The sequence below is a fragment of the Enterococcus sp. HY326 genome (genome assembly GCF_026157065.1).
GTDB lineage: Bacteria > Bacillota > Bacilli > Lactobacillales > Enterococcaceae > HY326.
This window is the reverse complement of the sequence record NZ_JANLGQ010000002.1, coordinates 344,805-460,147: the sequence shown is the minus strand read 5'-3', so window position 1 is coordinate 460,147 and position 115,343 is coordinate 344,805. Positions and strand designations below refer to the sequence as shown.

General features: G+C 40.2%; 112 protein-coding genes and 1 riboswitch (2 of these 113 cut by a window edge). Of the genes, 19 read left to right on the top strand and 93 right to left on the bottom strand.

All coding sequences use genetic code 11. From position 1 onward, the window contains the following. From ORH16_RS06845 to ORH16_RS06790, 12 genes are all read right to left on the bottom strand, one after another. A protein-coding gene (locus tag ORH16_RS06845) for a SepM family pheromone-processing serine protease (protein ID WP_265457418.1) crosses the window boundary here: on the bottom strand, positions 1-849 show its 5' portion. Its footprint begins 198 nt before the window's first position; only the first 849 of its 1,047 coding nucleotides appear in the window; its start codon is at positions 847-849; the stop codon falls past the left edge of the window. After that, positions 846-1,337 (bottom strand): pantetheine-phosphate adenylyltransferase, encoded by a 492-nt coding sequence (gene coaD / locus ORH16_RS06840; protein ID WP_265457416.1) that lies wholly within the window; start codon positions 1,335-1,337, stop codon positions 846-848. The genes ORH16_RS06845 and coaD overlap by 4 nt, the downstream gene beginning before the upstream one ends. Beyond that, the gene (gene rsmD / locus ORH16_RS06835) at positions 1,334-1,891 is read right to left on the bottom strand and encodes a 16S rRNA (guanine(966)-N(2))-methyltransferase RsmD (protein ID WP_265457414.1); all 558 of its coding nucleotides are present in this window, start codon (positions 1,889-1,891) and stop codon (positions 1,334-1,336) included. The genes coaD and rsmD overlap by 4 nt, the downstream gene beginning before the upstream one ends. Before the next feature lie 86 nt (positions 1,892-1,977). Continuing rightward, positions 1,978-2,355, bottom strand: coding sequence for a YlbG family protein (locus ORH16_RS06830; RefSeq protein WP_416207841.1), 378 nt, complete (start codon positions 2,353-2,355; stop codon positions 1,978-1,980). Beyond that, the gene (locus ORH16_RS06825; protein WP_265457778.1) at positions 2,345-2,773 is read right to left on the bottom strand and encodes a YlbF family regulator; all 429 of its coding nucleotides are present in this window, start codon (positions 2,771-2,773) and stop codon (positions 2,345-2,347) included. Before ORH16_RS06825 ends, ORH16_RS06830 begins: the two co-directional genes overlap by 11 nt. Then, the gene (locus ORH16_RS06820) at positions 2,763-3,884 is read right to left on the bottom strand and encodes a CAP-associated domain-containing protein (protein WP_265457412.1); all 1,122 of its coding nucleotides are present in this window, start codon (positions 3,882-3,884) and stop codon (positions 2,763-2,765) included. The genes ORH16_RS06825 and ORH16_RS06820 overlap by 11 nt, the downstream gene beginning before the upstream one ends. Positions 3,885-3,905: 21 nt before the next feature. Next, positions 3,906-7,334 (bottom strand): pyruvate carboxylase, encoded by a 3,429-nt coding sequence (locus tag ORH16_RS06815; RefSeq protein WP_265457410.1) that lies wholly within the window; start codon positions 7,332-7,334, stop codon positions 3,906-3,908. 35 nt (positions 7,335-7,369) lie between these two features. Continuing rightward, entirely contained in the window at positions 7,370-8,563 is a 1,194-nt protein-coding gene (locus ORH16_RS06810; protein ID WP_265457408.1) for an FtsW/RodA/SpoVE family cell cycle protein, read from the bottom strand. Positions 8,564-8,566: 3 nt separating this feature from the next. Beyond that, the gene (locus ORH16_RS06805) at positions 8,567-8,869 is read right to left on the bottom strand and encodes a YlaN family protein (protein ID WP_265457406.1); all 303 of its coding nucleotides are present in this window, start codon (positions 8,867-8,869) and stop codon (positions 8,567-8,569) included. A 324-nt stretch (positions 8,870-9,193) separates the two neighbouring features. Continuing rightward, positions 9,194-11,029: a translational GTPase TypA gene (gene typA, locus ORH16_RS06800; RefSeq protein WP_265457404.1), complete on the bottom strand. Its 1,836-nt coding sequence runs from the start codon at positions 11,027-11,029 to the stop codon at positions 9,194-9,196. Positions 11,030-11,147: 118 nt separating this feature from the next. Then, the gene (locus tag ORH16_RS06795; RefSeq protein ID WP_265457402.1) at positions 11,148-11,921 is read right to left on the bottom strand and encodes an inositol monophosphatase family protein; all 774 of its coding nucleotides are present in this window, start codon (positions 11,919-11,921) and stop codon (positions 11,148-11,150) included. Then, entirely contained in the window at positions 11,922-12,203 is a 282-nt protein-coding gene (locus tag ORH16_RS06790; protein ID WP_265457400.1) for a UPF0223 family protein, read from the bottom strand. A 149-nt stretch (positions 12,204-12,352) separates the two neighbouring features. On the opposite strand from ORH16_RS06790, the gene ORH16_RS06785 reads away from it, so the two are divergent. Then, positions 12,353-13,426: a PTS transporter subunit IIC gene (locus tag ORH16_RS06785; protein WP_265457398.1), complete on the top strand. Its 1,074-nt coding sequence runs from the start codon at positions 12,353-12,355 to the stop codon at positions 13,424-13,426. A gap of 66 nt (positions 13,427-13,492) precedes the next feature. Here ORH16_RS06785 and ORH16_RS06780 read toward each other — a convergent pair whose 3' ends face one another. Further along, on the bottom strand, positions 13,493-13,990 hold the full coding sequence (locus ORH16_RS06780; RefSeq protein ID WP_265457396.1) for an LURP-one-related/scramblase family protein: 498 nt from the start codon (positions 13,988-13,990) through the stop codon (positions 13,493-13,495). Positions 13,991-14,130: 140 nt separating this feature from the next. On the opposite strand from ORH16_RS06780, the gene ORH16_RS06775 reads away from it, so the two are divergent. Further along, positions 14,131-14,451, top strand: a complete 321-nt coding sequence (locus ORH16_RS06775) for a hypothetical protein (RefSeq protein ID WP_265457394.1) — start codon at positions 14,131-14,133, stop codon at positions 14,449-14,451. Positions 14,452-14,507: 56 nt separating this feature from the next. Here ORH16_RS06775 and lpdA read toward each other — a convergent pair whose 3' ends face one another. From lpdA to ORH16_RS06740, 7 genes are all read right to left on the bottom strand, one after another. Then, positions 14,508-15,914, bottom strand: coding sequence for a dihydrolipoyl dehydrogenase (lpdA, locus tag ORH16_RS06770; RefSeq protein WP_265457392.1), 1,407 nt, complete (start codon positions 15,912-15,914; stop codon positions 14,508-14,510). A gap of 7 nt (positions 15,915-15,921) precedes the next feature. Continuing rightward, positions 15,922-17,559 carry a dihydrolipoyllysine-residue acetyltransferase gene (locus tag ORH16_RS06765; protein WP_265457390.1) on the bottom strand — a complete coding sequence of 546 codons (1,638 nt, stop codon included), beginning with the start codon at positions 17,557-17,559 and terminating at the stop codon, positions 15,922-15,924. Positions 17,560-17,584: 25 nt separating this feature from the next. Further along, on the bottom strand, positions 17,585-18,562 hold the full coding sequence (locus tag ORH16_RS06760; protein ID WP_265457388.1) for an alpha-ketoacid dehydrogenase subunit beta: 978 nt from the start codon (positions 18,560-18,562) through the stop codon (positions 17,585-17,587). A 2-nt stretch (positions 18,563-18,564) separates the two neighbouring features. Beyond that, entirely contained in the window at positions 18,565-19,674 is a 1,110-nt protein-coding gene (gene pdhA / locus ORH16_RS06755) for a pyruvate dehydrogenase (acetyl-transferring) E1 component subunit alpha (RefSeq protein WP_265457386.1), read from the bottom strand. A 524-nt stretch (positions 19,675-20,198) separates the two neighbouring features. Next, positions 20,199-22,802 carry a magnesium-translocating P-type ATPase gene (gene mgtA / locus ORH16_RS06750; RefSeq protein WP_265457385.1) on the bottom strand — a complete coding sequence of 868 codons (2,604 nt, stop codon included), beginning with the start codon at positions 22,800-22,802 and terminating at the stop codon, positions 20,199-20,201. 180 nt (positions 22,803-22,982) lie between these two features. Next, positions 22,983-23,155: riboswitch (M-box (ykoK) riboswitch) on the bottom strand. A 57-nt stretch (positions 23,156-23,212) separates the two neighbouring features. Beyond that, the gene (locus ORH16_RS06745; protein WP_265457383.1) at positions 23,213-23,941 is read right to left on the bottom strand and encodes a nitroreductase family protein; all 729 of its coding nucleotides are present in this window, start codon (positions 23,939-23,941) and stop codon (positions 23,213-23,215) included. Positions 23,942-23,978: 37 nt separating this feature from the next. Then, positions 23,979-25,403, bottom strand: coding sequence for a PLP-dependent aminotransferase family protein (locus tag ORH16_RS06740; protein WP_265457382.1), 1,425 nt, complete (start codon positions 25,401-25,403; stop codon positions 23,979-23,981). 119 nt (positions 25,404-25,522) lie between these two features. Here ORH16_RS06740 and thiD point away from each other — a divergent pair, with 119 nt between their 5' ends. Next, positions 25,523-26,368, top strand: coding sequence for a bifunctional hydroxymethylpyrimidine kinase/phosphomethylpyrimidine kinase (gene thiD / locus ORH16_RS06735; RefSeq protein ID WP_265457380.1), 846 nt, complete (start codon positions 25,523-25,525; stop codon positions 26,366-26,368). 11 nt (positions 26,369-26,379) lie between these two features. Then, on the top strand, positions 26,380-26,946 hold the full coding sequence (locus ORH16_RS06730) for an ECF transporter S component (RefSeq protein ID WP_265457378.1): 567 nt from the start codon (positions 26,380-26,382) through the stop codon (positions 26,944-26,946). A 94-nt stretch (positions 26,947-27,040) separates the two neighbouring features. Here ORH16_RS06730 and dnaI read toward each other — a convergent pair whose 3' ends face one another. From dnaI to ORH16_RS06695, 7 genes are all read right to left on the bottom strand, one after another. Beyond that, positions 27,041-27,967: a primosomal protein DnaI gene (gene dnaI, locus ORH16_RS06725; protein ID WP_265457376.1), complete on the bottom strand. Its 927-nt coding sequence runs from the start codon at positions 27,965-27,967 to the stop codon at positions 27,041-27,043. A 2-nt stretch (positions 27,968-27,969) separates the two neighbouring features. After that, the gene (locus tag ORH16_RS06720; protein ID WP_265457374.1) at positions 27,970-29,364 is read right to left on the bottom strand and encodes a replication initiation and membrane attachment family protein; all 1,395 of its coding nucleotides are present in this window, start codon (positions 29,362-29,364) and stop codon (positions 27,970-27,972) included. Positions 29,365-29,376: 12 nt separating this feature from the next. Beyond that, positions 29,377-29,847 (bottom strand): transcriptional regulator NrdR, encoded by a 471-nt coding sequence (gene nrdR / locus ORH16_RS06715; RefSeq protein WP_265457372.1) that lies wholly within the window; start codon positions 29,845-29,847, stop codon positions 29,377-29,379. 161 nt (positions 29,848-30,008) lie between these two features. Next, positions 30,009-30,608 carry a dephospho-CoA kinase gene (gene coaE, locus ORH16_RS06710; RefSeq protein WP_265457371.1) on the bottom strand — a complete coding sequence of 200 codons (600 nt, stop codon included), beginning with the start codon at positions 30,606-30,608 and terminating at the stop codon, positions 30,009-30,011. After that, entirely contained in the window at positions 30,605-31,447 is an 843-nt protein-coding gene (gene mutM, locus ORH16_RS06705; RefSeq protein ID WP_265457369.1) for a DNA-formamidopyrimidine glycosylase, read from the bottom strand. Before mutM ends, coaE begins: the two co-directional genes overlap by 4 nt. A 30-nt stretch (positions 31,448-31,477) precedes the next feature. Then, a complete protein-coding gene (gene polA / locus ORH16_RS06700; RefSeq protein WP_265457368.1) occupies positions 31,478-34,123 on the bottom strand; it encodes a DNA polymerase I in 2,646 nt (881 codons plus the stop codon). Positions 34,124-34,337: 214 nt separating this feature from the next. After that, a complete protein-coding gene (locus ORH16_RS06695) occupies positions 34,338-35,432 on the bottom strand; it encodes a DUF871 domain-containing protein (RefSeq protein WP_265457366.1) in 1,095 nt (364 codons plus the stop codon). A 144-nt stretch (positions 35,433-35,576) separates the two neighbouring features. On the opposite strand from ORH16_RS06695, the gene ORH16_RS06690 reads away from it, so the two are divergent. Next, positions 35,577-36,353 carry a peptidylprolyl isomerase gene (locus ORH16_RS06690; protein ID WP_265457364.1) on the top strand — a complete coding sequence of 259 codons (777 nt, stop codon included), beginning with the start codon at positions 35,577-35,579 and terminating at the stop codon, positions 36,351-36,353. A 62-nt stretch (positions 36,354-36,415) separates the two neighbouring features. Here the strand turns inward: ORH16_RS06690 and fabZ are convergent, their stop codons facing one another. Continuing rightward, on the bottom strand, positions 36,416-36,865 hold the full coding sequence (fabZ, locus tag ORH16_RS06685) for a 3-hydroxyacyl-ACP dehydratase FabZ (RefSeq protein WP_265457362.1): 450 nt from the start codon (positions 36,863-36,865) through the stop codon (positions 36,416-36,418). A 266-nt stretch (positions 36,866-37,131) separates the two neighbouring features. Between fabZ and fabI the strand changes: the two genes are divergently transcribed. Next, on the top strand, positions 37,132-37,887 hold the full coding sequence (gene fabI, locus ORH16_RS06680; protein ID WP_265457361.1) for an enoyl-ACP reductase FabI: 756 nt from the start codon (positions 37,132-37,134) through the stop codon (positions 37,885-37,887). A gap of 245 nt (positions 37,888-38,132) precedes the next feature. Here the strand turns inward: fabI and ORH16_RS06675 are convergent, their stop codons facing one another. The 3 genes from ORH16_RS06675 to ORH16_RS06665 form a co-directional block, all read right to left on the bottom strand. Next, entirely contained in the window at positions 38,133-38,714 is a 582-nt protein-coding gene (locus tag ORH16_RS06675; protein ID WP_265457359.1) for a hypothetical protein, read from the bottom strand. 9 nt (positions 38,715-38,723) lie between these two features. Continuing rightward, a complete protein-coding gene (locus tag ORH16_RS06670; RefSeq protein WP_265457357.1) occupies positions 38,724-39,029 on the bottom strand; it encodes a hypothetical protein in 306 nt (101 codons plus the stop codon). Between the two features lie 199 nt (positions 39,030-39,228). Next, positions 39,229-40,248, bottom strand: coding sequence for a branched-chain amino acid aminotransferase (locus ORH16_RS06665; protein WP_265457355.1), 1,020 nt, complete (start codon positions 40,246-40,248; stop codon positions 39,229-39,231). A 155-nt stretch (positions 40,249-40,403) separates the two neighbouring features. Here ORH16_RS06665 and ORH16_RS06660 point away from each other — a divergent pair, with 155 nt between their 5' ends. Then, positions 40,404-42,074, top strand: coding sequence for a Na/Pi cotransporter family protein (locus ORH16_RS06660; protein ID WP_265457353.1), 1,671 nt, complete (start codon positions 40,404-40,406; stop codon positions 42,072-42,074). 106 nt (positions 42,075-42,180) lie between these two features. Then, positions 42,181-43,098 (top strand): mechanosensitive ion channel family protein, encoded by a 918-nt coding sequence (locus ORH16_RS06655; RefSeq protein ID WP_265457351.1) that lies wholly within the window; start codon positions 42,181-42,183, stop codon positions 43,096-43,098. Positions 43,099-43,181: 83 nt separating this feature from the next. Here ORH16_RS06655 and ORH16_RS06650 read toward each other — a convergent pair whose 3' ends face one another. The 10 genes from ORH16_RS06650 to ORH16_RS06605 form a co-directional block, all read right to left on the bottom strand. Further along, positions 43,182-44,324, bottom strand: coding sequence for an N-acetyldiaminopimelate deacetylase (locus tag ORH16_RS06650; protein ID WP_265457348.1), 1,143 nt, complete (start codon positions 44,322-44,324; stop codon positions 43,182-43,184). A gap of 75 nt (positions 44,325-44,399) precedes the next feature. Then, positions 44,400-45,101, bottom strand: a complete 702-nt coding sequence (dapD, locus tag ORH16_RS06645; protein ID WP_265457346.1) for a 2,3,4,5-tetrahydropyridine-2,6-dicarboxylate N-acetyltransferase — start codon at positions 45,099-45,101, stop codon at positions 44,400-44,402. Positions 45,102-45,181: 80 nt separating this feature from the next. Continuing rightward, complete coding sequence (gene cbpB, locus ORH16_RS06640; protein ID WP_265457344.1) at positions 45,182-45,673, bottom strand: cyclic-di-AMP-binding protein CbpB; 492 nt, start codon at positions 45,671-45,673, stop codon at positions 45,182-45,184. Positions 45,674-45,745: 72 nt separating this feature from the next. Continuing rightward, positions 45,746-46,258 (bottom strand): metallophosphoesterase, encoded by a 513-nt coding sequence (locus tag ORH16_RS06635; RefSeq protein ID WP_265457342.1) that lies wholly within the window; start codon positions 46,256-46,258, stop codon positions 45,746-45,748. A gap of 26 nt (positions 46,259-46,284) precedes the next feature. Then, the gene (rph, locus tag ORH16_RS06630) at positions 46,285-47,628 is read right to left on the bottom strand and encodes a ribonuclease PH (protein ID WP_265457340.1); all 1,344 of its coding nucleotides are present in this window, start codon (positions 47,626-47,628) and stop codon (positions 46,285-46,287) included. Positions 47,629-47,645: 17 nt separating this feature from the next. After that, positions 47,646-48,458, bottom strand: a complete 813-nt coding sequence (gene racE / locus ORH16_RS06625) for a glutamate racemase (RefSeq protein WP_265457338.1) — start codon at positions 48,456-48,458, stop codon at positions 47,646-47,648. 229 nt (positions 48,459-48,687) lie between these two features. Continuing rightward, positions 48,688-49,344, bottom strand: a complete 657-nt coding sequence (locus ORH16_RS06620; protein ID WP_265457336.1) for an amino acid ABC transporter permease — start codon at positions 49,342-49,344, stop codon at positions 48,688-48,690. Positions 49,345-49,359: 15 nt separating this feature from the next. Continuing rightward, complete coding sequence (locus tag ORH16_RS06615) at positions 49,360-50,007, bottom strand: amino acid ABC transporter permease (RefSeq protein ID WP_265457334.1); 648 nt, start codon at positions 50,005-50,007, stop codon at positions 49,360-49,362. A 51-nt stretch (positions 50,008-50,058) separates the two neighbouring features. Further along, entirely contained in the window at positions 50,059-50,877 is an 819-nt protein-coding gene (locus ORH16_RS06610; protein WP_265457333.1) for a transporter substrate-binding domain-containing protein, read from the bottom strand. A gap of 10 nt (positions 50,878-50,887) precedes the next feature. Beyond that, a complete protein-coding gene (locus tag ORH16_RS06605; protein WP_265457332.1) occupies positions 50,888-51,631 on the bottom strand; it encodes an amino acid ABC transporter ATP-binding protein in 744 nt (247 codons plus the stop codon). A gap of 263 nt (positions 51,632-51,894) precedes the next feature. Here ORH16_RS06605 and trpS point away from each other — a divergent pair, with 263 nt between their 5' ends. Continuing rightward, on the top strand, positions 51,895-52,902 hold the full coding sequence (gene trpS / locus ORH16_RS06600) for a tryptophan--tRNA ligase (RefSeq protein WP_265457330.1): 1,008 nt from the start codon (positions 51,895-51,897) through the stop codon (positions 52,900-52,902). Positions 52,903-52,960: 58 nt separating this feature from the next. On the opposite strand, the gene ORH16_RS06595 is transcribed toward trpS, so the two are convergent. Continuing rightward, positions 52,961-53,479, bottom strand: a complete 519-nt coding sequence (locus tag ORH16_RS06595) for an NUDIX hydrolase (protein WP_265457328.1) — start codon at positions 53,477-53,479, stop codon at positions 52,961-52,963. A 51-nt stretch (positions 53,480-53,530) separates the two neighbouring features. On the opposite strand from ORH16_RS06595, the gene ORH16_RS06590 reads away from it, so the two are divergent. Next, on the top strand, positions 53,531-53,749 hold the full coding sequence (locus tag ORH16_RS06590; protein WP_265457326.1) for a hypothetical protein: 219 nt from the start codon (positions 53,531-53,533) through the stop codon (positions 53,747-53,749). Positions 53,750-53,782: 33 nt separating this feature from the next. Here ORH16_RS06590 and pheT read toward each other — a convergent pair whose 3' ends face one another. From pheT to ORH16_RS06555, 7 genes are all read right to left on the bottom strand, one after another. Next, the gene (pheT, locus tag ORH16_RS06585; RefSeq protein ID WP_265457325.1) at positions 53,783-56,203 is read right to left on the bottom strand and encodes a phenylalanine--tRNA ligase subunit beta; all 2,421 of its coding nucleotides are present in this window, start codon (positions 56,201-56,203) and stop codon (positions 53,783-53,785) included. Positions 56,204-56,208: 5 nt separating this feature from the next. Then, a complete protein-coding gene (pheS, locus tag ORH16_RS06580) occupies positions 56,209-57,261 on the bottom strand; it encodes a phenylalanine--tRNA ligase subunit alpha (RefSeq protein WP_265457323.1) in 1,053 nt (350 codons plus the stop codon). Positions 57,262-57,557: 296 nt separating this feature from the next. Further along, positions 57,558-57,902 (bottom strand): winged helix-turn-helix transcriptional regulator, encoded by a 345-nt coding sequence (locus ORH16_RS06575; protein WP_265457322.1) that lies wholly within the window; start codon positions 57,900-57,902, stop codon positions 57,558-57,560. Between the two features lie 58 nt (positions 57,903-57,960). Next, the gene (addA, locus tag ORH16_RS06570; protein ID WP_265457320.1) at positions 57,961-61,743 is read right to left on the bottom strand and encodes a helicase-exonuclease AddAB subunit AddA; all 3,783 of its coding nucleotides are present in this window, start codon (positions 61,741-61,743) and stop codon (positions 57,961-57,963) included. Beyond that, on the bottom strand, positions 61,736-65,272 hold the full coding sequence (locus tag ORH16_RS06565) for a PD-(D/E)XK nuclease family protein (RefSeq protein ID WP_265457318.1): 3,537 nt from the start codon (positions 65,270-65,272) through the stop codon (positions 61,736-61,738). Before ORH16_RS06565 ends, addA begins: the two co-directional genes overlap by 8 nt. A 120-nt stretch (positions 65,273-65,392) precedes the next feature. Further along, positions 65,393-65,971, bottom strand: a complete 579-nt coding sequence (lepB, locus tag ORH16_RS06560) for a signal peptidase I (RefSeq protein ID WP_265457316.1) — start codon at positions 65,969-65,971, stop codon at positions 65,393-65,395. Between the two features lie 81 nt (positions 65,972-66,052). Then, on the bottom strand, positions 66,053-66,472 hold the full coding sequence (locus tag ORH16_RS06555) for a YxeA family protein (RefSeq protein WP_265457314.1): 420 nt from the start codon (positions 66,470-66,472) through the stop codon (positions 66,053-66,055). A 204-nt stretch (positions 66,473-66,676) separates the two neighbouring features. On the opposite strand from ORH16_RS06555, the gene ORH16_RS06550 reads away from it, so the two are divergent. Further along, positions 66,677-67,120, top strand: a complete 444-nt coding sequence (locus ORH16_RS06550; protein ID WP_265457313.1) for a hypothetical protein — start codon at positions 66,677-66,679, stop codon at positions 67,118-67,120. A 154-nt stretch (positions 67,121-67,274) separates the two neighbouring features. Here the strand turns inward: ORH16_RS06550 and ORH16_RS06545 are convergent, their stop codons facing one another. After that, positions 67,275-68,357 (bottom strand): PLP-dependent transferase, encoded by a 1,083-nt coding sequence (locus ORH16_RS06545; protein ID WP_265457311.1) that lies wholly within the window; start codon positions 68,355-68,357, stop codon positions 67,275-67,277. A 224-nt stretch (positions 68,358-68,581) separates the two neighbouring features. On the opposite strand from ORH16_RS06545, the gene ORH16_RS06540 reads away from it, so the two are divergent. Together ORH16_RS06540 and ORH16_RS06535 are read left to right on the top strand one after the other, a co-directional pair. Continuing rightward, positions 68,582-69,607 (top strand): FUSC family protein, encoded by a 1,026-nt coding sequence (locus ORH16_RS06540; RefSeq protein ID WP_265457310.1) that lies wholly within the window; start codon positions 68,582-68,584, stop codon positions 69,605-69,607. Positions 69,608-69,994: 387 nt separating this feature from the next. Then, positions 69,995-70,177 (top strand): hypothetical protein, encoded by a 183-nt coding sequence (locus tag ORH16_RS06535; protein ID WP_265457308.1) that lies wholly within the window; start codon positions 69,995-69,997, stop codon positions 70,175-70,177. A gap of 133 nt (positions 70,178-70,310) precedes the next feature. Here the strand turns inward: ORH16_RS06535 and ORH16_RS06530 are convergent, their stop codons facing one another. From ORH16_RS06530 to ORH16_RS06495, 8 genes are all read right to left on the bottom strand, one after another. Further along, positions 70,311-72,320: an ABC transporter permease gene (locus tag ORH16_RS06530; RefSeq protein ID WP_265457307.1), complete on the bottom strand. Its 2,010-nt coding sequence runs from the start codon at positions 72,318-72,320 to the stop codon at positions 70,311-70,313. 2 nt (positions 72,321-72,322) lie between these two features. Beyond that, positions 72,323-73,081 (bottom strand): ABC transporter ATP-binding protein, encoded by a 759-nt coding sequence (locus ORH16_RS06525; protein WP_265457306.1) that lies wholly within the window; start codon positions 73,079-73,081, stop codon positions 72,323-72,325. Between the two features lie 191 nt (positions 73,082-73,272). Beyond that, a complete protein-coding gene (locus tag ORH16_RS06520) occupies positions 73,273-74,298 on the bottom strand; it encodes a sensor histidine kinase (protein WP_265457304.1) in 1,026 nt (341 codons plus the stop codon). Continuing rightward, complete coding sequence (locus tag ORH16_RS06515) at positions 74,291-74,983, bottom strand: response regulator transcription factor (protein WP_265457302.1); 693 nt, start codon at positions 74,981-74,983, stop codon at positions 74,291-74,293. The genes ORH16_RS06520 and ORH16_RS06515 overlap by 8 nt, the downstream gene beginning before the upstream one ends. Before the next feature lie 78 nt (positions 74,984-75,061). Then, complete coding sequence (gene abc-f / locus ORH16_RS06510) at positions 75,062-76,558, bottom strand: ribosomal protection-like ABC-F family protein (protein WP_265457301.1); 1,497 nt, start codon at positions 76,556-76,558, stop codon at positions 75,062-75,064. Between the two features lie 365 nt (positions 76,559-76,923). Beyond that, positions 76,924-77,772 (bottom strand): MerR family transcriptional regulator, encoded by an 849-nt coding sequence (locus ORH16_RS06505; RefSeq protein ID WP_265457299.1) that lies wholly within the window; start codon positions 77,770-77,772, stop codon positions 76,924-76,926. Between the two features lie 5 nt (positions 77,773-77,777). Beyond that, the gene (locus ORH16_RS06500) at positions 77,778-78,518 is read right to left on the bottom strand and encodes an ABC transporter permease (protein ID WP_265457297.1); all 741 of its coding nucleotides are present in this window, start codon (positions 78,516-78,518) and stop codon (positions 77,778-77,780) included. A 1-nt stretch (position 78,519) separates the two neighbouring features. Then, on the bottom strand, positions 78,520-79,233 hold the full coding sequence (locus tag ORH16_RS06495) for an ABC transporter ATP-binding protein (protein ID WP_265457295.1): 714 nt from the start codon (positions 79,231-79,233) through the stop codon (positions 78,520-78,522). 160 nt (positions 79,234-79,393) lie between these two features. Here ORH16_RS06495 and ORH16_RS06490 point away from each other — a divergent pair, with 160 nt between their 5' ends. Beyond that, positions 79,394-80,095, top strand: coding sequence for an alpha/beta hydrolase (locus ORH16_RS06490; protein WP_265457293.1), 702 nt, complete (start codon positions 79,394-79,396; stop codon positions 80,093-80,095). 38 nt (positions 80,096-80,133) lie between these two features. Here ORH16_RS06490 and ORH16_RS06485 read toward each other — a convergent pair whose 3' ends face one another. Both ORH16_RS06485 and ORH16_RS06480 read right to left on the bottom strand, forming a co-directional pair. After that, positions 80,134-80,769 carry a GyrI-like domain-containing protein gene (locus tag ORH16_RS06485; RefSeq protein WP_265457291.1) on the bottom strand — a complete coding sequence of 212 codons (636 nt, stop codon included), beginning with the start codon at positions 80,767-80,769 and terminating at the stop codon, positions 80,134-80,136. A 61-nt stretch (positions 80,770-80,830) separates the two neighbouring features. Further along, positions 80,831-81,718: a helix-turn-helix transcriptional regulator gene (locus ORH16_RS06480; RefSeq protein ID WP_265457289.1), complete on the bottom strand. Its 888-nt coding sequence runs from the start codon at positions 81,716-81,718 to the stop codon at positions 80,831-80,833. 306 nt (positions 81,719-82,024) lie between these two features. Here ORH16_RS06480 and ORH16_RS06475 point away from each other — a divergent pair, with 306 nt between their 5' ends. Next, a complete protein-coding gene (locus ORH16_RS06475) occupies positions 82,025-82,867 on the top strand; it encodes a class I SAM-dependent methyltransferase (RefSeq protein WP_265457286.1) in 843 nt (280 codons plus the stop codon). Between the two features lie 54 nt (positions 82,868-82,921). Here the strand turns inward: ORH16_RS06475 and ORH16_RS06470 are convergent, their stop codons facing one another. From ORH16_RS06470 to ORH16_RS06435, 8 genes are all read right to left on the bottom strand, one after another. Beyond that, entirely contained in the window at positions 82,922-83,365 is a 444-nt protein-coding gene (locus ORH16_RS06470; RefSeq protein WP_265457284.1) for a DUF3788 domain-containing protein, read from the bottom strand. A gap of 14 nt (positions 83,366-83,379) precedes the next feature. After that, complete coding sequence (locus tag ORH16_RS06465; RefSeq protein WP_265457282.1) at positions 83,380-84,201, bottom strand: hypothetical protein; 822 nt, start codon at positions 84,199-84,201, stop codon at positions 83,380-83,382. Between the two features lie 66 nt (positions 84,202-84,267). Beyond that, positions 84,268-84,699 carry a VOC family protein gene (locus ORH16_RS06460; RefSeq protein ID WP_265457280.1) on the bottom strand — a complete coding sequence of 144 codons (432 nt, stop codon included), beginning with the start codon at positions 84,697-84,699 and terminating at the stop codon, positions 84,268-84,270. Further along, a complete protein-coding gene (locus tag ORH16_RS06455; RefSeq protein ID WP_265457278.1) occupies positions 84,696-85,283 on the bottom strand; it encodes a TetR/AcrR family transcriptional regulator in 588 nt (195 codons plus the stop codon). Before ORH16_RS06455 ends, ORH16_RS06460 begins: the two co-directional genes overlap by 4 nt. A gap of 29 nt (positions 85,284-85,312) precedes the next feature. Continuing rightward, positions 85,313-85,783: a GNAT family N-acetyltransferase gene (locus ORH16_RS06450; protein ID WP_265457276.1), complete on the bottom strand. Its 471-nt coding sequence runs from the start codon at positions 85,781-85,783 to the stop codon at positions 85,313-85,315. Between the two features lie 41 nt (positions 85,784-85,824). After that, positions 85,825-86,358 carry a GNAT family N-acetyltransferase gene (locus ORH16_RS06445; protein WP_265457274.1) on the bottom strand — a complete coding sequence of 178 codons (534 nt, stop codon included), beginning with the start codon at positions 86,356-86,358 and terminating at the stop codon, positions 85,825-85,827. Between the two features lie 11 nt (positions 86,359-86,369). Further along, positions 86,370-86,810 carry a GNAT family N-acetyltransferase gene (locus tag ORH16_RS06440; RefSeq protein WP_322597291.1) on the bottom strand — a complete coding sequence of 147 codons (441 nt, stop codon included), beginning with the start codon at positions 86,808-86,810 and terminating at the stop codon, positions 86,370-86,372. Positions 86,811-86,840: 30 nt separating this feature from the next. Continuing rightward, positions 86,841-87,608 carry a hypothetical protein gene (locus tag ORH16_RS06435; protein WP_265457272.1) on the bottom strand — a complete coding sequence of 256 codons (768 nt, stop codon included), beginning with the start codon at positions 87,606-87,608 and terminating at the stop codon, positions 86,841-86,843. A gap of 88 nt (positions 87,609-87,696) precedes the next feature. Between ORH16_RS06435 and ORH16_RS06430 the strand changes: the two genes are divergently transcribed. Continuing rightward, positions 87,697-88,497, top strand: coding sequence for a hypothetical protein (locus ORH16_RS06430; protein ID WP_265457270.1), 801 nt, complete (start codon positions 87,697-87,699; stop codon positions 88,495-88,497). Here the strand turns inward: ORH16_RS06430 and ORH16_RS06425 are convergent. After that, entirely contained in the window at positions 88,494-88,979 is a 486-nt protein-coding gene (locus ORH16_RS06425) for a GyrI-like domain-containing protein (RefSeq protein ID WP_265457269.1), read from the bottom strand. The genes ORH16_RS06430 and ORH16_RS06425 overlap by 4 nt on opposite strands. Positions 88,980-89,110: 131 nt before the next feature. Between ORH16_RS06425 and ORH16_RS06420 the strand changes: the two genes are divergently transcribed. Both ORH16_RS06420 and ORH16_RS06415 read left to right on the top strand, forming a co-directional pair. Beyond that, positions 89,111-89,599: an MGMT family protein gene (locus ORH16_RS06420; protein ID WP_265457267.1), complete on the top strand. Its 489-nt coding sequence runs from the start codon at positions 89,111-89,113 to the stop codon at positions 89,597-89,599. A gap of 99 nt (positions 89,600-89,698) precedes the next feature. After that, positions 89,699-90,628 carry a PTS sugar transporter subunit IIB gene (locus ORH16_RS06415; protein WP_265457265.1) on the top strand — a complete coding sequence of 310 codons (930 nt, stop codon included), beginning with the start codon at positions 89,699-89,701 and terminating at the stop codon, positions 90,626-90,628. Between the two features lie 79 nt (positions 90,629-90,707). On the opposite strand, the gene ORH16_RS06410 is transcribed toward ORH16_RS06415, so the two are convergent. Both ORH16_RS06410 and ORH16_RS06405 read right to left on the bottom strand, forming a co-directional pair. Next, positions 90,708-93,434: an FtsX-like permease family protein gene (locus ORH16_RS06410; protein ID WP_265457263.1), complete on the bottom strand. Its 2,727-nt coding sequence runs from the start codon at positions 93,432-93,434 to the stop codon at positions 90,708-90,710. Positions 93,435-93,443: 9 nt separating this feature from the next. Continuing rightward, positions 93,444-94,145, bottom strand: coding sequence for an ABC transporter ATP-binding protein (locus ORH16_RS06405; protein ID WP_265457262.1), 702 nt, complete (start codon positions 94,143-94,145; stop codon positions 93,444-93,446). 139 nt (positions 94,146-94,284) lie between these two features. On the opposite strand from ORH16_RS06405, the gene ORH16_RS06400 reads away from it, so the two are divergent. Beyond that, the gene (locus ORH16_RS06400; protein ID WP_265457260.1) at positions 94,285-94,851 is read left to right on the top strand and encodes a TetR/AcrR family transcriptional regulator; all 567 of its coding nucleotides are present in this window, start codon (positions 94,285-94,287) and stop codon (positions 94,849-94,851) included. A gap of 362 nt (positions 94,852-95,213) precedes the next feature. Here the strand turns inward: ORH16_RS06400 and ORH16_RS06395 are convergent, their stop codons facing one another. From ORH16_RS06395 to ygeW, 22 genes are all read right to left on the bottom strand, one after another. Continuing rightward, positions 95,214-95,663 (bottom strand): flavodoxin domain-containing protein, encoded by a 450-nt coding sequence (locus tag ORH16_RS06395; protein WP_265457259.1) that lies wholly within the window; start codon positions 95,661-95,663, stop codon positions 95,214-95,216. Positions 95,664-95,756: 93 nt separating this feature from the next. Continuing rightward, the gene (gltA, locus tag ORH16_RS06390) at positions 95,757-97,157 is read right to left on the bottom strand and encodes an NADPH-dependent glutamate synthase (protein ID WP_265457257.1); all 1,401 of its coding nucleotides are present in this window, start codon (positions 97,155-97,157) and stop codon (positions 95,757-95,759) included. Further along, positions 97,150-97,989 (bottom strand): sulfide/dihydroorotate dehydrogenase-like FAD/NAD-binding protein, encoded by an 840-nt coding sequence (locus ORH16_RS06385; protein WP_265457255.1) that lies wholly within the window; start codon positions 97,987-97,989, stop codon positions 97,150-97,152. The genes gltA and ORH16_RS06385 overlap by 8 nt, the downstream gene beginning before the upstream one ends. Positions 97,990-98,025: 36 nt before the next feature. Further along, positions 98,026-98,847, bottom strand: coding sequence for a selenium-dependent molybdenum cofactor biosynthesis protein YqeB (gene yqeB / locus ORH16_RS06380; protein WP_265457253.1), 822 nt, complete (start codon positions 98,845-98,847; stop codon positions 98,026-98,028). Beyond that, entirely contained in the window at positions 98,835-99,563 is a 729-nt protein-coding gene (gene yqeC / locus ORH16_RS06375) for a selenium cofactor biosynthesis protein YqeC (RefSeq protein ID WP_265457251.1), read from the bottom strand. Before yqeC ends, yqeB begins: the two co-directional genes overlap by 13 nt. After that, positions 99,551-99,808: a DUF3343 domain-containing protein gene (locus ORH16_RS06370; RefSeq protein WP_265457249.1), complete on the bottom strand. Its 258-nt coding sequence runs from the start codon at positions 99,806-99,808 to the stop codon at positions 99,551-99,553. Before ORH16_RS06370 ends, yqeC begins: the two co-directional genes overlap by 13 nt. A gap of 17 nt (positions 99,809-99,825) precedes the next feature. Continuing rightward, on the bottom strand, positions 99,826-100,395 hold the full coding sequence (gene yedF / locus ORH16_RS06365; protein ID WP_416207844.1) for a sulfurtransferase-like selenium metabolism protein YedF: 570 nt from the start codon (positions 100,393-100,395) through the stop codon (positions 99,826-99,828). A 42-nt stretch (positions 100,396-100,437) separates the two neighbouring features. Further along, a complete protein-coding gene (gene selD, locus ORH16_RS06360; RefSeq protein ID WP_416207840.1) occupies positions 100,438-101,475 on the bottom strand; it encodes a selenide, water dikinase SelD in 1,038 nt (345 codons plus the stop codon). After that, a complete protein-coding gene (sclA, locus tag ORH16_RS06355; RefSeq protein ID WP_265457245.1) occupies positions 101,472-102,614 on the bottom strand; it encodes a selenocysteine lyase SclA in 1,143 nt (380 codons plus the stop codon). The genes selD and sclA overlap by 4 nt, the downstream gene beginning before the upstream one ends. Position 102,615: 1 nt before the next feature. After that, positions 102,616-103,203 (bottom strand): NTP transferase domain-containing protein, encoded by a 588-nt coding sequence (locus ORH16_RS06350; protein WP_265457243.1) that lies wholly within the window; start codon positions 103,201-103,203, stop codon positions 102,616-102,618. Positions 103,204-103,249: 46 nt separating this feature from the next. Then, on the bottom strand, positions 103,250-105,820 hold the full coding sequence (gene xdh, locus ORH16_RS06345; protein WP_265457241.1) for a selenium-dependent xanthine dehydrogenase: 2,571 nt from the start codon (positions 105,818-105,820) through the stop codon (positions 103,250-103,252). Positions 105,821-106,160: 340 nt separating this feature from the next. Then, on the bottom strand, positions 106,161-107,288 hold the full coding sequence (locus tag ORH16_RS06340; RefSeq protein ID WP_265457239.1) for an ABC transporter substrate-binding protein: 1,128 nt from the start codon (positions 107,286-107,288) through the stop codon (positions 106,161-106,163). A 3-nt stretch (positions 107,289-107,291) separates the two neighbouring features. Then, positions 107,292-108,023: a Rossmann-like domain-containing protein gene (locus tag ORH16_RS06335; RefSeq protein WP_265457237.1), complete on the bottom strand. Its 732-nt coding sequence runs from the start codon at positions 108,021-108,023 to the stop codon at positions 107,292-107,294. Further along, on the bottom strand, positions 108,007-108,798 hold the full coding sequence (locus ORH16_RS06330; RefSeq protein ID WP_265457235.1) for an ABC transporter ATP-binding protein: 792 nt from the start codon (positions 108,796-108,798) through the stop codon (positions 108,007-108,009). The genes ORH16_RS06335 and ORH16_RS06330 overlap by 17 nt, the downstream gene beginning before the upstream one ends. Before the next feature lie 2 nt (positions 108,799-108,800). Then, positions 108,801-109,823, bottom strand: coding sequence for a FecCD family ABC transporter permease (locus ORH16_RS06325; protein WP_265457234.1), 1,023 nt, complete (start codon positions 109,821-109,823; stop codon positions 108,801-108,803). 20 nt (positions 109,824-109,843) lie between these two features. Next, the gene (locus ORH16_RS06320; RefSeq protein WP_265457233.1) at positions 109,844-110,839 is read right to left on the bottom strand and encodes an XdhC family protein; all 996 of its coding nucleotides are present in this window, start codon (positions 110,837-110,839) and stop codon (positions 109,844-109,846) included. Continuing rightward, positions 110,820-111,197, bottom strand: coding sequence for a winged helix-turn-helix domain-containing protein (locus ORH16_RS06315; protein ID WP_265457231.1), 378 nt, complete (start codon positions 111,195-111,197; stop codon positions 110,820-110,822). Before ORH16_RS06315 ends, ORH16_RS06320 begins: the two co-directional genes overlap by 20 nt. A gap of 60 nt (positions 111,198-111,257) precedes the next feature. After that, a complete protein-coding gene (locus ORH16_RS06310; RefSeq protein ID WP_265457229.1) occupies positions 111,258-111,821 on the bottom strand; it encodes a nucleoside-triphosphatase in 564 nt (187 codons plus the stop codon). 141 nt (positions 111,822-111,962) lie between these two features. Beyond that, on the bottom strand, positions 111,963-113,279 hold the full coding sequence (locus ORH16_RS06305) for a nucleobase:cation symporter-2 family protein (RefSeq protein ID WP_416207839.1): 1,317 nt from the start codon (positions 113,277-113,279) through the stop codon (positions 111,963-111,965). A gap of 152 nt (positions 113,280-113,431) precedes the next feature. Continuing rightward, positions 113,432-113,815: a RidA family protein gene (locus tag ORH16_RS06300; RefSeq protein ID WP_265457227.1), complete on the bottom strand. Its 384-nt coding sequence runs from the start codon at positions 113,813-113,815 to the stop codon at positions 113,432-113,434. 18 nt (positions 113,816-113,833) lie between these two features. Beyond that, complete coding sequence (gene arcC / locus ORH16_RS06295) at positions 113,834-114,772, bottom strand: carbamate kinase (protein ID WP_265457225.1); 939 nt, start codon at positions 114,770-114,772, stop codon at positions 113,834-113,836. Positions 114,773-114,987: 215 nt separating this feature from the next. Then, positions 114,988-115,343, bottom strand: partial view of a knotted carbamoyltransferase YgeW gene (gene ygeW / locus ORH16_RS06290; protein WP_265457223.1) — the 3' portion only. 838 nt of this gene lie beyond the right edge of the window; only the last 356 of its 1,194 coding nucleotides appear in the window; its start codon lies off the right edge, out of view — the gene reads right to left on this strand; its stop codon occupies positions 114,988-114,990.

Sequence of the window (115,343 nt, the reverse complement as noted above, 5' to 3'; positions counted from 1 at the left end):
ATTCCCTTCACTATCAATTGTGCCTGTACCAGCAATTTGCTGGCCGTGGCGTAAATCCCCTTCTGTCAATTGATCATAAATTTCTAACGTAAACATCAAACCGGCTGAGGGTCCGCCGATTGAGCCCGTGTCAATTTCAACAGTCGTATCTGATTCCAATTCAGTATCTTCGACAAGTGTAATGCCGATCCCAGCAGTTTCTGTGCCATCTTCCGCTGACAAAGTAATCAATTCCTCGGTGGCGGTCCGCTCCTCGCCATCGTGATAATAAGTGATGGTTAAGTCGTCCCCGATATTTTTGGCTTTTACATAGGCCATAAAATCCTCTTGACTTGCAAAGGTTTGTCCATCAGCTTGAGTAATCGTGTCGCCAACTGCTAAGTCACCATAAAAATTCGAGCTGTCCTGCACACTCATCACATAAATTCCTTTATAGGCAAACGTGTACTCGACTCCCGCTAAATTGAAAGCCTCTTGGATGGCGCTGTTTTTTGCCGCTGTCATTAAATATTGCTGCATTTGATTATACTCTTCTGAGCTGGCATCTCCCCGCATTTCTTGGACCGACTCCACGTCTGCAAACTCATTAAATTGAGCCCAAAGTAAGAGGACCGGTGTCGCACGTCGATAAGCGACGGAGGTTAATGAAAATGAGCCCTCTTCCGTGTCTTCTTCGCCATTTATGGTAACCATTGATTTTAAATCAATGGTTGAACCCGGTGATTGGACGTAATATGGCAACGGCAAGCCCACAAAGGCTAGGGCTAATAAAAATAAAAGGACGAATGAACCAATTTTGACTTGCTTTTTTTTGAAAAAATTTTTTAACGTGTTATTCTTTTCTGTCATGCTTCTTCAGTTCGCTTTCTTTGAATTGCTTGATTGATTACTGGCGGTAGATATTTTTCAACATTTCCACCAAATTGAATCACTTCTTTTAACATACTGGAGCTGATATGGGCGTATTCTTCTGAGGACAGTAAAATAACTGTCTCTAATTCGCTAGAAAGATGCTTATTAATTGCGGCAATGTCCCGCTCATATTCATAATCTTTGACGCTACGAATACCCCGCAGCAAGAAATTTGCGCCTAATTCCTTAGCTGAATCAACTGTCAGCTGACGACTCTGAGCGATTACTCGGACATTTTGAAAGTCCGCTAATGCCGCACTAGTTAACTGCAGTTTTTCTTCAGGGGTAAAAAAACTTTTTTTAGTCGTATTGACAAAAACCCCAACAATCACTTCATCAAAAATCAATGCACCTCGGCGGATGGTGTCTACATGACCATTTGTTAAAGGGTCAAAACTACCAGGAAACAATGCAATTTTTTTCATTCTTCAACCTCTTTTCTAAAAATAGTCACAGCCGTAATCCCATAGGTTTGACGGCGATTTTCGCTGAGGCCGGCAACTGGTTCTAATTCAACTGTTTTATCTGTTTCACAGACAATCAGACCACCTGGGGCTAATAAATTATTTTCAACTATGTACGTCATCTGCTGAGCAATTTTTTGCTTAGCGTAAGGTGGATCTAATAAAATTAAATCAAAAGCCAAATTATCGGTCTTAAATTCAGCTAACGCTTGATCGGCATCCCGTTTGATAACTTGAAATTTTTGCGGTTCTTTAGTGATGGCTATATTTTCTCGAATAATCTTAAGAGCTTGAAAATTTTTATCAACTAAATAAGCTTCGTCCATTCCCCGAGAGATGGCTTCAATTCCCAATCCGCCACTACCGGCGTATAGATCCAAAACCTGACCGCCATCAAAATAAGGCCCAATCATATTGAAAATGGATTCCTTGACTTTATCAGTTGTGGGGCGAGTGTTGTCGCCGCTTAAGGCTTTCAAGCGCCTTCCCCGATACTCTCCTGCTACTACTCGCATCTTAACCTCCTGCAAACTTACTTCAATATCTTAACATGAAAAAGGATGAAAAACACCTGAGATACTCAAGTCCTTTCATCCCCGTTTTATACGCCTTCTGCCAGGCGTATTTCTGTACTTAACTCTTCCACTTCAAAGCCTTCATCATCATCCATTTGATAGGCGGCTCTGGTACCGATTTTTTCAGCAAAATTCATTTCTACATCCGGCCGATAAGATGGCTCGACACTGCGGACAAAATGTAATTTTTCAATGCGTTCTTTGATGTCTGTTACTTCCTCTTCGTTGACATAAAGCAAGACATATTTCATTCTTCGCGATAAATAATGTACCAAGCCAAAACGTTTGAGATTTTTTAACTGTTTAAAGCTGTAAACCCAGACAATTAACCCTCGCCGTTTTTGAACTTCAAATTTTGGTTCAACTATTTCGATTGTTTCATGCGTTTCATTTTCAACTGGCATGACAATTACCTCCACAACCTGCGTGACTGCCGCCTTCAAAGAAGGGATTGCCGGCATCCACTTTAATATTTTTTGAAATATGACTGGCCACCGCCAAACAAATCTCATCTAAAGCACCTTGAAAAGCGGTTTCGGCTTCTCGAAAGTCAGCGACCTCCGGATTTAAATCAAGGGCCCGCTTGCTCTTTCTAAGCACGCGATTTTTTTCCCGGTAATCGGGCGCATAAATTCCATAATCGGCAATTTTATCAAAAGCATTTTTCTTCTGCTGAAAATCCAGCAATAACGCTTGAGTGTCTTGATTGGCCAGCTGGCTTTTATTTTGTAGATAACTATCATATAGAGGGCTCTTTAAAAGTTCAGCGACAAGTTTGTCGCATTGATCTTCTAAAGCAAATAATTCTTCATTAATAATCACTGCTATCACTAACCTTCGTCTCGATTTGTTGCTGTAATAAGACTACCATATCTTCTTGATTAAATGCAATCGCTAATGATTCATCTTCACCGATAAAATGATTGTGAAGATAAGGATCACTGTACCAATTGAGGATGCTAAAGGTTACATCCGGAACAGGCTTCGCTGCTAATAGCCATTGTTCGGAAGTGATGCTAGTTTCTAAAAAATCACTTTGATTTAATAGCTGTTGCTGCAGGTAAGGAACGCCTGGTTGCAATTCCTGCCATTCCCGCAGTGCAGCATCCTCTAATAAGGTTTCCGGCTGCAGTTTTAGTTGCGCCGCCAATTGGCTCGTTTGTTCATAGAGTAAGCCGTCCGTTTGATAGCTGCTCAATTTTTCTAAATTTCGCAGATAATTTACCAAACTTATGCCCCGAGCACTGTTGGCTGTATCAATAGCCGCCCATTGCTCATCAGCTAGTTCAGCCGTCTGATAGCCAGTAAGCGGCTCGCTATTCCACTGGTAAGGCATAATTTGCAAAAGCATTTCTTGATTGAGATAGGCCATCCCGTACAGCTGGCCATTTTGCTGACCAAAAAATAAAATGGCAAAGGTATCATTATCAAAGGCTACTAGCGGCCGATAATTCATATCTTCTTCAGAAAGTTCGACTGACACTGGTTGTTCATTATAATCAAAATCAAAATTTGAAAATAAGGTCGTTACTGAGGTCAAATCAGTTAAATCCATTCCAAAATGAAAAGGCGCAATTCGGTCGCTAGAATCTCCAGCAACTTTAATTGCCATCACCGTATCATTTTTAATGTTGGCCTCAATGAAAATGTTTCTAACTGGATCTTCGTACGTAGCAATGCTATATCCAAAGCCTGTATCCTGTGCGGCAATCGGCGCTCCAAATTCTTCATTTAAGCGGCTAATCCCTTGATTGAGATAAATAGCAAATCCCTCAGTTGGAATCGTTTCATAACTAAGGGATTGATTATAGGGTAAAGTATCGACTGCTTCGTCTGTTGGACTAGCTAAGTCAGGTGGGAAAAAGACGGGTTCCAGATAAAAAGCAATCAAGACTACGGCAAAAATTGCTAAAAATCCTAAAAACTTTTTCATCTTTTTCCCCCTTTACTTTTACTATTTTTCTGTTATTTCAATCAATAAATCACCGGAAGCAATCGCTTCGCCATTTGCTACATAAATATGCTTGACTTCACCGTCGAAGCGGGCTTCGATAGCTGTTTCCATCTTCATGGCTTCTGTAACCATCAAGGTGTCACCCTTTTGAACAAGGGCTCCTTTTTTAACAAGAACCTCTAAGACCGAGCCTGACATGGTGGCACCAATTTGTTCTTTATTAGTTGGTTCCGCTTTGCGTTTCGTTTGAACGGAGCTGACGATTGAACGGTCTTTGATGACAATTTCTCGACGCTGACCATTCAAATTAAAGAAGAGTGTCCGATTGCCTTCGATGTCTGGTTCGCCGATTTCATCTAGACGAATAATCAGGGTCTTCCCTTGCTCGATAGTGACCGGTACAGATTCCCCTAAGCGCATGCCGTGGAAGAAGGTCGGCGTATCTAAAAGTGTTACATCTCCAAAATTACTATAAGAAGTTTGATAATCCAAAAAGACCTGTGGATACATCAAGTAACTTAAAATTTCTTCTTGTTTCGGTTCAAAGCCGATTTTTTCCTGTAATTCCTTTTTCACCTGCTCAAAGGAAACAGGTTCAGCTAATTCTCCAGGACGTTGCGTGAAGGCTGGACGGCCCTTCAAAATAATCCGTTGTAGTTTTTCAGGAAATCCGCCAGTTGGCTGACCTAAAGCCCCTTGGAAAAAGGTGACCACAGAATCTGGGAAGCTAAGCTCCTCCCCTTTTTCATAAATGTCTGCTTCACTCAACTGATTTTGCACCATAAATAATGCCATATCACCGACGACCTTTGAAGAAGGCGTCACTTTGACAATGTCACCAAACATCAAATTTACTGTATGATACATTTCCTTGATTTCATCCCACTTAGCACCAAGCCCAACTGCTTTAGCCTGTTGCTGTAAATTGGAATATTGTCCACCGGGCATTTCATGGAGATAAACTTCTGTTTGTGGAGCATTTAAACCATTTTCAAACGGCGCATAATACTGGCGCACATCTTCCCAATAATGATTTAATTTTTGGGTATTTTGAATGTTGATTTCTGGTGCACGTTCGCCGTAAGCTAAAGCGTAATAAAGACTACTCATACTCGGCTGACTCGTAGCACCGCTCATAGAACTCATAGCCACATCAACAATATCAACTCCAGCATTAACGGCTTCGGCATAAGTCATAATGCCGTTTCCACTTGTATCATGAGTATGAAGATGGATAGGCACATCGACGGTCGCTTTCAGTTCGCTAATTAAGCGATAAGCGGCTTGTGGTTTTAATAAGCCTGCCATATCCTTAATCGCAATTATATGAGCTCCCATGCCTTGTAAATCTTTAGCCATCTCTTTATAGTAGGTAACATTGTATTTTGCTCTTTGAGGATCTAATAAATCGCCAGTGTAACAAATGGCGGCCTCAGCAATTTTGCCGGTGTCACGAACAGCTTGAATACTTTTTTCCATCTGCGGCAGCCAGTTTAAGCTATCAAAAATACGGAAAACATCAATTCCTTGCTTCGCTGCTTCATTGATAAATTCGACTAACACATTATCTGGATAGTTGGAATAACCAACAGCATTTGAACCTCTAAAGAGCATTTGCAGCAATGTATTTGGCATCAATTTACGGATAATCCGCAGCCGCTCCCAGGGATTTTCATTTAAGAAGCGATAAGCGACATCAAAGGTTGCTCCACCCCACATTTCACTTGAAAATAATTCTGGTAAAGCTTGTTCGGTCAAGCTGCTGATTTCTTTAAAGTCCTGCGTTCTAACCCGGGTTGCCAATAAACTTTGATGGGCATCTCTGAAGGTTGTGTCCGTCAATAATAAGTTTGGCTGCTCTTTGACCCAAGTGACAACTGCGTCAGCACCTTGTTGATCTAAGATATTTTTGGCGGTTTGATAATTTTCTTTTAACACCAAATCAGTTGGAATCCGCGGTTGATCAAAATATTTTTTAGTAGTTTTTTCAATTCCCGGAAATCCATTGATGGTAATTTCACCAATATACTTCATCGTCTTGTTGCCTCGGTCTCGCAACCGAGGGAATTGGAATAATTCCGGAGAGTTATCAATGAAAGTGGTCTTTGCATCGCCGCTTCTAAAAGTTGGATGCATAATCACTTTTTGCAGGAAAGGAATATTGGTTTTGACACCACGAATGCGAAACTCAACTAAGCAACGACGCATTTTTTGAATGGCGTCTTCTAGAGAATGCCCGTGGGTACAAACCTTCACCAATAAAGAATCAAAGAAAGGTGTTACAACAGCACCAGAATAAGCATTGCCGACATCTAAACGAACACCAAAGCCGCCTGGTGAACGATAGGTATCAATTTTTCCAGTATCCGGCATAAAATTATTTAAGGGGTCTTCCGTGGTAATCCGGCACTGAATCGCTGCCCCTTTAATTTTTATCTCGTCTTGTTTCGGTAATCCAATTTCCTTATGCAAATCTTTGCCTTGAGCAATTTGCAGTTGACTGGTGACAATATCAATATCCGTAATCATCTCGGTAATGGTATGTTCCACTTGGACCCGCGGATTGACTTCAATAAAATAGAAGTGATCACCTTCAACTAAAAATTCAACGGTGCCGGCATTGACATAGCCGACATGTTTCATTAACTGAACGGCAGCATCACAAATCGCTGTTCTTTGAGTTGGCGTTAAGGATACACAGGGAGCTACCTCGACAACTTTTTGATGGCGACGTTGAACAGAACAATCCCGTTCAAATAAGTGCAGCACATTCCCGTGTGTGTCCCCTAAAATTTGAACTTCGATATGTTTGGGATTGCCGATATATTTTTCAACATAGACTTCATCGCTACCAAAAGCCGCCTTTGCTTCACTTTTCGCCCGCTCGTAGCCTTCTTTGGCCCCTTTTTCGTCAAGGCCCACCCGCATACCACGACCGCCGCCGCCTAATGCAGCTTTAATCATAATTGGATAGCCGTGGGTGTTGGCAAAATCCAGCACTTCAGAAATATCAGCCACCGGACCATCAGTTCCTGGGATTGAAGCAATTCCAGCTGCAATCGCCGCTTCTTTGGCTTTAATTTTATCACCAAAAATATCCAGCTGATGCAGCGTCGGGCCAACAAAAGTTAGGCCCTCTTCTTGACAACGTCTGGCGAAGTCAATATTTTCCGATAACAATCCATATCCCGGATGGATGGCATCTGCTCCGCTCATTTTGGCTATGCGAATAATATCTTCAATATCCAAGTAGGCATCAATCGGTTTGTGGCCAACGCCCACCAAATAGGCTTCATCGGCTTTAAAACGATGAACCGAGTATTCATCCTCTGCTGCGTAAATCCCCACCGTTTGAATTTGTAATTCCGTACAGGCCCGAAAAACACGAATCGCAATTTCACCACGGTTTGCAACAAGAACTTTTTTCATCAGATCACTCCTTCAAAATTATAACAAGCTTCATTTTATTTCACAGCAATTGCTTGCTGTTGAATGTCTTCCATAAAGCGTTGGCGTTTTTCATCTGCACTAATATTTAAGGCAATGCCGACACAAATTGACAGACATAATAAACTAGATCCCCCTTGACTGATAAATGGGAACGTAATCCCAGTCAGTGGAATAATACCGCTGATGCCGCCAAGGTTAATAAAAATTTGAATGATAAACAAGCTGGCAATTCCGATACACATCAAAGAATTGAAGGGACTGCGGGCACGGATTCCTACTAATAAAATTCGAGCAATCATAAAAATAAGCAGTGCCAAGACTAATAAGGCGACGATTAGGCCTAACTCTTCCATCAAAATGGCAAAGATATAATCGGTTTGAGCTTCACTTAAAAAGCCTCGTTTTTGAATACTATTTCCTAAGCCTAGACCAAAAAGTCCGCCGTTAAACATGGCGTAATAGCCATTAGCCAGCTGATGACCTGTATTTAAGTCATCGACAAAAGGATTAGAGAAAATGGCAAAACGGTCATAGACATATTGCCAGCGTTGAGGAATAATATTTTCCCCGAAATGCAAAACAAATTGAATGACACCTACACTAGCGAGAATTCCCCCGAGGCCGATGATAATCGAATACCAATAGTTTATTCCGCTGGCTAAAACCATAATCATCATCAGTAACACGATGATGGCGGTATTTCCTAAGTCTGGTTGAATGACAATCAATAAAGTTAACGCCCCGAGCATCAAAAGTGGTCGGTTAATCGATTGTTTAAAATCCTTTTGAATCATCTCCTGTCTTCTGGATAAGACAAAAGCCAAATACCAAATGACCACTACTTTAAAATACTCCGCCGGCTGAATAGTTCCCAATCCTCCGGGTATGGTGATCCAACCACGGGCACCGTTTACCGGGTCCATAAACAATACTAGAACTAATAGAAAAACCATCACGGCAATCGCTAAAATAATCATCCGCTGATTTTTCAACACATCAATTTTCAAGCGATAGATAAAGAAAATCGCAACTAAACTGATGATCCAAAAAGCCAGCTGTTTAAGAGCATCTGAAGCACTGGCAGCACTCTCTGCTGAAGTTGAAATTGATGTGGTACTGTAAACCATTAATAATCCTAAAACACATAGAATAATATAAGGAATCAAGATACCATAATCTAAAAAATGGCGCTTTTTAATCTTAGACAAGTATTAACCCTCCTTACCTAAGTCAACCTTGTCTTGGGTTTCCTCATACACTTCATTATATAATTGATTTAATTCGCGTTCTAAATCGCTCATTAACTGATTGCCATGCTCTCGGGTCACAATTCCTAAACGAATTGCATAGGTGACTTGCCGGGAAAAGCCGTACATCTGTGTATCAACGACTTCCTCGAAGGCTTTGCACTGAGCAATACATAACCTATTATTCTGATTGCGAATTAACATTTTAATCCGTTCGGCATCTTCCAATAACAGCTCAACAGCGTAATCTGAAGAAATATTATCCATCAGCTTCTACCTCCTATCTTAATAACACATTATAGCACAACAACTAGGAAAATAATTCGCTCTTTTGCAGTGATATACTTAGAAAAACTTATAACAACGGCTTCTAAAGACTTGGTTAAATTTTTAAAAAGATTTTTCTTTTGTGAAACATCGGCGTTTTGTGAAACTTAATAATAGGTTTTTCGTTTAGCTAAAAAGAAAAAGATTGGTGCTACAATCTTTTTAAGTTATTCTTTTCCACAGTTCGCCTTTGAAGCGTTTGCATTTTTTGTAAAAAAACAATCCAAACAGTTAATCAACTGCCAGGATTGTTTTAAAAATAGTTTATTGAGCAACTTTTTTCTTTTTAGAAGCTTTTTCCCGTTCATTTTTGTTTAAGATATGTTTTCTTAAACGAATGCTTTCAGGTGTCACTTCGCAATATTCGTCATCATTTAGAAATTCTAATGATTCTTCTAAGGTTAAAATCTTCGGACGCTTAATGACAGAAGTTTGGTCTTTGTTAGCAGAACGCACATTAGTCATTTGTTTTGCTTTAGTGATGTTAACAGTTAAGTCATTGTCACGGGCATTTTCACCAACAATCATACCTTCATAAACTTCTGTACCTGGTTCAACAAAAACGGTTCCCCGTTCTTCAATACTCATAATTGAGTAAGTTGTCGCTTTACCTTGGTCAATTGAAACCAACGCACCTTGATGGCGGCCGCCGATTTGCGCTTGAATCATTGGTAAATACTGGTCGAAGGTGTGGTGCATAATACCATAACCACGAGTCATTGATAAAAATTCAGTAGTGAAACCAAGTAAGCCACGAGCCGGTGCTAAGAAAATAATTCTAACTTGACCATTGCCAGTGTGAATCATATCTTGCATTTCGCCTTTACGCAGACCTAGAGATTCAATCACAGAGCCCATGTATTCTTCAGGTGTGTCAATTTGCACCCGTTCAAATGGTTCACATTTAACACCGTCAATTTCTCTTTCAATAACTTGCGGACGGGAAACTTGTAATTCATAACCTTCACGACGCATGTTTTCAATTAAAATGGATAAATGTAATTCGCCACGACCGGAAACGATCCATTGATCTGGGCCAGTTGGTTCAACTCTTAAAGAAACGTCTGTTTGTAATTGGGCCATCAAACGTTCTTCAATTTTACGAGCAGTCACGAATTTACCTTCACGACCGGCAAATGGTGAGTTGTTTACCAAGAAAGTCATTTGTAAAGTTGGTTCGTCAATGTGTAAAATCGGTAGGCCATCCTGATGGTCAATCGGTGTCACTGTTTCACCAACAAAGATGTCTTCCATCCCAGAAATTGCAATCAAGTCGCCGGCTTTGGCCTCTTGAATTTCTAAACGCTGTAAACCGAAGAAACCAAATAATTTAGTCACTCGGAACTTTTTGACTGTACCATCTAACTTAAGCAAAGCAACTTGGTCGCCAACTTTAATTTGACCACGGAAGACGCGGCCAATTCCGATACGGCCAACGTAGTCGTTGTAATCCAATAGAGAAACTTGGAATTGCAATGGTTCATCGCTATTGTCAACTGGCGCAGGAATATGTTCAATAATTGTATCAAAGACTGGTGCCATGCTGGCTTCTTGGTCTTCTGGATTATCTGACAAGCTAGAAGTGCCGTTGATTGCTGAAGCATAAATCACTGGAAAGTCCAATTGATCATCATCAGCGCCTAATTCGATGAATAATTCTAATACCTCATCGACCACATGTTCTGGACGAGCAGAAGGTTTGTCAATTTTATTTACGACAACAATTGGTGTTAAATGTTGTTCCAATGCTTTTTTCAAAACAAAACGAGTTTGTGGCATGGTTCCTTCATAAGCATCGACAACTAATAACACACCGTCAACCATCTTCATGATCCGTTCCACTTCACCACCGAAATCGGCATGTCCAGGAGTGTCCATGATATTGATACGGGTATCGTTGTAATCAACAGCTGTATTTTTGGCAAGAATGGTAATTCCCCGCTCTTTTTCTAAGGCGTTGGAATCCATTGCACGTTCTTGTAATTGGGTATGGGAATCTAACGTTTGGGATTGTTTCAATAGTTCATCAACCAAAGTCGTTTTACCATGGTCAACGTGGGCAATAATCGCAACATTGCGGATATCATTTCTTAAATTCAATTTTTTTGTCCCCTTTAAATTATAAAACTTGACTCGACTGCTTATTATACCAGAAAGAAACTATGAAATATAGTAGAAAGTTTCCGAAAACTTCCATAAAATCATTTTTACAGCTTTTTTATACTTTTTTCTCTGCCATCAAATTAAAAATATCCTCATAACAAGCTGGCGTTGCAATAATAAACGGTTCCCGCTGTGAAAATTTAACAGGCGTTCCATCTGCATTGGAATATTTAAAGCCAAAAACGGACAACAACACAATCCCGGCAGCATAATCCCATGGTGAAAGGTTCGACACATAAGAATGATGCGTCCCCTTTAGCATGGCAATCATCTCAATGCCGGCACAGCCGCTGACTCTCACCCCCATGCTAGCCTCGCCAATGTCATAAGCATTGAAGCGATTATGGGCATACATATAGGCATTCATTCCGACTAAACCTTCAGTCAGTTTTAAATCGGCTACCTTTTTTATTTGGCGATCATTGCAATAGACACCGACTTCCGGCCCACCCCAATACAATTCTTCCTTCATTACATCATAAATGAAGCCTAATTGACCGACACCTTCTTCAAAAATAGCTAACATGATACAAAAATTTTCTTTTTCTAAAACAAAATTTAAGGTGCCATCAATCGGATCAATGACATAGACACGGCCTTTTTTTATTGATTGATCGGAGTAACCTTCTTCTTCAGCCAAAAATGTTGCTGAAGAATCAACAGCCGCTATTTTATCAATTAGAAAGCGTTGTGTCGCCTTGTCCATATTGGTCACTAAATCCTTGCGATCACTTTTTTCTTGGATTGTTAATTCAGCGGTCAAAGATGTCTTAATCGTAGCGCCAGCTTCTTTTAACCAAGTAGAGATTTCTTTTACAGATGGTGTCATTTAACGAGTTCCCTTCATTCTTAAAATTTTTTGCGAATTTTTTTTGGCTGCTTGCACGGTTCGATACAGCGAATAACCAGACTCGCCTTCAAATTCTCGACCTAATTTTTTTTCCTCACCGATGCTTGGTACAACCCGCTTAAATTTTTGATACTTCATTAAAAAGAGCTCATTTTCTATGCCTTTTTCATAAGCAAGTTCAACAGCCTGCCACAAGTCAATAACTGTCACCATTTCTGCTGTTTGCCAATCTAAATCTAAAGGGTATTGATAGTCCTCCATAGAGCACCTCGTTTCGTTAAATTCTTTTTACAAAATAAAATGTGGGAAAAATGAGCAAATTCTTTGACCATCCATAATGTCTGCACTATACTCGGAAAATAGAATTTTCTGAAAATTCTCAAAGTCGTTTTAATTAAGGAGTAAGAATGATGGAAACAAAAACAAAACTAACAATAAAAGATTATGTGTACAAGGTTTCATTAGGAATTTCTAATGCTGTGTTGGTTGCTCTAGGGATTGGGTTATTATTTGATACGATTGGCGATTTTACAGGAATTGTCGCCTTCAACAATATTGGTACAATTGCGCAATTATTACTGGCTCCTGCCTTTGGTGCAGGCATTGCTTTTCAATTAGGAACCAACACATTAGTTGTCTTCAGTTCAATGATTGCCGCAACTGTCGGCAGCAATGCGGTTTTATTTTCGCAAACAAGTGCAGACGCTGTCGCTGTGACCGGGCAAGTTGCCACACAAGCCTCTGGTTTTGGAATTTTCACAACTGGTCAGCCTATTAGTGCAGTGTTAGCTGGGCTAATTGCAGCCCTTGTTGGAAAATGGTTAACAGGAAAAACACCATTAGATATGGTTTTGGTGCCCTTCGGTAGTCTTTTTGTCGGTGGTTTAGCGGGCGTTGGCTTAGCCTATGTCACCACACCGTTAATGTTAGCATTGAGTCAATTTATGGCCAACTCTATTACAATTTCGCCGATTATTGGATCAATTGTCATTTCAGTTGCTTGGAGCGCTCTGTTAATGACACCAGCTTCTTCAGCAGCTCTAGCGATTGCCCTACAACTAGATCCAACATCGTCAGCCGCAGCCTTAATCGGTTGCACCGCTCAATTCGTTGGTTTTACCGTCATGTCTTTTAAAGAAAATAAAGTTGGCGCCAATATTGCTCAAGGCTTGATTACCCCGAAAGTTCAATTTGCCAATTTAACGAAAAATCCGCAGCTAGTGATTCCGCCGTTTATTTCAGCTGCGATTTGCGCTCCAATTGCCACAGTTGTTATGAATCTGCGGGTTGGTTATCAATTGGCTGGCTTAGGTTTGAACTCACTGATTGCACCTTTGAATCTTTTAGCCAATGATACAACTGGCTTTATCGTTTATATCGGGATTGGTGTCTTCTTATCAGGAGCTATCACCTATGTCGTTTATCGCTTGATGAAAGCGGCCGGTAAAGTTCAAACAGGCGCCTTAACGATTGAAATGCAATAAACGAAAAATGAAACATAAGTAGTCCACTGTCGCTTCTTAGCTGTCTTCAGCTGAGAGGCGGCTTTTTTAATTGTTGTTACTGACGTTATTGTTATTATTTTCTTCAGATTTTACGTAATCCAAAGCTACTACAAAGCAAATAATTAATTCCTCTAAGTCTTCTTTAAGAATGGTCACCTCATAGGAATCACCCCAGCTGACCCATTTCTTATTGACAGTTGCTACTTCAGTCCCCTTTTGCATCATACTGAAGTTCATATTCCAAATATCACCTTGGATGGTTAAATTTTCTCCACTAATGTCATACTTAGCCTTTAAAAAACTTAATTTCTTTTCAATGACTACTTCTTGTGAGCCGACGGTAACAAAAAACTTCGGTAGCAGACTCACGACTTTTTTGGTAATGACGCCGACTTCTTTTCCTTGAGTATCAGTAATGTGAAACTCTTTCGGAATTTTCATAAAGCTACCTTTGACAAAGTAGCGATCATTAGCAGCTTCATCTTTGACGGTGAATTGTTCGCCGAGGCTGAAAACTTTTTGTTTGATGTATAATTTTTTCATAGAATCTCCTCATTTTCGCTTTTTCTGGAACCTTCTCTTCTATATTAATAGAAGAAATTTTTTTCAACAAGAAAAAAAGCTGCAGTTTTGACAGAAAATAAAGGTTTCATGGTACACTCTTTTTATAAGGGGGGATTCACATGCGAGCAAACAAAAACCGCAAAGTGCTAATGGGCTCAATAATTATTTTAGTGGCGATTGTGGCACTCATTTTATTTTTGGTATTTGGGACAGCTGGCGGTAAGAGATGGCAGAAAAATCTCGAATCGAGTCTTAATGATGGGTTGAACCGAGAAATCTTAGTCTATAACGCCGATGGTTCAGTGATTTACTCTGAGACTGGTAAGTTTGATATTAGTTATGGCGACGGTCGCTTAGAATACATCGATGCAGATACGGGACTGAAAACCAATATTTATATTGGCTACAATGCAACCGTGATTGTCAACGAATTAGAATAAGTGCAAAATAAAAAACCGGGTATGGCGACCCGGTTTTTTTGTGTGACAAAATGCTATTAAATATGAATTGGTAAACCTAATGCCAACTCAGAAGCATCCATAGTAATTTCACCCAAGGATGGATGAGGATGGATTGTTAGAGCAATATCTTCAGCGTTCATGCCTGATTCAACCGCTAAAGCCAATTCAGAAATCATATCGCTGGCACCAACACCGGCAATTTGAGCACCGATAACAACATTGCCGTCAACAGTTGTGACAAGACGCAGGAAGCCTTCCATTTTGTTTAATGAAATAGCCCGACCATTTCCAGCAAATGGGAATTTAAAACCTTTTGCTTCGATACCAGCCGCTTTTGCATCAGCAACAGTCATTCCGACAGAAGCTAATTCTGGATCAGTGAAGGCAACTGCCGGCATTGCTTTGTAATCAACAGCAACTTTTTTACCAGAAATTGCTTCAGCAGCAATTTTTGCTTCATAAGAGGCTTTGTGAGCCAATGCAGCACCTGGTACGATATCGCCAATGGCAAAGATATTTGAAATATTGGTACGACCTTGGTTATCAACTTTGATTAAGCCGCGTTCACCGACTTCAACACCAGCTTGTTCCAAACCTAAGTCATCAGTGTTAGGACGACGACCAACTGTAACCATTACATAGTCAGCAGTGACAGATTCTTCTTTGCCGTCAACTTCGTATTTAACAGTTACGCTGTCGCCATTGTCAATAGCTTCTTTAGCCATTGCAGAGGTCACAACTGTAACACCTTTTTTCTTAAAGTCATCCGTCACAATTTTAACCATATCTTTTTCATAAGTTGGTAAAATTGAAGGAGTTCCTTCAATGATTGTCACTTCAGCACCAAGGTTGGCATAAGCGCCACCAAGTTCAGCGCCGATAACGCCGCCACCGATAATGACGAATTTTTTAGGAACTTCAGGCAAGTTCAAACCGCCTGTTGAATCTAAAACGCGACCACCAAATTTAAAGCCAGGAATTTCAATTGGACGAGAGCCAGTTGCGACAATCGCATTATTAAATTCATAAGTTTGAGCTGAATCTGGGTGAATCACTCGTAAAGTATGATCATCAACGAAGAAAGCTTCCCCCATCAAAATTTCAACTTTATGTTTCTTTAATAACATGCCAACACCAGAAGTTAAGGTGTTCACGACTTTATTTTGTTTCCAGTCTTGTGTTTTTGCAAAGTCTAGCTTAACGCCTTCTGCAGAAACTCCGAAAATATCTGAGTCTAAAGAATCTTGGTAATGGTGACCAGCGGCAATTAAAGCTTTTGAAGGAATACAGCCAACGTTTAGACAAACGCCACCGATAAATTCTCTCTCCACAATTGCAACTTTTTGTCCCATTTCAGCAGCCCGGATAGCGGCAACATATCCGCCAGGGCCTGATCCGATGACAACTGTATCTAATTCAATGGCAAAATCTCCTACTACCATTTTTTAATCATCCTTCCATCAATAATAGTTCTGGGTCAGCTAATAAACGTAAGATATTGTTCAAGGCTTTTTGAGCAGTCGCACCATCAACAATTCGGTGGTCAAAGCTCAATGATAATTTCATCATGCGGCCAACAACAATTTCGCCATCTGCATTAACAACTGGAGTTTGCGCAATTGTACCGACTCCTAAGATAGCTACTTCTGGGTAATTGATAACTGGTGTAAACCAGCCGCCACCAACAGAACCAACGTTACTAATTGTGATTGAACCATCACGCATGTCAGGTCCAGTTAATTTGCCATCATGAGCTAATTGGGCTTTTTCACTGATTTCATCTGCAATTTGGAACATGCTCTTGTTATCCGCATTTTTAATGTTTGGTACATACAAACCATTATCTGTATCTGTTGCGATACCGATATTGTAGTAGTGTTTGTAAACAATTTCTTGTTTTGCGTCATCAATTGATGCATTCAAGATTGGGAATTTTTTAGCTGTTGCTACTAAAGCTTTGACAACGTATGGCAAGAAGGTTAATTTTGTGCCGTTTTCTAAAGCAACATCTTTAAATTTCTTACGGTGATCCCACAATTTAGAGACTTCAATCTCACCAAACATTGTAACGTGAGGTGCAGTATGTTTAGAAGTTACCATTGCTTTAGCAATTGCTTTACGAGTTGGCGTTAAGGCAACTCGTTCTTCTAAATCACCTTGAGTTGAAGTGAAGGCTTGTGGTTTCGCAGCTGGAGCACTAGCAGTTGTTGCTTCTGCTTGAGCAGGAGCTTCAGTAGCTGCTGGAGCTTGCGCTTGACCGCCACCAGAAATAAATGCTTGTACGTCTTCTTTTGTAATGCGTCCGCCTTTGCCACTTGCTGAAACTAATGAAATATCGACATTGTTTTCTCTTGCAAATTGACGAACAGATGGCATTGCCAAAATTTGTTTGTTTGGATCAGAAACTGCCATTACACCATTACTGCTTGGTGCAGCCGTTTGAGCTGTTTCAGCTTTGGCAGCCGGTGCCGCTGGTGTACTTGGAGCAGCAGCTGGTGCAGAATTATGTCCCGGTGCATCGATTTCAACTAAGACATCACCTACATTGGCCACAGTACCTTCTGGAACAACAATATTTTTAACAGTTCCAGTTACAGGAGAAGGAATTTCTTCTACTGATTTATCATTTTGAACTTCTAGTAAAGTATCATCTTCGTTAATTGTGTCGCCAGCTTTGACGAACCACTTAACGATTTCGCCTTCCGCAATTCCTTCACCAATATCTGGTAATTTGAATTGATAAACGCCGCCGTCAGCAGCTGGTGCTGCTGCAACAGGTTCTGCAGCTGGGCTAGCAGGTGTTTGTGATTCAGCCGCAACCCCACTGTCGCCTTCATTGCCTTCAAAGCCAGGTGCGTCGATTTCGACTAAAACGTCACCGACATTGGCTACAGTGCCTTCAGGAACGATAATATTTTTAACCGTTCCGGTTACAGGAGAAGGAATTTCTTCTACTGATTTATCATTTTGTACTTCTAATAAAGTATCATCTTCATTGATTGTATCGCCGGGTTTAACGAACCATTTGACGATTTCGCCTTCAGCAATCCCTTCACCAATGTCAGGTAATTTAAATTGAAAAGCCATTTTTTATTTCTTCCCTTCTGTCTGATTAAAAGTTTGCGATTTCTTTGACTTTATCTTCGATATCTTTTGCGTTTGGCAACCAGATATTTTCAGCTTGACCGAATGGGAAGATAGTATCAGGAGCAGATACCCGACCAATTGGTGCTTCCAATGAAAGAATCGCTCTTTCAGAAATTTCAGAAACAACTTGAGCAGCTACACCAGCTTGTTTTTGCGCTTCTTGAACGACAACCACCCGATTGGTTTTTTCAACTGATTTGATGATTGTTTCAACGTCTAGAGGTGCGACTGTTCTTAAATCAATAATTTCAACGCTGATATTTTCTTTCGCTAAATTATCGGCTGCTTTGACTGCTTCACGAACCATTGCCCCATAAGTGACAACTGTGATATCAGTTCCTTCACGGGTAACTGCTGCTTTGTCTAAAGGCACTTCGTAAGCTTCATCTGGCACTTCCTCACGGAACGAACGATATAACTTCATATGTTCCAAATAAACAACTGGATCATTGCTGCGGATGGCAGAAATTAGTAATCCTTTAGCATCGTAAGGATTTGATGGGATAACAACACGGATACCAGGAGATTGTGCAATCAAACCTTCTAGATTATCTGAGTGTAATTCAGGTGTATGCACACCGCCACCAAATGGCGCACGAATGGTGATTGGCAATTGACGAGTGCCACCCATACGGTAGCGAGTACGAGCCATTTGACCAACGATTTCATCCATAACTTCAAATACGAAACCGAAGAATTGAATTTCAGGAACTGGACGGTAACCTGTTAGAGCTAAACCAAAAGCTAATCCGCCGATACCAGATTCAGCTAACGGTGTATCGAAAACTTTATCTTCACCAAATTTAGCTTGTAAACCTTCTGTTGCCCGGAAAACTCCACCGTTTTTACCAACGTCTTCACCGAAGACTAAAACTTCTGAATCATTTTCCAGTTCAGCAGCTAGGGCATCTGTAATAGCTTGAATCATTGTTTTTTGTGCCATGATTATTTCGACTCCTTCGCTTCGTAAATTGCAATTTGTTCTTTAATGCTTTGTGGTTGAACTTCAAACATATTTTTTAAGAAATCTGAAACTTTTTGCTTCGGTGCTTTATCAGCTTCAGCAATCGCATCTTTAATTTCTTCTTTTGTTTTTTCAATAATTTCTTCTTCTTTTGCTTCGCTCCACAAACCTTTTTCAGTTAAGTAGTTACGGAAACGAATCAAAGGATCTTTTTGTTGCCATTCATCGTCCATTTCTTTAGAACGGTAACGGGTTGGATCATCACCTGATAAAGTATGTGGACCATAACGATAAGTTAAGGTTTCAATTAAGACAGGACCATTTCCAGCAGCAGCCCATTCACGAGCAGCTTTTGTTACAGCATAAACTGCCAATGGATCCATTCCGTCCACTTGAATTCCTGGAATCCCAGCAGCAGCTGCTTTTTGTGCTAATGTTTCAGCTGCCGTTTGCACTTCTCTTGGAGTTGAAATAGCAAAACCATTATTTTGAATAAAGAAGACAGCATTACCATGGAAACTTCCGGCAAAGTTAATGCCTTCATAGAAATCACCTTGAGAAGAACCGCCATCACCTGTATAAGTGAAGACAACATTTTTGCTGCCACGTTTTTTCAAGCCTAAAGCTACGCCGGCTGCTTGAACATATTGCGCACCGATAATGATTTGTGGTGGCATTGCTGTCAATGTTTCAGGATATAAGTTACCAGCTACATGGCCACGAGACCATAAGAAAGCTTGGCTTAAAGGTAAACCATGTTGAATTAATTGAGGGACATCACGGTAGCCTGGGAATAAATAATCTTCTTTTTCCATTGCAAAATTACTTGCAAGTTGGCTGGCTTCTTGACCAGCTGTTGGAGCGTAGAAACCAAGACGACCTTGACGGTTTAATGCAGTTGAACGTTGGTCTAAGACCCGTGCCCAAACCATTTGACTCATCAATTCCACTAACTCATCATCAGATAAATCTGGAACTGCTGCTTCGTTGACGATTTTCCCTTCTTTATCCAAAATTTGGAAAGTTGGAAAATCTGCATTGACTTCTTTGAGCAATTTTTTAAAATCAATAGCTGTTTGCTTCTTTGCCATTTTGTCACACATTCCTCTCTGTAATAAAAAATCCTAAACCGCGAATGAAACAGCACAATAATCTGTACTATTTATTTTCGCTTTCGATATAAAACTACCATCTTTAGAAAATAAACACAAGCAATAAGCTTCCTTTTTGCGATTTTTTTCACTTTTAGAAAGCCTTTAAAATTAAGACTTAAAAGTGAATTATTTCACATTGTAACCCTTTTCGCTTTTTTGCAAGCGCCTTTCGGATAAAATTTTAAACACTGTCTTCGCCAAAAATAATACAGTTTCAATCGGTGTATTCTTTTTAAGGTTGCCAAATCAAGGAAAAGCTTCTGTATTACTTTTATTTGATAACAGATTGCAGGTTTTCTTAAAAAGGCTTCTCTTCTTTGTATGAGCACTTCATGGTTACCACAAAAAAGCTGTGAGACAAGTTGATTCAGAAATAGTTTTACCGAAGACGATTTAACAAAAACTATTAAATCATCTCAGACATTACTTCTGTATAAGATATGTCTCACAGCTTCAAATTTTTAAAGCCACTCTTTAGTTAAATGGATGTAAATTCTTTTGGCAAACTCAACGGTAATTAGATAGGCGATAATAATTCCGATAAACCATGGCCAATAGCTAGCAGGTAATGGGCTGAATTCAAAAATTTCACGAATTGGTGCGATTAAAATAATACCTAAACCGATTAAAATACCGATAGCACTGCTGATTAAAACTTGCGGTGCCGCCATACTTTGAATAAACGGGATTTTTTTTGTGCGGACCATTTGAACAACCAAGGTTTGGCTGACTAAGCCCACCATAAACCAACCGGCTTGGAAGATACCTTGCGTAGCCAATGAATTGGCGCCAAAGATATTCCACATAATCAAGAAGGTCAAAATATCAAAAATCGAACTGACTGGGCCGATACAAACAGTAAATTTCAGTAGACCGTTAATTTGCCAACGGACTGGCTTCGCCAATTCTTCTTCATCAACATTATCCCAGGGAATGGTCAGTTGTGTCATGTCATAAATTAAGTTTTGGACTAGTAATTGAATCGACAACATTGGTAGAAATGGTAGAAAGGCGCTGGCAACTAAAATAGAAAAGACATTGCCAAAATTTGAGCTGATGGTAATTTTAATATATTTCATCATATTGCTGAACACTTTGCGGCCTTCAATCACGCCGGCCTCCAACACATTCAAACTTTTTTCTAACAGAATAATCGAGCTAGCATCTTTGGTAATATCGGCGGCGGTATCCACAGAGATACCGACATCGGCTTTTCTTAAAGCCGGTGCATCATTGATACCATCTCCCATAAAGCCAACAGTGTGACCATTGTTTTGCAGATTTTCTATGATGCGGGATTTTTGCATTGGGTTTAATTTCGCAAATAAGTTCGCAGATTCAACGATTGTTTTCATTTCTTCATCACTGGCTTCATCAATTTGCGAGCCAAGGACCACAGTATCGACTTCGATGCCAACATCACGGCAGACTTTTTTTGCAACGATGTCATTGTCGCCGGTTAACACTTTAACGTTTACGCCGTGTTCATGTAAAGACTTGATAGCAGTGATTGCGGATTCTTTAGCGGGATCTAAAAAGCCCATAAACCCAATTAAAGTCATGTCGGCTTCGTCGCCGACGTTATAAATGGCATCTGTGTGGGCATCTCGTCTAATAGCGACGGTAATTACCCGCATGCCTTGTTCATTCATTTCACGATTTAATTGGCGCATCGTCGCTTTGCGTTCTTCGGTTAAAGGTAGTCTTTCACCGTCAATTTCGACGAAGCTACAAATGCCCTCCATCTCTTCAACGGCCCCTTTCGTAATCATAATTTGATGATCGTCAGCCTTCACCACAACTGTCAAGCGGCGCCGGGAAAAATCAAAGGGAATTTCATCAATTTTTACGACATCTTGATAAGGCAATTGGCGTTTGCCGTCTTCAAAATAATTAATCACGGCAATGTCCATTAAATTTTTCCAACCGGTTTGATAATGGGAATTTAAAAAGGCTAAATTTAAGACTTGATCATTTGGTTGACCAGTCGGATCTAAATGTTGGACCAAGACTACCCGATCTTCGGTAATCGTGCCAGTCTTATCAGTACACAGCACATCCATGCTGCCGAGATTTTGCATTGAAGCCAGCTCTTTTACAATTACTTGATGTTTAGACAAGCTTAAAGCACCTTTGGCTAAGTTGCTGGTGACAATCATGGGCAGCATTTCAGGTGTCAGTCCAACGGCCACGGCAATCGCAAAGAAGAAGGCGTCACCCCAATTGCCTTTGGTCAATCCGTTAATCAAAAAGACAATTGGAAATAAAATCATGACCATTCGCAGTAGCAATTTTGAAATTTTTGTTAGCCCAACATCAAAACTAGTTTTGCCCCGTTGGGAAGTCGCACTTTTGGCAATGTCTCCAAAGAAAGTATTTTGGCCAGTTTTTAAAATAATGGCTTTGCCTTGACCACTGAGGACGTCGGTTCCCATGAAGACTAAGTCTTGCATATCCAATGCTGAAAGCTCATCAGTTTCTGTCAGCTTGGCATCGACAAATTTTTCCACCGGCATGGATTCTCCGGTCAGAGAGGATTGATTGACAAATAAATCCTTGGTCCAAATTAAGACTGCATCGGCGGGAATCATATCGCCGGTGGCTAAGGTAATCAAATCCCCTGGCACAATTTCATCCATTGGAATTTCTCTGGTGCTGCTGTCTCTGGTAACGGCTGAAGTATTTTCAATTAATTCTTTTAGCTCTTGGCTGGCCTTTTGCGAACGATATTCCTGAATAAAGGTAATAATGACACTGGCTAAAATCATAATCCCCATCACAACGGCCGCTTCAATATCACCAGTGGCTAAAGAGACAATTGCCAATAAAACTAATACGAACACAAAGGGATCGTTAAAAGCTTTTAAAAATAAAAGCACAGCTGGTACTGGTTTTTGCGCAGAAACGACATTGGCGCCGTATTCTTCTAATCTTTCTTTGGCATCTGCTTCAGTCAAGCCGTTGATGGACGTTCTTAATTCCATCATCAGTTCCCGTTCTGAAAGCAGGGCTAATTTTTTTAGTTCTTGGTCCTTGGTTTGTTTTAAATTACTTTTTCTAATCATGTTCTTTCCTCCTATTGCACTGGAGGAAAGTCCTCCAAATGCAGAATATTGTATGGCCTCTGTCCTTCAGGGTGATCCATAACGCCTCAATCCTCTCTGTCATTTTTTATTAAATAAATTATAGGAGGTTTCTTAGACAAAAAGAAACCCACACTCAACGAGAGCATGGGAAAAATTTGATTTCATGACCATCGTTGAGCTTTAGCACTATAGGGCGTAATTAATCAAGATTGATTACAGCTACTTTAGACTCGCCTTCACGACGAAGTCTTGTTTTACCAACTAAGAGTCTCTCGATTCTTTCGCGGCAGTAGCATATGTCCATATAGGAGCCTCACCTAACAATTATTTAATTTTGTTTACATGTTGATTTTATGCCGTAAAAATAAGAAAGTCAACCTAAAAAGCAGTTAATCATTCAATAAGTGATGTTTTTTAAAATACTCATCAACCTTTTGATTTGCGCGAGCTTCGTAATAATCTCTAAATTTGACTGTCCACAGTTTGGTTTCTCTGGCTTCTGCAAATTTTTCCATCGTCTGATCATACTCTGCTAAAACCGGATAGTCATAATCTTTAAAACTGTCGTAAAAAACGACGGCCTCTTCTGGTAGTCTTGGCTTGACCTTCATGGCAACACTCGGTTTGCCGATACTTAAGCCGCATAAAGGAAACATCTGCTCTGGCAAATGCAACAACTCAGCGAGTTCTTCAATATTTTTGCGAACGGATCCCACTGGAACACAGCCTAAGCCTAGTGCTTCGGTGGCGACAATTGCACTTTGGAGCGCCATCGCCGCATCAGTCGTTGCCACTAAGACATGATCTAAGCTTTCGCCAACAGTCGAAGCCGTATGATAATGCTCGCTAATCATTTTTGCCCGATGCAAATCGCCGACAAATAATAAAAAGACCGAACTATTTAGCATATGGGGATTTCCTGGGTTCCATTCGACTAATTGCTCACGAATTTTTTTATCTTGAATAACTAAAATGCTGTAGGCTTGACCATTCATCCAGTTCGCACTCTGACGGGCGGCCGTCAAAATCGTTTGTAAATCCTCTTGAGGCAATTGATAATCGGCATCAAAATCCCGATAAGTCCGATGGTTTAATAAAATATCAAGGGTGTCACTCATAATATCATCTCCATTCTTAGTAAGTTTAGCACAAGTTTCAGCTTTTTTTCAGCGTATCGGTGATTTCAGAAAAAATCTCAAAAAATTTAGGGTAATCTGCTTCTTCCAATCGACTAAAATTAATGCGTAGGGCATTTTTTTCATTGGAGAAAAGAAAACTCGGAGCAACTAGCAAACCTTTCTCCAAAAAAAGCTGCCAATTCTTTTTAGCGATGTCCCCTCTTTGCCAGGTCAGCCAGACATAAAAACCACCTTTAATCTCGCTAATTTGCCAGTCTTTTTCAAAGGGGGCTACCAGCTTCAGAAAATCTGCGGCTCGTTTAGCTAAGGCATCCACTAATTGCTGTCGCTGATTTAAAAAAGTCTGATCATTTAATGCAGCTGTGGCAAGGACTTGCGGAAAAATACTGACTGTGGAATCCATCACCTGTCTAGCTTCAATCAAGGGAGCCATAAGGGAATGAGGAGCTAAAAGCCAACCGATTTTAGTTGAGGCGCCTAAAATTTTTGACAGTGAGCCGAGATAAATCACTTGCTGTGGGGCAAGTGATTTCAACAAAGGAATTTTCTTGGTGAAATTAATCTCGCCAAAGACATTGTCTTCCACAACTGGAATTTGATATCTGCCGCAAAGCTCTAAAACTTCTTGACGACGCTTCAAAGACATCACGATACCAGTAGGATTTTGGTAGGTCGGATTTAAAATCAGCATTTTAATTTTTTTTGCGACAATTAATTGCTTTAATTCGTTTAGTTTAATGCCCTCTTGATCCAAGCCAACGCCAAAAAGTGAAATTCCAGCAGCCTGAAAAATTGGCAAACTATACAAAAATGAAGGATTTTCAATTGCTACACTATCTCCCGGTGCCAGTAACACTTGTAGCAATAAAAATAACCCTTGTTGAGCCCCGGAGGTAATTAATATATCCTCAAGGGAAACCTCTAATTGATGGTCATTATGTAATCCTTCTTGAATGGCTTTTTGCAACGGCAAATACCCCGCTGCTGATAGCTGATTCTCTTCAGCTAAAAAATCCTCCCAACGAAAACTCGGCAGCTGAAAATTCGGAATCAGTTGATGAGGCAGTTCACCGGTAAATAAATCTAGTACCTCCGAGTCTGCTAATCGCTTTTTTAAATTCAGTAAAAAAGGATGCTGGCGATTATAAGCCGTTTGCTGTAAAATCCCCTGCCAATTTGTGCGGGGCAAGGCTTGGCGTCCCCAATTTCCTTCATTTACCCTCGTACCGCTGCCCTGTTTACGTATCAGCCAGCCTAAACTGGCCAACTCATCCAGCGCATGGACGACTGTCGTACGGTTGACAGCAAATAATTTTGCCAGCTCCCGTTCAGTCGGAATTTTTTCGCCGGCTTCCAGTTGCCCCTGTTGAATGTTTTCAATAATTAAATCCATAATTTGCAGATAAATCGGTCCCGTTGATTTTTGTAAGCGCCATTCCATAGCTTTACCTTCTTTTTTATAATTGGATGACCTCAAAATAAACCAATTGGCTGTTTCTGTCAAATCAGCCTTCCCTTATACTAAATTACATTAAAAGAAAATTTGAAAGGAGGAGGAAATTGATTAAAAAAGTGTTGACCGTGGCCGGCTCTGATTCGACTGGTGGAGCAGGCATTCAAGCAGATTTAAAAACATTTCAAGAGTACGGCACTTTTGGTTTTTCGGCGATTACAAGTGTGATGACGATGGACCCAGATCAAAATTGGTCCCATGAAGTTACTAGCTTTTCACCAGAGCTAGTGGCTAAACAGCTAAAAAGTATTTTTACTGGCGGACCGCTAGCGGCTGTGAAAACTGGTTTATTGGGTGATGTCGGGACAATTGAAGTCGTCAAAGATTATCTTGAAAAATATCAGATGCCAAATGTTGTGATTGATCCAGTTATTGCCAGTAAAGGCACGCAGGATTTATTTCAAAGTGAAAATGTGATGGCGATTAAAAAAAACCTCTTACCTTTAGCGACAATTATGACGCCGAATTTGGTGGAGGCGGCCATCTTGGCAGAAATGCCGCCGTTAGAAAATTTAGCTGAAATGAAAATTGCGGCAGAAAAAATTTATCAGCTGGGACCAAAGAATGTCATCGTTAAAGGCGGCCATCGTCTCGGCGGAGAAAAAGCGCTGGATGTGTTCTTTGACGGCCGCAATTTTGAAATTTTAGAAAATCCTCTGTTTAAAACAGATTTCAATCATGGCGCTGGCTGTACCTTTGCCGCCGCAATTACGGCGGGCTTAGCCAAGGAGCTTTCTGTCTTTGAAGCTGTCGTCTTAGCCAAAGACTTTGTGGCTGCCGCTATTCAAGAAGGCCTAGAAATTAATCAGTATTTGGGTCATGTCTGGCATGGTGCCTATAATCAAGCCCAAAATCGGATGACTTCTAAAAATAATCAACCATCAATTAATTAAAGGAGTAAATTATGATAAAAAATTCACGTTTAAGAAGTATTATTTTAGTCGCGCTATTTGCTGCGTTGACCGTTATCGGTACCAATATTCGGATTCCAATGCCGACAGGCGCCTTTGTCCATCTGGGCAATGCCGTTTTATTATTGGCGGTGCTTTTAATCGGCTATAAAAGAGGTGCGTTAGCTGGTGGTTTAGGCTTTTTCATTTTTGATATTCTCAGTGGTTATGCAACTGAAGCGCCTTATTTTCTTTTGGAAAGTTTTATCGTCGGCGGAGCAGCAGCTCTAGCAATTCTATTTTTCAAAAAGAATTTGACGAATGTCTGGCAAGTGATGGGCGTTGGTGTCGTCACCGGGATTGCCAAACTAATTATGACACAGCTGAAAAATACCGTTACCTTTTTAATTGCCGGTTCGTCTTTGCCAGTTGCCTTCACCAGTGCTGCTACCAAACTCCCAGCCTCATTAATCAATGTGATTATGACAATCGTGATTGTTTCGCTAGTTTATTTTCCATTGAAAAAAATCATGGGGACCGTCTTAGGGTCATCTGATCGACCAGCCCATGATTCTAAATAATAATTTACTGGATAGTTGTAAAAGCCCTGTCAACCTTAGACTAAAAATCTAACGTTAACAGGGCTTTTTATTATCTAAAAGAAATAGCAAATTTTTAACCGTGACGGCGATTGCGACCGGACATCCACACCTCTTTTGTGAGGTAGCGGACCCGTTCCATAATCCGTTTGGCTTTGATTGGTTCCTCATCACCTTTTTGTGAGACGCTGAGGTGTTCTTCAAACTCCGTTAAGTTAAAGTTGGAAGAAAAGAAGGTTGGTAATTGCTCCTGCATCCGATGCTGTAAAATGACACCAAATACTTCATCACGAATCCAAGGGCTCATTGAATCAGCCCCAACGTCATCCAGCATTAAAATCGGCGCTCTTTTTACAGCGTCTAATTTTGGTCCAACAGAATCATTACCGATTGCTTGTTTCATCTCCACTGTGAAGGTCGGAAAGTGAACTAGTGTTGTTTCAAACCCTCTGACAGCTAACTCATGGGCAATGGCACCTAATAAATAAGTTTTGCCAACACCAAAATCTCCCACTAAATACAGGCCTTTATGAAAATCTTTGGGTGTAGCAACAAACTCATTGATAAAGGTCATCGCTTCAATCAGCGCAGCACTTCTTTCGGTGTCACGATCAAAATTGGCGATGGAGGCATCTTGAATATCTTTTGGCATATCCACTGCCCGCACGCGACTGCGGATTTCTTCCTCCCGCTTACGGGCCATCAAGGCTTCCGTTGGCACATACGTCACATCGATAAAATGAAAATTCATCGCCAGCTGCGGTTCGTAGCCCGGAGCAATCATTGTGGGATCATTTAATTGGTATTTGCGTTTTTCTTGAACAAATTCATAGAGCTTTGCGTAACTTTTTTCGATATCAGCATCGGTGAGCTGATCACGATGCTCTGCGATAAAGGCTGCGACATCTGGATCTTGTAAAACTTTTTGAACCATTTCCGCTAATTTGTCCTGGTAATTTCCTTTGCGAATAATTTGTGACAATTCTTTTCCCATATCCTCCATGGCTAGTCACCTTCCTTCAAAAAGTCTTTCAGCATTTCATCTAATTCCGCTTGGCGCTCTGGGGCAATTTGCGCCTCTGGTAAGGTTTTTTGATTCATCCACTCTGGGACCTTTTCCCTGCGCACTTTGCGATTAGTATTGCGATAATTTTTGGTTTGTTTCGGCTTATTATTCAAATCCCGGGCATGTTTTAAAGCCGCTTCCGGCGTTTTAATGCCGCTTTGGGCCCATTCATTGGCTATCGAATTCACGTAGGTGCCATTTAACACTGGTGCATTTTTAGCAACCAACACATAGTGAATTAAAATATTGACGACCGCTGCCGGTAAACCGGAGCGATCCACCAAATTTTTAACAATCCAAACCTCAGGATCGCCGATAAAACCGCCTTTGGCTTCCTTCAAGGCTTGAAAATAAGTCATCGGCGGATAGAGCTCTGCTTCTTTGATTAATTCGATATCTTGCGGTGAAAAGCCCTCTGCCTTAAGTGTATTTTCCCGACGAATTTTCTGATCTGTCTCGCTTAGCTTGATTTGCGGCTCAGTTAATGGAGTATCATCAGTATTTTTTTTCATGACAGGCATTGTTTGTGCTGCTTGACGGACAGCCTTATGAAAATCTTTTAAGGAAATTTTTTGTTCCGTTAAATTAGAGGTTCTGGCTAACAGTTCACTAAGTTCGATTTCTTCATAGCCATACATCACATGATGAACAAAAATATCTTGCTTTTCCTCAGCTGTTAAAGAAGTGGTCACACCTAAACGAGCTAAGTTGGCTTCGATTAACTGCCAATCCAAATCCTCACCTTGCTCAATTCCCGGCGGACTCTCCAGAGAAAAGTCAGCAGCGCTTTCTTCAAGCCTGCCAAAGTTTTCTGAAAAACGGCTTTCATTAAAGGAATAAATTTGCTTAAATTTTTTAGTGACCTCCTGAAAACCAGTAGTATCCAAAGTTTTTGGTTTGAAGCGCTGCAGGAGGCGCTCATATTTCGTTTCACTAACATATTCCTTCAAAAGAAAATGCAAAAGACTATCTTGTAGGAAAGCTTCCGGCGTTAAAGGTTCCTGCAATTCATAAAGATACTTGCGGCCCAATTGGGCATCTTCTTGGTAATAGCTTTTTAATAAGCCAATCGCTTCTAATTTTTGGCGGTCTTCAAAAAATAATTGCAGACCAACATTTAAATCCGTCAGTAGATCGGCATGGAGGGCAATCTCACTTAGACCATACTGCCATTTTATTTCTCCTAAAAAGGAAAAATACAAGGCTAAAGCGGAGGCACCGATAATCGGCTGATACAATTGCACAAGGGTTTCCTGACTGCGATCACCTAAAGGCAATTGTTTGCCCACTTGAAATAAATATTTTGGTAAGACTTCATCCCAAGCATTTTCCACGGCAACCCCTCCTTACTCGTCTCCATTTTTGGCTTTGTCGACGATTTCTTGTAGTTCTTTTAAAAATACTGACATGTCTTTAAATTGCCGATAGACACTGGCAAAACGAATATAGGCGATTTCGTCTAAGTTGACTAGATTTTCCATTACGTATTCACCAATTAAATTGGTCGAGACTTCATTTTCACCAAGCGAACGAACCCGATTTTCAACATCATCGACAACCTGTTCCATCTGTTCCATCGCAACCGGGCGCTTTTCAGCAGAGCGAATCAACCCCCGCAGGATTTTATCACGATTAAATTCTTCTCGAGAACCATTTTTCTTCACTACTAGTAACGGTGCTGCTTCAATTCGTTCAAAGGTAGTAAAACGAAAGCCGCAGTTTTCGCATTCACGGCGACGGCGAATCGTGCGACCGTCATCTGTTTGACGGCTGTCAATAACCCGTGAATTATTGTGTTGACATTTTGGACAACGCATCCGATTTCCTCCTCAAATTGAGTTTGAAAAAATGCTCAAGCAAACTGGTTTTGTAAAAAATTCAATTAATTTTTTTAACTCAACCTTTGCTCTGGCAGATTTCAATCCCTCAATAATATAACAATCATTTCTTTCTTGTCTATTATTATAACATGATTGAATCAGCGGATAAAGTCGTTGTTTTTTAACCAATCGATAACTTGTTTTTCGGTTTCTGCGGGTGAACCTTGATTGTCAAAAATAATATTGGCCCGCGCTTTTTTTTCTTCAATTGACATCTGGGCATGGATTCTAGTTTCAGCGGTTGCCATATCAAAACCATCTCTGAGCATGAGTCGCTGCACTTGGATTTCTTCTGGTAAATAGACTACCGCCACCGCATCCATATAATGCTCGTAATGGCCTTCGTATAATAAAGGCACGTCGACAATCACCAGTGGGCTACTTAATTTTCCAGCAGCAATTTCGGCTAAAATTTGTTGTCGGATAAAAGGATTTAAGATTTCATTTAACCGCCGGCGCCGCTGGTCATCGGAAAAGACAATTCTACCTAAGGCTTTGCGATTAAGGCTGTGGTCGGTATTTAATATTTCTGTACCAAATTCTGCAACAACCTCCTGAAGCCCTTCAGTTTGCGGCTTCACCACTTTTCTAGCGACAACATCTCCGTCAACAATCGGAAAATCAAACCGGCGAAAAATATTGACCACCGTACTTTTTCCGGTGGCGATGCCGCCGGTGATTCCTAAAACAAAGCTCATTTTCTGCCCCTCACTTTCAAAACTTGGCAATGGGGGCAAAAGTGCGTGCCCCTTTGAGCGACCTTAATTTTGACAATCGGCGTTTGACAACGAGGACAAGGCTGACCTGTTTGCCCGTAAACATTTAATGAGAGTTGAAATTTCCCTGCTTCACCTAAGGCATTGAGATAAGAACGAATTGTAGTGCCGCCAGCTGCCACCGCTCGACCTAATACATCAATGATGGCTAAGCACAAAATTTCAATTTCTTTTTTCTTCAAGGTGTTGGCCGGCTGTTCTGGATGAATTTGCGCTTCCCAAAGTGCTTCGTCCACGTAAATATTACCTAAGCCGGTGACTAATTTTTGATCTAGCAGCAGCGGTTTGATTGCTTTGCTGGATTTTTTTAATCCTGTCGTAAAATCGGCTAAGGTGAATAAATCCGGTAAAGGCTCTGGCCCCAACTGCATTATACCTTTATAAGTATTACTTTGATCCTTGGCTACTAAGGTCATGCGGCCAAATTTGCGAACATCATGATAGTGCAGCTGGCTGCCGTCTGTAAAATGAAACACGACGTGGGTATGTTTTGTCAGCGGTGCGTCAGCTGGGAAAAATTCGTACTTGCCTTCCATTCTTAAATGGGAAATCAAATCCCAATGGTCCAGTTTGAAGATTAAAAACTTGCCTCGCCGCTGAACGTCATGAATTGTTTCGTTGGCTAATTCTGCTGCAAAAATCGGCACCTCAGGATTTTCAATAATCCGCGGCCAAAAAATTTCGACCCGCTGAATGGTCTTGTCCTTGACTAACTGAACCAAACCTTTTCTGACGGTTTCAACCTCTGGTAATTCCGGCATCGTTCGCACCTTCTCTATCTAAAATAAAAACTATTTTGCTTCGTACCAAGTCTTGCCCCAGTTGCTATCGGCTAAAAGCGGCACTGACAATTCGACTGCGTTTTCCATTACGTTGCGGACTAATTTATCTAATTTGTCCAATTCATCTTCAGGAACTTCAAAGACTAATTCATCATGAACTTGTAACAGCATGGTCGCCTTTAAGTCTGCCTGCTGCAATTCTTTTGCCAACTGGACCATCGCAATTTTTAAAATATCGGCAGCACTACCTTGAATTGGCGTGTTGATCGCAGTCCGCTCGGCAAAGGAGCGCAAATTATAATTACGGGAATTAATGTCTGCCAAATAACGGCGGCGATGATATAAAGTTTCAACATAGCCTTTGTCTTTGGCTTCTCTGACAATTTCTTCCATGTATTTTTTAACTCCGGGATAGCGATCAAAATACGTGTCAATATATTGTTGGGCTTCTTTACGGGAAATTCCTAGATTCTGCGATAAACCATAATCGGAAATGCCGTAAACGATGCCGAAGTTGACCGCCTTGGCTTGGCGACGCATGTTAGCTGTCACCTCTTCAGGTTTTTCAATCCCAAAGACTCGCATCGCTGTACTCGTATGAATGTCTTGCCCCTCCACAAAAGCCGCTTTCAAATGCTCATCGTTGGAAATATGGGCCAAGACTCGCAGCTCAATTTGTGAATAATCGGAAGAATAAATCAGCCAATTTTTTCCACTCGGAACAAAGGCTTGACGAATCTTGCGGCCTTCTTCTAAACGAATCGGGATATTTTGCAAATTCGGATCCACTGAACTCAAACGACCGGTTTGAGTCAAGGTTTGAATATAGCGTGTATGGACTTTGCCGTCGGTCGCGATTACTTTTAATAGGCCCTCCACATAAGTTGATTGAATTTTGGCAATCTGACGATAAGTCAAAATATCATCGACGATGGGCGCTTGTTCCCGCAACTGTTCTAAAACATCAACCGCCGTAGAATAGCCGGTTTTGGTTTTTTTAATGACCGGCAAGCCCATTTTTTCAAAGAGAATCACACCTAATTGCTTTGGCGAGTTCAAATTAAATTCTTCGCCGGCTTCCGCAAAGATTTTTTCTTCGATTTCTTTCAGCCGCTGACTAAATTCGACCCGCATTTCCTGTAGGCGGCTAGCGTCGACGGTGATGCCAGTCATTTCCATTTCTGCTAAAATTTTTGATAGCGGTAATTCCATTTCAGTAAAGAGTTGCCACTGATTTTTTTCTGTTAGCTCCTCTGTCAGTTTAGGGGTTAAAAAGTGAATGGCACCAATCTTGCGGGCCAAATGAGCGAAAAAGACTTCGTCATCTGCTGGCAGTCCTTTTTTGGCGCCTTTACCATAAACGGCATCGTCTGATTCAATTTCTGTGTAGCCATAATGATGGGCGACACCTTCAATATCATTGCTGTTGTCATTTGTATCTAACAAGTAGGCCGCTAATAAGACATCAAAATCCAAACCTTGAGCTCGGGCAGCCATACGGGTCAGTGAGACATAGGTCCGTTTAGCGTCATAAACAAATTTCAACTGATTTTCATCTGTTAACCACTTTAAAAAATGCTCATTTTCATACAGTGCCGGATTGTTAGTCACATAAACTTTCTTCTTGGTGCCCCAAGCAACACCGACAATGTCAGCGGTGTGATAATTATCCGTCAGCATTTCAACGTATAAGGCCTGTTCTGAGGTAAACATCTCAGCAGAAAATTCATCCACCACTTCAAATAAGACATCTTCTAAATCTTTGGCCTCTTCAGGAACATCTAGCTTGGTCAAAAATTGTTTGAAGTCCATTTCCTTAAAAAAGGGCACTAATTTTTCTAAGTCTTTACCTTGATAGACTGTTTCATCAAGGGTAACCGTCACTGGTGCATCGACATCAATCGTAGCCAGTTTTTTTGAAAGTAGGGCCTGCTCTTTATCATGAATCAGATTTTCTTTCATTTTACTCGGCTTTAGTTCATCAATGTGCTGATAAATGCCTTCGACTGTTCCAAATTGATTCAGCAATTTGATTGCGGTCTTCTCGCCAACTTTGGTCACACCAGGAATATTGTCAGAGGCATCACCTGCTAATCCCTTCATGTCAATAATTTGCTGAGGCGTCAAGCCGTCATATTTTTCAGCGATATGCTCTGGTGTGTAGGATTCGATTTCGCTGACACCTTTGACTGTCACCTCCACACGAATATCATCGGTGGCTAGTTGTGTTAAATCTCGGTCACCGGAAACAATGACCACTTCAAACTCATCCTTCGGCGCTTGGGTTGCCAAGGTGCCGATAATATCATCGGCTTCATAATTAGGCAGTTCATAATATTTAGCACCAAGACCAGTCAGCATTTCCCGGATGTAAGGCAGCTGTTCTTTAAATTCTCCTGGCGTTTTAGCCCGCCCCGCTTTGTACTCGCCATACATTTCTGTTCTAAAGGTGGTCTTGCCTGCATCAAAGGCGACTAAAACATGGGTCGGTTGTTCTTTGGTCATAATATTGTCAAACATATTATGGAAGGCGTAGATGGCATTTGTATGTAAGCCGTTTTTATTTACGAAACGATCAAGTGAATTGTGCAGAGCAAAAAAAGCGCGAAATGCGACACTGTTGCCATCCACTAATAATAATTTTTTCTTTGTCATTTGGTGAACTCCGTTTCTGATAAGTTATTTCAATTTTGACTGAAAGTGCTAGCCATATTCTTCACTATTTTAACAAAGATTCTCAGGCAATGGGAATAAATTGACTGGAAATAGCCATTTTTAAAAGAAAAGCTGGCTTCATTTTTTTCTTAACGTAAAAAGAGCCTAAGAAAGTTTCGTTTTAACAAAACTTTCCCAGACTCTTACTGCTAGTTTATTTTTGGTTTTCTATCATTTTAAAATTAGACCAAGGTTTCAAGAAGTCTAATAAGAATAATTCATCCTCGGCAATCCGACCGACAACATTGACGCGGCCATCATTTTTCATGGCCTTTAAGGCAATTTGGGTTTCCCCTTTGTATTGCCCGTAGCCGACGTTGTCGATTAAGACATCGCCTTTTTCCATATCACGGGTATTGTGAGCTGGAAAATCTTTATCTTTGTAATACACCCGCGTCATCGTTGAACGCAAAATATAGGCGGAGCGATCACCACGATAGCTGTGAAGATTATCAAACAAGCAAATCCGTTCGTTTTCGGTGATGTCTTCATAGACATCCACTTTAATCGTTGGATACGGTGCAAAGAAGGCTTCATTCATCGCCTTTAATTCAGCTTCTGAAGCGTAAGCATTACCGACTAGAATATCATCGATTAAACCAGTTAAAACTAAATGCTTCACCTGTGTCGCAATTTCCAATTCACGATGGTCCTCTAAAGAACAAAGGCCGTCTTGGGTTGGCCAAGGTCCAAATGTTGCTGCATGGGAATTGACAAAAGCCATTGTATTTAAATTATACTTGCGGAATTTTTCTGAACAATACACAAAATGTTCATAGCTCAATCCGGAATAGCGATGAGGATAAAAATTATGGGAGCCTAATAAATTATCCGTATTAGGAGAATAACTCATAATATTGTCAACGTAATTTGTACCGGAGCTCATATTGATTTCAATTTTAATTCCATAAGGATTTCTCGTCATGCGGGCTTCTTCGGCACCGGTGAATCCGACATCCAGACGAACACCATATGCTCCCATTTTATGAAAGAAAGATAAGTCGTCATAAGAGATGCCTAATTGTTCAAATAAACTTGGATTGATGTCTACCATCACTTCCATGTCTAAAGAATTTGCATAAGTGACTACTTCAGTAAAATCAGCCAAAACTTTTTCTTGGTCATCATTGATTTGTAAGAGACTTGTAAAAACCCGTTTAAAGCCATATTTATGTGCTAAATCTAAATACGCTTTATCCTTTTCAAATGTTGAACGCTCTGGATAAATTGAAATACCTAATTTTCCCATTCCTGTTGCCTCCTAGTAAAAGATACTTTATTATAGCATTGGAAATTTAATTGGTCTACACCTTTGGTAAGGCTTTAAAAATTTTTCTGGAAAAAAATTAGATGTTTGTTATCATATTACTTGTAGAAAGAAAGGATTGAAAGAATGAAAAAGCAAACAGTAATGAAATTTGGGTTAGTCGCAGCCCTGACTTTATTTTTAGGCGCCTGCGGTTCAACAAATGAAAGCAGCAGCTCCAGCACGTCAGAGACCACTGCCAGCTCCTCTGCCACATCCAGTAGCTCAAGCAGCACAGCCGCTAGCAGCAGTCAAGCTGTTGACTTGGACTCTTTGGAGTTGCCGCAATTGACAACTGAAATTGCCGCCAATGAAGATGTTGTGGACATGGTGACCTCCATGGGAACAATCAAAATGAAACTTTTTCCTGATTTAGCACCGAAGGCCGTGGAAAATTTTATGACTCTGGCAAAAGATGGCTATTATGATGGCATTATTTTCCATCGAGTGATCAATGATTTCATGATTCAAGCCGGTGACCCAACTGGTACTGGTTCCGGTGGTGAAAGTATTTGGGGCGAAGGCTTTGGCGTTGAAAAATCAAATCAACTTTATAATATTCGCGGAGCTCTATCAATGGCCAATACCGGCGCTGCTAACAGTAATGGCAGCCAATTCTTTATTGTCCAAAATAGTGATGATGTCACGAAAGGCTTATCTTCTTCAAAATATCCATCAGCCATTTTTGATGCTTATAAAAACGGCGGCTATCCGTATGGAGATGGCAGCTATACTGTTTTCGGTCAAGTAATTGAAGGCATGGATGTTGTCGATGCCATCGCCGCTTTAGATGACGGCTCTGATAACGGAACGAAAACGGATGTGACGATTGAGCGGATTGATATTATTCAAGAAGCAGAATAAACAAAAAGATTACTTTTCAAAAATTGAAAAGTAATCTTTTTTCTTGGTAAAAATTTAAGAAATTATTTCTGCTGGGCTTCTTGGCCAACAATAAAAGTAAATTGGCATTCCGCAACTTTTTTTCCATCTACATAGGCATTTGCATCGGCGGTTCCGACTTGGCCTTTGACTTTCGTAATGATAAATTCTAATTTTAGAACATTTCCTGGAACTACTTTTTGGCGGAATTTGGCTTTGTCAATGCCGCCGATATAAGCCGTTTTGCCGATAAATTCATCTGTTTTTAAAATTAAAACAGAACCCGCTTGTGCCAAGGCTTCTAAAATTAAAACCCCAGGCATTACCGGATTTCCTGGAAAATGACCATTGAAAAATTCTTCGTTAATCGTAACATTTTTAGTGGCTAAAATGCGTTTGCCGGGTTCAAGTTCGTCAACGTAATCAATATAGTAAATGGGATAGCGATTAGGAATAATTTCCATCACTTCTACAGCAGTTAATACAGGTGTCAAAATCATCGACCTCTTTCTGAATTTCATTGTGGTATTTAGTTTTATTAAATACTTTGATATTCAAAGTATCATAGAATAGTTGATTTCGCAATAATTTTTTAAATTTCAAAAAAATAGTTTGACAATCAAAACATTTTATCTAATAATAGTTATTCGTAGAGGAAACCTATTTTGAACTTATTCTTTTTATTTCTACAATTATCTATTATTTTTCTTGGTTGAAAAAGCCAAAATTTTTCTAAACGAAATGAAGGAGCGCAATTAAAATGACATTTTTAAAAGGAAAAAAAATCTTGGTGATGGGAGTTGCCAACAAAAGAAGTATCGCATGGGGAGCAGCTAGTGCGATGATTGCCCAAGGTGCTGAAATCATCTATACGTATCAAAATGAACGCATGAAAAAACCTTTGGAACGCTTAGTTGGTGAAGATCCTTTATTAGTGGAATGTGATGTGGCTAGCGATGAGAGCATCGATCAAGCCTTTACAGAAATTGAAAACAAAGTCGGCAAAATTGACGGAATTTTGCACGCAATTGCCTTTGCTAAAAAAGAAGAACTTTCTGGAGATGTCACTGATATTAGTCGTGACGGCTATGCACTGGCTCAAGACATCAGCAGCTTTTCTCTAATTGCCGTGACCAAACGGGCATTACCTTTATTAAATGAAAACAGTGGGATTGTCAGCCTATCTTATTTAGGAGCTGTTCGGGCGATTCCTAATTACAACATGATGGGCATTGCAAAAGCCGCTTTGGAATCAGGCATTCGTTACCTAGCCGCTGAATTAGCGCCAAAAGGCATTCGGGTCAATGGTGTTTCCGCCGGGGCTATTAAAACATTAGCCGTGACTGGCGTTAAGGATTACCAAAAATTGATTCAGTTATCTGAAGATCGCACACCGGATAAAGTCGGTGTGACAATTGAAGAAGTCGGCAACGCCTGCGCCTTTTTAATCAGCCCCTTAGCTTCTGGCTGTATTGGTGACATTGTCTATGTTGATAAAGGCGTTCATTTAACTTAAACCATTAAATCCCTCTTTTTTGAGGGATTTTTTTATCGTTTTTCTAAACTTGGATAGCCTGATGATTGATTTTGGCGAGAAAAGCAAGTTAGTATAAAAAAATCTATCCTCCCTTTTTTTGCTCGAAAAAATACTATCCAAGGTAAAAAACTTTTGATTAAGTTTTGTCCGTTGCATTTGTTGGTTCAAAGATCTGAAACTACCGTGCATCATGAAACCTTCTGATAATTTTTCAGCTATGCTAGTTAACTCTCCTCTGTTTCAGCCTTTAATCTAAAATCAGACCAAAAAGTAACCTCAGTAGCTTTCCTTTTCCCCTTCTCAGAAAGCTCCTTTGAATGCGTAAAGTGTATCTCAAGAAAATCGGCAAAATTTTCTTTAATGCTAATTTCACCACCTGCTACTTGAATGACTGGCAAATTTTCTTCTGAACTTTCTGGCAAATAAAAATTTCCATAAAAAGGCAATAGTTTTGGTGCTCTTTCCAGCTGTTGATAAAGGATTTGCTGTTGCTCTAATAAAGTTTCGGGCTGACTCCCCCATGCTCGCTGATTCCAGATAATTTCATCTGGATAATTGGTAATGATTCTTCTTGTGAGTAGTTCTGGGCGGGCAATCAATTCCTCGATGATTTCACGGTTCTCTCGACTAGTATCCTGCCACTGAATAAATCCTGCTTGTCTTGGCACTCCCAGCTGATAAAAGACTTTTAAAACCTCTGGAAAGCTGATGTGATAAATTTTTTCTAGTTCGGCTAAGGCTAAATCAGATAACCCACCAGAGAAAACGATTTCATTTTTTCGCATATGTTCAACAATTTTTTTCATAGCTGCTCCTTAAGATGGCTCAATTAAGCCTTGTTCTTGAGAATAATTTAAGTAATGCTTTACTTTAGCCATTTTATTTTGTTTGATAGCGGTGATTTCCGGCTCGCTTAGTTGCGGCAAAACTGCTAAATCCTGTAATTTTTCAATCATGGCGGTCAGTTGGTAAAATTCTGTTAGGATTTCACTGGCATTTGTCTGTGAGTCCCGAGCTGGATGTGTATCCTGATAACCAAAGTGCAGCGCTTTTGCTAAAGCCTGCTGGACCTCGGCAGCCTCCTCCATAGCGACAACGGCATAATATTCTTTTTCCCTCATGTGCCTTCTCCTCAGTAAATTCAAATTTTTTGTCTTTCGCCAATCTAAAATTTTTTCTAACGTTTCTTTCAACAGTACTTACTTTAATGATACTTAAACGATATTAAAAAACAATGGGCGTTGTCAAACTTCTGCTGTAAATTGAAACATCCTTAAAGTCAGCTTGGTGAGTCTGACTTTAAGGATGTTCTTAATTTGGTTAAACTTCGACGGTATAAATCCAACCTTCAGGCGCTTTGACCTCGCCAAATTGAATACCGGTTAACTCTTCGTATAATTTTTTAGTTACTGGTCCGACTTCGGTTTCACTGTAAAATACGTGGAAGTCGTCACCATTTTGAATCCCGCCGATGGGCGAAATCACCGCCGCTGTTCCACAGGCCCCTGCTTCAGCAAATTCTTGTAAATTATCAACAAAAACGTCCCGCTCTTCAGCCTTTAAACCTAAATGATTTTCAGCTAAATACAACAGTGAATATTTTGTGATACTTGGTAAAATTGAAGGAGAAACTGGTGTCACAAACGTGTTGTCTTTGGTAATTCCAAAGAAGTTTGCCGAACCAACCTCTTCAACTTTAGTATGGGTAGCTGGATCTAGATAAATACAATCAGAGAATTTTTTCGCATGGGCTTCTTCTCCAGGCATTAAACTAGAAGCATAATTTCCGCCGACCTTAGCAGCACCTGTGCCATGGGGAGCCGCCCGATCGTAATCTGAAACGTAAAAGTTGGTCGGCGTTAGACCGCCTTTAAAATACGGTCCAACTGGCATACAAAACACGGTAAAAATATATTCAGGAGCAGGTTTTACACCGATGGTATCCCCGACACCAATTAATAAAGGCCGCAGATACAATGTTCCGCCGCTTTCAAAAGACGGCACGTATTCAGCATTTGCTTTAACAACATCTTTGACAGCGTTAATAAATTTGTCCACGGGAATTTCCGGCATCAATAAGCGATGAGCACTTCTTTGAATCCGTTTGGCATTTTCATCTGGACGAAATAAATTAATCCCGCCATCTTTTCTGCGATAAGCTTTTAGGCCTTCAAAACATTGTTGGCCGTAATGCAAAGCCGTTGATGACTCACTAATATGCAGTGTGTTGTCTTCTGTCAGATGTCCTTCGTCCCAGATGCCATCTTTCCATGTCGAAATATAGCGAAAAGGCGTTTTGATATATTCAAAGCCTAAATTGTTCCAATCGATGTTTACCATACACATAACCTCTTTTTCTAAAAACTGTAGTATCATATTAACATTTGAAGAAAATTTTGTCATCATAATTTCATTTTTATTTTCTTTGTGAGAGTATTTACATATCCTGCCTTTTTGAGTATGCTTACATTGGTAAAAAAAGCGGAGGTGAACCAATGTCGTTTCAAGAAATGCTCTTTACCTTTTTAGGTGGTTTGGGAATTTTTCTTTTTGGAATAAAATATATGGGTGACGGTCTACAAAAGGCTGCCGGTGACCGGTTAAAGGAAGTCTTAAATCGCTTTACCTCGACGCCATTACGGGCTGTCCTAGCGGGAATCATTGTAACCGGTTTAATTCAAAGTAGCTCCGGTACAACCGTTTTAACTGTCGGCTTAGTTAGCGCCGGCTTTATGAGTTTAAAACAAGCGATTGGTGTCATTATGGGCGCCAATGTCGGCACAACAGTGACGGCTTTTATCATCGGCTTTAACTTGAGCGCCTACTCGTTACCAATCATCGGGATTGGTGCTTTGCTTTTATTTTTTACAAAGCGCGAAGTGTTACATAACGCCGGCCAAATTTTATTTGGCTTCGGCTGTTTATTTTTCGGTTTGACTTTGATGGGGGATGCGATGGAACCCTTGAAGGATTTGCCGCAATTTGAAGAATTAATGATTAATGTTTCCCATCATCCAATCTTAGGTGTTGGCATTGGAACACTGCTGACCATGATTTTGCAAAGCTCCAGTGCGACAATTGGGATTTTGCAACAACTATACACCCAAAACAGTTTAAGTTTGCAGGCAGCCTTGCCGATTTTATTTGGCGATAATATTGGTACGACTATCACAGCAGTTTTAGCAGCGATTGGGACCAGCATCGCTGCTAAACGAACGGCTGCCTCCCATGTAATTTTTAATTTAGTCGGGGCAATCATCTTTACGTTATTGTTGGGGCCATTTACAAGTATTTTGATTCGCATCACAGATATTTTCGGTTTGAATCCTGCCATGCAGATTGCCGTTGCCCATGGGATGTTTAATCTAGCAAATCTGTGTTTGCAAATTTGGTTTATCAATCAAATTGCTACGATTGTGCAAAAAATTATTCCCGGCAAAGAAAAAAATCTCGATATCCGCCCCATTCAATTGGCAGAAAATTTAATTTATACGGCACCGAGCCTGGCAATTGAACAGGCCCGTATTGAATTGCAAAATATGGGGGACTATGTCTTAGCCGCCTTTCAAGCTGCCGAAACCTACTATCAACAACAAAATCCTGAACAGCAACAGGATTTGCTTCAATATGAGGATGCCATCAACCATTTAGACACTGAGCTGACCCTTTACTTGGCAAAGCTAGCCACAGTTGAATTGACAATCAAAGAAAGTCACGATCAGACGATGCTCTTAGAAATCGCTAAGGATATGGAACGGGTTGGCGATCACAGCAAAAATATTATTGAGCTGCTGGAAGATGCGGCGACAATTGAGAAAAAGCAGCGGAGCAAAGATAAACGCCAGAAAAAAGCTGACCTGCGCAATGATTTAATTTTACAAGACCAAGATATCTTCACCTTCTTTGCAACTGTCAAAAAAAATCTTTCCTCTGCATTGAGTCTTTTACACGAAGACAACGAGCAACTAGCCCATGAAATGATGGACCGAGAAGAACAAGTCAACTTAATGGTGGAAGAATTACGGGCCAAATACATTCAATTGATGACCACCGGCCAAGGCCGACCATCAGACGGCGTCTTATTTATCGATATCAGTTCTAATTTAGAACGCTGCAGTGATTTGTCCGTTCATATTGCAAAATATGCTTTAGACAAACGTTATTAAGTTAATAAAGAGTAAAGGAAAAGAAAACTTGCAGAAAACAAGTTTTCTTTTTGACTTTTTACTGCTACACTTGAGTTTATCGAATAAAAAAGGAGGTCCTGATGACTTGGAACAACTTATACTAGCTACTGCAACAACAGAATCTTCCTCCGTTGATATTGCCCAAGAGGCCACGCAAAAATTAAATGCGTTGCAACGCTTTTGGAATTCCATCGATTGGGATCAGATTACGTTAACGATTATTGAGAAAACCCTGTATATTCTTTTTATTGTTGTCTTATTTTTACTTTTGGCGAAAATTGGTCGGGCAGTGATTAATCATTTGTATAAAGGCTACGCTAATAAAGCGAGTCTCAGTGAGAGCCGCTTAAAAACCATCCATACGCTGTTAGGAAATACGTATTCATATATCTTAGTCTTTTTCTTTCTCTATTCCCTGTTGTCGACAATTGGCATTCCTGTTGGCTCCCTTTTAGCTGGTGCCGGGATTGCCGGTGTGGCGATCGGACTTGGTGCTCAGGGCTTTATGAATGATATTATCACTGGCTTTTTTATTATTTTAGAAAAGCAGATGGATGTTGGCAATTATATTAAATTGACGAATTTAAGCATCGAAGGCACTGTCACGAACATCGGGATTCGCAGTATTCAAGTCAAATCAATTGACGGCACGCTGCATTTTATTCCTAACCGGAACATTACGACCATCAGCAACCTTTCCCGTTCTAATATGTTAGTTCAAGTCGATGTGCGGATTAAGCAAGATGAAGATTTAGACCAAATCAATTTGATTATTGAAAAGGTTAATCAAGAGCTGGCTAAAAAATACCATGATGATATTCAAAATGGTCCCTCTATTTTTGGTTTAGTTGATTTAGGCAATGGAAATTTTGCGATACGAACCACCATGTATGTGTTGAATGGCTTACAGGCCATTATCAAGGAAGATTTTTTAACAACTTATGTCAAAGAATTAACCGATGCTGGGTTTACGATTCCCAGCACCCCTATCGTAACGGTTTAAACAAAAAAAGCTGTGATGTTTAAAACAAAAGCTTGCTGAAAAAATTTACTCAGCAGGCTTTGTTTAAAACATTCACAGCTTTTTTATTTATCCAAAGATTTCAAAAAGCGGCTGACACGGTCAACAGCAAAGCTTAAGGCTGACTCCTGTGGCTGAAATTTTGGATGATGTAAACCAAATTCAGAATCCACACCTAGCCAAAACATCGTGCCGGGAATTTTATCTAACAGATAACCAAAATCTTCTCCCGTCATCGCTGGTTGCATAATTTTCAATTCAACATCAGCTTGGGCTTCCATAAAATCAATAAAATGTTCCGTTTCCTTTTGATGATTCACAACCGGCAAGTAGCCTTTTTGATCCAAAATAACTTCGACTTCACACTGGAAGGAGGCGGCAATGCCGACGCCGATTTCCTGCATTCGCCGTTGAGTTAGTTCATTCATTTCTTGGGTTAACGTGCGAATTGTACCGGCGGCCTGTGCTTGACCAGCGATCACATTGCGGGCGGTGCCGGCGTAAAAGGTACCAAAGGTAACGACAGCGCCTTGAATTGGATCTACGCTGCGACTGACCACAGTCTGAGCCTGTTGAATATATTCCATGCCGGCAATAATCATATCGTTGGCTTGATGAGGAAAAGCAGCGTGCCCTCCCTTACCTTTTAAATTGACTTCGACTTCACAGGTGCCAGCAAACAATGTTCCCACACGAGTGCCGATGGTTCCCACTGGCAATTCTGGCGAAACATGGAGGGCGTAAATTTCATCTGGCATAAAGCCATCATCAAAAGCGCCACCTTCATACATAATCATGCCACCAGCTTCGTTTTCTTCTGCTGGTTGAAACAACAGCAGATAATTATTTTTCGGTTGTGTTTCGCTTAAGGCTCGCAAAAGACCTAAAGCAATCGTCATATGAAAATCATGGCCACAGGCGTGCATTTGTCCGGGATGAGTGGATTGAAAGTCTGAGAAAACTTCTTCGGTAATCGGTAGACCATCAATGTCAGTCCGCCAGCCGATTGTTTTGGTCGGCTCAGTTCCGTTAATTTTAACAAGAATGCCTGTCTGCCATTCCTTGACTTCGATAAACTCTTTCATATTTGCCTGAATCATCTGCATTAAAAATTCGTGGGTTTTTACTTCCTCTAGGCCAATTTCTGGAATTTTGTGGAGGCTGCGGCGTAAAGCAATCAATTCATCTTGGGTATAAGTTGCTGCCATGTTTTTTCCTTCTTTCAAAAAAATCTGAAAGGCCTTCGTTCGTCGGCCATTTCAGATTTATCTTTGTTAAATAAATTATAGTTTGCGTAACTCTTCCATCATGTTTGTCTTGCCTTTGGTTTTTTCATCAATGTCTTTAATTTTGCGGGCTGGAATGCCGGCGACTACTGTGTTTGGTGCAACATCGTCAACCACGATAGCGCCAGCGGCCACAACAGCTCCTTCACCCACTCTAATGCCTTCTAAAATAACGGCATTGGCACCAACTAAAACATTGTCTTCAATCACAACAGGATCAGCTGAAGGTGGTTCAATGACCCCAGCTAAGACAGCTCCTGCTCCGATGTGGCAATTTTTGCCAACAGTTGCGCGACCGCCAAGAATCGCTCCCATATCAATCATTGTTCCCGCACCGATAACCGCACCGATATTAATGACAGCTCCCATCATGATCACCGCATTGTCGCCGATTTCTACTTGATCGCGAATAAAAGCGCCTGGTTCAATCCGGGCATTGATTTCTTTTAAATCCAACATTGGAATGGCTGAGTTACGCGCATCATTTTCCACAACAAAGTCATCGATGGCATCAGCATGTTCATCTAAAAACGGTTTAATATCTGCCCATTCACCAAATAAAGTTCCCATTTTACAGCTAGCAAAAGCTTGAATCGTTTCGGGAAATTCAAGCTCCTTCAAACGGCCTTTCAAAGTAACTTTCACTGGTGTTTTTTTCTTGGCATCACCAATATATTTTATAATTTCATAAGCGTCCAACTAAACATCCTCCTCTTGATTGATACTGTTCTAGCATATCAAACTCGCCGCTAAAAGCCAATTTATTTCGTAGCTGCGCATCAAATTACTTTGGTCGCAGTTTCTTCTGTCCGAGGAATCAAAACATTGCGTTTTTCCATCAAATGCAAGGTCCGATTGACAGCTTTTAAAATTTCTTTTCGGGTGATAATTCCTTTGAAAATTCGATCTTCATCTACCACCGGTAAAAAAGAAGCATCTACTAACAAATGCAGCACATCTTCTAAATCCCAATTTTCTTGGACGACGGGAACGCCGACTTCCATCACATCTGCCACTGTGCATTGCTCTAGAGCTTCCACGTTGATGGCATTTAAGTCTAACATTTTTTCAACAATGTCAGATAAACTGACTAAGCCGACAAAGCGATCACCTTTGCCCAAAACCGGAATCTTGCTGTATTTTACCTGTGAGAGGACTAATAAAGCGTGGGTTAAAGGGTTCGTATACATCACATTTGCGACATTTTCCGCTGGAATCATAAAATCCTCTTGACCCTCTAGCATTAAATCTTTTACAGTTGCTCCAATCATTTTGCTGCTCCCTTCAAATCTATCACGTTGACTGTACCGTAAAAATATGAATTAAACGTTAATAATCTGCAATTATTTTTTAAAAACAAAGTGTAAATCCGGTACCATTTGATGATTGCGGCGATAATATTGAACTTCATCTTGAGTCGGAGTGCTTTCAATAATCGCATAGGACTGAATTTGAATCGGTCCCCGGGGTTGTGAGATACTGCCAGGATTTAAAAATAAAATGCCTTGATGTTTCTCACAGCCAATTTGATGGGTGTGACCAAACAGAGCGATCGTCGCCTGATTTTCCTGCGCTTCATAGGTTAAATGATTCAAGCCGAAGCGGACATTGCTTAAATGTCCGTGAGTCATATAGACACGATCAGCACCGGTATCGACTAACCGACGGTCGGGAAATTCCGGATCAAAGTCACAATTTCCCTTGACTACATAAAAAGTTTGCCATAATTCATCATTCGGGGCTAACTCGGAGTCGCCGCAATGAAAAAAATAGTCGACTTTACCTGCATATTGATTTTTTAAATCTACTAAAACATCACGATCGCCGTGGTTGTCGCTGACTACTAAATATTTCATAACCTCTCCTTGTCACACATTAATAATTATTCCGTTTCCTCTAACCAATTTTGCCAGATTTTTGCCAATTTGGCTACCGCTTGTCCCCGATGACTGACTTGATTTTTTTGTTCATCAGATAATTCTGCAGCCGTTTTATCGTATTCCGGCAGATAAAATAAAGGATCGTAACCAAAGCCGTTTTCTCCTCGAGGAATTCGCCCGATTACCCCCGGCCACTCTGCTTCAACGACTAAACTTTTTTTATAGGGCGCTGCAAAAACCAGCGTGCAATGAAATTGAGCCGTCCGTTTTTCATCTGGAACCTCAGTTAATTCATGCAATAATTTGGCGTTATTTCCCGCATCAGTTGCCTGCAGTCCAGAAAAACGGGCCGAATAAATGCCGGGCATCCCATCAAGCGCATCGACCTTTAAGCCGGAATCATCGGCTAGTACTGGTTGCTGCAAAATCTGGGCAATTGTTTCCGCCTTTAAGCGGGCATTTTCTTCAAAAGTTTGCCCGGTTTCAGCGACATCTGGCAGCTCAGGATAATCCAATAAGGTTTTGATTTGATAGCCAGCTTGACTAAATAAATTTGCAAATTCCTTGGCCTTGCCGGGATTTCTAGTAGCAATCACAATCGTTTTATCGACCGCAGCTTCTTGATGGTCAGTAAAGAGGGCTTCCTTTTGCAAAGTAATTAGTTCTTGAATCGCTTGCTTTCCGTAAAAAAGCATTGTGTTTAAATCCTCACCAGAAAAAGTTGCTTCTTCACCGGTTCCTTGAATCTCAACAAATTCACCGGCTTCCGTCATCACCAGATTCATATCGACTTTAGCAGCAGAATCCTCTATGTAATCTAAATCGGTCACACAGCTGCCGTCTGGTAAAATACCGACACTGACAGCTGCCAAATGTTCCTTGATGGGATTTTCTTTTAACTCGCCTCTAACAATTAATTTTGTAATCGCCAAAGACAAAGCAATAAAAGCCCCAGTGATGCTGGCGGTCCGAGTTCCTCCGTCAGCTTGCACCACATCACAGTCAACAACAATACTGCGCTCACCAAGCTTTTCTAAATCGACCACCGCCCGTAAAGAACGAGCAATTAAACGTTGGATTTCCATCGTTCGTCCGCTGAGTTTGCCTTTATTGGCTTCCCGCCGATTTCTTGTATTGGTAGCTCTCGGTAACATTGAGTATTCAGCAGTGACCCAACCGCTACCCGCCCCTTTTAAAAAGGGTGGCACATTTTCTTCCACGGTAGCTGAGCAAATCACCTCGGTATCACCAAAGGAAATAACTACCGAACCTTCTGGATGTTTGTAGACATTGGTTTTAATTTGTATTGGGCGCAGTTGATTCACTGCTCTACCATCGTGACGCATGCGTTTCCTCCTAAAAATTATTTGCTATTCAATTTTGCATGTTGTGCTTTTTCTTGATAATTTGTTAGCCAGCCTTGAGCAATTGCATCAAATAATTGCGGAGAGCTGGTGGTGTAAAATTCTTTTGTCGGCTGTGGGTTTTCTGGTCCGTTGGCGATGTCAAAATAATCTAATAGCATGCTGACCTCGCCGACAGTTTCCGCACCTGAGTCTATCAGATGCACGCCGCTGCCCATAACATTTTGAATGACTGGCCGCAGCAACGGATAGTGAGTACAGCCTAAAATTAAAGTGTCCAGCCGTTTTTTTTGAAGTGGCATGAGGGTTTCTGAGACAATTTTTTTGGCAACGGAAGAGGCATATTCATTACTCTCCACAATTGGCACAAACTTGGGGCAGGCTAAACTTTCTACAAAAACCTGTGGGGATTTATTTTTTAAAGCTCGTTTATAGGAATCACTTTTGATTGTGCCCTGGGTGCCGATAATTCCGATTCGTTGGCTGCCGGTGGATTTTAGCGCTGCCCTTGTTCCCGGCAAAATTACCCCCACCACAGGAATCGAAAGCTGGGCCTTGATTTCTTCCAAGGCAACGGCGGTCGCAGTATTACAAGCAATCACCAGCATCTTTATATCCTTCTGCAATAAAAAATTAGTCATCTCCCAAGTAAACTGAATCACTTGTTCTGCGGGTCTCGGACCATAAGGACAGCGGGCCGTGTCCCCTAAATAAATAATATTTTCATAAGGCAATTGCTTCATGGCCTCTTTAGCGACTGTCAAGCCGCCGACACCAGAGTCAATGAAGCCGATTGGTTTTGGATTTAACAAAAGAATCCATCCTTTTACTAGTTAAAATTAAAACAATACAATATATTCTCGCTTTTTTAGACAACTTTTTCAAGTTTTTTTCCTCTCCCTTAGGAAAGTTTAATAAGCCTTCTATGCATTCCCTTTTTCCAGCAAACAAATTCCTTCTATAATAAATACAGGATATAAATTTTTTTTATTTTTTTCCGCAAAAAAGCAACCTGCCAAATGGCAAGCTGCTGAAAATTTTTTAATAACTGTATTTGCGTCTTTCTAAATAATTTGACAGTAAAGAAAGGGCGTAACAGATAATAAAGTATAAAACAGTTAAGGCTACATACATTGGCAAAACATAGCTGGAATCCTGCCCGTAAATAATCCGAGCATTGTGGGTCACTTCCGGCAGTGAAATAATGATTGCCAAAGAGGTATCTTTAATTAAAGAAATCAGCTGGCTGACGATTGCCGGCACCATTGATTTAATTGCCTGCGGTAAAATAATCTGCCACATCGTCTGCGGATAGGTTAAGCCAGTGGAAAGACCGGCTTCCATCTGTCCTTTCGGTACCGCATTTAAACCAGCACGGAAAATTTCCGAGAGCATTGCAGATTCGAAAATCGTCAATGCCGCAACCGCTGACCAAAAAATATCAAATTGAATTCCGATTTGCGGTAAAGCAAAATAAGTAAAGAAGATAATTAAGAGCAACGGTAAATTCCGAATCACATCGATGATAACCCCTAATATTTTAGATAAGAAGGGAATCTCAGAAAAACGTAAAATGCCGGTGATGCCGCCAATCAGCAAGCTCAGTACCATAGAAATCAGAGAGACTTCGACTGTAACTAATAGGCCGTCCAATAAAAAGCGAATATTAATCCATGAAAATGCTTCAAAAAATGCCATGTGGTCTCCCCCTTTCTAGCCGGTCACTGCCCAGCGTCTTTCTAAATATTTCATTAAATAAGATAGCGGCAAAGTAATGACCAAGTAAAAAATACCAACGATGATATAAGTGTTAAAGGTATCAAACGTCGCACTGGCTACTAAGTCTCCTTGATACATGATATCTAAGCCAGCCACCATCGCTAAGATGGAAGAATTTTTTACTAGATTGATAAACTGATTGCCTAATGGTGGGACAACAATTTTAAAGGCTTGCGGCATGACGATATAGCGCATCGTCTGCACGTAAGTCAAACCAGAAGACAAGCCGGCCTCCATTTGTCCGGTTGGTACAGTTTGAATTCCTGAACGAATGGTTTCGGCGATAAAAGCCGAGGTGTACAAAGTCAGCCCGATTGTACCGGCTGTAAATCCATCCACTGTGAACCAATATAACGGCACCACCACGTAAAAGAACATGGCAATAATTAATAAGGGAATATTTCTAAAAAATTCCACGTAAGCTTTGGCTAAGCCTTTGACTAATCGGTTGTTAGATAGCTGTAAAATCGCCATCAATGTCCCGATAATTAAGCTGAAAATCAAGGCAAGAATACTAGATAACAAAGTGTATTTAAACCCTTCAAAAAAGCTTGAACTATATGTTTGAAAAAGCTCTAACATATTTTCCCTCCTCTACAGATTGCTGAAATTTAAAACTCGATGATTTACTGATTAGCTTGCGACACTACCATCTTCATTATCAGGGAACCATTTTGAATAAATTTCTTCATAGGTTCCATCGGCGACCATATCAGCTAACGCATCATCAACGGCATTTAGAAAATCTTCTTGCCCTTTGTTGATGGCAATCCCGTAAGGCTCATCGGTAAAGGTTCCACCGACTAGTTGATAATCAGGATTTTCTTGGGCCAAACCAAGTAAAATTGCATTATCAGTGGTCATGGCATCCCCTTGACCAGCCTGCAGCGCTGTAAAACATTCTGAATAATTTTCCAGCTCTAAAACATTGGCCTCAGGAGCAGCTTCCCGAATGTTATCAGCAGAAGTGGACCCTTTTACAACTAAGACTGTCGTATCAGAATTAAGATCTGCGATACTTGAAATGCTGCTGCCATTTTTGACTAATAAAGATTGACCAGCGCTAAAATACACATCAGAAAAATCAACCTGCTGCCGGCGTTCTTCAGTAATCGTCATCGTGGCAATAATCGCATCGATATTTCCATTTTTTAATAAAGGAATCCGGGTTTTGGATGTTACTTCGACAAAAGTTGCTTGCCCATCATCTCCGAGAATTTCTTTGGTCAAGGCTTTCGCGATATCAATATCAAAGCCTTCAACTTGATTGTCAGCAATATTATAAAGTCCAAATAAATTGGTATCGTACTTGACACCCCAAACAATTTCATTGTCACTTTCGGCAGCCGATAAGATATTCTGGTCGGCCACAGAGCTTGCGCCACAGCCGCTTAAAAATAAGGCTAAGCCAGCAAGCAGACCTAAAGGCAGCCATTTTTTTATTTTTTTCATACAATACCTCCTAATGATTGATTACTTTACTGATGAACTGTTTCGCCCGTTCGTCTTTAGGATTTGCAAAGAAATCTTCCACATCGCGACTTTCTTCTAAAACTTGTCCGTCCGCCATAAAAATAACCCGGTCCGCCACTTCTTTGGCGAAGCCCATTTCATGGGTGACGACAATCATCGACATCCCTTCGCCGTCTTTGGCTAATTTTTTCATAACGTTCAAAACGTCACCAATCATTTCCGGATCTAATGCTGAGGTTGGTTCATCAAACAAAAGCATTTCTGGGTTCATCGCTAAACCACGGGCAATCGCCACCCGCTGTTGCTGACCACCAGAAAGCATGGAAGGGTAAGAATCTTTTTTATCCAGCATATCTACCCGCTTCAAGAATTTTTCAGCTGTTTTTTCAGCTGTTGCCTGATCTTGTTTTAAAACCTTCATTGGCGCTAAAGTAATGTTTTCCAAAACCGTCTTATTAGGATACAAATTGAAATGCTGAAAGACCATTCCAATATTTTTACGAATTTCGGTTAACTTGACGGACTTGTCATGAAGATTGACATCGTTGATTAACAGCTCACCTTCTGTAATCATTTCCAAGCCATTGATACAACGCAGCATGGTACTCTTACCAGAGCCGGATGGTCCAATGACAACCACAACTTCACCCTTTTCAAAACTCAAATTAATATTTTTCAACGCGTGAAACTTCCCATAATATTTCTCAACGTTCTTAAATTCAATCATGGCCATGCGATTCGCTCCTTTGTATAATTTGTTGTTAAAAAATCTAACATGAAAATATGTGCAGGTTTTATTATAAACTAATGAGAAAGGAATTGTAAAGTACTTAAAACTTGAAAAATTGAATTTTTTTTCAAAAATCGCCACTTTTTCAGAAAAAAATTCGATATTATTTCATACTTTTCACCCTAGCAACTTGATAATCTTGTAGTTTAGCAAAAAAAAAGGTACTATAGAGGGGAAACTTTTTAACGAATTAAATGAGGTGCACGATGACAAACATTATTTTAACCGGCGACCGCCCCACTGGTCGTTTACATTTAGGCCATTATGTTGGTTCTTTAAAAACACGAGTTGAGATGCAAGCTGATCCGATGAATAAATTATTCATTATGGTGGCGGATATGCAGGCCTTGACTGATAATGCCAAGAATCCTGAAAAAATTCGGACCAATTTAACCGAAGTCGCTTTGGATTATTTAGCAGTTGGCTTAGATCCCAGCAAGACAACTATTTTTGTCCAATCACAAATTCCTGAGCTTTCTGAATTAACCATGTATTATTTAAATTTGGTGAGTGTTGGCCGTGTGCGGCGCAACCCGACCGTTAAAGCGGAAATTGAACAAAAGAAATTCGGCGAGAGTGTTCCGACTGGCTTCTTTATTTATCCGGTATCACAGGCAGCGGATATCACAGCTTTTAAAGCCAATCTAGTGCCTGTTGGCGAAGATCAAAAGCCAATGCTAGAACAAACGCAAGAGATTGTTCACAGCTTTAACAATACTTATGGTGAAGTCCTAGTTGAACCAAAAGCTGTCCTACCGCCAAAAAATATGGGCCGCCTGCCGGGGATTGATGGCAACGGCAAGATGAGTAAATCTTTAGGCAATGGGATTTATTTAGCCGATACAGCTGATGTTGTTCAAAAGAAAGTTATGAGCATGTATACGGACCCCAATCACATTCATGTGGAAGACCCTGGACAAGTAGAAGGCAACATGGTCTTTACCTACTTAGATGTTTTTGGTCAAGATAAAGAAAAAATTGCAGAGCTGAAAGAGCATTACCGTCGTGGCGGTTTAGGAGATGTCAAAATCAAACGTTATTTGATTGATGTTTTAGAAGCGGAGTTAGCGCCGATTCGCACTCGTCGAGAAGAATATGCAAAAGACTTGGGTGAGGTTTTAAATATTTTACAAGCCGGCAGCCAGTCTGCTGAAAAGGTTGCGGCAGCGACCTTATCTGAAGTAAAAAAAGCGATGGGCATTGCCTATTTCTAAAAAAAATTTTGAGGTGACAGTATTTAATCAAACATTAAATACTGTCACCTCATTTTTTTTATTTTTCCAAATGTTCACCAGTGTTGCGATAGAAATCAAAAATGCTTTTACCATAGATATAAGGAATAAATGTGCCATTTTCTAAAAGCGTCAGATACTCGGCTTCATCAACCCAACGGGCATCTATGACTTCAGATTCCTGTAAAACAAGCGCTTCAAGAGGGATATCTTTCGTAATAAAATAAATTTCATCCCAGCCTTCGTGAAAGGCAAAAGTCATTCGACTAGCTACATTTTTAAGCTGAACGGTAATTCCCATCTCTTCAAATAGTTCCCGCTCAGCCGCTTGATAAAGCTCTTCGCCAAAGTCAACTGCCCCGCTGGCTGTGAAATCCCAATAATTTGGCCAAGCAAATTTATTTTCTTTGCGCTTTTGAATTAGCAATTGTCCCGCTGAATTAAAAACCAAGACTGTCACTACAAAACGATAGTCATTTTTCGTCATTGGGGTATCCCGTAGATGATATTTTTCGATTGTTTTCTTTTGGACATTGTAAACAGACATTTTTTCCGGCATACTATTACTCCCTTACTGAAAATTTTTACTACAAGAAAGGATACCGAAAAAATGACGGACTATCAACTAACAGATTATCAAGCAGCAAAAAAATCGCTCACGTCAACCCTTCATAAAATCGAGCAAGCGTTGCTTTCTCTAGAGGAAAAGCAACGAGCTGGTAAAAATCTTAAAGCTCAGATTACATTGTCAAAAGAGCGCATAAAAGCTTTAAAACTAGCCCTTTACTTAATTGAAAAAGAATTAATCCGGAGCCAAAAAAATCTGTGAGTGTCAGAATTTCTAACACTCACAGATTTCTTCTTAGCGAATTTCGACGGCAAATTGATCGATTAAGCTTTTAGTAATTTTTTCCATAGCTGCATTAATTTCTTCGTCGGTTAGCGTCGCTTCGTGATTGACAAAGGTCAAGCTGTAGGCCAACGACTTCTTGCCGGCTTCAATATTTTCCCCTTGATAGACATCGAATAGGTCAACATTCGTTAAGAAGCGACCGCCAAATTCACCAATCGTTGCGACAATATCACCACTAGCAACCGTCTCGGGAACCAACAGTGCAATATCGCGGCTAACAGAAGGATATTTTGAGACTTCTTGGTAGACTAATGGCGCTTTTTCAACAGCCAATAGAGCCTGCAAATCAAGTTCAGCAACATAAGTTTCTTTAATATCATAAGTCTTAGCGATTGCTGGATGGACTTGGCCGATAAAACCAACAACTTGATTATCAAAGACAATTTCTGCTGCTCTGCCGGGATGCATTTCCTTAATGGCAGTCGTTTGGACAAATGAAATTTGCTCAGCTAAGCCTAGCTCCTCTAAAAGAGTTTCGACAATCCCCTTCAACAGATAGAAATCAACTTTCTGTCCTGCAGTTTGCCAATCTTTATCCGTCCAATTTCCACTGATTGCCAGACCTAAATGTTTTACTTCTTGAGGCAAATCTTTTAACGGATCATGTTCTTGGAAGAAGACACGACCAATTTCATACAGCGCAATATTATTATTTTTGCGGGCACTGTTATACGCCACATCATCCAGTAAGCCGCTGATTAAATTTTGCCGCAGAACTGAGCGCTCTTCACTCATCGGCCAGTCTAAACGGGTTAATTTTGTTGGCTGAACGGTAAATTCTACGGATTTTTCCGCCGTTGTTAAAGCGTAACTGATGGCTTCACTCAGACCACTGCCTTCTAAAATGCCACGAATTTGACGAGTCACCCGTTGTTCAGCAGTCAGACTGCCGGCAACTGTTTCTCCGCTTGGCAAGGTGGATGGCAAGTTGTCGTAGCCATAAATTCTGGCAACTTCTTCAATGATATCCGCTTCAATGGTAATGTCCCAGCGTCTTGGTGGAATGGTAATTGAGTAATTCCCTTCAACTACTTCATAACCAAAGCCTAAAGCTGATAAAATTTCATTGACCTGCTCCTCGGTTAAATCGGTTCCCAAAGACCGATTGATTTTAGCTAAAGTAATGCCGACTAAAGCATCCTCTGGAATAATTTTGGAACCTTCTACAGCACCAGCTAAAACTTGACCGCCGGCTAATTTAGCAATCATTGCGGCTGCCACATCACAGGCCTCTGCAATAGTCCCTTGATTAATCCCTTTTTCAAAACGAGTGGAAGATTCACTGCGCAAATTAAATTGCTGAGACGTTTTGCGAATGGAGACACTGTCAAACATAGCAGCTTCTAGGGCAACCGTTGTAGTCCCCTGATCAATTTCTGAATCCAAGCCCCCCATTACACCCGCTAAGGCAACGGGTTTTGAACCATTAGTGATGACAATATTTTCTGTTGTTAAACTTCTTTCAACGTCATCTAGCGTAGTTAATTTTTCTGCCGGTTCTGCCCGACGCACTAAAATTTCTTGGCTGCCTAATTTATTGTAGTCAAAGGCATGGAGCGGTTGGCCAAACAATAACAAGATATAATTGGTGATATCCACGACATTATTAATAGGTCGAATCCCTTCGTTCATCAAACGGTTTTGTAACCATTGAGGACTTGGGGCAATTTTAACATTTTCAATTACGCGAATTTGATACGCAGGTGCATCTGCTGTATCCGCCACGGTAATTTTAATTTTATCGCTGGCCTTTTCGGTCGCTTCAACTAAAACTTCATCATTAAAGACTGGCGTTTGACGATAGATGGCACCAACCTCATAGGCAACGCCACGAATGCTTAAAGCATCTGCTCGGTTAGGTGTAATCGACAAATCAATGATGGAATCATCCATTTCTAAGTAAGAAAAGACTTCAGTACCGACTTCAGCATCTTGTGGTAAATAATAAATGCCATCAGCGAATTCTTTAGGAATGACGCTGTCTGAATAGCCCAGCTCCTGTAAAGAACAAATCATGCCGTTAGAAACTTGGCCCCGCATCTTACCTTTTTTAATTTTTACATTGCCGGCAATCCGAGAGTTTGGTAACGCCACGATGACTTTGATGCCAACTTTAACATTCGGTGCCCCGCAGACAATCTGTGATAATTCTGCTTCACCGATATCGACTTGGCAGATTGAAAGATGATCTGAATCAGGATGTGGAATACATTCTTTAACCTCACCGACGACAATTTTCTTCAATCCTTCAGCTGGTAATTCCACGCCTTCTACTTCAATGCCGGTTAACGACATTTGCGTTTCTAAATCTTTTGCGGAAATATTGCTTAAATCCAAATATTCCCCTAACCATTTATATGAAACTAACATTTAGTCTATTCCCCCTTGAACTGTTCTAAGAAACGTAAATCGTTTTGATAAAAATAGCGAATATCATTGACGCCGTAGCGCAGCATCGCTACCCGGTCTGGTCCTAAGCCAAAGGCAAAACCAGAATAAACTTCTGGGTCAATGCCTGACATTTGTAGCACATCAGGATGAACCATGCCTGCCCCTAGAATTTCAATCCAACCGGTATATTTACAAACATTACAACCAGCACCACCACATTTGAAACAAGAAACATCTGTTTCAACAGAAGGTTCGGTAAAAGGAAAATAACTTGGTCGCAGCCGAATTTTGCGATCGGCGCCGAACATTTTTTTCATCACCACTTCAAGAGTGCCTTTTAAGTCCCCCATCGTAATGTTTTTGTCGACAACTAAGCCTTCAATTTGGTGGAATTGATGACTATGGGTGGCATCATCGGTATCACGGCGAAAAACTTTTCCTGGAGAAATCATCCGTAGAGCACCTTTAGAAAAATCGTGTTTTTCCATCGTCCGTGCTTGAACGGGGGAAGTGTGGGTCCGAATTAAAATTTCATCAGAAATATAAAAAGTATCCTGCATGTCTCGAGCGGGATGATTTTTCGGGAGATTCATCCGCTCAAAATTATAATGGTCGCTCTCCACTTCAAAGCCTTCTACTACTTGATAGCCCATGCCGACGAAAATATCTTCAATCTCTTCCATCGTTTGCGTCAAGATATGACGGGTACCTTGTTTGACTTGCGCTCCTGGCAAGGTGACATCCAAAGTTTCCTTTGCCAGCGCTTCATTTAAAGCATCAGCTTCTAAATCAGTTTTGCGAGCTTCAATCGCTGCGGTAATTTCATCACGAATAACGTTGGCAAAACTACCAACTTTCGGACGATCTTCAGCGGATAAATCCTTCATCCCTCTTAAGACCTCAGTAATCGGGCCTTTTTTTCCTAAGATTTCCACCCGAATCTGATTTAAACTGTTTAAATCAGTTACGGCGGCAACCTTCGCCAATGTTTCATTCCGCAACGTTTCTAAAGTTGCTTGGGTTTTTGCTAATGACATGTTTCTCCTCCTATTTTCAAGTGCCAAAAATAAAAAACACGAGAATTCATTCCAACTAAGGAACGAGCTCTCGTGTTACCATCCTAATTCACAAAAAAATCTTTGCGCACTCAATTTTTTTAACGGTCTGACCGGTCTAAAAGACAAACTCCGGAAGTGAACTTCATTTTTCGACAACTCAACCTGCTTACAGTCAGTGACAGGTTTTCCCTTTTCAGCGTCAGCCAAACTACTCTTTTCCATCAACGTTTTTATTTATTCAATTGACAACAGTGTACTAAACTTACTCGAGAAAATCAACTGCATTCTGCATCAGTCAGCCATTTATCCCCCCATTGGTGGATTTGTGTCATGGCCAAACGCAAGTCTGCGCCTTTTTTCGTCAATAAATACTCGCTGCGATTATTTTCTTTACAGGAAACTTCTCGGGTAACGATGCCTTCACGTTCCAACTCTTTCAAGCGTTCAACTAAAAGACGATCGCTGACTTGAGGAATTTTGCCGGCAATGTCAACAAATCTTTGCGGCCCATTATCCAATAAGACTTCGATAATTAAACCGTTCCACTTTTTGCCAAGAATTGAAAAAGTTTTTTCAAACTTGGGACAGATTGCGTAATTAGAAATTTGTACTTGCTCCATTCTTATCACCTCGTTAAGTGATTATAGCACATTACTTACATTTTGTAAGTGAGAATGCCTAGCTCTTTGCGTCGATGTCAATCACTTTACCAGATTCTAACAAAATAAGAAAGATTTTACTGACCGGCAGCTTCTCCGCCTGACTTAAAGCCTGCTGATACAAACGCAATTGACCTTGGTGTCGTTGGACAACTTCTTGAAGTTCCACGGCATCTTCAGGATTTTTTAAATGATCCGTTTTGAAATCATAAAGATAAATTTCACTTTCTAAGGTGATGTAGCCATCAATGATACCGTGAATCAAGACTTGATCGGCTTCTATGGGATAATCTGCAAAAATATCATCAGCTTTTTTCAGCATTGAAAAAGGTTGCTCTCTTTTAACATTATCAGAATGGGCCAATAAAAATTGGCCAAAGTCTTGCTCGAAAAATTCTAAAATCGCTGAAACGTTAATTTTTTTCGCAACGGCTGCTTCAAAATTATTGGCTGCCACCAAGCGCTCAATTAAAGCCTCAACGGTTTCGACTGTCGGTTTTTGGTCTAGCGGTAAAAGTTGCAATACACGGTGAGTCGCCGTTCCGACAACTGCGGCTGTCGGTTCTACCTCTGTTGCTAAAAAATTCGGAACAGCCAAATCATCTGCTACATAGCGATGACGCTTCATCGCTTTTTCCTGACTGCTCTCCCACAAAAGTTTTTCAGAGCCAGTGTTGTCAGGATCGTCAAAGACCCGTTTTATTTCAGAAACAGATTGGTAGCTAGTAGTTTCAGTGGCTTCTTTAAAAGGATAACTAAAATTTAAAATTTTCTCTGCTCGATCAACAAATTCCTGTGTCGCAGGCTGCTGACTGACAGAAACCTCGATATCAGCCGCTTGTTTTTCTAGCTGCTGATAGCTGTGTTGTAAATCAGTTTCCGTATACCAATGAATGCTAAAGTGACTAGGATACTTAGCTAAGGCTGGTAAAATCGCTTCTTGCTCGGTAAAATTTTTAATATCCGGATGGCGAATTAAAGACCAACCTAACCAGTCCATAAAACTGCGGGAGGTTTGCATCCTTAAACTTGTGGGTAAAACCAACGTATTATCGGCTGATTTTTCCGCCATCTGCCACGTCTTCAACATTTCTTCTTGATTTTTGTAAGAGCCGACTAAAAAAAGTTTCTGCTCCGCACGGGTCAAGGCAACATATAGCTTACGCAACTCTTCTGAGAGTAACTTGCGAGTTTTCAATTGGCGAATGCCATTATACGGCAGCGTTTGTTTGCGCACACGGGAAATCTGGTCGAGATATTTTATGCCAATACCAGATTTTTCATCAAAAATATAATTGGCTTGTGTGTCCGCCATATTAAAGCGTTTTGACATATCCATCAAAAAGACAATTGGAAATTCTAAACCTTTACTCGCATGGATGGTCATGACTCGCACGGCGTTGCCACTGCCTTTAGCAATCGGTTCTGCCAAATCCTTATCTTTTTCCTGCATCTTTTCAATAAAGCGGATAAATTGATACAGCCCACGATAACTGCTGTTCTCATAATCTTTGGCTCGATCCGCTAAAGCCAACAAATTAGCATAGCGCTGGTCACCAGCTGGCAAGCCTAAAACATATTCTGGATAAGCTGTCTCTTGGTAAACCTGCCAAATTAGTTGAGCAATATTGCGGCGACGCACTAGATTGCGCCAGCTATTCAATTGATCGAGAAACTCTGTCACCTTTTGCAATAAAGGACCTGTTGTGCTGTAAGCTAAGACTGCTTCGTAAAAGCTGCCATTTTTATTAGCAATTCTGATTTCTGCCAGTTCCTGCTCGTTTAAACCGACCATCGGCGAACGAAGAATCGCCGCTAGCGGAATATCTTGATAAGGATTGTCAATAATTTGCAGCAGCGAAATCATCGTGCGGACCTCTGTCGCTTGGAAATAATTTTCCGCATCGTTGACTTCAACAGGAATGCCCAAGCGTTTAAAAGTATCCATAATCGCAATATTATTTTTCTTTGTTGGTGTTAATAAGACGATGTCGCGATATTCTGCTGGTCGTTCTGCTTTGGTATCTTTGTCGTAAAGTAAAAATTGATTATCAATCAGCTCACGAATTTTTAAGCCCGTCATTAACAGCTCGCCATCGGTCTTATCCTCCAACAGTAGTTCATTGATTGCACCGCTGTCGCCAATCAACTGGTCAATAACGTCTGCTTCGTCACTATTTTCCTTTGCTTTTTCATACAGCAGCAGCTCCGGTTGAAAAACCTCTTTTTGGGGGAACTGCCCGAAGCCGGCTACCAATTTAGCTGCTTCATCATAAGCAATCTGCCCCACCTGTTTGTCCATCAGCTGTTCAAAAATTAAATTGGTAAAATCAATGACTTCCTTGCGGGAGCGAAAATTATCCGGCAGCACAATTAGGCGACCATCAGAATTTCCGGTCTCTTTAAACTGTTCAAATTTACCAATAAATAAAGTCGGATCAGCCAAGCGGAAAGAATAAATCGATTGTTTGACGTCTCCCACCATAAATAAATTTCCCGGCTGATTTTTGGGATTGGTTAAGCGGCGAATAATCGCTTCTTGTAGGCCATTAGTATCTTGATATTCATCCACTAAAACCTCTGAAAATTTGTGTCGATAATATTCTTGGGCTTCTTTGATGCCTTTAGTATTTTCAGTTTGCAAAATTTGCAGGGTCAAATGCTCTAAATCATTGAAATCTAAGACGCCCTTTTGTCGTTTTGCTAGAGCATAACTTTCCATAAAGGCTTGTCCGACACCAATTAATTCTTCAATTAAAGGACGGGACAAACCAATCAAGCGATTGATTTCAGCCGGTAAATAAGGCAGAAAATCTTCTCTGATTGCCGCTAATCTTTTCTTTGCAGCGTTACGGGCTTCCCTAATCTCTGTAACTGTTGCTTTTAATTCTTCATCTCTGATTGACGGAAAACGCAAAGCTAAATCAGGATGGTCGAACAAGGCATAGGCAGCTTCAAAATCTTGCGCTTTTAAAGCTGACAAAATTGCTTGGCAAATTGCTTGGCTGCCAAGCATCACAGGAATAATTTTTGCCAACCCTTCTGTAGCCTCAGCCGTCAGCTTCAATTGCTCAAAAAGCTCTGCCTCCGCTGCAACCATTTCCATCATCAAAGGCAGCATTTCTTCGGAGAACAATTTAGATTTTTTTAAGCCCTCTTCTTCCGGATAATTATCCAAAAGTTTTGACAGCCAAGCCTCCGGATCGGGATTGGCTCTGGCAAATTCATATAACCGATAAACTAAATCAGTCAGACCATCATCACTGCGGTCGTTGGAAAAATTAGCCGTCAGCTCATAGAAAGCAGCCGGTACGCCCTCCGTATCGTCATAAAATTTTTCCCGCAGCGCTTCCCAAACATCTTCTTTCAGCAACAGCGTTTCAGTCTGATCTGTCAACATTCGAAAGACTGGATCTAAATCAATCAAATAGTAAAAGCGGCGAATCACCGTCAAACAAAAGGCGTGCAAAGTCGAGATATTGGCAGCCGGTAATTTGACCAATTGTTCCGTCAACATTTGCCGTTCTGTCACTGAAATTTCCGGTAGATTAATTGTTTTTCGCAACTCTTTTTGAATCCGCTCCTTCATCTCACGAGCGGCGGCCTCGGTAAAGGTCACAATTAACAGCTCATCAATTTTGACGCCTTTTTTCAGCTTTTCAATCACCCGCTCAACTAATATGCGGGTTTTACCAGAACCTGCTGAGGCTGAGACTAGAATATTTGTGCCACTGTCGTAAATGGCATCCCATTGCGGCTGAGTGAACATCACGTCGGTTGGTTTTTCTGGAATGTTACTCATGCTCTTCACCTCCAATGCGTCTTAAAACTTCTTCTTTTGATAATTTTTCCAAACGATGGTAATCGTTCCCCTTCATCAACACATCGAAATTGCAGACACTTCTAAACGGGCAAAAATTACAGGCCAAAGGATTTTTATTAATGTAGGCTGGATTTAGGGCGATTTCCCCGGATAAAATGCGATTTCCGGCGGTTTTCATATTATCTTCGTTGTGCTTACGCAATAAATTCAGCTCATCTTCGGTATAAAATTTATTTTGTGAACGGCCAGGGCTATATAAATCTTTGGCATTTTTACTCACTGGAAAGACGTTAGAGGTTTCCGATTTTTCTAAATCAGGCGCCATTTGCTCTAACACTTCAGGGTCGTTCACAAACAGGCCGTCATACTTAAAGGCGGTCATCGTTTCTTTGACGACATCCTGATCGTTTTTCAATTCAGGATTTCTGACGTGAAGATAATAAGCCCCCGCCGGTTTAATATCTTCCTTACCGACTAGTTTTACAGCATTCATCAAAGCGACATCTAAATAAGTCAGCAATTGCATCGTTAATCCGTAATAGGCTTTCCAAATTTCAAAGCTGTGCTTACTGGATTTATAATCGACAACACTAAGAAATGTCTGTTTACTCTCTGGAGCGGTCGCAACATCAATCCGGTCGATAATTCCACGAACTGCTAGTTTACCCTGATGATTTAGTTGGATTTCTTTGCCGGCAATGCCTTCCTTGCCAAGATTGCTGCCAAAAAGTAATTCTGTTTGCATCGGCGATAGTCCAGTAGCTTGACTCTGCCGCTTTAAGGCCCAGCTGACCTTATGAATTGTCTGTTTCAATTGATAACGAATATATTTCATCCGATTGCTTTCATTCAAAATATTAAAGCGGGCTTCGCCTAACACTTTAAGTAAGACTTGCTCCGTTAAATTTTGCACCTCTTCGTCACTGATAGTCGCAAGACTGACCTGCATTTGAATGACTTCTTGTAGAAAACGGTCCAATGCATCGTGGAAAAAATCACCAGTGGCTGCTGGAGACAAGCCATAAATGTCCCGCTCTTTTAAAGCCAAACCATAGGTAGCAAAATATTTATATTCGCAGTTGAAAAAGTTTTCTAAACGGGACACGGAAACCTTTAACTGATTGCCATAAATCGCTTCGACTAACTCAGCTGACAAAGGTACAACCTGATTTGCATAGTCCAAACTTTTAAAAGTTTTTTCAGTGGTAGCCGCTAATGCTGAGCGCTGCAGTAAATTTTTCAGCACCTGCCATTTTTGTGGCAGGTGAGCCTTTTTATCTTCTGTTAAGTCTGCATCAATCGACAAGCGTTGCAAATAAGTTAAATCCCCCAGCAAACTGCGATAGGTTCCCAGATGTTTATCAGCCGCTGCCTCCAAAGAAATGCCCTGTGCCAGCTCAAAATCCAAACCGAAATAATTGGCAATATTTTCCACATAGGGCGAAACCTGCAAATTTTTGTCGGTATCTTGGTTGCCGGCATAGCTTAAATACAATTCCTCTGTTGCTGAAAGAAAAACGAGATAAGCGGTAAAAGGCTCCCGATTCATTCCCTGCGTGGTGGCATCAAATAAATATTTTTGCTGGGTATCCTCAGCAAATAAATGATTGATAAACACTTTATCCTCTGAGCTTAACAGTCCGGTCATTTCAATTTTTTGCGGAAACACTTGATTGTTCAACCCAACGGCAAAAGTAATTTTTGCCTGATTAGGTCGAGCCAATTCTAAATTATTGATGCGCACTTGGTCTAGGGTGCTGGGAATCATACCATAATTCGCATTTTCCATGCCAGCCTCTAAAATTTCTTGAAAGACTTCCCATTCAAAGACCTCAGTCCCATAAATCGAAACATATTCTTCTAGCAGATGAACCAGTGTATTCCAGGTCTGCTCATGATTTCTGGCAGCTTCTAGATTGCCTTGATTTATTTCTTCGCTGCGCCATTCTAAAAGGCGCTGCTTAACGCCGCTTGTTGCCAAAAAATTAAACAGCTGGGCGGCTGCTTCTTGACCGGTCTGGCTATTTTCTAAATTAGCAAAAAAATCAAGGAGCTGTTGACGAAGAAAATTGCGAACAAAATTGGCTTTTTGTTCCTCTGGTTTAATATCTTCCTCTTGGCCTTCCTCAAAATCATAGGCGTACAGGTGCCAATCCTGTTCATTTTTCCAGCTATAGCCTTGAAAATTATAGGCCAGCGCAATATTTTCTGTTATATCTACCAGATCACGAAAACGATTGGCATAACTAAAGTTTTCATTATCAAAAGGAATTTCCTCTGGCACTAATAATTCAGTGCGTAAAAGTCGCATGATATCATTCAAACGGAAATCATAAGTTTTGATCGCAAACAGCGCTGATAAAAATTCGACTAAAGGATGCTGCTCCATTTTGACGGACTCGTCCAAATAAACCGGCAGTGCTAGTTCTTTAAAGACTTCGGCAATCAAATTGCCATAGCGGTCTTGATCACGGACTAAAACTTGAATATCTTGGTAGCGATAGCCCTCTTCTATAACCTTTTGACGAATTTTGCGGCCAATCCAGCTAATTTCTTCTTTTAAATTTTCTCCCCGCATTAAATGCAATGCTGAAACTGATTGAGGAGCTGGCGGAATTGCTTGATTACTTTGGCTAGTTTCCCAAAATTTTTGCAGCGCCACTAAATCAGGATGAACCTGGCTTTCGGCTGCAAAGAGATCATTGCCAATCGGCACAGCTTTTTTTCTAGCGAGTTGATAAAGCTGAAAATAAAGTTCGCTGGTATCGTAAAACAAATCAATCTTATCCACTGGTTGATCGTAGCTTTTTTTATCTAACAATAAGCTGACAGTCACCGACGCTTTTTCCATCAATAAGGTAATCAGCTTGATTTCTTTGGCTGAAAAATGCGAAAAGCCGGTAATCAGAAAATGGACTTGACTCAAATCAACTTCCTGCAAATACTCAACCAATTGATCTAACAAATCACCTTTAACCAATTGGGTCTGCCAAATTGTTTCTTCAAAGGCCGCCATAATCAAACTCAAGTCCTGCAGTTTTAATTGCTGGTCGGCTGTCTGGTCATCCGATTGAGCAGCTTTTTTTAAATCTGCAGAGGTCAAATTTCCCTGCAGTAATTCGCGATACAAAGTATACAGCTGACTGATAAAACCAGTTTTATTAATTTCACCACGAAAAACGGTTAACTCCTGTTCATAGGTTGCTAAAATTTTTCGGAAAATCATGCCGCTACTGGATTCGCTCAAATAACTTTGAACAAAATCTGGGGACTGCTGTAGGTAATACCAAGCCAAACGCTGTAGACTAAAGACTTGTAAATTTATGGCTGAAAAATCCTGCTCTTGACCGGCAAATTTTTGTAAAATTTCCCGCTCTTGTTCGAACTTATTAAAGTTAGGTACCAGAAAAAAAACCTGCTGTTGGGCAGCGAGTAAGTCTTTTGCTTCTGAAATCAACGTTTCTCGATGATTTCGACTGCCGGTCCCTAAGATAAATTTTAGACTCATAACATCCTCCTTCAATCCGTTACTATCACAAAAAGGTTGTTGATTCATTGTATAGTATAACAAAAAAATTCAGCAGGTGGGCTATTCTGATTCCCTTACACTGCTGAATTTATCTTTAGTTTAAATGCTGCCAAATCGGTCAAAGGGCCAAAAAACATATTTGACATTGCCGATAATCTGATCTTCATCAATAAAGCCAATAATCCGGCTGTCTTTTGAAATGCGGCGATTATCTCCGAGAACAAATAATTTTCCTTCTGGGACTGTCGTGACACCAGTAAACTGAGAAACTGGCGGATTGCCATGATAGCCTTGAGCCAAAGTTTCAAAAGTGAAATCCCAAGTGAGAACTTCTCCTTCAGATAGTTCGGATTTATACTCATCCAAATATGGTTCCTCAATGGCTTCGCCGTTAATATAAAGCACATCGCCGGACATCGAAACTGTATCGCCGGGTAAACCAATCACCCGTTTGATATAATTCGTATCTGCTTCAGTCGGTGCTGGGAACGTCACGATATCAAAACGTTGAATTTCACCAAATTTTAGGGCAATCACGCGTTCGTTATTTTCTAACGTTGGGTCCATCGAATCCCCTTTAACAATCACTGGTGAAAAAACGTAGGTGCGTACAATCACGAGCACCACTACTAAAACAATTAAATACAAAATAAACTTCAAAAACTCAATCAACTTCACAGAATTTTACCGCCCTTCGTCCAATATATTTTAGCATAGAATGTCGACTGGAACACTTATTTGCCTTTTCCTTTGATAAAACTAGCAATTTCTTAAATTGTTTTTGGCGGCACTGTGGTCTGAATAATTATTTTCAAGGGCTTGAAATGCTTTAACCGGCAGCTCTTCTGCAGTCACTTCTTCATAAGTTTCCACGTAGGCCCCTTTATTGGAAATTTTTAAATATCGTTCTTGAATTAGTTCATGGTCTGCGGTAAATTCAATTTGTCGCTCTTTGCCGTTCTCATCAACGGCAGACTGACGATAGCTAGCTGTACCGTAGCCGTTCACACTGTCAGCAGCTTTAGTTTTAACATAGACGGCCCCCTCTTGAACTAGCGGATTAAAGCGGTCAATGACAGCGGCCACTTCTCCTGATGAATTGGCAGTAAAAAAGAGTAAGCCGCCTAAGCTAATGATTAAGATTGCTGCAAAGCCTATTAAAATTTTTATGATTTTCAAAATTACACGTCCTTTCTAGAAAATAGTATCAAAGTTTTTCTAGAAATCCGTCCGGCTACAATAGGAGATTTTTTTCAGCCTTTAGCAGTAGAAGCGCTTTTGCTAAATCTTAGATTTTTCTTTTATTCAAAGTTTTTTCTTTCTATTTTAATAAGTTATCCTTATAATCAAGATAAAGGAAAAATAAGAGTAGGTTGATGGACTATGCAAAAAATTTCACGATTACCTGATAATATCAATGAAATTCCTGTGGTATTTTTGAAAAATCCATCGGGAAAAGTTTTAGAAAAAATTTCAATCAATGAATTAAAAGAACGGGTCTCCCCCCTTGTCAGTGAAGACTATCGAATTAAGCTTTATCGAAATGCCTTAGAGCATTATGCTGACCAAAATTTTGAGAACGCTGAATTATTGCTTCTCCATTTAATTGAAACTTCCGAAGGCTTCCACTATGAGTATTATGAGCGACTGGCTTCAGTATATGAGGCTCAAGAAGCCACTGAATTACAAATAGAGGTCTTAACCTTTGCGCAAGAAAAAATTATTGAGTTTAAAGGGCAAGAAGCTTTGCTGCGACGAGTCACCAGACGCCTAGTTAAAGCGCAAAAGCATCAAGAAAAAAAATTAAAGAGTCAATCCCAAAATTAAAAACTCCCACAAGCTAGTATAAATACAAGACGTGCCAACTGCTATGTTTTTTCAGCAATTGGCACGTCGAACTATTTATAAGATTGGCTGTGGTTTTTTTATTGTCGCTTTTATTGAAATGTAAAATAAAAGTTTTTTTTCATAAGCTACCTTGCTAATCCAAGACTGCTTTTAAATCAGCTGCCAAATCGTGGCTGCCTTCAATGCCGATGGATAGTCGCAATAAATCAGCAGTTAAACCATAGGCTTCCCTCAGTTCTTTGGGAACATCAGCATGGGTTTGCGTTGTTGGATAGGTAATCAAACTTTCGACTCCCCCTAAACTTTCGGCAAAGGTGAAGAGATGCAAATTTGCCAAAATTTCTGGAATTAAAGCTGCTTCAGTCACGCGAATCGAAATCATACTCCCCACACCCGGATAGATAACTTCTTTGATTTTGCTAAATTGTGGCAATAATTTCACCAACTCTTTAGCAGTTTCCTCCTGCTTTTCAAAGCGCAACGCTAAGGTTTTCAAACTTCTGACAAATAGCCAGCTATCAAATGGCGACAGAGTTGGCCCTGTTGTATTGGCGAGCCAAGCCAATTTTTCGCCAATTTTTTGATCTTTGGCGACCACTACACCTGCTAATAAATCATTATGTCCTGATAAAAATTTTGTGCCAGAGTGAACCACAATATCTGCTCCCAAGTCTAAAGGCTTTTGTCGCAACGGCGTTAAAAAAGTATTGTCAACAATTAGTAGTGCTTGATTAGCTTTAGCAATCCCAGAGATTTTTTTTATATCTAAGACTTGCATTAAAGGATTGGTGGGGGTTTCGATAAAAATTCCAGCAATGTCAGTAGAAGCTAGCTCAACAAGCTCCTCTTCATTATTAAAATACTCGAAGCTCGCCATCCCCTGTTGTGACAGCATCTCAAAAAAACGGAAGCTGCCGCCGTATAAATCACGACACACAAGAAAGCGACTACCTTGTGGAAAATATTGAAAAGCTAATTGCAGCGCGCTCATCCCAGAACTTGTAGCGACTGCAACGCTGCCATTCTCTAATTTTGCTAAGGCTTCTTCAAGAACCCAACGTGTTGGATTTTTAGTGCGGGTATAATCATACCCGGTGCTTTGTCCAAGTTTTGGATGCTCATACGTTGTCGATAGATGAATGGGCAGACTGATAGCACCGGTGCTTTGGTCTTGATGATTGCCGATTTGAGCTAAAAAAGTATTGATATCTGTCATAAAATGACCTCCAGTAATTTCCATTATTAGTTTAATATTAGATTAAAATGAAATAATGATTAAATTATAGACAGGCATGATTTTCCTGTCAACTTAAAAATCGATTGCGTTTTCTATGCTCGTCTCAATAAATCTTTTTCACATTTATTTTAGCGCTTTATTAAAGAGTTCTATTTGCTTTTGCACTTTTTTTTATGATACCTTTAATAAAAGGAGCGAATTACGTGAAGGGACATTTAAAACAATTACTGCATTTCAATAAACCACAGGGTAATCGGGCTCGCCTATTTGGTGCTTGTCTGGCTATGCTGACAATTTTATTACTCAGCTATCTTTTTCACACCCCGACGATTGCCAGCTTTGGCTCATTGGGTATTTTTACTTTTCTTTATTATGATAATTTAAGATTACCAGATTTAATTAAAAGACTCTTATTGGTGGGCGCTTATCTGCTGCTTTGTTTGCTAGTAGGCATTCTTGGAACCCATGCCGTTTGGACAACGCCCATGCTAATGGCCACCATTGCCTTTATCGGCCGATTTTATTTCCGCTTATATGGTTTTGCCAAACCCGGTGTTTTCTTTGGCGTTATGGTAGCTGGCACCGGTAGCAGCACTCGCATTGCTGTTGAAAATATACCAATTGTCATCGCTTATTTTTGTTGCGGAATTTTTATCTCGTTGCTTTTTGCATTATTGGTTCATAGCATGGAAAAAAATCCGGCTGCCCCACTACCTAAAAAAAATTTCCGCAAACGCTTGGATGCAGATCCGACAGCCATGATTGATGCATTATTTTATACAGCGATTATTTTCTTTGCGGCTTATCTCAGTCAGGGACTAAATCTTCATAACCCTTATTGGATGGTCGTCTCAGCTGCGGCAATTTTACAAGCCAATGACTTAGCCAATATGATGCAACGAAATATACAACGAATTTTAGGGACTGTGATTGGTCTGGGAATAGCCGCCATTTTATTAAATATTCACTTTTCTTATTTAGAGATGGTGATTGTCATTACGCTGCTCTTTTTTGCGGTGGAGTATTTTATTCCCCGCAATTATGCGGTTGCCAATTTTTTCACCACACCCCTTTCATTGCTCTTGGCCAAATTAGCCACGGATCAATATGTGATTTCTATTTTGCAATATCGCTTTATTGGAATTTTTTTAGGTAGCATTTTAGGTGTCGTGGCTGCTTGGGTTATGCATACCGGCCTAAAATTTTATCAACGCACCTTACATTTTTAAAAATTAAAAAAGCTGCCAATAAGCAAACTCGCTGCCAATTTTTGGGCGCAGGTTTTTGACTAGTGGCAGCTTTTTTATTTGAAATTTTTTACGATGAAAACTTCGATAAAGGGTTGATTGATGATTTTTTTCTGTTGTGATGCAATTCGTCAACTTGATTGAACAAGTAGATGTCACTTTTAATTGAATCTTTTTTTCAAGCAAATGGTTCCATAAGTTATTCATTTAAGCAATTTTGGTTATGATAATCTTGTGAAATGTAGTACATGCATGTAATAAAATCAAGAAATAAATTTTCTTTTTTTTCGTGAACATCTAACTTTTTTGAAAATCCCCAACGTTGATAGTCCGGCTCTTTCGTACTAAATTAAAGGTGGGGTGAAGACCATGAAATCAGTGAAAGAATTTCGAACGGACAACGAGCTGGTGATTTTTTTGGAGAATCAGAACACGATCATTTTTGTTACCGAAAAGGATTATAAGACGTATAGCTATCTATTATATGCTGATGCTGAGCACTTTTTCTTAAAATTAAAACGTGCTCTTTGCAAACCACAGTTGCTTGCCTGAAGGAAAAGCCTGAGAAGCTAGTTTCCAACTTAGTTCACTCTAAGTTGTCAAACTAGGAAATCTCAGGCTTTTTTAATTCATTTTATCAATTACTCTACTGCTTTTCTTCACTTTTAAAATATCTTTTAACCTGTTATACTTTTCGTTCAACTAAACGATAATAGACTTTTGAAGTTTGCCAATACACTAATAGGTAGCAAACGGCAAACAGAAGAACTGATAAAATTGTCACAATAGTAATCAGCTGACTGTTAGTTAAGCCAAAGAGAATCAGCAATTTTCGAATAATGGGCAGAGCAAAGGCTAAGTGAATGACGGCTAAGGAAATAGGCAGTAAAAAGACCATCAACACTTGACTAGAAATCGTTTGTTTGACTTCTCTGCGGCTCATGCCAACTTTTTGCATAATTTCAAAACGACCAGTATCTTCATAGCCTTCAGAAATTTGTTTGTAATAAATAATTAAAGCAGTTGCTAACGTGAAACTCAATCCGAAAATAATACCGATAAATAAAAATCCGCCTGTAAAGCCATTGGTCTCTTCACGATCGACCTCAATTGACGTTGCCGACGCATAATTCATCGAAGGATTCGGCAAAGAATCTTGATTGGCTGATTGATTGAGTTGATCTTGATATGCAAAAACGGCCGTGGCAAAATTTTTCAAATTTTCTTGACTGCCATCAAGGTTCATCATGACTTCGCTGTCATAAGATAGCGGCTGATAGCTGCTATGAGTGCCTAAGTTCAAATCAGCATAAATTTTTTCGACAACACTCTCGTCTTTTACAAAAAAGAAAAAGGTATCAACGAAGCTGGGATTTTTTGGAAACATTGGTAAATCCTCTACCCGTTCTTTTATATCATAAGCTTGTTCGCCAAAATAAATGGTCTGATCCTCAAAATCGCCAGAAATTGGATAAAACGCTACTTGATTATCTTCCAAGCTAATCGTTTTACCAGTGAGCTGCTGATAATCGGCTGCTGTTAAAAATTCTGTACCAATCACCCCATCAAAATTCTGCGTATTCTCCACTGATACAAAATTATTGCCTTCCTCTTTTAAAAAAGAAATATTTGGACTGTCCAGCTTCACGACTTCGGTGACCGTCACTTGATTGTCTGCAGCTAGTGCTGTCAAATTTGCCTCTAAGTCGTGATTGACTGTCTGGGTTGTCAAACTAATATCACTTGGATTTCGAGTTTCTAGGACATTTTCTTTTCCGAAATAAAGGCCTGCCGTTGAAGACAACGTCACTAAAACCATTGTCGACAAAATACAAATACTAGCTAAGCCGGCACCATTTTGCTTCATGCGATAAATCATTCCAGAAATATTGATAAAAGGTTTTGGTTGATAATAAAGCTGCGGCCTTTTCCGTAAAGCCTTTAAAACGGTAATGCTACCGGTCATCATCACTAAATATGTGCCGATAATTACTAAGACAATGGCGACGAAAAAATATGGCAAGGCGGCAACCGGTGATTCAATCGAAACGGAAATCAGATAGCCAGCGATAATAGCAGCAAAGCCGATAATAGTCAAAATCCAATGGGCTTTCGGTTCTTTTTCTCCTGTGTCGCTGCCATGAAGTAATTCAATGGGTTTGGTCCGCCATAATTGAAAATAATTATGCAGTAACAGCAGTAGAAAAATGCCGGCAAAAACAATCGTTACAAATAACAGCATCTGAAGGCTTAACTGGAAAACAAAATCTTCGCCAAAGCCAGGCATCTTCTTCATGACTAAAAATAAAAATTTTGCCAAAATACTGCCTAAGCCAACGCCAATCACTAGCGAAATAACTAAACTGAGAAGACTTTCAATCAATAGCATCCAGCCTAATGATTTTTTATCCATTCCCAAAATATTATATAAGCCTAATTCTTTTTGGCGCCGCTTAATTAGAAAACTGTTGGTATAAAAAGAAAAAATGACAGAAAAAACGAGAATAACGATAACGCCGAAGCTAAACATGGAGTGAACTGTCATTGCTTGCGGTAGATTTTGCATTCCGGGATTGTGCACCATCACCTGCATCAGCAAATTTAAAAAAACTAAAAAAATCATCGAGCCTAAAAAAGGCAGATAAGTCGTCCGATTTTTTTTCAAATTGGACCAGGTTAGTTTTAAGTAGAACATGACTAGACCCCCTTTGTTAAAAGAACGGTGGTCGTATCAGAAATTTCACTTAAAAATTCTTCCTGTGTTTTTGCACCCCGATACAGCTGATGAAAAATCTCGCCGTCTTTAATAAATAAAACTCGTTTGGCGTGGCTAGCAGCAATCCCACTATGAGTCACCATCAAAATCGTTTGGCCCTGCCCATTAATCTGGTTGAATAATTGTAGCAATGCATCAGCTGAACGAGAATCTAATGCGCCAGTCGGTTCATCTGCCAAAACCAAATCCGGACGGGTAATCAACGCTCTCGCAACAGCAACCCGCTGTTTTTGGCCGCCGGAAATTTCATAGGGATATTTAGTCAACAAATCCGATATCCCTAAAGCATCGGTTAAAGCGGGCAGGCGTTTTTCCATTTCTTTGACTGAGACACGGGATAAAACTAACGGTAGAAAAATATTATCTTTAATATTGAAGGTATCCAACAAATTGAAATCTTGGAAGACAAAGCCCAGATGTTCCCGCCTAAATTTAGCCAGTTGCCCTTCAGGAATCTCCCCCAAATTTTTATTTTCTAATAATACTTCTCCACTAGTTGCTTTATCCAGTGTAGCTAGAATATTCAAGAGGGTACTTTTACCAGAACCAGATTCCCCCATGATTGCAATATATTCTCCAGCGTCAACACCAAAATTAACATTTTTCAAGGCTTCCACTTGGTAGCTGCTGAGGCGGCTGCGGTAAACTTTTTTTAGATTTTTGACCTGTAATAGTTCCATTTTTTCTCCACCTTTGCTTTTTACTTCTGCTGAGTGAAAACAAAACAATTCGCACACAATTTGAAGCTGCAGCAGCTTGCTAGTCGCTGTGCATTAAGTTTTTCACTCAGCTGTTGATATCTTAAGTTTAAGAGAAAAAAAGCAGAAAAAACAGTTACAGTCCTGGCCAGCTAAGCTACATTTTTGTCACATTAGTCTGCCCTTCCGTAATTTTTTTGTCGGGATAAGTCAATGGTGACCGTTGTCCCTTCCCCAATTTTTGAGGTTACGGATAATTCAATCCCTAGATAATGGGCAATTTCTTGGCTCATGAAAAGTCCAAGACCGCTAGCTTTTTGTGTCTGGCGGCCATTAAAGCCTGTGTAACCCCGCTCAAAAATTCGGGGCAAATCCTCTGCTCGCATACCTCTACCGGTATCGATGACTCGCAATACCTGCAGATTATCAGCTGTTGCTTCAATCGTAATACTACCGCTTGTAGTATATTTTATCCCATTAAAAATAATTTGCTCTAGGATAAAAGTCAGCCATTTTTTGTCGGAGATTACCTTGCCATCCAGATTGATTAAATGCACCTCTAAATTTTTATGAATAAAGAACGGGGCATATTTTTTTACAATTTGATTGATTAAAGGCTTAATAGTGATTTCCCCAAATAAAAAATCGTTTTGAATGTTTTGTAGACGAAGATATTGCAGCATCATGTCCAGATATTGTTGGATTTTAAAGATTTCTTCCTTCATATCTTTTTTTAAAGGCTGCTCTAGGGTTTGCACTGTTAAATCCAATGCTGCTAAAGGTGTTTTTATCTGATGAGTCCACAGACCATAATAATCATGCAGTTCAGTTTGCTGTTGCAGCTGCTGTTGTTGCAATCGCTGAATTTCTTTTGTTAAGTCTAAAATGATTTTTTCATAATCCTCTTCGATTAAACTATGTTTTTGCTGCAGCTCATCAAGCTTGGCCGTACCACTGGTTTGCAAAAGATTTTGCAATTGTTGGTGCTTATGGGAGAGCTTCAACCCACGGACAATTAGGAAAATAAGCAATAACGGCAAAGTAAACAATAACGCATCCTGATAAACTGCTATAGGAACATCATACAAAAAAAATGTCACCGCGAATAAAAGTGCCATCGCAATATACAAAAGTATAATGCCACTGTTTTCTTTTAAGAAAGTCTTGAGGAACTGCCATTTTTTTTGAAAATTATTCATCTGACTTCACCAAAGTATATCCAACCCCTTTAACAGTATGAATTAAGTGGGGGAAACCCGCTGCCTGAATTTTTTTCCGCAAACGAGTGATGTTGACAGTCAATGTGTTTTGACTGATAAACTCTTCACTTTCCCAGAGCTTTTCCATAATAGTTTCTCTGGTCACAGTTTTTTCCGGTGTCGCAAATAGTAAGGCCAAAATTTTTGTTTCTGTTGGTGTCAGCTTGACCAGTTGTTTTTGAAACGTCAGCTCTCCTTCTAATAAATTCAACTGCACCTCAGCATAAGTTAGCAACTGGCTTGGTTGATCATTAAAAGTGTACGTCCGTCTTAAAATAGCTTGAATTTTGGCTACTAATAAATCCAAATCCACCGGCTTGGCGATAAAATCATCCCCCCCCATGTTCATGGCCATTAAAATATTCATTTTATCATTGGCTGAGGAAAGAAAAATTACTGGAAGATTGGATTGCTTGCGGATTTCTTGGCACCAATGATAGCCACTAAAATAAGGCAAGGAAATGTCGAGTAAAACTAAATCCGGCTGAAATGTGGAAAATTCCTGTAGGACTTGTTGAAAATCATTGACGCCAGCCGTCTGAAACTGCCATTTGGCTAATTCTGATTGGATGATGCTACTGATTTTTTCATCATCCTCGACAATAAAAATTTTATTATGTTCCATTAAAGTCACCTGTTTTTTCTTTTTATTATCACAGAAGTCCTGCCAAAGTGCAAAACTGCTTTAGTTAAGCAAAATTTTTTAGAGACTAATTATCTTGTCGGCCACTGCTTCAACAAAGCGACTGTCATGCTCGATTAAAATCATCGTCGGTTGAACTGATTTTAGTAATCCTAAAATCTGATCTTGATTAAAGACATCAAGATAATTCAATGGCTCGTCCCAAATAAATAAGTTGGCGGTTTGTGATAAAGATTTCGCCAGCTCAACTTTTTTCCGTTGCCCCATACTCATCTCCTGAATGTCATTGTCAAAAACATTGCGCTCCATCCCGAGTTTCCGCAAATTATTTAAAAATTGCGGGTAATCTAGCCCTTCTGCTGCTGCAAAATCAATCAGCTTGCCCTGGTTATTTTCATAGTTTTGCCGCACTCGGCTGATAAGCAAGCCTTGAGGCAGATAAATTTCACCCCTTTGTTCACCAGCAAACCCAGCTAAAATGGCTGCCAACAGTGAGCTCTTGCCACTGCCGTTTGCGCCGGTCACTGCCAAGCATTCACCTCTTAGTAATTCCACATTTATTGGTTGAAACAATGGCTGATTTTGATAGCTTAAAACTAAATTTTCCAGCTGTAAAATGCGGCGATGATAGCTGGGAAGATAACTCATTTTTAAGCCATCGATGGTTTCAATATTTTTTAAGAGCTGGGATTTTTCGCTAATCTGACTTTCCACCCGCTGCAAAATTGCTTTCGAACGCTTCATCATCCTTGCAGCATCAGCACCAATTGCTCCGGGAGATTTGCGACGGTATTCTGTGTCGATGAAGCCTTTTGATTTATTTAGTTTATCTTTTTCGCGGTTGCGGGACCATTCGGCTTTTTCAATGGCCGTTTGTTGCAGCCGACCAATTTCTTTTTTTAATTTGATGTTTTGGGCCTGCTCATAAGCATCTTGCCGGGCTTTTTGGTCTTCGTACACACTAAAATTCCCCTGATAAAGCACCAATTGATTTTTTTCAATTGCTAAAATATGATTGACTGTCTCATCTAAAAATTCCCGATCGTGACTGACCAAAATATAGCCTTGCTTTTTCTTTTGTAAATATTGCGCTACCTGTTGTCGGCCGACAATATCCAAGTGATTCGTCGGCTCATCAATCAAAGGGAAATAGCCTTCTTCAATAAACATCAAAGCCAGCAAGACTTTCGTTTGTTCACCACCGGATAAGGTTTCAAAAGGTCGCCACAGAACTTCTGGATCGCAGGCTAACAAATTTAACTCCCGTTCCAGCTGCCACAGTTCAAAATCCTTTAAATTACTTAAAGCGTAATAAGTTAGCTCTGACGAATCCAAAACTTTTTTTGGAAAATAGTCAAAGGCCAGACTGTGACTAATTTTCCCTTGATAAGGCAGCTGTCCTTGCAAAAGTTTTAGCAACGTCGTTTTTCCTCGACCGTTGCGACCCACCAAGCCCAGTTTCCATTGACCGTCAATCACCAATTGCGCCTGATCAAATAAAAGTGTGCCTAAGCGGTCATAGCCAAAGCTTAAATTTTCAATTTTAATGGTTGTCATTTTGTGTCACATCCTTACTTCACGAAAAACGTGATGGCAGGATTTTTTCACCGTTTTTTTCACGACAAAAAACCCGGTCATTTTCAAAAACCGGGTTTAAAATCAAATTATTGGAAAATGCAAATAAGCTGCTAAATAGATTAGGAGTATTGTGAATTTTCTCAATTGATTTCTTTCACCAGTTTTCGAAAATCTGCACACTGCTCCCTCGGAAAAATCCTTGGTACAGTCTGAATGCAGCTTCTACTTATTTGGCGAAATTAATCATCAAGATTCCTCACTTTCCTTTACCTACTTTAAAAATAGCATGCGTAAAAAAACAAGTCAAGCCTTCATTGCGTTTTCAAAAAAACGCTTACTCTTATTTAAAATTCTAGCTGACTTTCTAGTTTAACGGGAACTTGAATTTCCGTTAACCATTCTTCAGTAGAATTTTTATTCCAAATGCCGTCAATATAGTTTTCTCGCGGTAGCCCATCAATTTCTAAGCCGTGAGTATCAATGTAATGAAAAATAGCAGCGTAGGCTTGAGGTAAATTTTCATAAGGTCCATGATGCATCGTGCAAATTGCCCGGGGAACTTCTGTCACCCGTTTAAATTTCAATTCACCGAAGTCCTCTTTCATCTCGGTGACAGCTTCACAAATTTCGTAATCAATATTGGTGTCTCGATACTCCTGATCGTGATACAAATTGAAGCAATATTCGGGAATCCGGCACTCACAGCCGGCTGCCTCCATCATCTGCCCCATTTCCGGAACCACCGTCATCAGTTGATTGTAGTTGGCGACAATACGGCGAATAGAAGCCACGATAACTTCTGGCAAAACTTTTTCCACCATGTGATAGGTTTGCCGATAATCCTGCTGCATATAAGTTTCAATTAAGGAAAGCATCTTGGTTTTTTCAGCGATGTCCTGCAAAAGCTGCGCTTTTTTTCGTTGCAAAAGCGTCTCTTGGGTGGTTCCTTTTTCTAAAGATTGAATATCTTCAATCGAAAAACCAATTTTTCGCAGGGCCAATAATTGATGAAGCTCCCCCACCTGCCCACCGCTATAATAGCGATAGCCATTATCTGGATCAATAAAACGAGGTTTCAATAAGCCGACATCGTCATAATAGCGCAGCGCCTTGATGGTCACCTGATTCATTTTAGAAAACATCCCGATGCGATAAAGTTTTTCTTCCTCTAATATTTCACAATTTTTTTCCATTCTGTTCACTCCCAACGAAATATTTTTAAGGAAACTAGTGCTGCAACGATTCCCAAAATCACTAAGTAGCCGATGATTAACGGCTGATTAACGAGGGCCTGATTTAGGGTGATACTTTTTAAAAGTTGAATACCTTGGGTTAAGGGTAAAATTGCGGCTACCTTTTGAACAGCGCTAGGAAATAGTTCAAAGGGAATCACGGCACCAGATAAAAAGAGCATTGGAAAATAAACAAAGGTGCAAACAACATTGGCAATTTTTAAATTCTTGCAGATACTAGCAATCAAAAAACCGAGACTATACATGCTGAACATCACTAAAAAGTAACCACCAATTAAAGCTCCCCAGCTGCCGGCCATCTGATAGCCGAGAAAAAGATAAGCGACGAGGGTCACCAGGACTGCTGAGATGATTGCCGTGACTGCTGCTACAATAAACTGAGCCAAAATAAAAATTAACGGTGAAACCGGGGTGACGAAAAAATGTTTCAAAATTTTTTTGTCTCGATAGTCACAGATGGTCAACGGAATGCCCATAAAAGCCGTAGCACAAATTCCAACTGCTAATAAGGAAGCAAAACTGCTGTCTAAAAAAGTATAGTCCGCCCCGTTCGCTGCTGAATTGCCAGCGATGACTGCAATTAATAATAGCACACAAACCGGCATCCCAATGCCAAAAATTATGCCATCTAAGGTTCTGGTTGCTAATTTCCCTTGAATTTTTGTTAACGTCAATAAACTCGTCATATTAATTTCCCCCCATAAAATAAAGATAAGCTTCTTCTAGATGATTACAGCCAGCCTGTTGTAAAATATCAGCGACTGTTCCGCTAATTACCGGTCGACCATTTTTTATCATGAGTAAGTGGTCGCACAACAACTCAGCTTCCTCCATGTAATGTGTCGTCAAAATAATTGTCAGTCCTTGCTCCTTTAAGCTAAGCAGAGTTTTCCAGACTTCTCGACGGGCCTCGGTATCCAAGCCCGTAGTTAATTCGTCGAGAAAAATTACCTCAGGATTAGGAATTAATGCTAAGAGAATCGACAGCTTTTGTCGCTGACCACCGGATAAATCAGCGACCTTCTGACGGGAAAAATCTTGGAGACCAAACAGTTTCAGCAGCTCATGGTAGTCCTTTGGCTGTTGATACAAGGCCGTCATTTCCTGACATAATTCCTCCACCCGAATCATATCTTGGTAGTTTGAGGATTGTAGCTGGACGCCAATCTTTTGAAAAACTTTTTTGCGATGTTGCCGCGGTTCGACTCCAAAGACAGTCCCTTGACCACTGTCAACTGGACGAATTCCCAGCAGACATTCAATTGTCGTTGATTTTCCGGCTCCATTTGGTCCAAGTAAGCCAAAAACCTCTCCCCGATTGACAGTAAAACTTAAATTGTCTACAACTTTTTTCCCTTGGTAACTCTTAGTGATACTCGTTGCCTTTACAATTTCCTTCATGTACAAATCGCCCCTCTCACTATTGAGAATAAATCCTCCTCTAAGTGGAGAGTCAACTGTAAAAAGTAATTTTCATAAATTTCAAAGTCCCTAGGATTTCTGTTTTAGGCTTGCTATACTAACATTAAGAAAATTAATAAAGTCTATCTAGGAGATACAGATGAATATCCGAGAAATTAAATTGCAGCAGCTGTCAACACTCTTGTACGGACGCCCTGCTGATAAAGTCGTTTTATACCTGCACGGACAAGCTGGAAATAAAGAAGAAGCTGCAATAGCAGCCGAAATTTTCGCTACAAAGGGCTGGCAGACCTTTGCTATTGATTTACCAAAACATGGTCAACGTAAAAATGAGGCTACCGAACGCCTGCCTTGGGAGGTTGTGCCAGAGTTAAATATGATTACTGATTATCTATCAGAAAATTGGCAGCAAGTAACCTTATATGCCAACAGTATTAGCGCTTGGTTTAGTCTGATGGCCTTTAGTGAGAAAATTTTTACTCAAGCTTTTTTCGTGTCGCCAGTGCTGGATATGGAAGAATTAATTTATCAGATGATGACTTGGGCGCAAGTGACAGTAAATGAACTGCAGGAGAAAAAAGAAATTCAGACTGATTTTGGACAAAACCTTTCTTGGCAATATCTTCAATATGCTAAAGAAAAGCCTATCAGCAGCTGGCCAACTCCAACAAAAATTTTATATGGGGAAAAAGACCATCTGACACCTTTAGCCACTGTGCAAACTTTCGCTGAACATACTAACAGCCAGCTGACAATCATGCCGGCAGCTGAGCATTGGTTTCACACACCGGACCAGATGGCTTTTTTAAAAGATTGGTTAAGTAAGAGTATTGAAAATTAAAAAAGGTCCAGAGCTTGATGCACTGCTCTGGACCTTTTTTACATTTTTTCAACTGGATAGCGCAAAATAGTTTTTCTTTTTTCTGGAGGAGTTTTGCGAGCATCATTTAAATAAATTTCTCGATGGACATGGCCTTTTCGCTGATAGCCAGCTTCTTTAAGATAGTCTGCCATCACTGCAAAGGTCTCAGCCTCTTTTTCAAAGGCTCCCAGATGCAGCATCTGCACCGCCTCTTCTTCAGCTATTTCGATAAATTTCACATCTGTTAATAAAGGCAGCTTTTTCTTTTGGCTAACAGCTGCTAAGACTTCTTTATAAAAAACTTCTGTGATAGCTGCTGGCTGCTGAATCATAATCGTATAAATAAAGCTATCCTTGTCTAAAAAATCCGTTTCATTGCTTGAATCCCATAAACCCTCTAGGGGAAAGACTGTAAAATCTGTCAGTTGTTCAGCCGATTGATTTTCTGAATTGACTTGAAAACTTTTTTTAAAAGTCATTTTCAGCCCATAGGTAAGGGCGTATAAAGCAGCCACTCGTTCAGCAAAATCAGCTTGATTTGGATCTCCAACGCCGTCAATTGCAATAAATTTTTGTAGGGGTACTGTTAGGATTTGTGGTTTTTGCTTGGCTCCATACCAAGCTTTTTCAGCTTTGCGCCATTCATATTTCATCTTGTTTGCCTCCCTTTCTCTTACTACATTCAGTTTACCAAACAAAACCTGTCAGCTGATGTCAGGTTTGATACAAATTTTGCATAGCTGCTATTCTTTGCTGCAGCTTTTTACAAATATCATCAGGAGCTAACACTTTAACTGAGTCGCCAAAGGATAAGATGAAGCGATAAAAATCTTCGGTAATAGGAAAGGCTTCTTCAACCAGTAAGCCCTCAGCATTTTCTGTGAATTTTTCAAAATTTTCAGTGACCCGCTGTCGCAATTTTTTGTCGAATTGCAAGGTCACAACTCTTTTCGGCAATTGAAAATTAGTATTGTCCTGCAAGACTTTTGCGGGAGTCTTTCTGTCAAAGTGCTCAGCTAAGGTTTGCAGATTTTTTATTCTTAACAGTTTGAAAAGCCGTTCTCCTTGGCTTTGCATACAAAACCCATAGAGATACCAGTCATGGTGTTTAAAAATTAATTTTAAAGGTTCGACTAAGCGTTCTGCCGCCGGCTTATCAATGCCGGCATAAAGAAAATTCACTCGCTGCCGATTAATAATTGCCATCTGTAACGTTTCAAAAGTCTGCTGGCTTCTTTTCGACCAATCGGAAAAATCAATTTCCAGCCAATTCAGCTGTTCTTTTTTAAACAGCCCCGCCAACTTCGTCACTAAAGACTGTTGATCAACATTTCCTAGCACGGTCACCCCTTCTAAAGCAGCCAACAATTGCTGTTGTTCTTCGTTTGACAAGAGGGTTTTTTCTAAGACGAAATTTTTATCAAGAAAAATGCCACCACCTTGCCCCTGTTGGGTATAAACAGGAATCCCGGCACTACTCAAGTGGTCAATGTCTCGATAAATCGTTCTTAAGGAGACTTCAAATTTTTCAGCCAATTCAGGGGCCGTCACCTGTCCCTTGGCAATCAATTCATAAACTATTTCAAATAGACGCTGCTCCATATTGCCTCCTTATTTATCCCTTTGACAGGGGATTTTTTTATCATACACTATAATTACCAAATATAAGTAGGTGAAGTTATCCGGCAAACTGGCAATCAGGTTTTCATTGGTTGAAGTTTGACTGCAAGGGGTAAATAAAATCAAATTTGAACAGGTTTTTCTTTTAGCTGAGCGTAAGCTTTTTTTGAGATGCCTGAATTTGATTTTATTTTACTCAAAACTGCCAAAGACCCAAGTAGGCTGCAGAGTAAAATCCTGCAGCCTTTTTGCGTTTTAAACATCTACAAAAAAAGGAGCTTGATACAAATGAATTTACCACAAAGCTTATTTGAACGACCCGCGGTTTATCAAAAAACGGCGGCAGCTTTTTGGGAGGATGAGTACATCTCATCTCAAATGTTGAAAAATCATCTCAATCCTGAGACTGAAGGAGCCAGCCGTAAGTTATCTTTTATTGAAGAGTCAGTTACTTTTATTTGTCAGACGCTGCCCCCTGCTGATTACCCCAAGCTTTTAGACTTGGGTTGCGGTCCCGGAATCTACAGTGAGCTTTTGACAAAGGCTGGCTATCAAGTAACTGGCGTAGATTTTTCTAAACGCTCGATTGAATATGCAAAACAAGCGGCAGCCAAGCAGCAACTTGAGATTGACTATCAACAGCAAAATTATTTATCTTTAAATCTGCCAGAGAAATATGATTTAATCATTATGATTTATTGTGATTTTGGTGCCCTTTCCGCACCTGATCGCCAGATAGTTTTACAAAAAATGCTTGCCCATTTAAAACTTGGAGGGAAAATCTTATTCGATGTTTTTTCCTTAAAGAAGTTTCAGACAATTCGTGAAACGAAAAACTGGCACTATGTTTTAGAAAATGGTTTTTGGTCTCCTAAGCCTTATCTTGAGCTTCAGCAAACCTTGATTTATCCGCAAAATATCACCTTGGAACAAAGTTTTATTCTGCAGAAAAATCAGCTGACGCCTTATAATATTTGGACTACTTTTTTTGATCAGCATTCTCTAGCAAATGAGTGGAAGCAATATCCTGTTAAAGTCTGCGCTTGGTTTAGCGACGTTGCTGGTCACCGAGATTTTGATCAGCAGGATACCTTAGCAGTTCTGCTGGAAAAAACAACGGACAAAACTTAATCAATTAACGGTAAGCTTTATAAGTCGGCTGTAAAAGTAGCTGAATCCTTAACTTCAGACTTTCACCGTTACTTTAGGTTGAACCCGCAGTCGAATCAATTGCAACGCATCAGAAAAACTAGTTTGCTTGTCAATGTTTAACATTAACCATTTTTGACCGTTGCCCAGTTTGGCAGCAGCAAAAACTTTTTGCGTCTCTTCTGACAGGAGTGGCAGTAAAGTTTCCGCTGCTGTCATTTCTTTTTGACCAATCACTACTAAAGCAATGAAATAACCAGACATAGGGTATAACGTACAAAGTGATTTACCACTTTTTTTGTATTTTACATTCCAGCCTGCTTGCATGGAACAAGCACTATACTCAAATTTGGGTTTTACTTGATAGCTCGCCGATAAGTAGTCATTAAATTTCAACCATAAGGGATTGTTGATAAACTTGCTGATTTCTTGAAATGTCGGCGGCTGCTTTTTCGGGTATTCTTCTAGCCAATTTGCCATCAACTTCCTCCTTTTTATTTTTGGCAGCCACTACAATAATAAATGGTTCCGCCAAGATAACTTTCTTTACTCACTTGATGACCGCAGCGGGGACAAGGACTCTTCCAGGTTTTACTAGATAAAATTGTCTGATAACCGCCCTTTTGCCCATAAAAATCTTTTTCTGTATCTCGCCCGCCTTTAGCAACAATCGCATTTAAAACAGTTTTCATTCCTGTGAATAAATCTGCGAACTCAGCATCATTCAATGTCGCCAGTTTTCTTTTCGGCAAAAGCTGTGCCGTAAAAAAGATATCATGGAGGCTGCCGTTGCCTAAACCGGGAATGCGCTGTTCAGTCCCCATAAAAGCTTTTAAACTGAGGGTCGGCTTGGCCGACTTTCGCAACTCTGCAAAATAGTCTTCATTAAATTCAGTTGAAAGAGGATTGGGCTTCTCTTGAGCCACCTGAAAATATTCGTTGCCGACCAGCTCAGCTGTTTGGAGCATCATCGCACCATACATACTAACAGAACAAGCCAATACCCAATCATCGGTAAAAGTTAAAGCAAACTGATATTTTTTCGGCAGTTTTTGTGTCGGCGCTAACCAATAAAAATTCAGCCCCTCACTAAAACTCAACGCACAGTTGTGTAAGGCGAGTACCACAAAATTTCCGTAGACATTGATTTCCTGAACCGTTTGATTTAATAACCACTCTTCGTAAACTTCCTCTGTTGCTGAAAAAAAAGCAAAGCGATGAGGCGAATTGCCGAAAGAAACCTGCGCAACTTTTTTGCCAATCAACTCTTTTGCCATCTGTTTTCCTAAAACCTGAGCTTCACCAATATCAATCATCTTATCTCTCCTTTTATTTTCGATAATCACATCAGAAAATGACCTGCAATCTTCTGAAAAACGCCTTCATTTTGAATAGTGAAAAATTTCAAAGCGAATGCCATCGGGAGCTTCAAAAAATAGCGCATAATAGCCAGGGGCAATTCGTTCATTGTATTCCTTTGGCCGATCATGTAAAATCTTGACCTTTAAAGATTGAATCTCTTCAAAAAATTCATCGACAGCTCTTCTTGATTCCGCTTCAAAGGCTAAATGCTGCACTGCTCCTGGCTTGCGGGAGTTAACTGAGACATCAGCAAATTCTGCTTTAGGCGAGCAAATGCCAAAGTCCAATGCCTCATCTAAATATTCCACAACTAACATGTCGCTGTGTTCTAGATACCCTTTATATTTTTGACTGACATCAAAGCCTAAAAGGGTAAATAATTGATCGTAAAAAGGTTCAACCTTTTCAACATCTGGCACCGTAATTTGTAAATGATCAAAGCGAAATTTCATTTGCCGGCTCCTTTCTTTTCTTGAAATCTTTGTTGGACACCGAGAAAAAAAGTATCATAAGCATAAATTAAACTGCTTTCGACAGAAGAGGGATGTACAAAACTCTGATGGCTATCTAAATCAGCATACCCTTGAGCAAGGCTGCGGACAGTCCGAATAATATGGGAGGCCTCTAGCTCGCTGGCTCCCAACTCCTGACAAATTTGATAAATTTTATGAATAGCTTCTTGAAAAACAGGTTGTCCTTGAGTATCTGCCGCCAAAGCCGACCATTCGATGGCCTGATAAAGTTTCGGCTGTTCTTTGGCAAAACGGACATAGGCCAAAGCCATTGCCTTTAACAGGTCAATGCCATCAAAATTTTCGGTAGAAGCCAACAGTTGATTCTTAATATTTTTTTGAATTTCTAGCTTAACGGCACTTTTCAAACTCTCTAAATTTTCGATATGTTTGTAAATCGCCGGTGTACTTACCTTCAGTCGTTGAGCTACCTCTTTTAAAGTCAAGTTGTCTAATCCGACTTCAGCGGTTAAAGCAAGACCCGTTTGAACAAGTAGGTCTCGATTAATTAAATGCTTTGGCATACTTAACTCCTTTCATTTTTTTCATATTGTTACAGCCAGTCAGATTTTTTTAGTAAAAGACGTTCCTCGTGGAATTCTTGGTCAGCAATGGTATAGCTGAAGGTTTCTTTTTCTTTAAAACCCGCCTGCAAGTACAGCTTTTTAGCAATTGGATTATCTACTTCAACGCTAGTGTAAATCTGAGCTGCATCAACTTCTGAAAAAAAGTAATTTAAAAAAAGTGTCAGGGCTTTTTTTCCATAGCCCTGAGCTTGAAATTGTTCGCCAATCATTAAACGGCTCATCGACCAGTCATTCAGTTCCAAATCAAAATCATAGAGGACAAAGCCCACCATCTCCTGTTGATTATAAATGGCTAACGGATACATCTTTGGTTCGTAGGCGGCTTGAGCCAACGAGACGCTATTAGCCGCTACAAAACCAGTTTGTGATTGAGCGACTTTTAAATTTAAACATTCTTGGTAATTTTCTCGAGTAATTTTGGCTAATCGTAGTGTCATTTGTTGCTCCTTTTGTATGTTTCGTATTGATAATTGCTTGCTTATTGTTTTGATAATATGCGGTATTCTTCTTCTAATAATCCATAAACAAAAGTATCCTGCCAAAGCGGTAGGCCAGCTGGACCTTTAAAAAAGGCGACATTTTTTCGCAGCAGACCTTCTCTGTAGAAGTGGCACCGCTCTAGAAGTTGCCATGAACGTTCGTTTTTGGGATTACAATGGGCGACCACTCGATGGGCACTCTTTTCATAAAATGCCCAATCTAAAATCTTTTTAACTGCCTCAGTCGCCAGTCCTTGTTTTTGGTACCTTCGATTGAGGACATAGCCGAGTGTAAAAATCTGCGCTTCAGTCTCTGCCAAATAAAGATTGCCAATCATTTTCTGATTCGCCTTGAGGCAGACTGCCCAAAAGTTTTCATCGAGACTTCTTTGTACAGCTGCCTCTCGAGCGGCTTGATAGTTAAAGGGCGCATAGGGCTCAAACTCAACTACCTGTGGATCAGCTAAATATTCATATAAATCATCTGCATCACTTGTTCTAAATTTCCTTAGTATTAATCGCTTAGTTTGCATTTTTTCCTCCGTTAAATTGCTAACCATTGAATAAAAGCAGTTTTATCTTCGGAATTATAGCCGGCTTTTTGATAAAATCTCAAAGTGGCTTCCTCTTTGGCACCAGTCATTAACATTATTTTGTAGCAACCTTGTTCTTGTGCTAAATTTTTGGCAGCAGTTAAAAGCTGACTGCCATATCCCTGTGAGCGAAAGGCTTTTTTTGTCACAACATTTTCAATTAACGCATAGGGCCTTTGCTGGCGGGTCAAATTGGGAATGATATTTACAACACAGGAAGTTATTATTTTTTTATCAATAGTTCCCACCAACACATGTTGATTTGCATCAGCCAACATCTGTTGCCAAACTCCTTCAACCGCTGTAATTTCTGGTAGACTTTCTTCATGCAAGTCCAAATATAATTCCAAAAGTTCGGCTAAATCAGCCGAAGCTGCTTCTCTGATTATCATAGTTGCTGCTCCATTTCCTGAAATTGTCAATTAAAAATGCATGACTTGTTCATCATTTTGCCGTCGTTCTTCTTTAATGGCTGCGATTTTTTCGACAATCTCAACATCTCCTGAATGATAACGGCGGTGAATTTCTGCTGAGACAGTCAATAAATTCTTTTCATGATCCGTCCCCTTTTCTGAGACAAAAAACAAATGATGGACGGCTAAATTGCCATTACTGGCAGGGACTCTCTGTTGATGACGATTATATTGGGCCAAATCTTCATGGCTGACTTGGCAAAAAAATTTATCGCGACAAGCAATTTGATAAGGTAAGCTAGCCATACTTCGCTGACTGAAGGTCGCCTTAGAATAATTTCTCGAACAGCTATCTTTGCAAAACGACTTGCGGCCTTTTGGTAAAGGTCCGCCACACCATTTACACAAAGTTTGATCTATTCGTAAATCACAAGGCGTAAATCTTAGACTCTCACCAAATTGTCTCTCATACTCAGCTAAACTGAGCCAACGCCGCTGATAACCTTCACCCAGCTGTCGCAACTGACTGCCCTGACCCAAAAAATTGGCCTTTTTTGGAAATGCTTGCGGCAAATTTTTCAATGCCAATTTTTCCGCCGCATTTGCTGGCTGAGCTGGCGCTAAAGCTGTCAGCATTTCACTTTGATACTCGTAAAATTTTCGGCAGGAAAAACACAGACAAAAACTGACAGCAGCTGAATCAGCATATAAAATTTCTAACTTTCGATTGCAACGGGGACAGTTGACTCCCGGCATTTTTAGGCGTTTATAGGTCATGAAAGCTCCTTATCTAAATGTAAAAGCTGGCTTTACATAAAATTTTTTTCAAGCTATCCTTAAAGGAGACTTTAAGGAGGCGTTTGCCATGAAAATTGATTTGACAGCTGAAGAACGCCAGCTATTGTGGCAACAGCTAACTCCACTACAACAACAGACTCTTACCGATTTCAAAAAATATCGGTTGCAGTCTTTATTTTTAACCAAGAATTTTTTGGCTGATCAAGAATGGCAATTCTTTGATTTCAAAGAAAATCCCAGCTACCCCTTCGGCGAGTCCAATCGCCTTTACTGTCGCTGTGGTCGGGAACTAAAATATCAATTTATTTTAAAGTCTAAGACAAGCGGCGAATTACTGAATTTAGGAGCGACTCATTTTGCCCAGCATCTCAGCGTTGAACCACAGATTGCCCGCCAAATTCAACAGGGTCTGCTGCAATTAGATCGTGGAGTCGATATTATTTTGCAAAGTAAAGCACAAGGACTGCGGTTTCCTAAACGCCATTATAATTTATTTAAAAATCACGGCTTGATTAAACAAGCTCCAACACAATTTGCACTTCGACTGGCGGCTTTTAAGGCCGCTGACCTGCCTATATACGACGAGGATATTCAAGAACTAATTGGCTATTTGAAAAAAGCTGGCTTGGCCTTACCAAAATTAGTAAACAATCAGGCAACCCCCGTCAATTCTGGCAAAAATCATTTTAGAGAATTGATTTTTCTCCTGCAAAAACTTGAGATTGGTGAAGCAATTGAGACTCACTTATTACTTGAGACATTGCCGGTTACTCAGCAGGAATTAGTGCGTTGGTTGGGCTTTTTGACTGGTGGTAACTTCCCTGTTCAATTAAAGCAAGTTGCAAACACATGGTACCGGATTGCTTAATTAAAACTATCTGTAGCTTTTACAATGGGAATCAACATCTGCGTCAAATAATTTTCTGGTGACTGTTTTTCATCATTTAAATAATGATAATAAATTCCCCCGTTCGCCTGATAGCCATTTTTAGAAATCCATTCAGTCAAAGCCATCATTGTAGGATCTTGCTTTTCGTATTCTCCTAAATCAATCGTCGTTGCCACTAAACCTGCTGGAAAAACTGTACAGTTTAGTGGCTTTTTGGTCTCAACCTGATGAGGAATCACCATGCCAACCTCGACATCCAATTGAGCTAAATCAATGTTATGAAAGCAAGTTACTAAACCACTGCTGGGAGCTAAATTTTCTTTTTTTAAAGCTTCGTCAATTTTTGGCAATGTTTCCCCAATCAGACTGCTGTACTCAGCAAAAAAATCAATTGTCCGCCGGTAGCTCAAAAAAAATAATTCTGGCAATTCTTTTACATAAATTCTTGAAATTTGGGTCATTTTTCCACACTCCTAAAAAAAATTATTTTTAAAAAAAGTTTTCCAAAGTAAAAATGGCTAATTGCATTTTGCTGAAAAAGACTTTATCCTTGGATTGAGGTACCTAAATAGATTTAAAGGAGGTCATTTCAATGGCGAATGAAGATAAAAAGGACTTTAATGCCATGCTCCACAAAGAAAACGATATGCCCAAAATCCAAATTGTCACCGATCCAAAAGTGATTGCCCGTTATGGCGGCGAAAAAATGTTTTTTGCACCAGCCCCCACTTATGATGCGATTATGAAAAAAATTCCTGAAGGTAAGCTGACAACAGTCAGTGAGATACGAACGTATTTGGCGGAAAAAAATCAAGCAGATTTTACGGAACCAATGACAGCCGGAATTTTTGTTTCCATTTGTGCTTGGGCGAGCGAACAGCGCCTCACCGATAAAACACCCTATTGGCTTACCCTAAAAAACAACGGTGAATTAAATCCGAAATATCCCGGTGGCGTTGAAGAACAGAAAAAATTATTGGTGGCAGAAGGCCATCAGATTATCCAAAAAGGCCGTAAAAATTTTCGTTATTATGTTGAAAATTATCAAACTGCCTTAATTGATTTATCCGAGTTACTTTAATTTTTTTAAATAAAAGCGGTTTAATCATTTGTATGTACTATAATTTTAGTTAATCAGATTAACTTTGTCAAACGAAGTTCGGCTAAAGGAGCGTTTCAGATGTTTATTTTTGTTGGTTGTACAGGCGGCGGCAGCTCTAGTTTATTTTGCCAAAAAATTACCCAGCATGTGAATGAAGAAGATCAAAACTTAACGGCAGTCGCCCTCGACGGCTTTACTGCCATGGCTAAGCACAAAGCCTACGGGGATAAATATGATTTAATTTTTGTTTATGGCGGAATCAATGCCCTCAGCGCTTCCAGCACCTTTGAATTTGGTCAGCTTTTTGATGTAGTCTTCGTGGCGCCGCAAGTCCGCTATCTGACAAAAGAAAAAATACGCTTACTAGCTGATTACCCGACTGTGGTGCAAGATATTCCTCCAAAAATTTTTGGTATGATGGATGGGCAACAAGCCTATGCCGATTTATTAAATCAATTAATTGAACTTGATTATCAGCGGGGCTACCAATCCACAATTCATAGTGCTTCAAAGGCTGCTGATAAAAACATGGAAATTTTAGTGATTAACGGGAATGCTGACGGCAGACTTTTCACACAGTTTTTTGATTATTTAAGTGAGCTAGGGATTCGACCGATTGCTGAAAAATTCAGTCTCGAAGGCTTGTTTGATTTTCAACCCCAGGCCGATTTTGATATTCGCTTTTTATTCGGCAATAGCGAGACGCTAAATAAAACGTATATGCAAAAAATTTCCAGACGCATCGATAGTGTCATCCTGCCCCTCTCCCTGCAATTTCCCTTCACAGAAGAAAAAGCATGGTTAAAGGATTATCAGATTCCTTATCTACTAGTCAGCCAACAAGATTTTTATCGCAATGATTTTACCCAAATCAATCAGCTTTTCTTAACGATGCTGATTCAAGCTGGCTTTAAGACAGAATTTACTAGTGAGCTGCAGGTCAATTATTTGGAAACAGAAGAATTGAAAAAACGCAAAACATTTTTAGGTATTTTTTCTTGGGAATAAAACAGAATTAAAAAAAACAAAGCGACCGCTGGGAAATTTAATCTCAGCGGCTGCTTTGTTTTATTCAGATAATTTTGAGCTATTCATTTGATTTTAAAGCGCCAATCATATCAATTTTTTTCAAGCGCTGATGGGTGATCAGCATTACTACCGCAGAGAAGAAAACTGTCAGTCCCGCAGAAAAGAGATAGCCAATCGTCGGCACAAGCAAAGGAAAACTAATACTTGGTGAAGCTGCCATGGTAATAATAAACCAGGTGAGCACATTTCCCACCACAAAGCCCAGTAAAATCCCCAACGCTGTGAAAATGATGGACTCTCGTACGATATACATCGTCACTTCTTGATCATAAAAGCCTAAAACTTTTATGGTGGCCAATTCCCTTTCCCGTTCAGAAACATTGATATTTGTCAGATTAAATAAAACAACTAAAGCCAATGTTCCAGAAAGCACAATAAAAATAATTACCACAGGTTGCAGATTGGTACTAGAATAAGCCTGTTTTTCTAATTGCTGACTCATAAAAGTGGTGGTCAAAACTTGGTCCGTTTCTTTTAAATCTGCCGCCAAGTCATCTTGGCTAGCCTTAGACATTTCTGCAGTTTGAATTAAAAATGAATTGGCCTCATGGCTTTGGTCGGTCAGCTGATCTAAATAACTTTGTAATAACAAGACATTATTTCCTAAATAGTTCTCAACGATGCCGTTAATTTTTAGAGTCATCTGATTGCCGTTTGCATCTTGAAAAACTAAGTCATCACCAACTTCCACTTCATAGGCTTTGGCTAAGCCTTCTGAAATAATAGCGCCATCCTCCACTAATTCAGTGGAAGAATCACTGCTTGTTGACTGCAAAGTAAAATTCGCATGCGCCGCAGCAGATGTTTCAAAAGCATAAAGAGAGGCGCTTTGATCGGCAACCTCGTCTGCTTTAAATGTTACTTGACTTGCGTAAATGGGGGTTTCGTCTGAAACAGCCCCAGTCGAGTCTAAAACATCTAACGTTTGACTGGCTTCATCTGCCGATATCTCACTATCAAGGGTTACAATACCTTGAAAATGATTTAGTTGATTAAATTGTACAGTGCCGACATTTTCAATCGAGTCTCTTAAGCCAAAGCCCGCCAGCATTAAACCACAGCAGCCAGCAATTCCCGCAATTGTTAAAATCATGCGGGCCTTATATCTAAATAAATTCCGATAGGTGACTTTTTGATTGAAGCTTAACCGACGCCAAACTGGTTTGATATATTCTAACAAAATTCGCTTACCGGGTTTCGGTGCTTTAGGCATCAGTAATGCTGTTGGTTTTTCCCGTAAATCCTTAATTAGAATATAAATCGTTGCTACGACCGTTGCTACAAAGCTTCCGCCAATCGCAATTAAAATGGGCACAAGCCAAAAAGTTACCGTGTAATCTGTAAAAACATAAGACGCTCCGAGCATATTAAAAACAATCGTCGGCAAAGAAAATGTGCCGACAAAAATCCCCAGAACGGTCCCAACAACTGCCGTCAACAGTGCGTACAAAATATACTTCATAGAAATTTCTATGTTTGTGTAGCCAACAGCCTTCAAGGTGCCAATAATTTTTCGATCCTCTTCCACCATGCGTGTAATAGTTGTAAAGGTAATCAAGGCTCCGATTAAAAAGAAAAATACCGGAAAAACATTGCCAATTGCATCAATTCGATCTGACAAGCTAGTCACCTCTTCAAAGCCGGGGTTAGAGGTTCGTTCATTAATTAAATAATTCGGCGTTGAAAGATTTTCTAAGTCTGTTTTTGCTTGATAAATTTCGGCTTGTGCCTCATCAATGGTTTGCTGATTTTCCGTCAGCGTCGTTTGTTGAGTGCTTAATTCAGCTTCTGCAGCCGTAATTTGTACTAAAGCTGCTTCGTAACTACTCTGACTTTGTAAACTAGCAGTCGCTGCCAATTGACTCTTTTGATTTTCTAATCGTTGCTTCGCATCATCGAGCTGTGTTTGACCTGCAGTCAGCTCACTTTGGCTTTGATCAAGACTTGCTTGGTTTGCGGCAATTTCCTCATTCCCGCTTGCGATAAGTTCTGCTCTTCTTTCGGTTTTACGGCTAGCAAATTTTGTTTCCAGCAGATTTAATTTGGCTGTTAGCTGCTCTTGATAGTCCTCAGAAAAAATATCCAATTTCGCCAATGAATCAAAACGCAAATACATGATGGAGTAGGTATCTCCAACGGAAAATGCCTCTTTACTGAGATATGCGTACCCATCAAGAGTCCCGTCACCAACATTTGATGAACCAAATTCGGTTTCACTGACATAAATTGGCGATTCAACGAAACCGACAACTTGAAACTCTGATTCATCTAATTGATCATTTTTAATCGTAAGTGTTGAACCAAGCGGGTAAATTTCCGCTAGGCTTTCATTAAGAACCAGCTCATTAGCCGCTTTAGGTAGCTGGCCTTCGACTAAAGACAAGCTGTTTTGACTACTGCTCTCATCATAGGAATACACTTGTAAATCAATATTTTCTGTTTCATCATCATAAGCAAAACTATAGCCAAGCTCGACGGTTGCTCCGGTTTCTTCGGCGATAGCTTGGTCTTCTTTGGTTAATCCAGTTGTTCCGATGATGTGAACGTCAGAAATATTTTTTTGAGTAACAAACTCATCGACTGTCTTTTCCAAATCAGGACCAACTGATTTAATTCCGACAAAGAGTAATACCGCCATAAAGATGATCAAAATAATTGCAATAAAGCGGCCAAGTGTATCTCGAATATCTCTAAAAAGACTACGTAAATATAATTTATTCTTCAAAAAAGGCACCTACCATTCAATTTTAGCAATCGATGTTGGAGCTGAATTATGCTCCACTGAGCGAACCTTCGCATCATTAATCCGAATCACCCGATCTGCAATCGGGGCAATCGCACTATTATGGGTAATTAAAATAACGGTTCGCCCTTGTATTCTACTGACATCCTGCAGTAATTGCAAAACTTGCTTGCCAGTTTCATAATCCAAAGCTCCAGTCGGCTCATCACAGAGCAGAATTTTGGGATTTTTAGCTAATGCTCGCGCAATCGCCACTCTTTGTTGTTCGCCGCCAGATAGCTGGGCAGGAAAATTATTCATTCTTTCCCCCAGTCCCACTTGTCGCAAAGTTTCTTCAACATCGAGGGCATTCGGCGAAATTTCAGAAGCCAATTCAACATTTTCCTTAGCTGTCAAATTAGGAACCAAATTATAGAACTGAAATACAAAACCGACTTCAGTCCGACGATAGGCTGTCAATTTTCGATTAGAAAAATTAGCGATATCGACACCCGCTATTTTGATTTCTCCTTTTGTTGGCGAGTCCATCCCACCTAAAATATTTAGGACGGTGGATTTTCCAGCACCACTCGGGCCTAATATTACTGCCAGCTCCCCTTCCTCCACCGAAAAACTAAGATCATTATTAGCAACGATGGTTGTATCTCCCATCTGATATTCCTTAAACCCATGGTTCACTTCAATGAAACTCATTTTCTCACCTCGTCATTTTTCAAACACCCTGTTGCTTTCATTACACTTTGTAAGTATAATTGTTTAAACATCGAGGTCAATAGGCAATTTGACAGCACTTGTCATTAAATAGACACTTTTTTGAAAAATGTTGAAGGGAATGAGCTACTTGGCAGGCACTAAAAACAATCGTAGAACACTTTATACAAAAAAGGTCATTCGTGAAGCTTTTTTAGAACTCCTTAGTCAACAGGAATTATCAAAAATTACTGTCACTGAAATTACCGAAAAAGCAGAAATTAATCGGGGAACGTTTTACAAATATTTCCAAGACCCACTAGATTTATTTCAAACAATTGAAGAAGAGCTAACCGCCGAAATTTTACCCTTGATGCAATTGCGTTCATCAGATGATTTAGCAATCTGGCTGCAACGCTTTATCGCTGTCTTAAACCAAAATAAAGTTGTCTCGCTGACACTTTTAAAAAGCAGCAGCACAACCCTTTTCGTCACAACTATTTTTTCGGAAGTTCATGATTTAGCAATCTCACAATTCAGTCAAATGTTTGATGAAACAAATCCCATAGTTTTGGAGCTCTTTTTCACCTATTTTGCCAAAGGAACAATCGGCATGATTGTCGAATGGATGCAATTGGACTCAGACATTTCCGTAGAAGAAATCAGTATTGCTTTATCAAAAGTGTTAATTTCCCAGAAGAAAAGTTGAAGTGTTACATACTCGACAGCAGCCCAATAAACGTTTTTAATGATTTTAGTGGGCTACTCTTCGTTTTTCAATGATTTTTCTTGAAGAAATAGCTGATGCCTTATTTTGATTATAAAGTTAGTAAAATTTTGAAATGATTTAAACCTTTTAAGAGTATTAGATTTGAGGTATTCCAGATTCAAAAAAAAGACTTTATCAAATACATTCTAATTTGATAAAGTCTTTTCACTTGTAGTCATCAGTAAATTTTGTTGTTAATAAAACTACAAAAATTACTTTAAGATTTGCAATTGATTATTTTTAGAGAAATCAAAAACGCAATACTCTTATCTGATTTCGGATTCATAAATAATTATCTAAATTTAGGCTTTTGCATCCACTAATGCCTTTACAAATTCCTTCAAAATTTCTTCGTCAGCATCATCTGCATCGTTTTCGATTTTAACTACTTCGTGTCCTCTGGTTGCGCCTGTCTTTTCAAAGGCTTCATCAAAGGAAAGTGCCGCAAAAAAGGAATGATCTGGATACAATTTACTATCACCACTGCCGACCACACCAAATACTTTGCCGGCTAAATCCAGATCTGTCAATTCTTCATAGAAGTCTTCAAAATCAAAAGGGCGTTCGCCATCGCCGGTTGAGTATGTTGCAATAACGCAAATGTCAGCGTCTTCAAAGGTTTCATCATCCGCCTCATCTGCTTCTAAACGTTCGACTTCAACATCCATTTCGTTAAAGGTATCCTCTAAAATCTCTGAAATCCCCTCAGTATTACCTGTTGAACTTGCGTAAACAATTTTTGCTACTGTCATGTTATGGACCTCCTACATTTTTTTGAAAACAAATATCTTATTTAATTTTATGAAAAATAATTATTTTTTTCAACGAAAAACATCTAAATAAGATTATTTATTTTGAATATATTTATCAATTTCAACAGCAGCCACCTTACCGGCCCCCATGGCTAAGATGACCGTAGCCGCTCCTGTGACGATATCGCCTCCTGCAAAAACTCCTGGAATAGATGTTTTTCCAGTTTCGGGATCAGCAGCAATGTACCCCCATCTATTCAAGGTTAACTCTGGGAAGGTATCCAGAAGAACTCGATTAGAGCCTTGGCCAATCGCTTCAATTACTGTATCGGCTTCAATTACAAATTCGCTACCAGCAATTGCTTCTGGGCGGCGACGACCTGACTCATCAGGCTCACCCAACGCCATCTTGATGCACTTGACTCCCATTAAATTATCTTCTTCATCGCCTAGATATTCAACTGGATTAGTTAGCCACTGATACTCAATGCCCTCCTCAACAGAATGATGATATTCTTCAATTCTTGCAGGTAATTCTTCCAACGAGCGGCGATAAACGACTGTCACTTCCTCAGCACCCAATCGCTTAGCCGAACGAGCCGCATCCATCGCTACATTACCGCCACCAATTACCACCACTTTTTTAGAATGTTTAATCGGCGTTGCATATCGAGGAAACTCATAGCTGTGCATCAAATTAATTCTCGTCAGATATTCACTTGACGAATACACACCATTCAACGAAGTCCCAGCAATCCCCATAAAATTGGGCGTTCCTGCCCCCACTGAGATATAGCAGGCGTCAAAGTCCGCCATAATTTCAGCCATCTTGAGAGTTTTTCCAACGATTATATTGGTTTCAATTTTGACACCTAAAGCAGCAATCGATTCAATTTCCTTTTTTACAATTCGTTTTGGCAAACGAAATTCTGGAATGCCATAAGTTAAGACGCCACCAGGCTCATGCAAGGCTTCAAAAATTGTTACATCATAATTCAGCTTGGCTAAATCACCAGCAACTGTCAATCCAGAAGGGCCGGAACCAATCACGGCAACCTTACCAAGTTTTTTAATAGAGGCAGGTGACACAGCAGAAAAATCTTTATTTTCCAATGACCAGTCTGCCACCAAGCGTTCCAATTTGCCGATTGCTACCGGTTCATAATTTTTTGCCAGGCCAAGCCGGCAAACTTGCTCGCATTGCTTTTCCTGTGGGCAAACCCGGCCACAAATTGCTGGTAGATTAGTGTATTTCCCCAGCACTTCAGCAGCTTTAGCCATATCGCCGTCCTTAATGGCCAAAATAAAACCAGGAATATCAATCATTACAGGGCACTTCGCAATGCAAGGTGCATTACGACACTGTAAACAGCGAACAGCTTCTTCTTGGCCTTCTGAAATTGTGTATCCTAGACAAACCTCATCAAAATTATGACTGCGGATTTGTGGGTCTTGTTCGGCAATCGGTGTTTTAGTTCGACTTTTTTTAGCCATGAGTGTTCACCTGCTTTCCTTGAGAAGAACTCAAGTAGGCTGATTCTTCTGTTTTATACTGCTTCATTCGGCTAATAAACTCGGTCCAGTTCACTTCATTGCCTCTAAACTCTGGTCCATCCACACAAGCAAACTTGATACTACCGTCCACCGTTACCCGACAGCCGCCACACATCCCAGTCCCATCAATCATAATCGGATTTAATGAAACATAAATCGGTAGGTCATATTTTTCAGCCGTTAAAGTACAAAATTTCATCATGATGCTCGGCCCAATTGCCCAGCTGCAATCAATTCTTTCCCGTTGAATCACTTGCTCCATCGCTTCAGTCACTAAGCCCTTTTGGCCCAGTGAGCCATCATCAGTAGTCACAATGACTTCATCAGAATAGATTTCACAATCTTTTTGTAAAATGACTAATTCCTTCGTCTTCGCTCCTAAAATGGTGATCACTCGATTGCCGGCTTTTTTCAAGCCCTTTACAATCGGATAAATTGCGGCAATTCCAACACCGCCGCCAACAATCATCACTGTTCCATAATTTTTTATTTCTGTCGGTTGACCTAATGGACCAGAGACATCTAAAATGTTATCACCTGTTTGGAATTTAGCTAAGTCTGCTGTTGATTTGCCAATCACTTGAAAAATTATGCGAATTTGACCAGTTCCACGATTACTATCACAGATTGTTAGCGGAATACGTTCGCCAAGTTGATCGATTCTTAAAATTATAAATTGGCCCGGTTCAGCTTTGTCAGCAATTAACGGGGCCTCAATCCAAAAGTCAAACTCATTTTCTGAAAGTTGACTGCTCTTTTTGATTTTGAACATTCATCTAATCTCCAATTCTTTTATCATACTATTTTGTTATTCAATCAAACCTCTTTGCTGCCCTAAATAAAGACATGCTTCTAAAGCAGCCCCACCGATATTGCGGGCTTTGTCTGAGATTGTTAGCCAGTCAACCTCCTCGGCTGGTCGGGGATCAACATCGCCACATTTCAATCCGTTGGCAACAATCGCACCTTCTGCTATCAGGCCTCTTACTGTGCCATCAAGGGGTGACAAAACCTTTTGTTGATCAATGTAAAATAATGGCTCACCTTTTTTTACCACATCGCCTATTTGTGAAATTAGTTTCACTGTTCCAGCGACTGGCGCATGAATAACTCGTTCACTACTTTTCCCGCCTAACTCGCCTGGAATTCCAGTATTGGGAAGAGCTGCTCCTTTGAAGTACAAGCGCCCTAAGGAATGCCCACGCATTGTTTCAATTACAACATCTACATCTCTTTCAGCAATGAAACCGGGGCCTAAAGCAATTGTGATAGGGGCCATTTTACGAGTTGTCCCTAAATTTTTTTTGGCTAAAATCGCATCAACCACCACCGATGGTTGCAAGTCCGCTAGTGTTTTTCCTTCAGGGTCAATAAGCACTGGTATTCGATTTGATTGCCACACTTTTTGACAGTCTGCTGGACTATCAATGAGTTCGGCAGTAATGTCTTCCACTTGAAACTTTTCTTTTAAGACTGCTGAGCTTAAAGCGACGGATCTTCTGATAGACAATGGAAAAGCGACTTCCAAGATAACGACTTTAAAACCCGCCCGCTTAAATTTTTGGACGACTCCTGTGGCAATATCACCGCCACCACGGACAACTACAATCGCTTCATTTATTTTTGCCATAGAATCACTCCTGTCTGCTCCTTAACACTGCCAGCAACAATTTTGTCAACAGCCGCCGTTTTTCTCAGCAATTGGCTAATTGTTTCGGCTTCTTTTAATTCTGTTGGTGTTTCTACTTGATTAATATACAAAACTCGTTGGCCTTGGGCTTTTTGAAAAAGTCCGGTTTCTACTAGTTTTGCCAGTATCTGTGGCGTAATAATTTCGCCTTCTTTGGTTTCCGTTAACGAAAGAAATATTGGCAGTCGATGAACAATATCAGCAGTAATTTTTTTGCCGAGCACTTTGATTGGCACCACACCAATAGTGGCTGTTGTACCAACCACTACCACTGGTTCAAAAGCTGCCCAGCCTTTTAGTGGCAGCTGCTTTGAACCATCTGCTTCTAAAAAAACTTTGTCATATTTTTTGGCTAGGGCAGAAAAGGTAACAGCCTTCGGAGCTTGTAATTTTTTTCGCTTATTTTCTGCAAAAAACACATCACCAATAATGGTAATTCCTGATGCTGCTGATTCACACGAGTTAAAGGTATCTGTGTATAAATAGTCATAGTCTGTTGGCTGTGGGTATGCAATTTTAGTGGTGGTAGAAATTAAAACCCGTTGGTTCCGCACCTCTTCAGCCAGATAATGAATCAGACTTGATTTTCCACCGCTGCCGATGACTGAAAAAAATTGTTTTTCTGGCGTCAAAAAACAATTGCTCAAGTCTGCCATTTTTGATAAATCCTCTCTTGGTCAGTCCCGCCTATTTTAAAAATTTCAACTAGAGGGACATTTTTTTCCTTTAGGACCTTGACGACCTCTAAAATATCTATCTGTTTTACTCTCAGGCACATATTGCATAAGTCACCAAGACCGATTGGCAGGGGCATGATGGTAGCATCAATCGGCAAAGCTTTTAGGGCTTTTTCGCCCTTCATGACGTTATGCATACTTTGAAAAGTTAATAAATAATCCATCCTCTTCACCACTTTTCTTAAAATGAAATCACTTTACCTGCAGTAGCTAAAGTTAGACTGATTGTATACATATTGGTAATGTCACCTATCGCCAGTTGCTCCTTGATGTCAAAAAAATCTAGGCAGGCGCCACAGGTACTAATTTGTGTTCCCTGGTTTGCTAGCTTTTGCAAATCTTCTAAAACTGGGGAGTCTTGATTGGTTAAAAAGACCCCTCCGTGAAAGAAAATTAGCTGGGTTGGCGCTTGGGGCAGCTCTGTTAAGGAATAGATATAACTTTGCATCATCATCCTTCCTAATTCAGGATTGCCTTCACCTAAAATCTGCTTCCCGAAAATGACCACAAATTCTGAAGTTTCTTGAGATTCTGTAACCTGAGAGACTGGTTTCTTTAATAAGATGATAAATTCTTCAATTGATATTTCTGTTACTTCAACTGGAATATGTTTTCCTTTGGCCATTTTTTTGATATTTTCAACAGCTACTTGATTGTCCACCAAAACCTCGACAAATCCTGCTTCATCGCCTAATTCCTGCAACGCTTTTTTTGCTTCAATCACAGGAATCGGACAAGGCTTGCCTAGCATGTTTACTGTAATCTTTTCCACACTATCTCCTCCTCAAAAACTTTATACCAATAGGATTGCGGTCTGGCTTCGAGGTATCACTTCACCGATAATGGCCGCTATTGGATCGCTTTTTTGAATACTGTTTAACAACTCTGCAGCTTGATTCGCTGCAACACTGATTAATAAGCCGCCAGAGGTTTGTGGGTCAAATAGAACTTCTTGCATGGCAGCATCAACGCCATTTAATGAAATGTTTTTGACAAATTGACGATTCCGCTGACCACCGGCTGTCGCTAAATATTCTCCAGCATAGGTCAGAGCTCCTGGCAATAACGGTAGTGCCTCTGTATCAAGTACTAACGTATATCGCTCACCAGCCATCTCTAAAGCATGACCTAATAAGCCAAAGCCAGTTACATCGGTACAGGCACGAACTGGAAAGTCGTGGAAATTTTGAGCAGCATATTTATTGAGTCGCTCCATAGATTGCAGACAAATTTCTTCATCATCATGTTGAACAACACCACCTCGTGCTGCTGCCTGAACCAAGCCAACACCTAAAGCCTTTGTTAAAATCAGCAAATCGCCTGCTTGAGGCGTATTATTATAAATAATTTTTTGCGGATCAACTCGCCCAGTCACGGCTAAGCCGTACTTAGCTTCATGATCATAAATTGAATGACCGCCGGCAATCACAGCCCCCGCCTCCTGCACTTTTTGCGCTCCGCCTAACAAAATATCGTGTAGGATAGTCAAAGGTAACTTTTGCGGAAAACAAATCATATTCAAAGCAAATAGTACTTCGCCCCCCATTGCATAGACATCACTTAAGGCATTCGCAGCTGCAATCCGACCAAAGCGTAAGGGGTCTTCCACCATTGGAGAGAAAAAGTCTAGCGTTGAAATAATCCCATCCTGATGAAACTGATAGACAGCAGCATCATCTGTGCTATCAAAGCCAACTAGCAAGTTGTCATTGTCTATTTGTGGCAGTTGCTGCAAAATGTCATGTAACTCACTTGCCGCTAGCTTTGCACCACACCCACCTGAAGTGCAGCTGGACAAAAAACTTATTTCATTTTCTTTTGTCTGCTTCATCCTAACACCTCCTGTAGTGCTCTAAGGGTATAAGCAATCTCAGCTTCCGTATTTTCATAGCCTAAACTAAAACGTAAAGCACCAGTTTCAAAGGTACCAGCAGTTTGATGCGCATCCGGGGCACAATGCAATCCACAACGGGTAACTATTTGATACTCTTGAAAAAGGCGGTCGCCAAGTTCATTTGGTGCCATTTTTTCAGGCACCACTGATAAGATTGGTACTGAAGTTACTATTGTCTGCGTTCCTAAAATCCGTAGTGGCAGTTGTTGCAAACCAGCTAAGAAATAGTCGTATAAAGCCTGTTCCTTTTTTTGGATAGTCTCTAATCCAATACCCTGTAGCCACTCAATACTTTTTGTCAGACTCAAAATCCCAACACTGTTTAACGTGCCTGATTCAAACCGATCTGGTAAAAAATTTGGCTGTTCTTTTGATTGAGATAAACTACCAGTTCCACCAGTCAGCCAAGGCTGCATTTTTTTTGCAGCCCTCTCACTGATTAAAAAGCCGCCAATACCTGAAAGAGCATATAAACTTTTATGACCAGTAAAGGCCAAGACATCTGCATGCAATTCCTGCATGTCAATTGGTAAAAAGCCAGCGGTCTGAGCAATATCCAAAACTGTAATAATTCCCTGAACCTGTGCTTTAGCAAAACATTCTTTAATCGGTAAAATCGTACCTAAAACATTCGAAGCGTGGGTCAAGACCAACACTTTGGTATTAGGCTGAAAGACTTTTTCCACGTCAGCCGGGCAAAGCTTGCCATCAGGACTGCAAAAAACCTGCTGGAGACTAACCCCTTTTTTCTCTAGCAAATACAACGGTCTTAAGACAGCATTATGCTCAACGGTTGAAGTGATTACGTGATCGCCCGGTTGCAGCAAACCATTTAAGACCATGTTCAAAGACAGTGTGACGTTACTTGTGAAAATCACTCTGGCAGAATCTTCTCCATGGAAAAAATCATTTACAACTTCCCGACCATTAAAAGCCAGCTCCCCATCTTGATTCCAATAACTGCGTTTATCATTTAACTGATTATTCGATTGAAGATACCGACAAACCTCGTCAATGACAGGCTGCGGTTTTTGGATGGAGGTCGCTGCATAATTTAAGTAGACATTTTGAATCAAGCTAATCCCATCCCTCCGAAAATTGTAATAATTTTTGATAACTTTCTGGTGTATCAATATCTAGTAAAAGCTCGGGTCGTGACACTATGATACCTTTGCAAGTCTCTGGGTGATTGTTGCGAACGGTGCGACCCCCGCCCTCTCCCGTCACCATTTCAAGTTCAGTTCTAAACCGATTTCCAAAATAAACTGGACTGCTAGGCGCTCCGTTAACTTGAAGTGGATAGACAATGTTTTCGCTTGTAGCAGAAACTACAATCTCTTTTACTAATTCGGTTGTCAGCAACGGTTGATCTATTGGCAAATAAAGAAAGCCATCTCCCTTTGCTGCTTTAGTTCCTAATTGGACTGTTCTCGTCTGGCCGTCACAAGCCTCTTGATTCAAAACAAGCTGCCAACCATCAGGAACTTGAATACTCGCTAAATTTTCAGGGGAAATCACTAGAATTTTTTCAAAAAAAGGATAAGCTTCTGTCATATCAAACATTCTTTCAATAAATGTTTGACCGTGATACCTCAGCTGTATTTTATTCTGCCCCATCCGTTTTGAAAAACCCGCTGCCATTGCTATTAACGAGATTGCTGTCATTGCCCCACCTCAGTTCTAAAAGTTTCAGTTTAGTTTCTCTAAGCCATCAGCGTTTCTTTTGATAAGGCGTATCTTCGATTGGTAGTTTATTTCTCAACACACCATCACGAGCATAATAAGCACCTGCAATCGCCGGTGCAGTTGGAATTGTTGCCAATTCACCGACACCTTTAACTCCATAAGCTAAGCCTTCATGAATATTTTCTGCTCGGACAAAAACAATGTCGATTGGTGGTACTTGTGCGGCATTTAGTAAGCCTAAATTAGCATAACGAGCTTTGACATACCCATCTTCTAACAGGAATTTTTCAGTTAAAGCGTAACCCATTCCCATCACAATACCGCCTTCGATTTGTCCCTCACAGGCTTTAGGATTTATCACCTGACCCACATCATAAGCTGCAACAAAGCGTTCAACTTTACCTTTTTCATCTAAAATTGCCAACTCAGCCGCATAACCGTAGCCAGCATGACTGACTGGATTTTTTTTGTCATTAATTAATGGGTCCGTCACTGCCGAATATTCCCCGTAAAATTCTTTTCCTTCTAAATCGTCCATACTGCGCCCCATATCTAATTCATAGCGCAGCTGCATGGCAGCTCTTCTAGTTGCCTCTCCAGTGAATAAAGATTGCCGTGATGCTGTTGTTGTCCCTGAATTAGGCGTTCGCTTAGTGTCAGGACTTTCTGCAATAATCATCTCAGCAGGCAAATTCAGGGCTTCACAAGCAATTTGAGTGGTGACCGTCGCCATACCTTGGCCGATACAAGCTGCACTAGTTCGCACGTGGACCTTGCCTTCTTCAACGGAAATAATACAGCGGCCGACATCTGGTAGACCAACGCCAATTCCGCTATTTTTAAAGAAACAGGAAATCCCTGCTGTTGGAGCAGCATCGTAAGCCTCTTTAATCGCCAGTAAAGATTCTTTCAAGGCCGCATTATTGGAAACCAATTGTCCATTTGGTAAAGAGTCTCCCGGTGACACAGCATTTAAGTAGCGAATTTCCCATGGCGTAATCCCAACTTTACTCGCTAATAAATTCAAATTATTTTCTGTAGCAAAGGCGGTTTGGCAAACACCAAAACCACGAAAAGCTCCAGCCGGCGGATTATTGGTGTAGACGGCAGAGCCCTCAACATCAATCGCCTCATAAATATAAGGACCAGCTGCATGGGTACAGGCTCTTTGCAGTACAGGACCACCTAGAGATGCATAGGCACCAGTATCTGAATAAATGACGGCCTTCATTGCAGTTAAACGACCTGTTTCATCACAACCGGTAGTGAAATCCATTTCCATGCCATGTCTCTTCGGATGAACCTTCAGGCTTTCTTCGCGGCTTAATAGGACCTTGACGGGCTTTTGTAAACACCAGGCTGCTAATGATGCATGATGCTGTACACTCATGTCTTCTTTGCCGCCAAAGCCACCGCCAACTAATTTGGCTTGAACATGAACTTTTTCTCGCTCCAAGCCTAACATGCGAGCAACTTCCCGCTGCTCATCATAAATGCTCTGACCAGCGCTATAAAGCAAAATACCCTCATCCTCTGGCATCGCAATCGCACATTCCGGCTCCATAAAAGCGTGTTCATTAATCGGTACCGAATAATGTTCTGTCACAACGTGAGCTGATTTTCGTAAGACTTCATCTGCATTTCCTCTGATAAGATGTTCATGGGAAAGTAAATTTCCTTTTTCATGAATCTTCGGTGCGCCTTCTGCCAAGGCGGCCTCAACTGTTGTCAACGCTGGCAACTCTTCGTAATCTACAAAAACTAATTCTTTAATAGCTGCTAAGCTTTCTTTTTTCTCAGAGACTACTAGAGCAACAGCATCCCCAACATAGCGGGTGATATCTCCAACAGGAATCATGACATCCCAGTCTGAAATAAATTCTAAATGACCGATTTTATTATTACCGGGCACATCCGCTGCCGTTAATACAGCAACACAATCTGGATGGGCTAAGGCTTGTTTTGTATCAATCGCTAAAACTTTAGCTCGTGGATAAGCTGCCCGAATGGCAGAAGCATGGAGCATGCCAGGTACTTCAATATCATCTACATAAATCCCAGTGCCTAAAGTTTTTTCGACGGCATCGACCCGCTGGAAATCCTCTCCTAGCTTGCCGCTAGAATGAACTTCCGGAATCGGTAAATCCTCACGAAACATTTTTGCAGCTAATTTGATTGCTTCAATAATTTTCACATAACCAGTGCAGCGACAAATATTCCCTCTGATTCCTTTACGAATTTCTTCATCTGTAGGGTCTGGCTTTTTATTCAGCAAGCCTTGAGCTGAAATTAAAAAACCTGGAATGCAATACCCGCATTGTACAGCACCTGTCTGAGCAAAAGAGTAAGCGTATACATTTTTTTGCCGCTCAGTTAAGCCTTCTACTGTTAATATTTCTTTGCCAGCAACTTTTTCCAAGTTAAACAAGCAGGCCTTCGATGTTTTGCCGTTGATTAAAACTGTACAGGCACCGCAAGCTCCCTGATTACAGCCATCCTTTGTACCGGTTAGTCGCAAATCATCCCTTAGAAAGTCCATCAACTTTTTATTTTCATCGCAGCTCACCGGTTGATTATTTACTGTAAATGAATACATTTTTGCACCTCAATTCTCCTATTATTTCTCCTTTGATTATATCATAGTCTTTTTAACTAAAAAATATTTTTCAGCAAAAAAACTTTTTTTGTTTTTGGTTTTTTTTAGTCTGATATACAAAAAGTTAATTACTAGTTTAGTCGTTACTTCCCTTCGCAATCCCCTGCTTTATCGACTAAAAATTGAGACATATTGTATTGGACTCTTTACAATAAATTTTCGGCCATGACGGTTTGATTATTTCTTGCCGTCATGGCCGAGAGCACTAATTCTTTATTTTTACTTTTTCGGATCAAGATTATTTTGTGAGGCTAGGTAATACTGATTACTATCATCTGTTTTATTCTGCATTGTTTAACAGCTGGGTCATTTGATCATCTGTAATACTTACATGATAAAACAAGTCATAAAAAGTCTGAATTTCTTCTTTGATGTCAAAATCATATTTTTCGGGATAGATTAAATTGCCTAACCATTGAATCCCGATTATTTGATTAACAGAGGGCGGTGTATTGATAAAGTTATACGGTTCATCAGGTATCCGATAAACATTTCCTTCTTGGACCGCAGTTAATTGCTGCCAAGATTCATCAGTTGTAATCAAATCATACAAGTCTTGTGTTCCAGCAATAATATAGTCTGGTTGCCATTGCAAAAGCTGCTCTAAAGAAATGAGGGAGCCACCTCCGGATGATGCGGCTTCAATACCTTCGGCAGCATTGACTGCACCAATTTTGTCAATCACTTGAGTATGAACAGAACCAGTTGCATTTGTATTCAAGCCAGCATCACCAGTTGCATAATAGACGGTTTTCTTTTCACTATCCGTAAGCTCAGAAGAAATTTTATCAGCGTTTGCTAATACATCCTCACAGTATTCACTTAAGGCTTGCATCTCTGTTTGATTGCCAAACAATTCTCCTAGCTTTTCGTAAGTTGTCGCCATATTGTCTAATGTCGCTTCAATAAAAATTGTTGGAATCTGCAATTGCTCTTGCAGATTGTCCATATCTTCTGTCACGGTATCTTTTTTCTCACCAATATCAATGATCACATCTGGTTTGGCTGCACTCAAGGCTTCCATATTCAAATTGGCATTCTTTCCATAAAATTGACCAAAGACTGGCAGGTCATAATATTTCTGATCAATGTACTCTTTTGCAGCATCAGAAAAAGGACTAGCTATTCCTGCTAATAAATCTGGCGCACTTGTATAAAGCACGATTTGTGCTAAAGGACCAGAAGGAGCTATTGCGGAAATTGTATCCGGGATTTCTACCGAACGACCAGCTGAATCAACAAAAGTCCTTGTACTGGATTCAGTTGTAACAGTTTCGCTAGTGGAAGTCTGACTGTCAGCACTACTACTTGAACCTTGTGTTGTGGCAGTTTGATTGCAGCCGCTCGTCAATAACACACTCAAGATTAACCCGGCAGATAAAAGCCATTGTTTACTTGTTTTTTTCATCTTTTACACTCCATCCTTAACTGCCAATACTGGAATTCCCAATTTGCTCAGTGGCAGTTGTTTCTCTGTTTTTTTCTCTACTAACTCTGTTAACGATAATGGATAATAAGTACCGCCAATCTGTTCAATACCCGCCGAAAATAAGTGCGGCGATAGCGGACAACTGGCGCCTACTAAAATAACTTGAGCCCCTTGAGCCAGTTCTAATAAATGTGGCAATGTTTTATTCACTAAAGTAGAGGCTGTAATAAATACAGTCTCCATTTTTGGCAATAAGTCCTCCGCTCGTTCTGCGGGTAAATCACCTAAACGAGGCGCCAATTCAAATACAGTTGTAAATTTTCTCAGTTCCGGAAACCGGTCAATATAAGGGAAATGACCAACCATGCCTACTTTCTGCTGTTTCATATTGTGAATTTGTTTTAAGGCATCTTCTTTAAACAAAGAATACTCAGAAAATGTGTTGTAAATTTTCTTTTCTTGATTGTAAAAGCTATTTATGGCAGCTAGCCCTAAACTAGCTTCTGACAAGTCATCTGATAAGATTAAGCTGGCGAGCTTTTTTAAACTTGTCCCCACAAATTTTTCTGACTGTCCGTTTTCTTTTTGAAAAGACATCGCTGAACCAATTGCCCACTCACTTGCTACCAATGTCCAACGGGAGGTTCGTCTGATATCTTGAACTTTCGCAGTTTCAGGTATACCTGCTATAAGCTGATTATAGATTGACCACATGGCGACTCCTTTTCGGTAAGCAAACTTGTTCATGTGTTTCCTCAATGCAATGAAGAGTAACTGGAACATGATAAATTTTTTCCAATGTTGCCGCAGTTAAAATGTCTTGTGGTGCACCTTGTAAAAGTGGTGCATTTTTTTGCATCACCAATACTTGATTCGCATATTGAAGAGCATGATTAGGATCATGGGTGGATTGAATAACCAAATAGCCTTGCTTTACTAATTCACCAATCATTTCTAAAACCATCACCTGATTGCCATAATCTAAATTGGCGCAGGGTTCATCCATTAAGATGATTTTACTTTGCTGAGCAACCGCTCGAGCAATGATTGTTAGTTGCTGTTCGCCACCGCTAATCTCAGAAAAAATACTATTTCTTAAATGTTGAATCTTTAACCTCTCTAAAGCTTGCTCCGCCAGTAGATACTGCTTTTTTCCCGGTTGTTGAAATCCTTTCAGACCAACTGTTGTGCCCATTAGAACCATCTCAAAAACAGTGAAGGAAAAGACAGATTGTTGCTTTTGAGGAATATAAGCAATTTTTTTGGCTCGTTCAGCAACAGCAGATTTTTTAAGTGGCTGCTTTTCAACAAAAATTTCCCCAGTTTGAGGTGTTAAAAAACCAAGTAAGCATTTGAATAGAGTACTCTTGCCAATGCCATTTTTCCCCAACAGACAAACAGATTGATTCCCCTCCAGTTGGAAGCTAAGGTTCTTTAATATTGCTTGATTATGATAAGAAAAAGATAAATTTTTCACTTGCAATAACATGCTTATACCTCCCTTCGACTATTTCTGGCAATCAAACTAAGAAAAATTGGAGCACCAATAAATGAAGTTAAAATCCCAATAGGAATTTCACTAGTTGTTAAGGTTCGGGCTAAATCATCAACTATTAGTAAAAAAATGGCTCCTGTCAGCGCCGTTGCCGGTAAGCTATGGCGGTTGTCATTACCGATAATTAAGCGAGAAAAATGAGGAACCACCAGACCTACCCAGCCAATTAATCCACTGACAGAAACAGCTGCTGCTGTGATCAGCGTCGCTGAAAAAATCAATATTAGCCGGATTAATTGGGTGTTGACACCAAGACTTGCTGCTTCTTCTTCACCAAGAGTCATCACATTTAGGCGCCATCGCAATAGAAAAATCGGGAGCATCCCAAGTAAAATTAGCGGCACCGCAGAATAGACATTCGTTATCTTGATTGATGATAAGCTTCCCATCAACCAATAGGTAATCGCAGGCAAGGTATTTAACGGGTCGCCAACTAATTTCAAATAGGAAATTGCCGATGAAAAAAGTGTTCCGACTAGCATTCCGATTAAGATTAAATTTAATGTCGTCTGGTTTTTAAGGATTTTATCTAAGACTAAGACGATTAGCACAGCTATAATTCCAAAAACAAAGGACAGACCAATTACTAGAGAATAGTTTAGCGAAAAAAATAATGCAATCGCTGCTCCGAAAGCGGCACCTTGAGAAGCTCCTAAAATATCCTGTGAAATCATTGGATTTTGAAACAGAGCCTGATAAGTTGCGCCTGCGACTGAAATTCCAGCCCCAATCACCACCGCCATAACAATGCGGGGAAAACGAATATTAAACAAAATCGTATCAATTTGTGAATCCCAGGTGTGAGGCACATCGGCAAATTGCGCGATGACCGCTTGAAAAAAATCAGAAAAAGTAATTGGATATTTCCCAAGGAAAAAAGATAGAATAAAGATTGCAACAAATAGAAGTCCTAATATTAACAAAATGGCGTTCTTTCTTTTTTCTAAGGTTGATTGCATCACGATTCTCCTTTGTTCAACTAAGTTTGACTGCGAATTTCAATAAGCTGTCCAGCAATACTGATTGCTAGCTCGTTTGGTGTCTGAGCTCCAATAGCCAACCCAATCGGCATTGTTAATCGCTCTATACTTGATTCCAAAAACTTTTTTTCCCGTAATTGTTTGATATGGGCAGCAACTTTATGACGACTGCCCATCACACCAATATAACGGGCTTTAGTCTGCAATAGCTGCTCTTCTAGCTCAAGATCAAACAAGTGGCCCCGTGTCATAACTACCGCATAATCTTTCGCCGTGATTTTAACTTGTGTCTTAATATTTGCTAAATCTACTAAAATTCGTTCTTCGGCTAAGGGAAACAATTCCTGTGTCAAAAAATCTGGACGATCATCAAGAATAACGGTTGAAAAGTCAAGGTAATGCAGTACCGGAACTAACGCCTGAGCAACGTGGCCGCCACCAAATATAAAAACTCGTCCAGCCTCTTGAACAAACTCTGAATAATATGACTCCTCTACAATTTCAATGATGCCCCCTGCTGCTATCTCCTTCGTATCAACTAAAGGTAATTCCTCACCCAACCAGCGACCATCGAGAAATAACAACAGCTTCCCCTGCTTCAAGGAGGACAATAAATAGAAAGATTTATCGCTAGCTAGGACCTGCTGAACAGCAGCTGCAATCGAAATTGCTGATTCGTTTTCTGCTGTAAAAAACTGGCAAAGAACGGTGACCTGACCACCGCAAATCATGCCAATATCAGCCGCTTGATTGGGACTGAGAAGAAATTCTTTGCTGATGGTTACGTGTTGTTTGAGACAAGCCTGAGCTATTTTTTCCGACTGATATTCTACAGCGCCACCACCAATTGTTCCAGTGACAATTCCTTCGTGTGTCACCAACATGCGAGAGCCCATCTTTCTGGGGGCGGATCCGCCACTTGCAATAATGGTCACTAGTACAACATTTTGACCATCCTGTAATAATTCCCAAAACTTATGAAAAATTTCTTTCACGTTGTTCCGCCTCCAGTTCCTCAACAAAAATTTCTTGAAATAATTGATCTGCCCTGGCATACATTTTTTGTTCGAAGGATAAATATTGCTGTGTGATTTTTTTACCTGCCTCAGTTACAGTCGACCCGCCACCGCTATTCCCTCCAACACTGCGATCAATCAATGAATAGCCCAATTCCCTTTCAGCATATTGAATAATCCGCCAAGCCTTGCTATATGACATTTGCATTTTTTTTGCGGCTACATTTAATGACTGACTCTGCTCGATTTCTTGGAGCAGCTGTATTACACCTGGACCGAAAAAGTTTTTCTCTTTTCGCAACTTGAGACTCAACGTATAGTCAAAATCCACTGTCATCTTTAATCCTCCTTTTTAATATCTCGTTATTCTCAAAAAAGATAGCGGATAGTAAAAAAATTATGCCAAAAAATCAATTAACTTTGCGTTGACTTTGGCTGCAGTTTCACTATCGAAATGGTGAATTTGCCCCTGTTTTTGGATTGCTTCTTTCACTGTCGCCCGCTTTTCATCAAGTTCAGAAGGTATAGCCAGTCTTTGCCGCTGTTCTTGATAATTTTTTTCACTTTTAAATACACCGACAATCTTTTGTGATCCCTGTAAGATAGCTAATAATTGTTTCATAAAATTCGGTGCCAATAATTCAATACCGCCGATTTCATCTAAGAGAATCAAATTTTCTGAAGCTTGTGCTTGTTCTAATAAGCGGCAACCAAATTTCTCAAAGACAGCTGTCTGCCATTGCGGCTGGGGTTGTCTGATTATAAAAAAATGTTCTGGAATTGGTGGTAGTGCTGCCTGCAGGAATGCAGCATCTCTTAACTCAAACGCTACAATTTGACCTCTGTTGTCAAGCCAACGTTCCACATAAAATCCTGAAAAAGCGCCATTAGTTTGAAGCAGCGTTTGCAATAACGTAGATTTCCCTGAAAACTTCGGTCCTTCGAGAAAAAAATTAGCCATGCCTGTCCTCATTTCTTACTCTCTTTAATAGATTCGCAAGACTGTTACAAAAGTCAAAACCAAAAAATTTGTCTTTTCCATAAATGAACAGAAAGTTTAACATCCATTTGATTAACTTTTGTCACAGACCTGCTGTATTTTTTATTTCAGCTCAGAAGCTGGCTCTTTTTCTTTGAGCACCTGATTTAAAATAATCGCCATAATTGTCGTCAAGATTACTTCTGAATTACCAAAAATGGTCGTTACCCAATCTGGAAATCCAGCTAAGCAACCAGCCGATAATGCCGTACCGACTCCAAAGGCTAAGGAAATTCCTACAATCCCATTATTTCTAACGGTTAATTCTTGGGAAGTTATCATTCTAACCCCTGTCATTGAAATCGTGGCAAAAACTGAAATTGTTGCACCACCGATAACAGCGTAAGGAATCGTTGTTAGCACAGAAGCAATTTTTGGAAATAGACCTGCTAACAGTAAAATAGCTGAAGCAAAAACCATGACATACTTATTAATTACTTTGGTCACCGTAACTAAGCCGACATTTTGACCAAAAGTCGCCACTGGTACAGAACCAAAGAAACTTCCTAGAAAATTAGTGAAACCGCTACCCATGATACCACCAGATAATTCTTTATCAGTTGGTTCCCGATCCATAGCTCCAACGGTCGTTGCGGTAAATTGACCAATCGCCTGCACTGCATCAACTACAAACATCACAATAATTGTCAGAATGGGAACGATTTTAAACTCTAAACCAAAATAGCCGGGCTTAATCATTTGAAAAATGGCGGCTTCACTAACTGGAGTAAAACTCACCATCCCCAATGCCAAGGACAAAAGGTACCCGATAATCATCCCATTTAAAATGGCCGATAGCTTCAAAAATCCTTTGCCAAAATAATTAAAGTAAAAAACAACAATAAACGTCACAAGTGCCACTAGCCAATTTTGCATGGAGCCAAAGTCTGGATTCCCTACCCCGCCAGCCATATATTTGATTGCTACTGGAAATAAGGAAAAGCCAATACTTAAGATGACAGTCCCTGTGACAATTGGCGGAAAGAGTCCACGGATTTTTTTTATGGATAGTCCAACCAAAATGACGATTAAGCTGCCAATCAGCTGGGAACCAAAAATGGCACCAATACCAAAGTCACCACCAATTGCCAAGAGAATTGGCACATAAGCAAAGCTAGCACCCATCATGACCGGCAAGCGGGAACCAATCCGACCGCCAAGCGGAAATAATTGTATTACCGTTGCTATTGCCGAAAAAATTAAGGATGTCTGAATCATAATTGTGGTGTCACTGGAATTTAACCCGCAAACTTTGGCAATCATAATTCCCGGTGTGACAATTCCAACAACCGCAGCTACTACATGCTGGAGTCCCATTGGAATCGCTTCGGCAATCGGCAGTTTTGCATCGTACTGAAATAAAGCTTTTTTATCTTTCAACGCAATCCATCCTTTTCAACATTTTGGAAAAAGGCCGTACGCATTGCTGATATAAACCGTCAAAGCTTTTGAAACGTTTAGAAATTCACAAGAATAAAAAAATGAGCTTTAACGCTTAACTAACCTAGAAAAACAGTCTTTTTCCATCATTATTATTTATTGACCACTGCAATTGCTTCAATCTCAAATAATCCACCTTTAGGTAAAGCTGCCACTTCGACACAGGAGCGGGCCGGTAGATTCGTTGTAAAAAATCGTTGATAGATGCTATTAATCTTTTCGAAGTCACTCATATTTTTAAGAAAAATCGTCGTTTTGACAACATCTTCACAGGTTAAACCTGCCTCTTTTAAAATTGCTGTTAAATTAATTAACGCCTGTTCAGCTTGCGCTTCTACGCCATCTTTCATTTTACCACTAGTTGGATCTAATCCCAATTGCCCAGAGATATATTGTGTTGTGTTCGCCAAGATAGAATGGGAATACGGTCCAACAGCAGCTGGTGCTGCTGTGGAATTAATCATTTTATTGGTCATCTGCTCTTCCTCTCAATTTCAATTTGAAATAGTTGTACCAGTTTCTCCTTTGATTCCCGCTTCTGCTTTTTCCAAAAGTGTAATCAAAGTTTTTCTCCCCGGTTTCGATTCAGCAAAACGAATCGCTGCTTCAACTTTTGGCAGCATGGAGCCAGGTGCAAATTGCCCTTCTTTAGCATACTTTTTCATTTCGTCAGTAGAAACTTGGGACAATTCAGCTTGGTCTGTTTTGCCAAAATTAATACAGACTTTTTCAACAGCTGTAAGAATAATCAACACATCAGCATCAAGCTTTTCTGCCAATAATTCACTACAGAAATCTTTGTCAATCACTGCTCCGACACCTTTTAAATGGTGTCCTTCTCGAATCACAGGAATACCACCTCCGCCACAGGCAATGACGGTCTGACCATTTTCTAATAAGGTTTGTATGGTGCTCAGTTCAACGATTTCTTTTGGCTGGGGTGAGGCCACCACCTGCCGATAACCACGACCAGCATCCTCTATAACTTGAATATCTTTTTCAGCCACTAGTTGGTCTGCTTCTGACTTAGTCATAAAGCGACCGATTGGTTTCGTCGGCTCTTCAAAAGCGGAATCATTGGCATCCACCACAATTTGTGTGATGACGGTGCCAACTGGTTGATCGATTTGTCGATCCAATAGTTCTTCCCGCAATGCATTTTGCAAATCATAGCCAATGTAACTTTGGCTCATTGCGACACAGACAGAAAGAGGAATTGTGGGATATTTTTCAGGATTGGTTAAAGACAGCTCCTCCATCGCTAGTTGAATCATGCCGACTTGTGGACCATTTCCGTGGGACAACACTACTTGATAACCAGCTTCAATCAAATCGGCGATCGCTTTTGAAGTTTCTTTCACTGCTGACATTTGTTCACGTAAATTATTGCCCAATGCGTTACCGCCTAAGGCAACGACAATTCTTTTTGTCATTCAGCCACCTTCTTTATTTAATCGTTTTCATTTTTTTTAAAGACAAGATGTTTTTCTCAGAACATCTGTTAAGGTTGGACATCTCAAATCTTGCAGTTAAGGTTTTACTTAATTCATTTTAAGGGTATTCATTAAGTATTTTGTAAAGTTGTTTGTCGTGTATAATCTGAGAAAAACATCTGACTAACATAAGGAAATAAGTTGGGCGTGATTGATTATTGAACCGCCCGTGGTGTTTTCTTCTCTGCCAAAGCTTGCAGCGTTTCGGTTGGCTTTTCAATTTTACTTAGGAAAATCATCGCTGCAATAATATATGGCTTGTAACTGGCTTCTTTGTATAATTCAACGCGATAGCGGTCAAAAACTGAAGCTTCTACTTCACCTTCTTCACAACTAACGCCTGTGATATCAGCAGGTAGACAATGCATGTACAACGCTTTACCCTCTTTAGTCAGCTGCATCATTTCTTCGGTACATTCCCAATCTTTATGCTTGGCATTTTGCTGCAATAATTCTTTTTCTAAGCGATCGATACCATCGAAATCACCATTACCATACAAATCAGTCCGTT

Bases quoted from the DNA above. Each gene is read 5' to 3' on its own strand.
- coaD (WP_265457416.1), bottom strand. From the start codon at position 1,337: ATGAAAAAAATTGCATTGTTTCCTGGTAGTTTTGACCCTTTAACAAAT.
- rsmD (WP_265457414.1), bottom strand. From the start codon at position 1,891: ATGCGAGTAGTAGCAGGAGAGTATCGGGGAAGGCGCTTGAAAGCCTTA.
- ORH16_RS06830 (WP_416207841.1), bottom strand. From the start codon at position 2,355: ATGCCAGTTGAAAATGAAACGCATGAAACAATCGAAATAGTTGAACCA.
- ORH16_RS06820 (WP_265457412.1), bottom strand. From the start codon at position 3,884: ATGAAAAAGTTTTTAGGATTTTTAGCAATTTTTGCCGTAGTCTTGATT.
- ORH16_RS06815 (WP_265457410.1), bottom strand. From the start codon at position 7,334: ATGAAAAAAGTTCTTGTTGCAAACCGTGGTGAAATTGCGATTCGTGTT.
- ORH16_RS06805 (WP_265457406.1), bottom strand. From the start codon at position 8,869: ATGGATAATATTTCTTCAGATTACGCTGTTGAGCTGTTATTGGAAGAT.
- ORH16_RS06795 (WP_265457402.1), bottom strand. From the start codon at position 11,921: ATGACACCATCTGTAAAAGAAATCTCTACTTGGTTAAAAGAAGCTGGC.
- ORH16_RS06790 (WP_265457400.1), bottom strand. From the start codon at position 12,203: ATGGAGGACTATCAATACCCTTTAGATTTAGATTGGCAAACAGCAGAA.
- ORH16_RS06785 (WP_265457398.1), top strand. From the start codon at position 12,353: ATGGAAACAAAAACAAAACTAACAATAAAAGATTATGTGTACAAGGTT.
- ORH16_RS06780 (WP_265457396.1), bottom strand. From the start codon at position 13,990: ATGAAAAAATTATACATCAAACAAAAAGTTTTCAGCCTCGGCGAACAA.
- ORH16_RS06775 (WP_265457394.1), top strand. From the start codon at position 14,131: ATGCGAGCAAACAAAAACCGCAAAGTGCTAATGGGCTCAATAATTATT.
- lpdA (WP_265457392.1), bottom strand. From the start codon at position 15,914: ATGGTAGTAGGAGATTTTGCCATTGAATTAGATACAGTTGTCATCGGA.
- ORH16_RS06765 (WP_265457390.1), bottom strand. From the start codon at position 17,559: ATGGCTTTTCAATTTAAATTACCTGACATTGGTGAAGGGATTGCTGAA.
- ORH16_RS06760 (WP_265457388.1), bottom strand. From the start codon at position 18,562: ATGGCACAAAAAACAATGATTCAAGCTATTACAGATGCCCTAGCTGCT.
- pdhA (WP_265457386.1), bottom strand. From the start codon at position 19,674: ATGGCAAAGAAGCAAACAGCTATTGATTTTAAAAAATTGCTCAAAGAA.
- mgtA (WP_265457385.1), bottom strand. From the start codon at position 22,802: ATGATTAGAAAAAGTAATTTAAAACAAACCAAGGACCAAGAACTAAAA.
- ORH16_RS06745 (WP_265457383.1), bottom strand. From the start codon at position 23,941: ATGAGTGACACCCTTGATATTTTATTAAACCATCGGACTTATCGGGAT.
- ORH16_RS06740 (WP_265457382.1), bottom strand. From the start codon at position 25,403: ATGGAATGGCGCTTACAAAAATCAACGGGACCGATTTATCTGCAAATT.
- ORH16_RS06730 (WP_265457378.1), top strand. From the start codon at position 26,380: ATGATAAAAAATTCACGTTTAAGAAGTATTATTTTAGTCGCGCTATTT.
- dnaI (WP_265457376.1), bottom strand. From the start codon at position 27,967: ATGGAGGATATGGGAAAAGAATTGTCACAAATTATTCGCAAAGGAAAT.
- nrdR (WP_265457372.1), bottom strand. From the start codon at position 29,847: ATGCGTTGTCCAAAATGTCAACACAATAATTCACGGGTTATTGACAGC.
- coaE (WP_265457371.1), bottom strand. From the start codon at position 30,608: ATGAGCTTTGTTTTAGGAATCACCGGCGGCATCGCCACCGGAAAAAGT.
- mutM (WP_265457369.1), bottom strand. From the start codon at position 31,447: ATGCCGGAATTACCAGAGGTTGAAACCGTCAGAAAAGGTTTGGTTCAG.
- polA (WP_265457368.1), bottom strand. From the start codon at position 34,123: ATGACAAAGAAAAAATTATTATTAGTGGATGGCAACAGTGTCGCATTT.
- ORH16_RS06695 (WP_265457366.1), bottom strand. From the start codon at position 35,432: ATGGGAAAATTAGGTATTTCAATTTATCCAGAGCGTTCAACATTTGAA.
- ORH16_RS06690 (WP_265457364.1), top strand. From the start codon at position 35,577: ATGAAAAAGCAAACAGTAATGAAATTTGGGTTAGTCGCAGCCCTGACT.
- fabI (WP_265457361.1), top strand. From the start codon at position 37,132: ATGACATTTTTAAAAGGAAAAAAAATCTTGGTGATGGGAGTTGCCAAC.
- ORH16_RS06675 (WP_265457359.1), bottom strand. From the start codon at position 38,714: ATGAAAAAAATTGTTGAACATATGCGAAAAAATGAAATCGTTTTCTCT.
- ORH16_RS06670 (WP_265457357.1), bottom strand. From the start codon at position 39,029: ATGAGGGAAAAAGAATATTATGCCGTTGTCGCTATGGAGGAGGCTGCC.
- ORH16_RS06665 (WP_265457355.1), bottom strand. From the start codon at position 40,248: ATGGTAAACATCGATTGGAACAATTTAGGCTTTGAATATATCAAAACG.
- ORH16_RS06660 (WP_265457353.1), top strand. From the start codon at position 40,404: ATGTCGTTTCAAGAAATGCTCTTTACCTTTTTAGGTGGTTTGGGAATT.
- ORH16_RS06650 (WP_265457348.1), bottom strand. From the start codon at position 44,324: ATGGCAGCAACTTATACCCAAGATGAATTGATTGCTTTACGCCGCAGC.
- cbpB (WP_265457344.1), bottom strand. From the start codon at position 45,673: ATGATTGGAGCAACTGTAAAAGATTTAATGCTAGAGGGTCAAGAGGAT.
- ORH16_RS06635 (WP_265457342.1), bottom strand. From the start codon at position 46,258: ATGAAATATTTAGTAGTCAGCGACAACCACGGCGATCGTGATGTTTTA.
- rph (WP_265457340.1), bottom strand. From the start codon at position 47,628: ATGCGTCACGATGGTAGAGCAGTGAATCAACTGCGCCCAATACAAATT.
- ORH16_RS06620 (WP_265457336.1), bottom strand. From the start codon at position 49,344: ATGGCATTTTTTGAAGCATTTTCATGGATTAATATTCGCTTTTTATTG.
- ORH16_RS06615 (WP_265457334.1), bottom strand. From the start codon at position 50,007: ATGTTAGAGCTTTTTCAAACATATAGTTCAAGCTTTTTTGAAGGGTTT.
- ORH16_RS06610 (WP_265457333.1), bottom strand. From the start codon at position 50,877: ATGAAAAAAATAAAAAAATGGCTGCCTTTAGGTCTGCTTGCTGGCTTA.
- ORH16_RS06605 (WP_265457332.1), bottom strand. From the start codon at position 51,631: ATGGCCATGATTGAATTTAAGAACGTTGAGAAATATTATGGGAAGTTT.
- trpS (WP_265457330.1), top strand. From the start codon at position 51,895: ATGACAAACATTATTTTAACCGGCGACCGCCCCACTGGTCGTTTACAT.
- ORH16_RS06595 (WP_265457328.1), bottom strand. From the start codon at position 53,479: ATGCCGGAAAAAATGTCTGTTTACAATGTCCAAAAGAAAACAATCGAA.
- ORH16_RS06590 (WP_265457326.1), top strand. From the start codon at position 53,531: ATGACGGACTATCAACTAACAGATTATCAAGCAGCAAAAAAATCGCTC.
- pheT (WP_265457325.1), bottom strand. From the start codon at position 56,203: ATGTTAGTTTCATATAAATGGTTAGGGGAATATTTGGATTTAAGCAAT.
- pheS (WP_265457323.1), bottom strand. From the start codon at position 57,261: ATGTCATTAGCAAAAACCCAAGCAACTTTAGAAACGTTGCGGAATGAA.
- ORH16_RS06575 (WP_265457322.1), bottom strand. From the start codon at position 57,902: ATGGAGCAAGTACAAATTTCTAATTACGCAATCTGTCCCAAGTTTGAA.
- addA (WP_265457320.1), bottom strand. From the start codon at position 61,743: ATGAGTAACATTCCAGAAAAACCAACCGACGTGATGTTCACTCAGCCG.
- ORH16_RS06565 (WP_265457318.1), bottom strand. From the start codon at position 65,272: ATGAGTCTAAAATTTATCTTAGGGACCGGCAGTCGAAATCATCGAGAA.
- ORH16_RS06550 (WP_265457313.1), top strand. From the start codon at position 66,677: ATGCAAAAAATTTCACGATTACCTGATAATATCAATGAAATTCCTGTG.
- ORH16_RS06545 (WP_265457311.1), bottom strand. From the start codon at position 68,357: ATGACAGATATCAATACTTTTTTAGCTCAAATCGGCAATCATCAAGAC.
- ORH16_RS06535 (WP_265457308.1), top strand. From the start codon at position 69,995: ATGAAATCAGTGAAAGAATTTCGAACGGACAACGAGCTGGTGATTTTT.
- ORH16_RS06530 (WP_265457307.1), bottom strand. From the start codon at position 72,320: ATGTTCTACTTAAAACTAACCTGGTCCAATTTGAAAAAAAATCGGACG.
- ORH16_RS06525 (WP_265457306.1), bottom strand. From the start codon at position 73,081: ATGGAACTATTACAGGTCAAAAATCTAAAAAAAGTTTACCGCAGCCGC.
- ORH16_RS06520 (WP_265457304.1), bottom strand. From the start codon at position 74,298: ATGAATAATTTTCAAAAAAAATGGCAGTTCCTCAAGACTTTCTTAAAA.
- ORH16_RS06515 (WP_265457302.1), bottom strand. From the start codon at position 74,983: ATGGAACATAATAAAATTTTTATTGTCGAGGATGATGAAAAAATCAGT.
- abc-f (WP_265457301.1), bottom strand. From the start codon at position 76,558: ATGACAACCATTAAAATTGAAAATTTAAGCTTTGGCTATGACCGCTTA.
- ORH16_RS06505 (WP_265457299.1), bottom strand. From the start codon at position 77,772: ATGGAAAAAAATTGTGAAATATTAGAGGAAGAAAAACTTTATCGCATC.
- ORH16_RS06500 (WP_265457297.1), bottom strand. From the start codon at position 78,518: ATGACGAGTTTATTGACGTTAACAAAAATTCAAGGGAAATTAGCAACC.
- ORH16_RS06495 (WP_265457295.1), bottom strand. From the start codon at position 79,233: ATGAAGGAAATTGTAAAGGCAACGAGTATCACTAAGAGTTACCAAGGG.
- ORH16_RS06490 (WP_265457293.1), top strand. From the start codon at position 79,394: ATGAATATCCGAGAAATTAAATTGCAGCAGCTGTCAACACTCTTGTAC.
- ORH16_RS06485 (WP_265457291.1), bottom strand. From the start codon at position 80,769: ATGAAATATGAATGGCGCAAAGCTGAAAAAGCTTGGTATGGAGCCAAG.
- ORH16_RS06480 (WP_265457289.1), bottom strand. From the start codon at position 81,718: ATGGAGCAGCGTCTATTTGAAATAGTTTATGAATTGATTGCCAAGGGA.
- ORH16_RS06475 (WP_265457286.1), top strand. From the start codon at position 82,025: ATGAATTTACCACAAAGCTTATTTGAACGACCCGCGGTTTATCAAAAA.
- ORH16_RS06470 (WP_265457284.1), bottom strand. From the start codon at position 83,365: ATGGCAAATTGGCTAGAAGAATACCCGAAAAAGCAGCCGCCGACATTT.
- ORH16_RS06465 (WP_265457282.1), bottom strand. From the start codon at position 84,201: ATGATTGATATTGGTGAAGCTCAGGTTTTAGGAAAACAGATGGCAAAA.
- ORH16_RS06460 (WP_265457280.1), bottom strand. From the start codon at position 84,699: ATGAAATTTCGCTTTGATCATTTACAAATTACGGTGCCAGATGTTGAA.
- ORH16_RS06455 (WP_265457278.1), bottom strand. From the start codon at position 85,283: ATGCCAAAGCATTTAATTAATCGAGACCTACTTGTTCAAACGGGTCTT.
- ORH16_RS06450 (WP_265457276.1), bottom strand. From the start codon at position 85,783: ATGACACTACGATTAGCCAAAATTACTCGAGAAAATTACCAAGAATGT.
- ORH16_RS06445 (WP_265457274.1), bottom strand. From the start codon at position 86,358: ATGCAAACTAAGCGATTAATACTAAGGAAATTTAGAACAAGTGATGCA.
- ORH16_RS06440 (WP_322597291.1), bottom strand. From the start codon at position 86,810: ATGATAATCAGAGAAGCAGCTTCGGCTGATTTAGCCGAACTTTTGGAA.
- ORH16_RS06435 (WP_265457272.1), bottom strand. From the start codon at position 87,608: ATGACCTATAAACGCCTAAAAATGCCGGGAGTCAACTGTCCCCGTTGC.
- ORH16_RS06430 (WP_265457270.1), top strand. From the start codon at position 87,697: ATGAAAATTGATTTGACAGCTGAAGAACGCCAGCTATTGTGGCAACAG.
- ORH16_RS06425 (WP_265457269.1), bottom strand. From the start codon at position 88,979: ATGACCCAAATTTCAAGAATTTATGTAAAAGAATTGCCAGAATTATTT.
- ORH16_RS06420 (WP_265457267.1), top strand. From the start codon at position 89,111: ATGGCGAATGAAGATAAAAAGGACTTTAATGCCATGCTCCACAAAGAA.
- ORH16_RS06415 (WP_265457265.1), top strand. From the start codon at position 89,699: ATGTTTATTTTTGTTGGTTGTACAGGCGGCGGCAGCTCTAGTTTATTT.
- ORH16_RS06405 (WP_265457262.1), bottom strand. From the start codon at position 94,145: ATGAGTTTCATTGAAGTGAACCATGGGTTTAAGGAATATCAGATGGGA.
- ORH16_RS06400 (WP_265457260.1), top strand. From the start codon at position 94,285: ATGAGCTACTTGGCAGGCACTAAAAACAATCGTAGAACACTTTATACA.
- ORH16_RS06395 (WP_265457259.1), bottom strand. From the start codon at position 95,663: ATGACAGTAGCAAAAATTGTTTACGCAAGTTCAACAGGTAATACTGAG.
- gltA (WP_265457257.1), bottom strand. From the start codon at position 97,157: ATGGCTAAAAAAAGTCGAACTAAAACACCGATTGCCGAACAAGACCCA.
- ORH16_RS06385 (WP_265457255.1), bottom strand. From the start codon at position 97,989: ATGTTCAAAATCAAAAAGAGCAGTCAACTTTCAGAAAATGAGTTTGAC.
- yqeB (WP_265457253.1), bottom strand. From the start codon at position 98,847: ATGGCAAAAATAAATGAAGCGATTGTAGTTGTCCGTGGTGGCGGTGAT.
- yqeC (WP_265457251.1), bottom strand. From the start codon at position 99,563: ATGGCAGACTTGAGCAATTGTTTTTTGACGCCAGAAAAACAATTTTTT.
- ORH16_RS06370 (WP_265457249.1), bottom strand. From the start codon at position 99,808: ATGGATTATTTATTAACTTTTCAAAGTATGCATAACGTCATGAAGGGC.
- yedF (WP_416207844.1), bottom strand. From the start codon at position 100,395: ATGCTAGGCAAGCCTTGTCCGATTCCTGTGATTGAAGCAAAAAAAGCG.
- selD (WP_416207840.1), bottom strand. From the start codon at position 101,475: ATGAAGCAGACAAAAGAAAATGAAATAAGTTTTTTGTCCAGCTGCACT.
- ORH16_RS06350 (WP_265457243.1), bottom strand. From the start codon at position 103,203: ATGACAGCAATCTCGTTAATAGCAATGGCAGCGGGTTTTTCAAAACGG.
- xdh (WP_265457241.1), bottom strand. From the start codon at position 105,820: ATGTATTCATTTACAGTAAATAATCAACCGGTGAGCTGCGATGAAAAT.
- ORH16_RS06340 (WP_265457239.1), bottom strand. From the start codon at position 107,288: ATGAAAAAAACAAGTAAACAATGGCTTTTATCTGCCGGGTTAATCTTG.
- ORH16_RS06335 (WP_265457237.1), bottom strand. From the start codon at position 108,023: ATGTGGTCAATCTATAATCAGCTTATAGCAGGTATACCTGAAACTGCG.
- ORH16_RS06330 (WP_265457235.1), bottom strand. From the start codon at position 108,798: ATGTTATTGCAAGTGAAAAATTTATCTTTTTCTTATCATAATCAAGCA.
- ORH16_RS06325 (WP_265457234.1), bottom strand. From the start codon at position 109,823: ATGCAATCAACCTTAGAAAAAAGAAAGAACGCCATTTTGTTAATATTA.
- ORH16_RS06315 (WP_265457231.1), bottom strand. From the start codon at position 111,197: ATGACAGTGGATTTTGACTATACGTTGAGTCTCAAGTTGCGAAAAGAG.
- ORH16_RS06310 (WP_265457229.1), bottom strand. From the start codon at position 111,821: ATGGCTAATTTTTTTCTCGAAGGACCGAAGTTTTCAGGGAAATCTACG.
- ORH16_RS06300 (WP_265457227.1), bottom strand. From the start codon at position 113,815: ATGACCAATAAAATGATTAATTCCACAGCAGCACCAGCTGCTGTTGGA.
- arcC (WP_265457225.1), bottom strand. From the start codon at position 114,772: ATGACAAAAAGAATTGTCGTTGCCTTAGGCGGTAACGCATTGGGCAAT.